The sequence below is a fragment of the Gemmata sp. SH-PL17 genome (assembly GCF_001610855.1).
Taxonomy (GTDB): Bacteria; Planctomycetota; Planctomycetia; order Gemmatales; family Gemmataceae; genus Gemmata; species Gemmata massiliana.
In genome coordinates this window covers 57672-173014 of sequence record NZ_CP011271.1, presented here as the reverse complement: position 1 = coordinate 173014, position 115343 = coordinate 57672, and the positions used below count along the sequence as shown (strand labels likewise).

90 protein-coding genes, 2 tRNA genes, 1 other RNA gene and 4 pseudogenes (1 of these 97 only partly in view) are annotated in these 115343 nt (G+C 63.7%); 52 read left to right on the top strand and 45 right to left on the bottom strand.

Translation table 11 applies throughout. From position 1 onward, the window contains the following. Nucleotides 1-83 precede the first annotated feature (83 nt). Nucleotides 84-440 (bottom strand): hypothetical protein, encoded by a 357-nt coding sequence (locus VT84_RS00710; protein WP_082838133.1) that lies wholly within the window; start codon nt 438-440, stop codon nt 84-86. A 220-nt stretch (nt 441-660) separates the two neighbouring features. Between VT84_RS00710 and VT84_RS00705 the strand changes: the two genes are divergently transcribed. Beyond that, nucleotides 661-1188 carry a type 1 glutamine amidotransferase domain-containing protein gene (locus tag VT84_RS00705; protein WP_082838132.1) on the top strand — a complete coding sequence of 176 codons (528 nt, stop codon included), beginning with the start codon at nt 661-663 and terminating at the stop codon, nt 1186-1188. Nucleotides 1189-1279: 91 nt separating this feature from the next. On the opposite strand, the gene VT84_RS00700 is transcribed toward VT84_RS00705, so the two are convergent. Together VT84_RS00700 and rnpB are read right to left on the bottom strand one after the other, a co-directional pair. Beyond that, nucleotides 1280-1579: an ATP-dependent Clp protease adaptor ClpS gene (locus tag VT84_RS00700; RefSeq protein ID WP_052549116.1), complete on the bottom strand. Its 300-nt coding sequence runs from the start codon at nt 1577-1579 to the stop codon at nt 1280-1282. 208 nt (nt 1580-1787) lie between these two features. Next, an RNA gene (gene rnpB / locus VT84_RS00695) (RNase P RNA component class A) lies at nt 1788-2418 on the bottom strand. Nucleotides 2419-2739: 321 nt separating this feature from the next. On the opposite strand from rnpB, the gene gnd reads away from it, so the two are divergent. The 3 genes from gnd (at nt 2740) to VT84_RS00680 (ending at nt 5350) form a co-directional block, all read left to right on the top strand. After that, nucleotides 2740-4212 carry a decarboxylating NADP(+)-dependent phosphogluconate dehydrogenase gene (gene gnd / locus VT84_RS00690; RefSeq protein WP_082838131.1) on the top strand — a complete coding sequence of 491 codons (1473 nt, stop codon included), beginning with the start codon at nt 2740-2742 and terminating at the stop codon, nt 4210-4212. A gap of 3 nt (nt 4213-4215) precedes the next feature. Next, nucleotides 4216-4851, top strand: a complete 636-nt coding sequence (locus VT84_RS00685) for a DUF7002 family protein (RefSeq protein ID WP_052549120.1) — start codon at nt 4216-4218, stop codon at nt 4849-4851. A 142-nt stretch (nt 4852-4993) separates the two neighbouring features. Then, nucleotides 4994-5350, top strand: coding sequence for a YidH family protein (locus VT84_RS00680; RefSeq protein WP_052549123.1), 357 nt, complete (start codon nt 4994-4996; stop codon nt 5348-5350). A 33-nt stretch (nt 5351-5383) separates the two neighbouring features. Here VT84_RS00680 and VT84_RS00675 read toward each other — a convergent pair whose 3' ends face one another. Then, nucleotides 5384-6031, bottom strand: coding sequence for an OmpH family outer membrane protein (locus VT84_RS00675; RefSeq protein WP_082838130.1), 648 nt, complete (start codon nt 6029-6031; stop codon nt 5384-5386). 204 nt (nt 6032-6235) lie between these two features. On the opposite strand from VT84_RS00675, the gene VT84_RS00670 reads away from it, so the two are divergent. Together VT84_RS00670 and VT84_RS00665 are read left to right on the top strand one after the other, a co-directional pair. After that, complete coding sequence (locus VT84_RS00670; protein WP_052549130.1) at nt 6236-6793, top strand: hypothetical protein; 558 nt, start codon at nt 6236-6238, stop codon at nt 6791-6793. Nucleotides 6794-6895: 102 nt separating this feature from the next. Further along, a tRNA-Ala gene (locus VT84_RS00665) sits at nt 6896-6968 on the top strand. 318 nt (nt 6969-7286) lie between these two features. Here the strand turns inward: VT84_RS00665 and VT84_RS42070 are convergent. The 4 genes and pseudogenes from VT84_RS42070 to VT84_RS37890 all read right to left on the bottom strand — a co-directional run. After that, nucleotides 7287-7691 carry a transposase gene (locus VT84_RS42070; RefSeq protein ID WP_239465630.1) on the bottom strand — a complete coding sequence of 135 codons (405 nt, stop codon included), beginning with the start codon at nt 7689-7691 and terminating at the stop codon, nt 7287-7289. A gap of 52 nt (nt 7692-7743) precedes the next feature. Further along, nucleotides 7744-8082, bottom strand: a pseudogene (locus VT84_RS42065) (transposase); the annotation flags it as partial. An 89-nt stretch (nt 8083-8171) separates the two neighbouring features. Continuing rightward, a complete protein-coding gene (locus VT84_RS00655; protein ID WP_082838128.1) occupies nt 8172-9509 on the bottom strand; it encodes a transposase in 1338 nt (445 codons plus the stop codon). A gap of 367 nt (nt 9510-9876) precedes the next feature. Beyond that, nucleotides 9877-10131, bottom strand: a pseudogene (locus tag VT84_RS37890) (ISNCY family transposase); the annotation flags it as partial. A gap of 74 nt (nt 10132-10205) precedes the next feature. Between VT84_RS37890 and VT84_RS00650 the strand changes: the two are divergent. From VT84_RS00650 to VT84_RS00590, 13 genes are all read left to right on the top strand, one after another. After that, nucleotides 10206-10607, top strand: a complete 402-nt coding sequence (locus VT84_RS00650; protein ID WP_082838127.1) for a transposase — start codon at nt 10206-10208, stop codon at nt 10605-10607. Between the two features lie 17 nt (nt 10608-10624). Beyond that, nucleotides 10625-11020, top strand: a complete 396-nt coding sequence (locus tag VT84_RS00645; RefSeq protein WP_082838126.1) for a hypothetical protein — start codon at nt 10625-10627, stop codon at nt 11018-11020. A 255-nt stretch (nt 11021-11275) separates the two neighbouring features. Further along, a complete protein-coding gene (locus VT84_RS42060) occupies nt 11276-11539 on the top strand; it encodes a hypothetical protein (protein ID WP_082838125.1) in 264 nt (87 codons plus the stop codon). 509 nt (nt 11540-12048) lie between these two features. Next, nucleotides 12049-13203 (top strand): hypothetical protein, encoded by a 1155-nt coding sequence (locus tag VT84_RS00635; protein ID WP_052549138.1) that lies wholly within the window; start codon nt 12049-12051, stop codon nt 13201-13203. Then, complete coding sequence (locus tag VT84_RS00630) at nt 13200-15008, top strand: MutS-related protein (RefSeq protein ID WP_052549140.1); 1809 nt, start codon at nt 13200-13202, stop codon at nt 15006-15008. The genes VT84_RS00635 and VT84_RS00630 overlap by 4 nt, the downstream gene beginning before the upstream one ends. A 215-nt stretch (nt 15009-15223) precedes the next feature. Next, the gene (locus VT84_RS00625; RefSeq protein WP_052549141.1) at nt 15224-15994 is read left to right on the top strand and encodes a MerR family transcriptional regulator; all 771 of its coding nucleotides are present in this window, start codon (nt 15224-15226) and stop codon (nt 15992-15994) included. A 94-nt stretch (nt 15995-16088) separates the two neighbouring features. Continuing rightward, nucleotides 16089-16880: an SDR family NAD(P)-dependent oxidoreductase gene (locus VT84_RS00620; RefSeq protein ID WP_082838124.1), complete on the top strand. Its 792-nt coding sequence runs from the start codon at nt 16089-16091 to the stop codon at nt 16878-16880. Between the two features lie 62 nt (nt 16881-16942). Further along, complete coding sequence (locus VT84_RS00615; protein WP_082838123.1) at nt 16943-17644, top strand: hypothetical protein; 702 nt, start codon at nt 16943-16945, stop codon at nt 17642-17644. Between the two features lie 53 nt (nt 17645-17697). Next, nucleotides 17698-18237: an alpha-ketoglutarate-dependent dioxygenase AlkB gene (locus VT84_RS00610; protein ID WP_052551693.1), complete on the top strand. Its 540-nt coding sequence runs from the start codon at nt 17698-17700 to the stop codon at nt 18235-18237. 57 nt (nt 18238-18294) lie between these two features. Then, nucleotides 18295-18495, top strand: coding sequence for a hypothetical protein (locus VT84_RS00605; RefSeq protein WP_082838122.1), 201 nt, complete (start codon nt 18295-18297; stop codon nt 18493-18495). Next, nucleotides 18488-18886 carry a hypothetical protein gene (locus tag VT84_RS00600; protein ID WP_082838121.1) on the top strand — a complete coding sequence of 133 codons (399 nt, stop codon included), beginning with the start codon at nt 18488-18490 and terminating at the stop codon, nt 18884-18886. Before VT84_RS00605 ends, VT84_RS00600 begins: the two co-directional genes overlap by 8 nt. 127 nt (nt 18887-19013) lie before the next feature. Further along, the gene (locus tag VT84_RS00595) at nt 19014-19727 is read left to right on the top strand and encodes a biotin/lipoate A/B protein ligase family protein (protein WP_082838120.1); all 714 of its coding nucleotides are present in this window, start codon (nt 19014-19016) and stop codon (nt 19725-19727) included. A 192-nt stretch (nt 19728-19919) separates the two neighbouring features. Next, a complete protein-coding gene (locus VT84_RS00590; protein WP_204249699.1) occupies nt 19920-21350 on the top strand; it encodes a cytochrome B6 in 1431 nt (476 codons plus the stop codon). 111 nt (nt 21351-21461) lie between these two features. Here the strand turns inward: VT84_RS00590 and VT84_RS00585 are convergent, their stop codons facing one another. Then, nucleotides 21462-23192, bottom strand: coding sequence for a flotillin family protein (locus tag VT84_RS00585; protein WP_082838119.1), 1731 nt, complete (start codon nt 23190-23192; stop codon nt 21462-21464). A gap of 25 nt (nt 23193-23217) precedes the next feature. After that, nucleotides 23218-23769, bottom strand: coding sequence for a hypothetical protein (locus VT84_RS00580; RefSeq protein ID WP_082838118.1), 552 nt, complete (start codon nt 23767-23769; stop codon nt 23218-23220). Between the two features lie 232 nt (nt 23770-24001). Here VT84_RS00580 and VT84_RS00575 point away from each other — a divergent pair, with 232 nt between their 5' ends. The 5 genes from VT84_RS00575 (at nt 24002) to VT84_RS00555 (ending at nt 31193) form a co-directional block, all read left to right on the top strand. Next, complete coding sequence (locus VT84_RS00575; protein ID WP_082838117.1) at nt 24002-26245, top strand: S9 family peptidase; 2244 nt, start codon at nt 24002-24004, stop codon at nt 26243-26245. Then, nucleotides 26242-26976: a hypothetical protein gene (locus tag VT84_RS39885; protein ID WP_204249849.1), complete on the top strand. Its 735-nt coding sequence runs from the start codon at nt 26242-26244 to the stop codon at nt 26974-26976. Before VT84_RS00575 ends, VT84_RS39885 begins: the two co-directional genes overlap by 4 nt. Nucleotides 26977-27006: 30 nt before the next feature. Beyond that, entirely contained in the window at nt 27007-27609 is a 603-nt protein-coding gene (locus VT84_RS00565) for a Uma2 family endonuclease (RefSeq protein ID WP_052549161.1), read from the top strand. Between the two features lie 94 nt (nt 27610-27703). Further along, nucleotides 27704-27790, top strand: a tRNA-Ser gene (locus tag VT84_RS00560). A gap of 481 nt (nt 27791-28271) precedes the next feature. Beyond that, on the top strand, nt 28272-31193 hold the full coding sequence (locus VT84_RS00555; protein WP_052549162.1) for a hypothetical protein: 2922 nt from the start codon (nt 28272-28274) through the stop codon (nt 31191-31193). Nucleotides 31194-31232: 39 nt separating this feature from the next. Here the strand turns inward: VT84_RS00555 and VT84_RS00550 are convergent, their stop codons facing one another. Beyond that, a complete protein-coding gene (locus VT84_RS00550) occupies nt 31233-32888 on the bottom strand; it encodes an ATP-binding protein (protein ID WP_052549165.1) in 1656 nt (551 codons plus the stop codon). A 53-nt stretch (nt 32889-32941) separates the two neighbouring features. Continuing rightward, a complete protein-coding gene (gene mutM, locus VT84_RS00545; protein ID WP_082838116.1) occupies nt 32942-33826 on the bottom strand; it encodes a bifunctional DNA-formamidopyrimidine glycosylase/DNA-(apurinic or apyrimidinic site) lyase in 885 nt (294 codons plus the stop codon). A gap of 144 nt (nt 33827-33970) precedes the next feature. On the opposite strand from mutM, the gene trpB reads away from it, so the two are divergent. The 4 genes from trpB (at nt 33971) to VT84_RS00525 (ending at nt 38582) form a co-directional block, all read left to right on the top strand. Continuing rightward, nucleotides 33971-35182, top strand: coding sequence for a tryptophan synthase subunit beta (trpB, locus tag VT84_RS00540; protein ID WP_052549167.1), 1212 nt, complete (start codon nt 33971-33973; stop codon nt 35180-35182). 115 nt (nt 35183-35297) lie between these two features. Then, nucleotides 35298-37157 (top strand): hypothetical protein, encoded by a 1860-nt coding sequence (locus VT84_RS00535; RefSeq protein ID WP_082838115.1) that lies wholly within the window; start codon nt 35298-35300, stop codon nt 37155-37157. 63 nt (nt 37158-37220) lie between these two features. Further along, entirely contained in the window at nt 37221-38114 is an 894-nt protein-coding gene (locus tag VT84_RS00530) for a carbon-nitrogen hydrolase family protein (protein ID WP_162271544.1), read from the top strand. Between the two features lie 18 nt (nt 38115-38132). Continuing rightward, nucleotides 38133-38582 (top strand): DMT family transporter, encoded by a 450-nt coding sequence (locus VT84_RS00525; protein WP_052549172.1) that lies wholly within the window; start codon nt 38133-38135, stop codon nt 38580-38582. An 11-nt stretch (nt 38583-38593) separates the two neighbouring features. On the opposite strand, the gene VT84_RS00520 is transcribed toward VT84_RS00525, so the two are convergent. The 13 genes and pseudogenes from VT84_RS00520 to VT84_RS00460 form a co-directional block, all read right to left on the bottom strand. Continuing rightward, nucleotides 38594-39622, bottom strand: coding sequence for a zinc-binding alcohol dehydrogenase family protein (locus VT84_RS00520; protein ID WP_052549173.1), 1029 nt, complete (start codon nt 39620-39622; stop codon nt 38594-38596). Between the two features lie 141 nt (nt 39623-39763). Next, nucleotides 39764-40585, bottom strand: a complete 822-nt coding sequence (gene pstB, locus VT84_RS00515; RefSeq protein WP_052549175.1) for a phosphate ABC transporter ATP-binding protein PstB — start codon at nt 40583-40585, stop codon at nt 39764-39766. Between the two features lie 177 nt (nt 40586-40762). Beyond that, nucleotides 40763-41074 (bottom strand): hypothetical protein, encoded by a 312-nt coding sequence (locus VT84_RS00510; RefSeq protein WP_052549176.1) that lies wholly within the window; start codon nt 41072-41074, stop codon nt 40763-40765. Between the two features lie 233 nt (nt 41075-41307). Then, nucleotides 41308-42509 (bottom strand): annotated as a pseudogene (locus tag VT84_RS00505) (DUF1501 domain-containing protein). Nucleotides 42510-42684: 175 nt separating this feature from the next. Next, nucleotides 42685-43230: a hypothetical protein gene (locus VT84_RS00500; protein ID WP_052549179.1), complete on the bottom strand. Its 546-nt coding sequence runs from the start codon at nt 43228-43230 to the stop codon at nt 42685-42687. A gap of 112 nt (nt 43231-43342) precedes the next feature. Next, the gene (locus VT84_RS00495; RefSeq protein WP_082838113.1) at nt 43343-45643 is read right to left on the bottom strand and encodes a PSD1 and planctomycete cytochrome C domain-containing protein; all 2301 of its coding nucleotides are present in this window, start codon (nt 45641-45643) and stop codon (nt 43343-43345) included. A gap of 154 nt (nt 45644-45797) precedes the next feature. After that, nucleotides 45798-46649 (bottom strand): sugar phosphate isomerase/epimerase family protein, encoded by an 852-nt coding sequence (locus tag VT84_RS00490; RefSeq protein ID WP_239465629.1) that lies wholly within the window; start codon nt 46647-46649, stop codon nt 45798-45800. A gap of 56 nt (nt 46650-46705) precedes the next feature. After that, a complete protein-coding gene (locus tag VT84_RS00485; RefSeq protein WP_052549185.1) occupies nt 46706-46936 on the bottom strand; it encodes a NifU family protein in 231 nt (76 codons plus the stop codon). Continuing rightward, nucleotides 46933-47883: a bifunctional riboflavin kinase/FAD synthetase gene (locus VT84_RS00480; protein ID WP_082838111.1), complete on the bottom strand. Its 951-nt coding sequence runs from the start codon at nt 47881-47883 to the stop codon at nt 46933-46935. The genes VT84_RS00485 and VT84_RS00480 overlap by 4 nt, the downstream gene beginning before the upstream one ends. 137 nt (nt 47884-48020) lie before the next feature. After that, nucleotides 48021-49004, bottom strand: a complete 984-nt coding sequence (locus VT84_RS00475) for a hypothetical protein (RefSeq protein WP_239465628.1) — start codon at nt 49002-49004, stop codon at nt 48021-48023. Nucleotides 49005-49364: 360 nt separating this feature from the next. After that, nucleotides 49365-50198, bottom strand: a complete 834-nt coding sequence (locus VT84_RS00470; protein WP_204249698.1) for an ROK family protein — start codon at nt 50196-50198, stop codon at nt 49365-49367. A 7-nt stretch (nt 50199-50205) separates the two neighbouring features. Continuing rightward, entirely contained in the window at nt 50206-51945 is a 1740-nt protein-coding gene (locus tag VT84_RS00465) for an HAD-IIB family hydrolase (protein WP_052549191.1), read from the bottom strand. A gap of 58 nt (nt 51946-52003) precedes the next feature. After that, nucleotides 52004-52918, bottom strand: coding sequence for an alpha/beta hydrolase (locus VT84_RS00460; protein WP_082838110.1), 915 nt, complete (start codon nt 52916-52918; stop codon nt 52004-52006). Nucleotides 52919-53063: 145 nt separating this feature from the next. On the opposite strand from VT84_RS00460, the gene VT84_RS00455 reads away from it, so the two are divergent. From VT84_RS00455 to VT84_RS00445, 3 genes are all read left to right on the top strand, one after another. After that, complete coding sequence (locus VT84_RS00455) at nt 53064-56045, top strand: DUF1549 and DUF1553 domain-containing protein (protein ID WP_082838109.1); 2982 nt, start codon at nt 53064-53066, stop codon at nt 56043-56045. Nucleotides 56046-56111: 66 nt separating this feature from the next. Continuing rightward, nucleotides 56112-57224, top strand: coding sequence for a family 16 glycoside hydrolase (locus VT84_RS00450; RefSeq protein WP_052549197.1), 1113 nt, complete (start codon nt 56112-56114; stop codon nt 57222-57224). Further along, the gene (locus VT84_RS00445; protein ID WP_052549200.1) at nt 57224-58636 is read left to right on the top strand and encodes a DUF1501 domain-containing protein; all 1413 of its coding nucleotides are present in this window, start codon (nt 57224-57226) and stop codon (nt 58634-58636) included. Before VT84_RS00450 ends, VT84_RS00445 begins: the two co-directional genes overlap by 1 nt. Nucleotides 58637-58718: 82 nt before the next feature. Here VT84_RS00445 and VT84_RS00440 read toward each other — a convergent pair whose 3' ends face one another. Beyond that, nucleotides 58719-59501 (bottom strand): RNA ligase family protein, encoded by a 783-nt coding sequence (locus VT84_RS00440; protein ID WP_052549202.1) that lies wholly within the window; start codon nt 59499-59501, stop codon nt 58719-58721. Nucleotides 59502-59703: 202 nt separating this feature from the next. Between VT84_RS00440 and VT84_RS00435 the strand changes: the two genes are divergently transcribed. Next, nucleotides 59704-60168, top strand: coding sequence for a VOC family protein (locus tag VT84_RS00435; RefSeq protein WP_082838108.1), 465 nt, complete (start codon nt 59704-59706; stop codon nt 60166-60168). Between the two features lie 291 nt (nt 60169-60459). Here the strand turns inward: VT84_RS00435 and VT84_RS00425 are convergent, their stop codons facing one another. Together VT84_RS00425 and VT84_RS00420 are read right to left on the bottom strand one after the other, a co-directional pair. Continuing rightward, nucleotides 60460-61617, bottom strand: a complete 1158-nt coding sequence (locus VT84_RS00425) for a calcium-binding protein (RefSeq protein ID WP_052549206.1) — start codon at nt 61615-61617, stop codon at nt 60460-60462. 420 nt (nt 61618-62037) lie between these two features. Further along, the gene (locus VT84_RS00420; protein ID WP_052549208.1) at nt 62038-63486 is read right to left on the bottom strand and encodes a DNA ligase; all 1449 of its coding nucleotides are present in this window, start codon (nt 63484-63486) and stop codon (nt 62038-62040) included. Between the two features lie 231 nt (nt 63487-63717). Between VT84_RS00420 and VT84_RS42055 the strand changes: the two are divergent. The 5 genes and pseudogenes from VT84_RS42055 to VT84_RS00395 all read left to right on the top strand — a co-directional run bounded on the left by VT84_RS42055 (nt 63718) and on the right by VT84_RS00395 (nt 68416). Continuing rightward, nucleotides 63718-64475 (top strand): annotated as a pseudogene (locus tag VT84_RS42055) (glucose 1-dehydrogenase). Nucleotides 64476-64517: 42 nt separating this feature from the next. Continuing rightward, nucleotides 64518-65096, top strand: a complete 579-nt coding sequence (locus VT84_RS00410) for a flavodoxin family protein (protein ID WP_082838106.1) — start codon at nt 64518-64520, stop codon at nt 65094-65096. A gap of 27 nt (nt 65097-65123) precedes the next feature. Further along, on the top strand, nt 65124-66140 hold the full coding sequence (locus tag VT84_RS00405; RefSeq protein ID WP_082838105.1) for an NAD(P)-dependent alcohol dehydrogenase: 1017 nt from the start codon (nt 65124-65126) through the stop codon (nt 66138-66140). Nucleotides 66141-66296: 156 nt separating this feature from the next. Continuing rightward, nucleotides 66297-66941 carry an NAD(P)H-dependent oxidoreductase gene (locus VT84_RS00400; protein WP_082838104.1) on the top strand — a complete coding sequence of 215 codons (645 nt, stop codon included), beginning with the start codon at nt 66297-66299 and terminating at the stop codon, nt 66939-66941. A gap of 71 nt (nt 66942-67012) precedes the next feature. Then, nucleotides 67013-68416, top strand: coding sequence for a PQQ-binding-like beta-propeller repeat protein (locus tag VT84_RS00395; protein ID WP_082838103.1), 1404 nt, complete (start codon nt 67013-67015; stop codon nt 68414-68416). Between the two features lie 69 nt (nt 68417-68485). Here VT84_RS00395 and queC read toward each other — a convergent pair whose 3' ends face one another. Continuing rightward, nucleotides 68486-69166 (bottom strand): 7-cyano-7-deazaguanine synthase QueC, encoded by a 681-nt coding sequence (gene queC / locus VT84_RS00390; RefSeq protein ID WP_082838102.1) that lies wholly within the window; start codon nt 69164-69166, stop codon nt 68486-68488. Nucleotides 69167-69282: 116 nt separating this feature from the next. Here queC and queF point away from each other — a divergent pair, with 116 nt between their 5' ends. Further along, nucleotides 69283-69654, top strand: coding sequence for a preQ(1) synthase (gene queF, locus VT84_RS00385; RefSeq protein WP_157470314.1), 372 nt, complete (start codon nt 69283-69285; stop codon nt 69652-69654). Nucleotides 69655-69733: 79 nt separating this feature from the next. Here the strand turns inward: queF and VT84_RS37880 are convergent, their stop codons facing one another. Then, a complete protein-coding gene (locus VT84_RS37880) occupies nt 69734-69886 on the bottom strand; it encodes a phospholipid-binding protein (protein WP_157469033.1) in 153 nt (50 codons plus the stop codon). Between the two features lie 665 nt (nt 69887-70551). Between VT84_RS37880 and VT84_RS00380 the strand changes: the two genes are divergently transcribed. From VT84_RS00380 to VT84_RS00370, 3 genes are read left to right on the top strand one after another with little or no spacing between them, the layout of a single operon-like run. Continuing rightward, nucleotides 70552-71652, top strand: a complete 1101-nt coding sequence (locus VT84_RS00380; protein ID WP_082838101.1) for a tetratricopeptide repeat protein — start codon at nt 70552-70554, stop codon at nt 71650-71652. After that, nucleotides 71649-72263, top strand: coding sequence for a macro domain-containing protein (locus VT84_RS00375; RefSeq protein ID WP_082838100.1), 615 nt, complete (start codon nt 71649-71651; stop codon nt 72261-72263). The genes VT84_RS00380 and VT84_RS00375 overlap by 4 nt, the downstream gene beginning before the upstream one ends. Nucleotides 72264-72305: 42 nt before the next feature. Continuing rightward, nucleotides 72306-72974 carry a DNA-3-methyladenine glycosylase family protein gene (locus tag VT84_RS00370; RefSeq protein WP_082838099.1) on the top strand — a complete coding sequence of 223 codons (669 nt, stop codon included), beginning with the start codon at nt 72306-72308 and terminating at the stop codon, nt 72972-72974. A 130-nt stretch (nt 72975-73104) separates the two neighbouring features. Here the strand turns inward: VT84_RS00370 and VT84_RS00365 are convergent, their stop codons facing one another. Next, on the bottom strand, nt 73105-73404 hold the full coding sequence (locus tag VT84_RS00365; RefSeq protein ID WP_052549228.1) for a hypothetical protein: 300 nt from the start codon (nt 73402-73404) through the stop codon (nt 73105-73107). 454 nt (nt 73405-73858) lie between these two features. On the opposite strand from VT84_RS00365, the gene VT84_RS00360 reads away from it, so the two are divergent. From VT84_RS00360 to VT84_RS00340, 5 genes are all read left to right on the top strand, one after another. Next, on the top strand, nt 73859-74233 hold the full coding sequence (locus VT84_RS00360; RefSeq protein ID WP_082838098.1) for a hypothetical protein: 375 nt from the start codon (nt 73859-73861) through the stop codon (nt 74231-74233). A gap of 45 nt (nt 74234-74278) precedes the next feature. After that, a complete protein-coding gene (locus tag VT84_RS00355) occupies nt 74279-75493 on the top strand; it encodes a cofactor-independent phosphoglycerate mutase (RefSeq protein WP_082838097.1) in 1215 nt (404 codons plus the stop codon). 81 nt (nt 75494-75574) lie between these two features. Next, nucleotides 75575-76450 carry an MBL fold metallo-hydrolase gene (locus tag VT84_RS00350; protein ID WP_082838096.1) on the top strand — a complete coding sequence of 292 codons (876 nt, stop codon included), beginning with the start codon at nt 75575-75577 and terminating at the stop codon, nt 76448-76450. 561 nt (nt 76451-77011) lie between these two features. Beyond that, complete coding sequence (locus tag VT84_RS00345; protein WP_052549238.1) at nt 77012-77368, top strand: PadR family transcriptional regulator; 357 nt, start codon at nt 77012-77014, stop codon at nt 77366-77368. Further along, entirely contained in the window at nt 77365-78372 is a 1008-nt protein-coding gene (locus VT84_RS00340) for a hypothetical protein (protein ID WP_082838095.1), read from the top strand. Before VT84_RS00345 ends, VT84_RS00340 begins: the two co-directional genes overlap by 4 nt. A gap of 33 nt (nt 78373-78405) precedes the next feature. On the opposite strand, the gene VT84_RS00335 is transcribed toward VT84_RS00340, so the two are convergent. The 6 genes from VT84_RS00335 to VT84_RS00310 form a co-directional block, all read right to left on the bottom strand. Next, the gene (locus tag VT84_RS00335) at nt 78406-80079 is read right to left on the bottom strand and encodes a sigma-70 family RNA polymerase sigma factor (protein WP_162271543.1); all 1674 of its coding nucleotides are present in this window, start codon (nt 80077-80079) and stop codon (nt 78406-78408) included. Between the two features lie 69 nt (nt 80080-80148). After that, complete coding sequence (locus tag VT84_RS00330; RefSeq protein WP_082838093.1) at nt 80149-81006, bottom strand: DUF1559 domain-containing protein; 858 nt, start codon at nt 81004-81006, stop codon at nt 80149-80151. Between the two features lie 27 nt (nt 81007-81033). Next, nucleotides 81034-82221, bottom strand: coding sequence for a Gfo/Idh/MocA family protein (locus VT84_RS00325; protein WP_204249695.1), 1188 nt, complete (start codon nt 82219-82221; stop codon nt 81034-81036). A gap of 358 nt (nt 82222-82579) precedes the next feature. Continuing rightward, nucleotides 82580-83344 (bottom strand): Uma2 family endonuclease, encoded by a 765-nt coding sequence (locus VT84_RS00320; protein ID WP_082838092.1) that lies wholly within the window; start codon nt 83342-83344, stop codon nt 82580-82582. Between the two features lie 69 nt (nt 83345-83413). Next, complete coding sequence (locus VT84_RS00315) at nt 83414-84634, bottom strand: CaiB/BaiF CoA transferase family protein (protein ID WP_052549252.1); 1221 nt, start codon at nt 84632-84634, stop codon at nt 83414-83416. Nucleotides 84635-84678: 44 nt separating this feature from the next. After that, a complete protein-coding gene (locus tag VT84_RS00310) occupies nt 84679-85944 on the bottom strand; it encodes a hypothetical protein (protein WP_052549254.1) in 1266 nt (421 codons plus the stop codon). Between the two features lie 394 nt (nt 85945-86338). Between VT84_RS00310 and VT84_RS37875 the strand changes: the two genes are divergently transcribed. After that, the gene (locus tag VT84_RS37875) at nt 86339-88000 is read left to right on the top strand and encodes a transporter (protein WP_157469030.1); all 1662 of its coding nucleotides are present in this window, start codon (nt 86339-86341) and stop codon (nt 87998-88000) included. 106 nt (nt 88001-88106) lie between these two features. Here VT84_RS37875 and VT84_RS00300 read toward each other — a convergent pair whose 3' ends face one another. Further along, nucleotides 88107-93164 (bottom strand): DUF4394 domain-containing protein, encoded by a 5058-nt coding sequence (locus VT84_RS00300; RefSeq protein ID WP_162271542.1) that lies wholly within the window; start codon nt 93162-93164, stop codon nt 88107-88109. Nucleotides 93165-93983: 819 nt separating this feature from the next. On the opposite strand from VT84_RS00300, the gene VT84_RS00295 reads away from it, so the two are divergent. The 3 genes from VT84_RS00295 to VT84_RS00280 all read left to right on the top strand — a co-directional run bounded on the left by VT84_RS00295 (nt 93984) and on the right by VT84_RS00280 (nt 96584). After that, complete coding sequence (locus VT84_RS00295; protein ID WP_204249694.1) at nt 93984-94805, top strand: transposase; 822 nt, start codon at nt 93984-93986, stop codon at nt 94803-94805. A 51-nt stretch (nt 94806-94856) separates the two neighbouring features. Further along, complete coding sequence (locus VT84_RS00285) at nt 94857-95702, top strand: transposase family protein (protein WP_239465626.1); 846 nt, start codon at nt 94857-94859, stop codon at nt 95700-95702. A 111-nt stretch (nt 95703-95813) separates the two neighbouring features. Then, complete coding sequence (locus VT84_RS00280) at nt 95814-96584, top strand: hypothetical protein (protein WP_082838089.1); 771 nt, start codon at nt 95814-95816, stop codon at nt 96582-96584. Nucleotides 96585-96653: 69 nt separating this feature from the next. Here VT84_RS00280 and VT84_RS00275 read toward each other — a convergent pair whose 3' ends face one another. The 6 genes from VT84_RS00275 to VT84_RS00250 form a co-directional block, all read right to left on the bottom strand. Continuing rightward, nucleotides 96654-100652: a hypothetical protein gene (locus tag VT84_RS00275; protein WP_082838088.1), complete on the bottom strand. Its 3999-nt coding sequence runs from the start codon at nt 100650-100652 to the stop codon at nt 96654-96656. A gap of 11 nt (nt 100653-100663) precedes the next feature. Beyond that, nucleotides 100664-102067, bottom strand: a complete 1404-nt coding sequence (locus VT84_RS00270) for a hypothetical protein (protein WP_157469027.1) — start codon at nt 102065-102067, stop codon at nt 100664-100666. 14 nt (nt 102068-102081) lie between these two features. After that, entirely contained in the window at nt 102082-102675 is a 594-nt protein-coding gene (locus VT84_RS00265; protein ID WP_082838086.1) for a hypothetical protein, read from the bottom strand. A gap of 45 nt (nt 102676-102720) precedes the next feature. Then, nucleotides 102721-105339, bottom strand: coding sequence for a LamG domain-containing protein (locus VT84_RS00260; RefSeq protein WP_082838085.1), 2619 nt, complete (start codon nt 105337-105339; stop codon nt 102721-102723). Nucleotides 105340-105421: 82 nt separating this feature from the next. Continuing rightward, the gene (locus VT84_RS00255; protein WP_157469024.1) at nt 105422-108763 is read right to left on the bottom strand and encodes a hypothetical protein; all 3342 of its coding nucleotides are present in this window, start codon (nt 108761-108763) and stop codon (nt 105422-105424) included. A 324-nt stretch (nt 108764-109087) separates the two neighbouring features. Beyond that, nucleotides 109088-110101, bottom strand: a complete 1014-nt coding sequence (locus tag VT84_RS00250; RefSeq protein ID WP_082838083.1) for an NAD-dependent epimerase/dehydratase family protein — start codon at nt 110099-110101, stop codon at nt 109088-109090. 167 nt (nt 110102-110268) lie between these two features. Between VT84_RS00250 and VT84_RS00245 the strand changes: the two genes are divergently transcribed. Continuing rightward, entirely contained in the window at nt 110269-111579 is a 1311-nt protein-coding gene (locus tag VT84_RS00245) for a DUF3299 domain-containing protein (protein ID WP_082838082.1), read from the top strand. Between the two features lie 377 nt (nt 111580-111956). Here the strand turns inward: VT84_RS00245 and rimO are convergent, their stop codons facing one another. Continuing rightward, nucleotides 111957-113366: a 30S ribosomal protein S12 methylthiotransferase RimO gene (rimO, locus tag VT84_RS00240; RefSeq protein WP_082838081.1), complete on the bottom strand. Its 1410-nt coding sequence runs from the start codon at nt 113364-113366 to the stop codon at nt 111957-111959. A 657-nt stretch (nt 113367-114023) separates the two neighbouring features. Between rimO and VT84_RS00235 the strand changes: the two genes are divergently transcribed. Beyond that, nucleotides 114024-115343, top strand: the beginning of a protein-coding gene (locus VT84_RS00235) for a beta strand repeat-containing protein (RefSeq protein WP_082838080.1). It continues 3726 nt past the right edge of the window; the window shows 1320 of its 5046 coding nt (coding positions 1-1320); it begins with the start codon at nt 114024-114026; the stop codon falls past the right edge of the window.

Here is a 115343-nt window from a genome sequence, read left to right as displayed (position 1 = left end):
ACGCTGGTGGGAACAAAAGGGTTCCCGGAAAACGAAAACGGCCCGCGCCGGAGCGCGGGCCGTTTTCGTTTCTGCCGAGAGCATTAGCGCCGGTTAACCGGTTGCATGATCGGCATGACTGGGGTGTTGTAGCTCTGATACTTCGTCGACTGGTACGTGTTCGGCGACGGCAGCGAACTCGGCCCGGCCTGGAACTTTGGCTCGGTCTTTTTGACGCTGAAGATGTTGTTCAGCGTCTTGATCCAGCCGTTGTTGTCCAGGGAGCTTGCGGTCGACTGGCCGACCAGGTTGATCGTGCCCGCGGCGAGGTTCGCCGCAGTTTTGCTCGGTTGGACCACGAGTTTCTTCGTGTCAACCGGGCGGAACTCGATGTCCCCGGCGGTCGCGGGGGCGCCCATTACGAGCGCCGCCGTTACCAAGCCGCAAATAACCCATTTCATCGCGAGTCCCCCATTTCGCGCGGCAGTCGGCTCCCCCGCCGCTGGTTCCCCAAGTGACCGACGGAGGCATAACGTCGGCTCTCGTGCTGTCAACGGAATTCCGCCCCGGCGCAAGTGTTTTCCTGGTTCGCGCTCGGTGGGTCAGTCGATCTTTCGCGAACGCGGAGTGCGAACTAAGATTCAGGAACCACCCCGCTTACCCAACTCACAAGCCCGAACCATGAAAACGCTCATTCTGGTGGCCGACGGTTTTGAAGACCTGACCCTGTTTCTGCCGTGGTACCGGCTCCGCGAGGCCGGGGTGGACGTGCGGCTCGCGTGCCCGCTGATGCACGCGATCACCGGGGCACACGGCTACGCGGTGGAACCGGACTTCGCGATCCACGAAGTGAACCCAGCCGAGTACGATCTGCTGCTCATCCCCCACGGCTCGGCCGTCGAGCGGTTGCGGCAGCGCGAAGAGGCCGTGGACGTAACCCGCACGTTCATCGAGGACGGTAAGCTGGTGGCCGCGATCGGTCACGGCGCGCAACTACTCATTAGCGCCGGCACCCTCGACGGTCGCCGCGTGACGTGCTCGCCCGGCATTCGCGACGATGTGCGTGCCGCGGGGGCGCTCTACCGCGACGAGGCTGTTGTGACCGACGGGAACTTGCTCACGTGCCGCGGTGCGGACGACTTGCCCGCGTTCGCGCAAGTGATGATGAAACTGCTCGCTGCTCCGCAACGGATCAAGGTCGAAGGGTGAGAGCAGCCCAAGGCGCCCAAAAGTGAAACAAGAGCCGGGACCGACAGTGAGTGAGGTCAGTTCCGGCTCTCTGCGTTCTGTGTGGGAACTTCTAGGCCGGTTCGATACTCGTCGGGAGCCCGCGTGCTGCGAACTGCTCGACGAACAGTTCCGCGCGCTCCAAGTGTGTGACGAGTACCAGGGAGCGCCCGCGGTGGTGCGCTTCCCACATCCGGTATTCGGCCTCGGCCGAACCGAACCGCGTAATGTCCATCACGGCGCGCGTGACGAACATCAGATCTTTACTAGCGGTTCGGTGCAGGACAACTTTGAACCGGCGGGGTGGCAAATAGCCGCCGAGAGCGAAAAAGCTCAGGCGGTCGTTCCGCCGGGATGGGGGGCGGATGGACATGGCGGCCTCGTGTTGCACCGGCTGGCCTTGCGGCACCGGGCGACGCGGCCTGGGGGAAGAGGCACCCAGGCAGCCTGTGGTCCCGAACTACCTCCACCGTACCGCGCCGGTCCCGTCGGGGTCAAATCGGGAAGGGGGTTGATGTGAAGGTGGAGAGAAACTACGGGGCGAACGTACCGATTATTCCTTCTGAGTAATCCCGGACGGGTCTGTCGGCCGGCCTGTAAGCCGGGTTTTGTCCCCGCCCTTTCGGACGGTGACGGTCATTTATCTAGCCCCGTCGTTGCCGACGGGATCGAGCGGTCTACCCGGGGATCGTAACGGGTCGGGCCGACCCTGTCCCCTGCTTGACCTTGCTTCCGGTGGGGTTTGCCGAGCCGACGAGTCACCTCGCCGCTGGTGCGCTCTTACATTAAGGGCTCGCGCCCCGCACCTTTTCACCCTTACCGGCGAGTGAAGGAAAAGGAAAAAGGGGAAAGGTAAAAGGAAAAAGGGGAAAGGCAAAATGACCGACACAGTTCGCGCTCATTTTGTTTTTCCTTTTCTCTTTTTCCTTTCTCCTTTTATCTTTCCCCTTTTCCCGCACTCGCCGGCGGTACACTTTCTGTTGCACTTTCCCGCCCGTTGGCGGCGCGAGCCGGGAAGCTCGCGTCCGTTACCGGGGGTGGACGTTATCCACCACCGCGCCCTATGAAGCCCGGACTTTCCTCCCGAACAAGATCCCGAGGTTGGGATTCGGCCCGAAGACACCACACGCGGAATCTACCCCGAGTGCCTGCGTTCCGACGAACCGAGTCCCGACCCCGGAACCTTGTCCCGGCGACCGTCCGGCCGACCGACAGACCCAATTGCATCGTAGCTCGCGGCGGCCCAGAAAAGAAGGGGCGCGGAGTGTCCGGTATTGGGGATCATTGTTCTGGCACTCGCCCAATTCTCATGATACCTTCGCCATTCTCGCACCCCTAACACGAAACGGGATCTCGTTCCGGGCCGTTGATCCGTACCGGAACCGCGCGGACTCCATAGATCAAAGCGAGAGTCAACAGCGACCGGCCGTTCGGCCCAATAACACGGGCCCCGGTCCCAACGCGGCGCCGCACCGCGAATTCGTACAATGTCCGCTCCCGTAACCACTTAATCACCACGCAAAGGGCACCACAATGGCCGCACCGACCGCCGACATCGGACTCGTTGGACTCGCCGTGATGGGCGAAAACCTCGTCCTCAACATGGAGTCGCGCGGGTACACCGTTGCGGTGTACAACCGCAGCACCGACAAGGTGGAGAAGTTCGTCAACGGGCGCGGGAAGGGCAAGAAGTTCGTCGGGGCCATGTCGCCCCAGGAGTTCGTCGCCAGCATCAAGCGCCCGCGCAAGGTGGTGATGCTCGTGAAGGCCGGGAAAGCCGTGGACGACACGATCGCGACGATCGCCCCGTTCCTCGAGGCCGGCGACATCCTCATCGACGGCGGGAACACGCACTTCCCGGACACCACCCGGCGCGCGAAGGAACTCGAGCCGAAGGGCATCCTCTACGTCGGCTCCGGTGTCAGCGGGGGCGAAGAAGGGGCACTGAAGGGGCCGAGCATCATGCCGGGCGGCAACGCCGCCGCGTGGCCCGAGATCAAGCCGATCTTCCAGGCCATCGCCGCGAAGGTGAAGGACGCGAACGGGGCCGAGGCGCCGTGCTGCGACTGGGTCGGGCCGGAAGGGGCCGGGCACTTCGTGAAGATGGTCCACAACGGCATCGAGTACGGCGACATGCAGCTCATCTGCGAGTCGTACAACCTGCTCAAGGACATGTGCGGGCTGGCCCCGGCCGAGCTGAGTGGCGTGTTCGGCAAGTGGAACAAGGGCGTGCTCGACAGCTACCTCATCGAGATCACGAGCGAGATCCTCGCGTACACCGACCCGGAAACGAAGAAGCCGCTGGTCGACTTCATCCTGGACACGGCCGGGCAGAAGGGCACCGGCAAGTGGACCATCGACGCGGCCACCGATAACGGCGTGGCCCTCACGCTGATCGCGGAGGCCGTGTTCAGCCGGTGCATCTCGGCGCAGAAGGACGAGCGCGTGGCCGCGAGCAAGGTGCTGGCCGGTCCGGAAGTGCAAAAGGTGAGCGACCGCAACCAGTTCGTCGCGGACGTGGAGATGGCGCTGTACGCCTCGAAGATCGTGAGCTACGCCCAGGGGTACGCGCTGATGGCGGCCCAGGCGAAGGCGAACGGGTGGGAGCTGAACAACGGGGGCATCGCCCTCATGTGGCGCGGGGGCTGCATCATCCGCAGCGCGTTCCTCGGGAAGATCAAGGAGGCGTTCGACAAGAACCCGAAGCTCGTGAACCTGCTCGTGGACCCGTTCTTCGCGGGCGAACTGGGCAAGGCCCAGAGCGGTTGGCGGCGCGTGGTCGGCGCGGCCGCGGCGAGCGGCATCCCGGTGCCGGCGATCTCCAGCGCGCTGGCGTACTACGACGGGTACCGCACCGCCCGGCTCCCGGCCAACCTGCTCCAGGCCCAACGCGACTACTTCGGCGCGCACACCTACGAGCGGCTCGACAAGCCCCGCGGCCAGTTCTTCCACACCAACTGGACCGGGCGCGGCGGCGACACCGCTAGCACCACCTACAACGTGTGACCGATGCCGTTCACCCTGGCGCGGTTCGCCGCCCTGCGGCCCGCGCTGTTCCACATCACCCGCCCGGCGAACCTGGAGTCGATCCGGGCGCGCCGGCGGTTGATCTGTGCCGCGGAGCTGTTCACCGAAGCGGGTGAGCCGCACCGGGTTCGTGAGCCACGCGGCGCGAGCGCCGTTCCAATCCGAATCGCGGACCGCACGGTTCTCGTGAACGACCAGCGCCCGCTCCGCGCGGAGTGGATCGACTTTGAAGACGGCTGGGATCTCCCGCGATTGGTGGCGCATCTCAACAGCCGGGTGTTCTTCTGGCCCGGCGCGGAACACGGCCCCAACAAGTACGGTCAGAACCACACCGCCTCTTACGAGCGGCACGGGGCCGTTATTCTTCGTGTGAACACGCAGCAGCTACTCGCCGCGAATCCGGGTGCGGAGCCGGAGTTCTGTCGGTACAACTCGGGTGCACCCAGCCCGCGCCGGCGCCCGAACCCGCGCGGCCCGCACACGTTCCTATCCACCAGCGCGTTCGATCTGCCCGTGTCGCGTGTCGCAGAAGTGACGTTCCCGGGTCACGTCGCCCTGCCAGACGACACACTGGTCCGCATCGGCGGCAATTCGCGCTGGGCGCCACTATTCGGGTGACCTCCGCAGTGCCCGTGACGTGGCTAATGCGACCTCACATGTGGCTTCCTCCGACTTTGCTTCCGGCTCCGATCGGAAATGAGCCGCGTGGCATCACACGTGCTCACATGCGATTCGGCCGCACCACAAGGGAACTCACGAAATGTCGGACAACGACCCGCGCGTGTTCTTTGCAGCCGAACGGACGCTACTGGCGTGGGTGCGGACCGCGTTGGGGCTGATCGGATTGGGATTCGTGGTGGCGCGGTTCGGGCTGTTCGTGAAACTGATCCGGCCGGAGGTGCACCACCCGACCCACGGATGGTCGGCGGTTGTTGGTGTGGTTCTGGCCGCGTTAGGTGGAGGAATCACCGCGGCCGCGTCGTGGCAGCACCGACGCTTTTGCCGCACACTCGCTGCAAACGAACTTCCTCCGCGGTACCGCACGGATCTGGCACTTTGGCTCGGTTTCGCCGTGGCGCTCGCGGGGGCGGCACTGGCCGTGGTGCTCGCAGAATGAAGCCGATCGCAACAAACTCCGAACGCCGGTCCGTTACTCGACGTTGCCGACGCCGAACTTTTCGTTGAGGCGCCGAAGGATCTCGTCGGAGTAATCGACCGACGAATCGAGGTAGAACGGTTGCAGCGCGGGCGGCTTGAGCCGCAATTCTTTGATGAGCGGGTTGTTCATTTCTTCCCGCGTGACCGCGTCGGGGTAGGCGTGTACCGCGACGAGTCCGTTTTCGTGCGCCACGTCCGTAACGACCGCGCGCAATTCGTCGTGTAGCTCCGTGCAAATCGTGGCAGTTCGTGCCGCCAAATTCTTGTTGATCTCGCGCTCCGTGTCCTCGATCTGCCGGGAGAGGTCCAGCGCTTTCTGGGCGAGTTGTTGCTTCTCGGCGGCGTCCTTCGATTTCTGGATGTCGTTCCGAAACTGTAGGTGCGCGGACCGCATCTCGTTCAGTTCTTCGGACAGCTTCGCGCGCTGCCTGTTGAGCTGTTCGGCGCGGATCTGTGCCTTCTTGTACTCGCGCAGCACCTTGGCAATGTTGAAGTAACCGTTCTTCTGGCCGATCACGACAATGGACATCGTGTGTTCGGGCTTCGCGCTCGTTGGCCCGGTGGGAACGGTGGCACCCGTTACGAACGCGGCGCCCGCGACGACCGTCGCACACCCGGCCAATACGCTCCAGCGCACCATACAGCCCCTCCGTGAATCGGCACGCTCCCGGGGGAGGGAGGGTAATCGCGCCCGCACGATCGTGACAAGGCCAAGTGCGAATTAATCCAATTAATTAGAGATTGATATTCAATAATTGGGAATTCAAATCCGCGCGCCAGGCTCATCCTTTTGCCGCGCTGCCGCGTCGTTATTGAAGACGCTTCTCCCAATCGAGGTAGTCTTATGCGTGCGGCACTCGCTCTGGCGGCCCTTCTTTCGGGAAGCACGGTCGCGGCCGACGGGGACCGGCAGTTGAAGGTCCATACACAGCGCGGGCTCCCGCCGATCGAAACGGTGACCGTTTACCAAACAAAGGGCACGAAGCGCGAGCGGGTCGCCGAGTCAGCGAAGTTCGATACCGCGCTCACGTTACCGAGCGACGGCCCATTTGAGGTGTGGGTGAAGCCGAAGAACGGAATCGCGGTGAAGGCACTCGACAAACTCGCTGTGAAATCCGGGCAAACGCACGACCTGAAACTCGGGGATGTGCTCGGCACGGTCGAGGTGTTCGGGGACAACTTCCCGCGTGCCGACAAGGTCGTGTTGACCGATCCACGCGATCCAGGACCGGGTGAAAAGGGGCACATGGCTCTGCAAGTCGCGACCGACTACCGCGTGGACATGTGCGTGCCGCCGGGCACCTACGCGGTGTGGGTAATGCCCGCCAACGGCGCCAAACCGCAACGGGTGGAAGACAACGTGCGTGTGCAGGCCGGGCGCAGCACCTGCGTCGGTGGCTGAGTGTGCGAAACTCCCCCTTGCCGCCCCGCGTTCGCGCTTTAATATGTGTAGGTCTGGCGCGAACCGCAAATGAACTCGTGGTGTCGCTTAAACAGAAGATTCGGGGCGATAGCTCAGCTGGTAGAGCGCTTCGTTCGCAACGAAGAGGTCGGGAGTTCGACTCTCCTTCGCTCCACTCCGTGAACCTCAGTGACACCAGATGTCACTGAGGTTTTTTCGTTGACATTTCCAGTGTTTTCGCACAGTTCCCGTTCCTCGTTCAAACGTGCCGTCATTCTGCCCATAGTGTCAGGGAACGCCAGAACTTGCCCCTCCAGGCCACTGGTTTCTGCACTTTCGTGGGCACTTTCCGAAGCCAGCTTTTCGGGTCGAACGCCCGCGATTTCCGTTTGTTCGACTGGTTTCGCTCCACTCGCAGCGAATTTCGGCAACCGTTCGAGAGCTTGTCGCACCTCTAATAACTTCGGGCCCGTGTAAGAGTGCGTTTTGAAACCTACCGTTTCGGGTGAAGGTGTCGGAGCATGCGGTGGGTCATGGCGGCTTGGATCATGGCCTCGCTGGTTTCGGTGTGGTACTCGTAATCGACCACGAGGCGCCGGTATCGCACGAACCAGGCGAACGTGCGTTCCACCACCCAGCGCCGCGTGTGGACCTTGAAACCGTCTTTCGCGTTGGCCGTGATGGTCACCTTCCACCGACACGTCTTGTGGACGAACTCCTGGAACCGCTTGGAGAACCCGCTGTCGGCGATCACCTCACGCACCCGCGGGAGCAGGCGCCGGACCGCCCCGAGCAGCCCGCACCCGCCGTCCCGGTCCTGCACGTCGGCGGTCACCACCGACAGGGCCCAGACCAATCCGAGCGAATCGACCCCGATGAACCGCTTGCGCCCGTTCACCTTTTTTCCCCCCGTCGTACCCCTTGGGGCCGCCGCGGTGGGTGATCTTGACGGTCTGGCTATCGACCCGCAGGGTTCCCGGGGTCGGCGGGGCGCCGGCCCCGATCCGCACGTCCTCGCGAAGCGTGGCGTGAACCCGGTCCCAAACTCCGGCCAGGCGCCAGTCCCGGAACAGGCCGTAGACCGTTTGCCAAGCCGGGAAGTCGTGGGGCAACATGCGCCACGCGCCCCCGGCCCGCAGGTGATAGAAGATCGCGTTGACCACCTCCCGCCGATCCACGACGACCGGATGGCCACCCTTGGGGGTACCGGATTTGGACCGCGGCAGCAGTGGGTCCAGGCGGTCCCATTGCTCGTCGGTCAGGTCGGTCGGGTACGGGTTCCTACTCATGGCCGCCATGAGTAACCGGCACCACATTCCAAATCCAGACCAGTTTCAAAACACACTCTAAGCTCGACTGGTGCCGATTCTGAGTGCGCTCAAGCGGCCGGGGCGAGCGCCGTGAGTAGCAATTCCCGCACGCGGTCGGGGAGTTTATTGAGAGTGGTGCCGTCTCCGGCCTGTGGCAAAAGGGCCTGGTCCCAAAGCCACCGGCGCACGGCGGCGAGCGCGTCCGAGAACGTGGTGACGGTTTTGCCCGGCCATTCCACGCTCCCGGTTCGTTTCGCCTCGGGCCGTGCGTGGAACAGGATCGCTGTCACGGTGTACAACCCGAACAGGCACGGGGCCGCACGCACAACCGTCTTCTCGCGCCACCCGCGGGTCGTCTCCAGGCCCAATTCCGCGCGCCTCTCCTGGAACGTGGTCTCGATGTTCCAGCGACCGCAGTAGTGACCGATCGCGGCCGCCGGCCCCAGGTCCAGGTCGGTGGTGAAGAAGTACTCGTCCCGGTGCGTGCCGGTGGTGTCCCGCACGAACACCCCGCGCACCGGCACCAGCCCGCGACCGGCCTTGTACCAGTGACCGGTGCCGCCGAGGGCTTGGACCGTCCGCGTCCCGCCCCCGTACCACCCGACCTCCAGCCGGGTGAGGGTCGTGGCTGCAGCGACCGCTTGGCGCGGCTTGGGGCACCGGTCGCCCTTGACTCGGGGCCGTCCCTTGCCGGTGTACGGCGAGGGCGGGTCGAACAGGTTCGCGTCCGGGTGTAGCTTGCTGACCAACGTGAGTCGGCCCCGGTGCCGATGACAGAACCGGGCCACGTCGTGGGTTCCGTACCCCGAATCCCCGGCGAACACGAAGGTCCGGTCCGGGAACCGGATCAGCAGGAGCCGCAACAGGCTGCACATGATTCGGGCCGGGGTACGGTGCGGTCGGTTCCGCTTCCGGTCGTCATCCGCGGACCGGTACAGGTCGATGAGTACCGGTAGGGCCCACGGGCGGGTGGCGAACGGGAATTTCACCAGCACGGCCAGCACCACCCACTTGTGCCCGTACCGGAACGCGGTGTACGAGTGGGTCGAGCGCACCGGGTCCCGGTGCCGGGCCTTGCCGTACACGTGCGCCCCCTTGTGCCCGTCAACCGTGTCGTCCCCGACCAACCGCACCGGACCGTCCGGAACGATGTGATCCAGCACGAACCGCATCAACGCGCACCCGAGCGCGAGCCCGGACCAGGGCGCGCGGGAGAGCACCCGGCGGTAGTCGGTGGGGTGCCCCGGGGCCAGGTGCCGGAGCGTGCGGAGCAGGTTCGCCACGGTGCGCCGACCGGTGCTCACAAGCGCACCGACCAACAGAACCGAGAACCGCTGGTACGTGGGGCTCGTGAAGTGCAGCGCGAGCACCTGCACCAGCGCGTGCGCCTCGGGTGGTAGAATCATGGCGGCCGTCCGTGGGCGAGGGCCACGGGAGCTTCAGCAACCCCATGATACCTCACCACGGACGGCCCTCAGAATCGGCACCAGTCGAGCTCAGTATCTTCAAACCCTTTGGCCGATACACTACGACCGAGTCGCGCCATCGAAAATTGCGCTACAACCCTATTTATGAAGGCACTCTTTGTTCGTGAGTTGACAGAAGCCGAGCGCGGAGCGCTCCGCGTGAGCTCCGCAGCCGGCCGGTCCGGACCCTTCGGCGCGCCCAAATCCTCCTGGCCAGCGCCGAACACCAAACCCGGTCCCGGATTGCGGGTCGGGTGCGCGTCGCAAACGGTCCGTAACGCGATCCACGCCTTCGAGAACGAGGGCACCGGTCGCAGAGCTTCAGGCCGCGCGTCACCAAAGGGGCGCCGTCCGTCAGCGCGCTCCGCACGGCCGAGCAGTACCCCGCGATCACTTCGGCTTGGGCATCCCTGCGCGCCTCGACCGACCTCTCGATGGCGCGCACGCCCCGCACCTTCTTCTTGAGTTCCTTCTTGGCGTGCCGATCGGCCTCGTAAATGGGTCGAGCGGCCTCGCGCAGGAAGTGGAACGGACACAACTGGTGCGGCACGTCCGGGAGCGCGGCCTTAGGACTACCGGACAAAACTACGAAGTCGCCTATCCTGATCGGCACCCATTCTGCTCAGGATTCGGTCCATGCAACTGAAGGATCTGGCCCGCGAACTACCGGAAGGCATCTGGGCGGTCTTTGAGCCGGTCCTGCCGACCAAGGTTTGGTCCGGCAACGGTCGCCCGCCGTGCGGCAATCGGGAATGCCTTCACGCGCTGTTGTACGTCCTGGCCTCGGGCATTAGTTGGGAGTTGCTCCCGTGGTGCTTCCCGTCGTACAAGACGGTCCAACGCCGACTCAAGGACTGGCTCCGCGAGGATGCGTTTCTTCGGGCGTGGCAACAACTGGCCGAGCGGTACCAGCGGTTGCACGGGATCAACTGGGACCAGATCCTCCTCGACGGGTCCAAGAAGCCGTCGGAAAAGGGGGCGAAGCTTCGGGGCCGAGTCCGGTTGATCGCGGCAAGTCGGGCACGGCGATCCACATAGCGAGCGACGCGCGAGCCATGCCCCTGGCGGTCGTAGTCACCAAAGCCGGGGCCAACGACGGCTGCCAGACCCACAAGGTGCTGGCGGCCCTGGTCGTTCGTGCGCCGGCCCCGGAGGTGCCGACCGACACGACCGACGAGCGGGGCCGACCAACCGCCCGAGCGGACGGTGCATACGGGAACGAACCGTCGCGGGGCCGAGCCGGTTCCCAGGGGTTCCGGTTGTACGCTCCCGGCCGTGGTCAGAAGCGCCCCGGAGTCGGCAAGGTGCGCAACGCCGTCGAGCGGTGTCACAACTTCTTCGCCCAGTTCGGCCGGGTCCGCAGGCGGCGCGACCGCAACGCGCGCAACTACCTCGGCTGGTGCCAGATGGCGGCTTGCGTGATCCTCTTACGATCGGGTTTTGTCCGGTAGTCCTTAACCGCCTTGCGGATCGAGTGCTGTCCGTCGGACACGACACCGGGCCATTCGTCTTCACCTGCTCCAACAGCGCCGCCAAATCTTGGTTGCGGGCCGACAGCAGACTCTTCGCCAGGAGGATCTCGCCACTGAGCACGTCGCGCAGAACCCACAACACCTCGTGACCCACATCAGGTTGGAGCCCGTCGATCGCTAGGACCACGCCCGTGCTGCCGAAGAACCGCGTGGAGCCGGTCGTCATCGACCCGCGTGACGGCGAGCAACTCGTCGTACCGGTCGAGCAAGTTGGTAACCGTGCGCTCGGCCAGTGTCACGCCGAGTTGCGTGCGGTGGGCGTGGATCTCGGGAACGGACCGATGCTCGGTGTACCGCAACCGGCCGACGCGCGAGGACGCCGAGGGCGAACTCGTGGTGCGGGAGCGCCAGTCGCCCCTCGGCCTCGGGTCGGAACAGGTCGCACGGGCGGTGCCGGCATCGGGAGCTGCGAAGCGTGTACCGGTTGACGGCGGTTAGCGACGTGAGCGTACGGAAGTTGGAGTAATCAGAGTACAACCGATTCCCGCACGCCGGGCAGGTCACCGAAACCGGTACCCGTGTGACCTCAGCAGTCGAGTGCGACGAGCCACAAGCAACCCTCCTGGGGTCGGAACATTATCCCACCACGGCTCGTGTGGCACCAGTCAGGCTTGCCGGCCTAGTTTTTTGGGTGTAGGACCGCATTTGCAGAGCGTCGGAGAGCGGCACGAGATGTTTGGCACAACTCGTGACTGAGCTAATGATCCGATCACGAGTTCGCGGCATCTGTCAGCGCGTTGCTGCAACAATTCCCAGAATCGCTACTCACACCAGCATCGAAAACCCACTTGGAAACTCACCGTGCGTCTTCGCCCGCGCGCAAACCCGGTACTACACCCGTTTTTTTGTCGCCGCGCTTTACGAACGTAACGGTTCCACACTTCATAGCCCGAGCGCGGTATCATCGGTTGCGAAACAATTCGGTTCACGTTTCGCGAGGTGATACCATGCTCACGCGCGTCGTTCCCACGGCCGTTCTGGTCGCGGTTGTCGGGTGGACCACGTCGAGCGCGCAACCGCCGGTTCCTGGAAGCCAGCCCTCCAAGGAAAGCAAACCGGACGGGGGAAGGGCCAACGGACCGGCCGCGAAAATCGAATCCAAGAACGATCTCGTGCTGTTCGAGATCCGCATGGTGGACGACACGGTGATGAATGTGTCGCTGATGGAACCGGCGCTGGCAATCGCCACGAAATACGGCAAATTAATGGTTCCGGTGGCCGAGGTCCGGCGCCTGGAGTTCGGGTTCCGTTACCCGGACGGAATGGAAGCGAAGATCGACAAGGCAGTCGCCGATCTCGCCGCACCCGAGTTTCGCACGCGCGAGGACGCGGAACAAACACTTGCCAACATCGGCCAATTCGCGGTTCCCGCACTGCGCCGCGCGTCCAAAAGTGAGGACGCGGAAATGAACCGGCGCTCAAAGGCGGTTCTCAAGCTCCTGGAAAGCAAGCTCGCACCCGACCAACTGGAACTGCGCGACCACGACTCGATCGAAACGGCCGAATTCACCACCAAGGGCCGGATGGACCTCAGCGCGCTAAAGGTGCGCACCAAGTATTTCGGCGACGCGACCGTGAGGCTCTCGGACATCCGCACGTTCCGGTCGGTCGGGTCCGCGCCGGCCTCGGAATTCGCGCTGGACGCGGCCAAGTACGCGAAAATGAATCAGGCCGACTGGCTGGAAACGGCCATCGAAGTCAGTGCCGGGCAGCAACTGGAAGTGACCGCGACGGGCAAGATTGACCAGTGGCCGCAGGGACCGGGGCAGTACATGTCCGAGCCGGGCGGACTACCCGGTCACGCCGGTGGGGGAGTGGTGGTGGGTGGGATGCCGCGAATCGGTGTCCGGGTCAGGTGGTTGGGCGCATCGGCGCGAACGGAACCCCGTTCGTCATCGGCGCGTCGTATAAGGGGAAGATCACCGAGAACGGAAAACTCTACATGCGGATTTCCCCCAGCCCGTGGAACTGCGACTCGACCGGGGCGTACAAAATCAGCGCCAACGTCACGACCCCGTGACCGCACCGGAGTTCGGTTCATAAACTTGACCTTCGACGGGGGCCGCGCGCGGCCCCCGCGTTCGTTCCTACCTCTTCAATGAGTGACGTTCCACTGTCACAGTCTTCACCCGCCGCCGTTTACACCGACCGATTGGCCGCGCGCCGGGCGATTGTGGCCACCCTCACCGCGCGCCTCGACACGCTCAGCTACGCGCGCCTCGGAGCGTTTCTTGTGGCGCTCGTTGTCGCGGGACTGGCATTCGGCGCGGGGCTCTTTTCCCCGTGGTTTACGCTGCTCCCGGCGCTCGTGTTCGTGTATTTCGTCGCGACGTTCGAGGCGACGCGCCGGCGCCGAACGTGGGCCGATCGCGCGGCGCGGTTCTACACGGGCGGCCTCGACCGGCTCGCGGGCAAACCGAGCGGAGTGGGGCAAGGCGAACGCTTCGCGAACGACGCGCACCCCTACGCCGCGGACCTCGACCTCTTCGGGGCGGGATCGGTGTTCGAGCGCGTGACCGCGTGCCGCACGCGGGCCGGTGAAGATACACTGGCCGCGTGGTTACTCGCGCCGGCCGCGCCCGCGGAAGTAAAAGCGCGCCAGGAAGCCGTCGCCGATCTGACCCCGCGCCTCGATTTGCGAGAAGCGCTCGCGGTGGCCGGGGCCGAGGCTCCCGCCGCCGATTACCACGCGCTCGCGGATTGGGGAACGGGCCAGATCGAGTCCCCACCACCGTGGAAGTGGTGGACGGTCGAACTCCTCGGCTGGGCGAACGTGCTCGCGTGGGCCGGGTGGTTCTTCGTCGGCACGTCCGCCTTGCCGGTGCTCGTGTTCGGGCTACCGTCGCTCGTACTGGCGCTCCCACTCGTGTCGTGGGCACGCGGGGTACTCGCGCCGCTCGATCGGGCGACCGAGAATCTGTCGCTGTTTGAGGCCGCCCTCGGTCGACTGGAACGCGAAGCATTCAACGCGCCGCGGCTCAAAGAGCTCCAAAGCGCGATGCGGGCGGGCGGGCACTTACCGTCCGAGCAGATTCACCAACTCCGGGTGCTCCTCGACGGCTATAACGCCCGGCGCAATGCGTTCTTTATTCCGATTGCGGTGCTCCGCGTGTGGAACGTGCGGTTCGCGTTCAAGCTCGAAGCATGGCGCGCACGTTCCGGTCCGGCAATCGCGCAGTGGTTGCGCGCGGTCGGCGAAGCGGAAGCGCTCTCATCGCTCGCGGGCTACGCTTACGAGAACCCCACAGCCATTTACCCAACGGTGGAAGCCGGCCCGGTGCAACTCACGGCAACCGGAGTGGGGCACCCGCTCATTCCCGCCGAGAAGTGCATCCGGAATGACGTCACACTCGGCGGCGAATCCGGCCCGCGCGTGCTGATCGTGAGCGGGTCGAATATGTCGGGTAAGAGCACGATGTTACGCGCGGTCGGCGTGAACGCGGTGCTAGCCCTCGCGGGCGGAGTGGTGCGCGCGACCAGCTTCGCGCTCACGCCGCTCGCTCTCGGGGCGACGATGCGAGTACAGGACTCGCTCCAGGAGGGTAAGTCGCGCTTCTTCGCGGAAGTCACGAAGGTCCGGCTCTTGCTCGACATCGCGACCCGCGAGGGCGGACTTCCGCTCTTGTTCCTGCTCGACGAACTGTTCGCGGGCACCAACTCGGCCGACCGCGTCGCTGGCGCAGAGGGTGTAACGCGCGCGCTTCTGACTGCCGGTGCGATCGGCTTCGTGACGACGCACGACCTGAGCCTGACCGCGGTGACCGACACGATCCCCGGGGCCGTGAACGTTCACTTCTCCGACGGCTTCGGGGGCGGCGAGTTGCAGTTCGACTACACGATGCGCCCGGGCGTCGTGCCGCACGGCAACGGTCTCGCACTCATGCGGGCCGTCGGGTTGACGGTTTAGGCGCACAGCCGATGTGGAGTGCTATTGGCGAACGGCCGGCGCGAGCTGGCTGGTAAAAACGCGCCGTCTATTCACGCAATTCCACTCCCCAACTCGCGCCAATCGTTTACTCAACTCGCCGATTGCTCACTTCGATTTATCTCGTTTTTCCTCCTTGAACCTCACGTAACGTCAGGATGTACCATGCCCGCGTCGGGTGACTTGGGGAGGTTGTCATGCCGGAACAGCGGTGGAAGGTCGGCGAACTGGCCGCACGCACGGGGCTGACGGTGCGCGCACTTCACCATTACGACGCCATCGGGCTGCTGTGCCCGTCGGACCGGAGCGGGTCGGCGCACGGTTCCGGGCACCGGCGGTACACCGCCGCGGACGTGACCAAGTTGCACCAGATCATGTGTTTGAAGCAGCTTGGGTTCAGCCTGGAGCAGATCAAAGAGTACATGACGCGGGCCGACTACGACCCGCGCGAAGTGGTCCGGCTCCACCTAGCAAAAGTGCGCGAGCAAGCCGCGGAACTGGCTCAACTGGGCGACCGGCTCGAAGGGCTCTCTCAGACACTCGACGCGGCGGGCGCCGTATCCGCCGAGACGTTTCTCCAAACGATCGAGGTGATGACAATGATCGAAAAGTATTACACTCCGGAGCAACTGAAGCAGATCGAGGACCGGCGCAATGCCGGCGGACCCGAGATGGAAGAGGCCATCCAAAAGGGGCCGCAAATGTGGGCGGATCTGTTCGCGGATGTGCAAGCCGCGATGGACGCGGGCATCGATCCGGCTGATCCGAAGGCGCGGGCACTCGCGGAGCGGTGGCTCGCACTGGTAATGGGGTTTACCGGCGGCGATCCGGGCATTTTCAATTCTCTGAAGAAGATGTACGAAAACGAGGACAACGTGCGTGGCATGGATGTCAAGGCGATGCGCCCGCTGAACGAGTACCTCGAAAAAGCACGAACTGCTGCCGGGATCAAGCACCCGGGGCAATAGCAAAAGTGAGTGCCCGGTGGTCGGCTCGTCGGGTATCACAGTGGGTGAGAGTCGTGCCGCTTTTACTCACTACCCGTCGAGACGAGGATTCGCCGTGAACTTGGGCCTGAAGGACAGCGCCGTTGTTGTGGTCGGTGGAGCGCGCGGGTTGGGGCGCGCGATCGCGTCCACGTTTGCTGAAGAAGGTTGTCGCATCGGAATCTGGGACGTGTCCCCGGACGCACAAACGGCCGGTGCCGAACTCGGCGGCACGGGTTGGCAAGTCGATGTCACCGACGATTCGGCCGTTCGCGCCGCGACCACCGAAACGTGGACGAAGTTCGGCGCGGTGGATCACGTCGTGTTCGCGGTGGGGATCGGTTCCGGCAAGTTCGGGTTCCCGTTCTGGGAAATCGACCCCGGAGTTTGGGCGCGCGTGCTTCAGGTTAATCTCATCGGCGCCGCGATCGTGGCACACAACTTCGCCCCGCGCCTTGCAGAACGCAAGAAGGGAACGATGCTGTTTCTCTCGTCAGTGGCGGGACAGATCGGTTCACAGACGGACCCGCCGTACAGTGCGTCCAAGGCCGGGCTCATCAACTTTTCTCAGTGCGCGGCCAAGGATCTCGCGCCGTTCGGTGTGCGCGTGAACTGCTTGTGCCCGGGGATGATTAAGACCCCACTCAATCGTTCGGTGTGGCAATCGTGGGCGGACCGCCAACCGCCGGAGGCGCGCACGGACTACGAAACCTGGACCGCGGACAAGATCGCGAAAATCGTTCCGCTGAACCGGTGGCAGACACCGGAAGACATCGCAGCGATGGCGGTGTTCCTCGCTAGCGACCGCGCCGCGAACGTCACCGGCCAGACGGTCAACGTGGACGGCGGATACGTCATGCACTGGTGATTCCGCCCGCAGCCCGTTCGCTGTATGCTGTCTTTACGATCCCACCTTACGATGCCACACCCATGAAGCACCTCTTTGTTCCCGCCGTCGCGGTTCTGTTACTCGCCGCACCCGGCGCCCGCGCGTTCGAGCCGAGCGAAAACTACAAGAAGCGCGAGATTCAGGGGTTCACCGTGCTCGTACACCCCGAAGTAGAGAAGCACGCGGACGAGGTGAAAGTCGCGTTCGAGGAACTGGACAGCCAGCTCAAGACATTGAGCGCGGTCGTGCCGGAAAAACCGCTCGTGGCACTCAAGAAAGTCAAGTTCTGGGTGGAGTGGCAAACGAAGAAGAACGGAGCTGCGGAGTTCCACGTCTCGAAGGGCTGGCTCAAGGACAACGGCTACAACCCGGAGAAAGCCGGCGGCGTGGAGATCAACAACCTCAAGAACTTCGTCGATTGGTCGCGCCGGGCACAGCCGTGGATGGTGCTTCACGAACTGGCCCATGCGTACCACTTCCTCACGCTCGGCGACGCTTACGAGCCACTCGAATCCGCGTACAAGCAGGCCATCGAACGGAAACTCTACGAGAGTGTCGAGTACGTCGGGGGCGGTAAGAAAAAGGCTTACGCGACCACCAACCGGGCGGAATACTTCGCCGAGCTGAGTGAAGCGTACTTCGGCAAGAACGACTTCGCCCCGTACACGCGAAGCGAACTGGAGAAGCACGATCCCGTCGGCTTCGAGCTGATGCAGAAGGCGTGGGGCACACCGACGAAGTGAACTCGGTTCCCGCGTGCGGTGTCTCAGTCGACAATCGCACGCGGAGTTCACCGATGACGTCCAGTTTACTTGAGCGCGGCTCCATTCGGCTCGTGACCGATTTTCTGCCCGGTAGCCATGCTCTCTACGAACACCTCGCGACGTCGATTGTGTGGGACACGCGCATTCGTGCCCGGAAGTCAGCCAGTTTCGGCGTGCCATACAATTACTCGGGTATCGAGTGGCCTCACGCCCCAATCCTTCATGCAATCCAATCGTTACTCGCCCGCGTTGCAGAAGAAATCAGGTTCGAGCCGAACAATTGCCTCGTGAACTATTATCCCGACGGCAAATCCTCGATGGGCTTTCATTCCGATTCGACCGAGGCCCTCGAACCGGGAACCGGCATCGCGGTCGTCTCGCTCGGCGCCGAACGCACCATCACGTTTCACCGCATCAGTGACAAGACAGTAACCGAGAGCTACCGCCTGTCTTCCGGTTCGCTGCTATGGATGTGCCCCGAAATGCAGGCCGAATGGCGGCACGCGGTTCTCGCGGACCGGGACGTCAGTGGTGGTCGAATCAGCCTCACATTTCGTCGCGTAAAAGCGTGAACCTCGGCTGCTGCTCCGGTGTCCGAGGGACAGGCCCACTCCCCAATCGAGCCAAACATGGCGCGCGATCAAAAGCCCCAAAAGGCCAACAAAAAAAAGTACGCGGACCCGAAAACCGGCGAGTTCCGGCACGCGGACGGCGACCGCAGACACCGGCACGGGGCCAGCGCGAAGCAAGCGATCAAAAATAAAAAGATCATTCGCGAGTTCGACGGCGGCGCACCGGTCGATGAACCGCCGGGTGACGCGAATGAGTGAACTGTCGGTTCCTATTCGTCAGCGCGGTGCGGTCGTGAAGATCGTGGTCCGTATTGCCGGCGCGCCCAACGAATTCGGCCCGTTCCCGGCGTACCTCGATACGGGCGCGAGCGTCACTGTTCTTGATCCCGGGGTGATTCACGCGCTCGGTGCCGAACCGATAGCTGAAGCCGGGCTACACGTACTCGGGCGCGACACAGTTAGCCACCACGGTGTGTTCGCGGTGGAAGTCGCTCTCGCGGATGCCGGTGAAAAGCGGTGGTTCGCTCTGGAAGCGCTCGATGGACCGATCAACCCCAAGGGCACGGCGGGTGCCTTGGGGCGCGACTTCCTCGAACACTTCGTCTTCACCTACGACGGCCCCGGTAACCGCGTTCGCCTGCGTTGGTGAAGGCATCCCACGCGATTCGCCCACACCATTTCGTGGACCCGAGGACGTGTTACTGTGCCACTGCTGCTCACTTGATACAGCAAGTGGTACGACGTTCGCCTTCGCCCCACTTGCTTCCACAGCTCTCATGCAGTTACTTGATCTCACGTTGCCCGATCCGGAAATGAACCTCGCGCTCGATGAAGCGCTACTCGTGGCCGCGGAAGAAGGAGCGGGTGGGGAGGTGCTACGGCTCTGGGAGCAGCCGACTTATGCGGTCGTGGTCGGTTCCGGTGGATCGGTCGTGATCGACGTGAATCTGTCTGCGTGCGCGGCAGCCGGGGTGCCGGTACTCCGGCGCGCGAGCGGCGGCGGAACGGTCCTGCTCGGTCCCGGGTGCCTGTGTTTCAGCCTCGTGCTGAGTTACGACCGCGCACCCGGGTTGAACGAAATCCCAGCCAGCAATCGGTACATTCTCGCGCGTGTCATCAACGCACTGAAGCCCGTGGCCGCCGCGTCGGTGGAGGGCACGAGTGACCTGGCAGTGAATGGCGTGAAATTTTCGGGAAACGCCCAGCAGCGCAAGCGCAAATACTTTCTCCACCACGGCACTCTTCTCTGCGGGTTCGACCTCGCTCTTGTCTCGCAGTATCTGAACCCGCCGGAGCGCCAGCCCAAATACCGTCGGGACAGACCTCACGGGGATTTCATCACGAATTTGCCCGTTCGCCCGGAGGAAGTAAAGCAGTTACTCGTCAACGAGTGGTGCCCGGAGGGTGACTACGCCCCGGTGCCGCTCATCCGGGCGCACGCACTGGTCGCCGAAAAGTATTCCCGGGCCGAGTGGAACCGGCGCCGCTAGCTATCAGATTTGCGGCATACGAATTGCTCACCGAATTCACTTCTTGTGGGTCGTGAACCATAGAGCGAACCTATTGATTCTGTTGGTTCGTCATCATTCACCCCTCTTCCGATCTGTGGTACAACTCGCACCAGGCGTGCGCCCGCACCGGCGCGGTGCCGGTCAGCGCGCGCCCCTTCGAGGTAACTCCCCATGAGTCGCGTTCGTAATTCGGGCTGGACTCTGCCGGCGATCGCCGCCGGGAGTCTCATCGCGCTCGCGGCGTGGCAGCTCGTGCCCGCCAACCAGCCGCCCGCCACGAAGCCGGATCAACCACTGGGCGCGGAACCGGCCGCCCAACCGCCGGCCAACGATCTCGCCGCGGTGATGGCGAAAATGAAGGCCGCGAAAGCTGACATCGCGAAGAAGCACAACGACATGCTGGCCGCGCGGTACGACCTCGCGGAGCGCGCCGCGGCGGACGGGAAGATGACACGCGGTAAGGCCGTGCAACAAGGCCCGCGCGCGAAACTGGCCGCCGGGACCACGTGGGCCGCGCTCGCGGACATGAAGCCGGAAGAGATCCGCGAGAAGGGGCTCTTCCCCGCCGGGTACCTTCCGCTGCCGCACCCGAACCACCCCGAAGGCGGGATGCTGTTCCCGAAGTTCCACATCGACGAAATCAAGAAACAAGAGGCGCGCGACCTGACGCGATTCGACCTCGATTTCGACCTGCCGGATCACTTCCTCCCCGAGTTCCCGCCGCCGATCTTCCTGACCACCCGACTGGACCTCGGCGACGTGTCGAAGGGGAAACTCGTCACTATCGACAACTTCGAGGAACTGTTCAAAGACGCGCTGAACCCGAAACAACTGGAAGGGTTGCGATTGCTCGTCACGCCGTTCCCGCAACAACAATTCAACATGACCGCGGACCGGCGGAGCGAGAAGGCGCACCGCGGCGTCACCTGCTTCGACTGTCACGTGAACGGCCACACGAACGCGGCCACGCACCTCGTCGGCGATATTCGGCCGCAAGAGTTCCGGCACCGCATCGATGTGCCCTCGCTGCGTGGCGTAAACGTGCAGAGGCTGTTCGGTTCGCAGCGCGCTCTCAAGAGCATCGAGGACTTCACCGAGTTCGAGCAACGGGCCGCGTACTTCGACGGCGATCACACGCAGGCCGCGCGGAAGGGTGTCAACCCGCTGGATCGCGGCAGCCAGGTCCACTTCATGGCGGAGTTCCAGGACTTGCTCGACTTCCCGCCCGCACCGAAATTAGATTTGTTCGGGAAACTCGATCAGTCGAAGGCGACCGACAGCGAGAAGCGGGGAGAAGCCCTCTTCAACGGGAAGGCGAAGTGCGCAACGTGCCACCCCGGGCCGTACTACACCGATAACACGCTGCACAATTTGCAGACCGAACGGTTCTTTAAGCCGGTGACGGTGCTCGGGCGGACGGCGAGCGTGGACGGCCCAATTAAGACGTTCCCGCTTCGCGGTATCAAGGACAGCCCGCCGTACCTGCACGACGGCCGGTTGCTCACGCTGGAAGATACGGTCGAGTTCTTCAACTTGATCCTCGAAACGAAACTCACCGAGGACGAGAAGAAGGATTTGGTCGCGTTTATGAAGTGCCTGTAGTTACTGAGAAGAGGAGATCAGAGATCAGAGGACAGAGGTCAGAAGACACAGATCCAAACCAGTGCCTTCTGGTTTCTGTCCTCTGATCTCTGACTTCTGGCCACTGTTCGCTCACCCGATTTTCGCGTGCGTGCCGTTCGTGCTCGGCGGCTTGCTCTCTGTGAGTGAATCGCTGGTGAGCTTCGCGAGGTACTCGGGCACTTCCACGCCGCCGATGTCCTTCATCACTTGCATCATCGGCGGCATCATTCGGGCCATGTTCTGAAGGAACGAAGCCGTGCTCGACGCACCGGCGGCTCCGTTCCCTCCCCCACCACCTTCCCACACCACCACTTTGTCGAACTTGATGTTCGAGATGGCCTTCGCGGAGGCGTCCGCGAGCGCGTCCATGTGTTCGAGCATGAGCAACTGGAACGCGGCCTGTGGACTACCGCACGCCTCAATGATCTTCTTCAACCCCTCACCCTTCTTCGCCAGAATCTCGAATTGCCCGCGCGCCTCGGCTTCGAGTTTGGCGTAGATGGTCGCGGCGGCAGCTTGTGCTTCGAGCTTCACGCGCTCCGCAGCGGCCTCGGCGTCCACGATTATTTTTGCCTTCTGTGCCTTCGCAGGGGCTTCGAGGGCCGCACGCTGTTCGGCTTCGATCTTCTCGGCCTGGGCGAGCGCGGCTTTCGCCATCGCCTTATTCTGTGCTTCCAGAACTGCGGCCTCGGCTTCGCGCTTCTTCGTTTCGGAGACCTGGTACGCTTCGGCGTTCTTCACCGCGAGCGTGGCCTGCGCCCCCGCGATGCTGGCTTGCGCGGTGGCCTCACCACCGATCGCCGTGGCGTTGGCTTCGGCCAGGCGCACGCGCTTGTCGCGTTCGGCCTCGGCGATGCGTGATTCCCGCTCGAACGCCGCTTGTTGCTCGCCGACCTTCTGGTCGCGGTCGAGTTCGGCGATGCGGATCGCTTGCTGGCGCTGCGATTCCTTGATGAGCGTTTCCTGTTCGAGCAGCGCGGTCTGCTCGCCGACCTCCCGGTCTTTGTCGAGCTGGGCGACCTTGATGGCCTGCTCGCGGGTCGCTTCGCGGGTACCGATCTCGCGCACCTTCGTCGCGTTCGCGACCGAGATGGCTCGCTCGCGCTCGGCCTCGGCGACACCGATCTGCCCGCGCTTCTCCTGTTCCGCCACGTCGACCTTCGCCTGCTGGATCGCGATCGCGGCGGCCTTCCGACCGATGGCCTCGATGTACCCGCTCTCGTCCGTGATATCGGTGATGTTCACGTTGATGAGCACGAGCCCGATCTTCTTCAGCTCCGGTTCGAGCGACTTTTGCACGCTCTCCAGGAACTGGTCGCGGTTACGGTTGATGTCTTCGATCCGCATCGACGCGATCACCTGTCGCAGTTGGCCGAAGATGATGTCCCGGGCCTGTTCCTTGACCTCCTGGGTACCCAACCCAAGGAGCCGGATCGCGGCGTTTTGCATCGTTTCGGGGTCGGTGCCGATGGCGACCGTGAACACGCTCGGCACGTTCACGCGGATGTTCTCGATCGAGAGAGCGCCCTTGAGCGGCACCTCGATCTGGATCGGGTCGAGGTTGAGGTAATCGTAGTCCTGGACGAGTGGCAGGACGAACGCCGCACCGCCGTGGACGCACTTGGCCGCGTTCCCGCCGCCGGTCTTACCGTAGATCACGAGAATGCGGTTCGAGGGGCAGCGTTTGTAGCGCCTCACGAGCAGCATGAGGAGACTGAAGAGAACCAATCCGGCAGCCAGCGCAGTGACCACGGGCCACGGGACTTCGGCGAGGTTTGGGTTCCCGGTTTTCGATTGCGCGAGAAGAGCAACGGACAACATGGTGTGACTCCGGTCGTGTGATGTATCAAGCCGCTTCGACTTCGACGGTGTCCGAACTGATGACGGCGACGACTTTGATCGGCTTGCCGGTCGCAAGTTCGTTGCCCGCGGTCAGCGCCTGACACTCAACGGTGCGGTTTTGCAACATCAGATGTACCTTCCCCGAGCCCTCTTTCGCAGCGGGCACGCGCAGGTACACGGTACCGGTACAACCGACCGCGCGCTCGACCCGAACGGTCCCGTCGGCTTTGAGTTGCTTCAGCGCGTTCATTGCGGTCGCGACGAAGTAGAGTGCGGCCGCACCCGACGCCAGGGCCGCACTAAAAGCAGCAAGGTCGTCCGCACCGTAGTAACGCGCCGTCAATCCGCCGAGACCGAAGAACAGCAGCGCGGATGTGAGCGTCCGAACGGACAACATTCCGAAGAACCAGTTCCCGACACCTTTCTCGTGCGGCCCGTCGTGGGTGGTGTCGTGGCCCGTGTCGTGATCGCCGCCGAACCCGATCATCCCCGCGACGAGGAGGCAAACAACGAGTGTGCCGCCCGTAATTGCACAAACCAGGAAAACGGTTTCCATAACGGCCTCCGACGGAGATTTCCGCTCGCATCCGGACGAAAGTGATGCGCTTCTACCGGAGCATTCGTTGGAACACCTTGATGATTTGAGAAGTTCGGGAGGGAGTCAACGAAAACCCGCAATTCGCCCGACTGGGCGCGGTATTGCGACCGAACAAGGGAACCGCACCGCGGGCAATTACCTCCGGATCGGCGCGTTGGTTCGGGTGGCGCACCGTGATATCCTGTCTGCCATGAAAACCACCCTCGCGCTCACCTTAACCCTGTCCTGCGCCGCACTCGCGCACGCGGCCGAACCTACACCCAATAAAGCTGTGGATACGTCGTTCCTGAAGAAATTCGCAGAAACGCGGCGGTTCATGCTGGGCCGCCCTCAAAATCCCAAAATCGCGCCCGACGGCAAGACGGTACTGTTCCTCCGCGCCGAGGCCGATAAGCCCACACTCAAGCTCTTCGAGTTCGATGTGGCGACCGCACAGGCGAAGGAACTTCTTTCGCCGGAATCGTTGCTTCGGGGCGGAACGGAAAACCTCACGCCTGAAGAAAAGGCCCGGCGCGAGCGGATGCGGTTGTCCGCCGGCGGGTTCGCCGACTTCCACTTCGATAAGGACGGCAAGAACGTCCTCCTGCCGCTCTCGGGCAAGTTGTTCGTGTACGAGCGCGCGACCGGCAAAACGACACAACTGAAAACCGGTGAGGGTGGGTCGATCGTCGACCCGAAGTGGTCCCCGGACGGGAAGAAGGTCGCGTATGTTCGCGGGTTCGACGTGTTCGTGTGCGACCTCGCCACCAACACCGAAACCGCGGTCACGAAGGGCGGCACCGCGATCAAAACGCACGGCCTCGCAGAGTTCGTGGCGCAAGAGGAAATGGGCCGGTTCACCGGGTACTGGTGGGCGCCCGACGGCAAGCACATCGCCTACGAAGAAGCCGATCACACCGGCGTCGAGACGTGGTTCGTCGCGGACCCGTTCAAACCGGACACGAAACCGGCCGAGCAGTTCTACCCGCGCCCGGGCAAGAAGAATGTGAGCGCGCGGTTGGGCGTGGTCTCGGTTGATGGGGGCGAAACGGTGTGGCTCGACTGGGATCACAAAACCTACGAGTACCTCACGGCCGTCCGGTGGGACGAGTTCGTCCCGCTCACGCTCCAAGTGCAGAGCCGCAAGCAACAGAAGTTACTCTTGCTCGCGGCCGATACCAAGACGGGCAAAACGAAAAAGCTGTTCGAAGAGAAGGACGCGGCGTGGATCAACCTCACACCCGAGACGCCGAAGTTTAACAGCGCGCTAGGTGGGTTCGTGTGGCTCGGAGCGGACGCGGACGGCGAATCCGAGATCCAACACCGCAACGCGGACGGCGTTCTGAACAACGTGCTTGTTCCCGCGAAGCGCCGACCCGAAGCGGTCGTGAGCGTGTATTCATCGCGTGCCGATACGTTCGTGATCTACGCGGGGAGCACGGACCCGACCCAGCGGCACATCTATCGGCACAAAACACCGAGCCTTCTCGTAAACCCAGAGTCGGACAAAGACACCGCGCTTACCACGGAACCGGGAACGCACACGGCGGTGTTCGGTAAATCCGGCGGACCGTATGTGATTACGTCCACAACTACGAGCGCGATGCCAAAGAGCTTCGTGTTCGGCCGCGACAGTGCGAAACTCGGCGAGTTGCCGTCCGTGGCGTCCGAGCCAGAAATCAAACCGGACGTAACAGTGCTCCGCATTGGTGAGGAACCGGGTTATTACGCAGCGATCGTGCGCCCCCGCAACTTCGACCCGAAGAAGAAGTACCCGGTGATTGTGGACGTGTACGGCGGGCCGAAGCACCTGCACGTCGTCCAGGCGATGCGGAACTGGCTCGTCCCGCAATGGCTCGCGGATCAGGGATTCATTGTGGTCGCAGTCGACAATCGCGGTACGCCCGGCCGGGGCCGCGAGTGGGAGCGAAGCATCTATCAGAAGTTCGGCACGGTGCCGCTGGAAGATCAGGTGAAGGGGCTGAACCTCCTATGCGCCAAGTTCCCGGAACTGGACAAGGACCGCGTGGGGATCGTGGGGTGGTCGTTCGGCGGGTATATGGCCGCGAACGGCGTGCTCCGCGCGCCGGAAGTGTTCAAGGCGGCTGTTGCGGGTGCCCCGGTCACTGATTGGGAGGACTACGACACGCACTACACCGAGCGCTACATGGGGTTGCTCCCGGAATCCAGAAAGCAGTACGACGACGCGAGCCTGCTCCCGCTCGCGAAAGACCTGAAGCGCCCGCTGTTGCTGGTCCACGGCACCGCGGACGACAACGTGTACTACCGCCACACGCTGAAGCTCTCGAACGCACTGTTCCGCGCCGGCCGCGACTTTGAATCACTGCCGTTGCCGGGCGTCACGCACATGTACACGTCCGACCCGGTGGTGATGGAGCGCCTGTGGGCGAAGACCGCCACGTTCTTCAAATCGCACTTGGGCGAACCGAAGTGAGTGACGAAACAAAAGGTGGTGTTCCCCCGCCGCGATACCGCGACGGCGAGGGGCACCACCGCCTCATTATGGATGAGCAAGAGTGGCTCGCGCGCCCCGCGATGTGGGGTGTCAAAGAACTGCCCGAAGAGATTCGCGACTATAAGTATAACCTTTTTGGCTACTACCACTGCACGAGGCTGGTTCAGTTCGTTCCCTGCGAAGTGTGTCGGCGCGCTTTCACAGCAGTGATTTCCGAAGAGCGCGCCGTCTTCGGGGGTAACGAAGCAGAACTTCAGCAGCGCTACACGGACAGTCACCCGGCTGGCGATCCACGCTGTGCTGGGTGGGTTCTGTGGGCCATCAGTATCAACTACGCCCGCGGGTATATCCACTTTAGAGAGGCACGCGATAAGACTTGGGACGTCCTTTGTGACATAGTCGATATCATGGCCCCTTCTGTGCGATGGACTTCAAACTGGAAAAGCTGGGAACGGGCGCTCGCTCTTGAACTGATCGGGCCGAACCCGTTCCGCCCCATTTCCTTCTCCCCGGAATGGCGGACCGACACCACCACGTCGCTGGCGGCGCAGATGTTCGAGTCGCGCGATTTCTCTGCGATGCCGATCCTGGCGGATGCACTTCAGGACACGGGATGTGACAACACCGACATTCTTTCGCACTGCCGCGACACGTCCCTTACGCACGGCCGCGGGTGCTGGGTTGTTGACCTCGTGCTCGGCAAACAGTGACGCTAAACTTCATGAAACGGAGGTTGCTTCATGGCGACAACGCTTCTCCCCTCACCACAAGCGTACCCGCGCCCACTGTCGCACCGGTGGACCGTGACCGAGTTCAACCGAATGGGCGACATGGGTTGGTTCGAGGGCAAGCGGGCGTTTCTGCTCGATGGCGTCATCATGGAGCAAGGACCGATGGACCCGCCCCACGCTAACGCACTCGGCTTGGCTCAGTTCGCGCTGCAAACGGCGTTCGGCTCCGGCTGGTGGGTGCGCGGGCAATCTCCTTTACACGTAGACGAACACAACGATCCGTTCCCCGACCTCGCCGTGGTACCGGGTGGACCGCGCGACTACATCAGCAGACACCCGACGACCGCAGCCCTTGTGGTCGAGGTGTCCGACACGACCTTGCGTTCGGACCTCACCGAAAAAGCCGAGCGCTACGCCACTGCGAACGTTCCCGAATACTGGGTGCTAGACGTGACGAACCGGCGGCTCCACGTTTTTCGGAACCCGGCGGCACTCGCTCCTGGATTGGACGCCACGGCTTACACCTCGCACGCGACGCTGGTACCCACAGACACCGTTTCGCCGCTCGCGACCCCGGGTGCTCCGATCCTGGTTGGTGATCTTCTGCCGTGAACACAAACCACCGCGTTGTCGCGAGCCGCCGCGTCTACTATGCTTAAATCGAGCGAACTCAGCGACGCTTTCGAGTGTTGAATGAGTGCGCCACGGAGAGGTGGCAGAGTGGTCGATTGTGCAGCACTGGAAATGCTGTGTACGGGAAACCGTACCGAGGGTTCGAATCCCTCCCTCTCCGCTGAATAGTTCACACATGCAATTCGTTAGTCACCCGGCAAATCCCTTTGGCCGGGTTCGTGATTCTGTTTCGCACAATCGCAACACATCTGTGACGTGTTCAACACAGAACACCATCTCCAAGCACGAAATCTCTTGCGGTCGCCAAAGCGGGACTTTACGTTTAATTTTGCCCTGTTGATTTTGTCGATTGAATCGTTGCATTCGGTTCGCCTCCGAACGACGCGGTCACCTGTTCAACTTCGACGCGACGCTCATTGCGATCGCGTTTAGGATTACGGGCTAAACGAGAAGTCTCGGGGAGCCGTAACTCGTTTTTAAACTGTTGGTTACGAGGATCAATGCGGGAACGCATTGGTGTAACTTGGCACTGCCTGAATGAGCGACATTTGGTACCTCCGGGCCTGGAGTGAACTCACTCAACTGACCTGAGCCGTTTCAGTCGTGCCTGGTAGGGACCGAAGAGGAAGTCACGAAATACGATGCCATCCTGGCCCACTCAATCCGATTACAAGGACGCCCTCCAAAACCCGGACACCGCGTTCCGCGATCCGGACCTGCGTCAGAGCCGGGCGGAGCGCAGCCCGATGGGGGTTCCGCGCGCGCGGTCGGGTGCGTTTGCCAGTGTGTACAAGATGACCGGGCCGAAGGGCGTCGTGGCACTCAAACTGTTCAATTTCCCCAACGAGGACCGCGCGCGGCGCTACCAAGCTGTTTCTGACTACCTCGAACTGACGCTCGGTCCCCGGAAACCGTCGTGTGTGGTCAAGTTCCGGTACCACACGAACGGAATACGAGTCGGAAAACTCTGGTACCCCACTCTCACCATGAGCTGGGTGCGGGGCGTATCGCTCGGTGAGTGGGTGCGACAAGCGGTCGAGCGCAAAGCGGCCGGGATTGCCGACATACGCAAGATGGCCGATAGTTGGGTCGCTCTGACAGAACAGCTCCAGACCGCGAAAATCGCACACGGTGACCTCCAGCACGACAACATCATGGTGGTGGGCGACGCACCGGTGCTGGTCGATTACGACGGCATGTGCGTACCCGCACTCGATCCACTCGATCCGGCGAAAAAGCTCGAACAGCTCGAATTTGGTAAGCCCGCGTACCAGCACCCGGGTCGGGCCGTTGAGCGGCTCAACGGGAATCTCGATCAATTCTCGGCCTGGGTCATTTTCATTGCCCTCCGCGCGATCGCGGCGGACCCGCTGTTGTACGCGAAGTACGTCCTAAAAACTGATAACGAGAACCTGCTATTCACTCCGGCGGACATGCAAAACCCGGCCGCGTCCGAACTATGGCCGAGCCTGATCGCGTGCAAAGACCCGGAAATAAGCGGGTGGGCGCGGGTACTGCGCGAAGCGCTCGACAAGCCGTTCAGTAAGATCCCGCCGTTCGTGCTCGATCCATTCGACCGGTTGCGGAAACTCGCCGGTGCGAGCGCGCGCGATTGGGGTCAGATTGAGGCCGAAACGGAGCGACTCAAGAAAAACGGCAAGGACGTGCCCGCAGAACTGTGGGACCGCGTGAACCCGGTTGGCTCGTTGAGAGAACTGTGCGCCGCGCGAACCAAGGATTGGGCGAAGATCGCGGTCGAGGGCGAACGGCTACTCGCGACTGGGCGATTGCTGCCGTCCGACGTGAAGCCGATTTACGAGGAGGCCCGTAAGCGCGTCGCGGTGCGCAACACGGTAAAGAAGGCGCTCGACGAGCGCAACCCACGCGCTGTAGTGACGACGTACCAACCCGCCCTGATCGATGACTGGGCCGACCCGAAGCTCATTGCGGGCGCTCGGTCCGCAACTGAACAGGTCGCTTTGCTCAACGAACTGAAAGCCGTGGTCGCCGCGCCGGGAGACGGTCGGGCGCTTGTGAAACTCTGGGACGGCCACGCCCCGAAACTGACGGCGGTTCCGGAAGCGCGTCTCTACGAGACGGCCGCGACCGGTTGGCGCGTGCGAATCACAGCGGCCGACAATTTCCTCCGCGTGCTCGCCAAATCTCCGCAAACCGAGCGCGAGGTTGCTGAAGCGTGGCAGGCGGTTCTCGCGGCCGGACCGCTGCATCCTGTTTTGACCGAAATGCACCGCCAGCGTGGAATCGACGCGGCTCGCTGGGCACCGATTCTGGAGCGACTAAGGCGCGTCTCGAATGTTGCGTCTCACGAGAGCGATACCCAGTTGCTCGCCGCTTGGGGGAACGGGGCTGCGCTCGCCGGCTGCGCGGAAGCGCACCCATTCGCTCACCGGGTAACCGAAGCGCGAGAGCGAGTGGCGCTTGTGGAGGCACTCGCTCTCGCGATCAAACGGACTGAACAAGGTGGACCCGAGGACGCCGTTGTCGCAGCGGCGAAAAAATTGCCCACTGGCTACTCGCACCCATACGTGCACCGCGCCGGGGAGCAAGCCGAAGGGCTGTGGCTCGCCACCGAGTTCCAGCGCGCGGTCGAGCACCCGCGCCCGTCAGACCGAGCGATCGCGGCCGCGTATGAGAAACTCAAGGAGAAGAACCCGAAGGCCGCGGAGCGCCTCAACCGCGCGAATCCGGCGCTATTTGCCGAGGGTGAGCGCGCTATTGAACGGCGCCAGTTGCTCGACCGGTTCGCACGAATCGCAGTGGACGAGCCCCGTGCAGACAAACAGGACCAAAAGTGGCTCGCGCTGTGGGCCGAGAGCGGTAAGACCCTGAGCGACCGGGCCGACCGTGAGGAACTGCGCGCTCGACTCACGCTGGCACGCGACCGACTCGAAAAGTGGAGCAAGATTGCTGAGGCACTCACCGCGCGAGACGCGGTCGCGCTTCGTAAACAGTTCACGGCCCACGGAGCGGCACTCGCCGAGTACCCGCCTCTCATGGACCGTATGAATGAGATTCGAGGGCAACTGACGCGAGCCGAGCGGATTGCTAGCATCCGGCAAAAAATCGACACGACAGCGGCGCTCGCGCCCGAGGACTTGGCATTTCTGCGAGACAACCACAGCGAATTCGATCCCGACACCAAATCAGCCATCGAGACGCAGGTGCGCACGCGATTGGCCGGCGAAGCCCGGCTCGTGCCGGCGTTCCCGGCGTACTCAAGCTCCGGTAAGCGTGGTCTTGTGAAGGCGTGTTGGTCTTGGGGCGGGCAGGGGCTGATTTCGCACTGCATCGTCGCGGTGGACGGGCGCCGGTTCCTCGCGGACCCGTCCGAAGCGGACCCATACTCGCGCATCAATTGCTTGCCCGAGAATCACCAGCGCGAGGGCGGGGGGATCACCCTGGTACCACCCAACGGCGCGCCCCAAGCGTATGTGACGATCTGGCCGGTCGTGGAGTTGGGGTGGAAGACGATCTACGGGGTACCGCTGACAATCGGTCCCGTGCCCGTGGGTAACGTCAGCCCGAGCCCGAGCCGCTGGTAGCAACCAACGGACGCGGACTCGCTCATAAGGCCGCACATTTCACCCCGCGACCGTTTCCGGGCGCGGAGCAGCAACGGGCGGTTCTTCGGTTAACTCGAAGCCCAGGAGCGGTTCGTCCGTGAGGCGCGCTGCGATGCGCACCGTGAACGTGCTGCCGCGGCCGAGTTCGCTGTGAACGGTGACGTCGCCGCCGAGCAGCTTGGCTAGTTCTCGCACGATCGAAAGTCCCAACCCGGTACCGCCCTGTTCGCGCGTCATCGGGTTCGCGGCCTGTCGAAACTTCTCGAAGATTAAATCCTGTTCTTCCGGTGCGATCCCGACCCCGGTGTCCGATACGGTGAACACGAGGTCGGTCCCGTCGGTCGCGGCTTTGAGCGTGACGCGCCCGCCTTCCGGCGTAAACTTGACCGCGTTCGAGAGCAGGTTCGTGACGATCTGATGCACCTTGCCCGCGTCCTGGCGCGTGGCCGGGGCGTTCGGGTCCGCGACCACCTTCACATCGATGTTCTTCTTCTCGGCCTGCGGGCGGATGAGAGACGCCGCGTGTTCGCACGCTTGGGCCGCGTTGAAGGGTTCGGGGTGGAGTCGCATCTTGCCGGCTTCGAGTTTCGCGAGTTCCAGGATGTCGTTGATGAGGGCCATAAGGCGCTGGCCGCTCGTCATGATGTTCCCGGCGTAGCGGTGCTGTTTCTCGGTCAGGTTCTCGGCCGCCAGAAGCACTTCGCTGAACCCGATGATGCTGGTGAGCGGGTCGCGCAGCTCGTGGCTCATGGTGGACAGGAACTCGCTCTTGAGCCGGTTCCCCTCGAACAGAGCCATGTTCACGCGCGCGAGTTCGTCTACCTTCCGGTCGAGGTCCGCAATCAGCTTCCTGTTCCGCTCCTGGATGTTCGTGAGATTGCGGAGCATGCGGTTGAAGGCGTGCGACAGATCCTCGAACTCATCACCCGTTTGGATCTCGCTGCGGATGTTCAGTTCGCCAGACGCGATCGCTTCGGACACTTCTTTCAGGTGCTTCACCGGTTTCACGATGACGTACCGGATGATGAGGTAGCACCCCGCGATGATGAGCAGTGATGCGCCAATGGCGAACGAGAAGAGCACCGCGCGGTTGGTGTGGAACCCTTCCTCAATGGACTGTGTGGAGAGCCGAATGCGAACCACCGCCATTACTTCGCCCTGCTGTAAGTCGGGGCGCGCGAGCCGCTCGCCGACTTTCGCGGAGTCTTTATGGCAGTTCACGCACGTGCTCCCGGCCCGAATCGCTCCGTAGTAGTAGAACGCATTTTCTTTCGGAGCTAAGCGCGTTTCTTCGTTCCGGGTGGGGTCGTTTTGGATGCGGTGAACGGCGGTGAGGTCGTCGCTGATGGATTTGTTGTCGTCATCTTTTGCGTCGGGTTTGATGAGCTTGTAGTTGTAGCCCCTGAGTGTGTCCGGCCAATTCTTCTCGGCCAGTTTCTGGAACTCGTCCACGGCCTCGAACTGCTCACCCTTCACGTGCAACCGGGCGACGGTCGGCGACAGCAGTGCCCGGCCGGTCGTTTCGAGCTGCTCGAAAGCGAGACCTTCCGTTTGCTTCGCGTACACGAGGAAGCTGCCGGTCATCAGGATGAGTACGCCGGCTCCGAGCAGCCAGCGGCATTTCCGCTCCAGGCTGGTTTCGCCGATCAGCCGCTTGAACGCCTTATATGACATGGCAGAAAATCGGGTTCAGGATTCGAGATTCGGGAACACAGTTCAGAATCGGCTCAGGACCGGGAAGTTGGCGCACGCGGAGCCTTTTTGCTTTTCGCCTTCTTCCCACTTCCTTGGCTTTGGCACTGCGGACAGTAATGCGACGCGCGTCCGGCGAAGCGGGCGCACACGATCGCGGTTTCGCACGTCGAGCATTGTTCGTCCGTGCGACCGTACACCGCGAACTCGTTCTGAAACCCGCCGCGTAGACCGGACCCACCCACGTAGTCACGAATGGTCGAGCCGCGCGATTCGATGGCCCGCAGAAGAACCGCTTCGATGGCTTCGCGGAGGTGGTCGCATTCCGCGTTGGTCACACTCTTACCCGTTCGCCCCGGGTGCAGTTTCGCACGGAACAGAGCCTCGTCCGCGTAGATGTTTCCCACGCCAGCGACGATTTTCTGATCGAGCAGAATGGCCTTTAGATTGCGGGCGGTTCCGCGAACGGCGCTACGAAAGTAATCCGCGTCCAGTCTAAACGGTTCGGGACCGAGGTCCGCGTTCATCTCGGCTTCGAGTGCCGCACGATCGGGAAAATACTCCGCGGCCCCGAACCGACGTGGGTCACGGAGCCGGAGTTCGTTCCCGCCGTCGAGTGCGAACACGACGTGTACGTGATCCGGTTCCGCTAGTGCCGCGGGCACGACCGTAAATTGTCCCGACATTCCGAGGTGAACTCGGAGTAGTGGGGAAGACGGTTGGGAGGCCAGATCTATTAGAATCCATTTCCCGCGGCGCCGAACACTTTCGACACCCGAGTCGATGGCGTTCGCGTTCCACGCAGGTTTCCACGGGCGCCGGAGTTTGTGCCGACTTTGCCGGACATCAGTGATCGTGCGCCCGACGAGTAACGGGCGCAGATCTCGAACAACCGTTTCCACTTCCGGCAATTCGGGCATTGGGAGCAATCGACCACGGGGTGCGGGGGCGGACACCGAGATTATGACGCATTCGCCCCGCGGCGCGAACCCCGTTCGGGCTGCTACAATCAATCTCGTCGTAATCTCTCCGTGCCCTCCAGCGTTCTCTGCGGTGAACTCTTCATGCCGACTGCAACAGCTCCTGCAATATCTGCCGTTCCCGACGCGCGCGGGCGGTTCGGTCCCTACGGGGGCCGGTTCGTGCCCGAAACACTCATGTTCGCGCTCGAACAACTCGACGCGGCGTACCGCGATGCGAAAAACGATCCGGCGTTCGACGCCGAGTTCCACCGTTTGCTGAACGACTACGTCGGGCGCCCGAGCCGACTGTACTTCGCCGAGCGCCTCACGAAAGAGGCCGGCGGCGCGCGCATCTACCTCAAGCGCGAGGACTTAAACCACACCGGCGCCCACAAGATCAACAACGCGCTCGGTCAGGCGCTCATCACGAAGCGCATGGGCAAGACCCGCGTGATCGCGGAGACGGGCGCCGGGATGCACGGGGTCGCCACCGCGACCGCTGCAGCACTCTTCGGCATGACGTGCCGTGTGTACATGGGATCGGAAGACATTCGGCGGCAGGAATTGAACGTGTTCCGGATGCGCGCGATGGGCGCGGAAGTGTTCCCCGTCGAGAGCGGCAGCAAGACGCTGAAGGACGCGACGAACGAAGCGATGCGCGAGTGGATGAGCAGCGTGGAACGCACGCACTACATCATCGGGAGCGTGGTCGGCCCGCACCCGTTCCCGCGCATGGTGCGCGACTTCCAGTCGGCGATCGGTATTGAAACGAAGTCGCAGTGCCTCACGCAGGTGGGCAAGCTGCCGGATGTCGTCGTTGCGTGCGTGGGCGGTGGGTCGAACGCGGCCGGGATGTTCTACCCGTTCGTGGACGATACGATCGTGGAACTGGTGGGTGTCGAAGCCGGTGGGCGAAGCACCAAGGCGGGCGACCACGCGGCCACGCTGAGTAACGGCAAACCGGGTGTGTTGCACGGGAGCTTCAGCTACGTGCTTCAGGACGACGACGGCCAGACCGCGGACGTTCACAGTGTGAGTGCGGGGCTCGACTACCCCGGCGTCGGGCCGGAACACAGCTACTGGCACGACGCGCACCGCGTGCGATACTGTAGTGTCACCGACAAAGAAGCTCTCGATGCTTTCCACCTGTGCGGGCGGTCGGAAGGTATCCTCCCAGCGCTGGAAACATCGCACGCGGTGGTGGAAGCAATGAAGATCGCCGCGAAACGGTCGAAGGACGATGTCGTGGTGGTGTGCTTCTCCGGTCGCGGCGACAAAGACTGCGCGGAAGTGGCTCGGTTGACCGCACGTTGAGGTGAATCCCGACCGCAGGTGCCAGTTCGTTGTTCTTACGATTGGTACCTGCGGAATTGTTGGTGTGTCATGTCTGAAGTGACAATGCTTCCAGCGCGAGGCGCTGAGGGCTTCCATGATCCCCAAACTCATTCAGCGGCGAGGCGCGCAGCACCTCGCGGAAGAAGAGGCCGCGCAAACGCTATCCGCAGGCGATGTACCCGCGTTGAACCCGCCGCGTGCGGTGGTAGAGCTGATCCCCGAATCGGTGGCCCGCGAGAATTTCGTCTTCCCGGTTGCTCTCGACGGGCGCACGTTACACGTCGCCACCACCGACCCGTCCGACATTCTGTTACGCGACAAGCTTTCGTTCATCTTCAACAAAGACATCAGATTCATCGAGTACCCGCACGAAGATATCCTCCGCGCCATCAACGAGCACTACGGCCAGTCAGAAACTCAGTCCGTTGATTCGATGCTCGTCGAATTCACCGATACGGCGATCGATTTCACGCGAACAGAAGACAGAAGCTCCGGCGCCGCGCCGCACACCAGCGCGCCAACGCCGCGCGATTGGCGCGCCGTGCGCTTACCTCATTCCGCCTCCGCTTCCGTGGGGAAGCCGCGGAAACCAACACAGATTATCAGTGCGCACAAGCTCGAAGGTGTTGTGAACGACGACATTGAACTAGATGAGATGTCAGAGGGGCTGGGCGAATACGGTTTGAACAATTCCGGCGAAGAACGTTCCCCCAATTTCGGGAGAAACGGCGTGTGGTACTACACGGTCGAAGAGGGGCAGCGCGCCTTGATGATCCGCAAGGACGGTCGCATGGAGGTGATTGTCGGTCCGTGGCGCGTGTGGATCGGCTCCAACCGTTTCGAGCGGATGCGGCACTTCGTCGCGCATCCCGGCGACTTCCTCATCGTCCGGTTCCGCGACGGTCGCCAGGAGCACATTGCAGGGCCTGCGGACGTGTGGTTCGACCCACGCATTCACGAACAGATTACCAAGCAAGAAGCCCTACAACTCGCGGCGAAAGAAGCGGTTGTCGTGTACTCGAGGGCCGCGGAGAACCAGCCGATTACCCGGCGCCTCGTCTACGGCCCTACGCTCTTCGTTCCCGCGCCGGGCGAGTGGCTGCACACGTTCTCTTGGCACGGCTCCGACGGCGGTTCACAGGGCGTTCGGAAGGTCGCGAAAGGGCTCGTGTTCCAGAAGCTCTGGCTGATGCCGGATCAGATGTATCACGACGTGACCGACGTCCGCACAGCCGACGACGCGGTGCTCACCATCAAGCGGATGATGTTTTTCGAGCTACTCGACATCGACCGGATGCTGGACGCAACGCATGATCCGATCGGCGATTTCGTGAACGCGGCCACGTCGGACGTGGTGGACTTCCTCGGTCACCGCACGTTCGAGGGGTTCAAGAAGGAAACTGGCCTGCTCAACGAACTGGAAACGTACCGGCAGCTCACCGCCCGGGCGACACAGAACGGGTACCGCATCAACAAAGTGGTCTACCGCGGTTACGGTGCGCCGGACCGATTGCAAGCAATGCACGATCAAGCGATCGAAGCCCGTACCAAGCTCCAACTCGAACGCGCGACCGAGGAGCAAGCGCAAACACTGGAAGACTTCAAACTGACTGCTCAAATGAACCGCGCGGCCCGTCGGCGCACCGAACAAGCGATCGAAGTGGACACCGAAATCGACCTGACTCGCAAACGCCAGGAAGCGGAACGGCAACAGAAGGAAGCCGAACGTTCCGCGACCCGCGAACAGCGCCGGCGCGACGCCGAAACCGAGCAGGAGATCCGGCGCCAGGGCGACGAGCGCCAGCGCGCGCACCTCGCCGCGCTCCGGGAAATGGGCGTCGATCTCACTGCGCTACTGACGCAGGGACGCGCGGACCGTGTGATCGAACTTCGCGGCGGCAAGGGTGTGAGTCCGCACCTGCACCTCGATAACTCCGACAGCGAATCTTCGTGACAGCGGCGTTACGTGCGAGATGCGATGCTGAACTTCTGCCCGTGGCCCGCTGGAGGCTCCGCCATGCGTTTCGCGTTTGCGCTTTTTCCGTTCCTCGCGGCCCTCACCGTACCAACCGCCGACCCAGTGGTGGTACCACCTGTGCCGAAGACCGTGAAGGTTGCGGCGGTGCAATGCTCGTCAGACATCGGTGACGTGGCGGGCAACACCAAGAAACTCACCGCGCTCACCAAAGAAGCCGCGAATGCCGGCGCGAAGTTCGTTGTGCTGCCCGAAACCTCGATCACCGGTTATCTGTCGCAAGACCTCAAAACGAACTGGCATGTGAAGGGAATGCCCATCGAGAAACAGTTTGAAGGGAAAGACCCCAAAGACTTCGCTGAAGAAGTGCCGGGAACATCTACGAAACACTTCTGTGCACTCGCAAAGGAACTGAACATCTACCTGACGATTCCGCTACTCGAAGTGGACTTCAAGAACGGTAAGAACGATCCGCGGTACTTTAACACGGTGGGCCTCGCCAACCCGAAGGGCGGGTTGGTTGCGCACTACCGCAAATTGACACCGTGGCCGTACCCGGAGAAATCCTGGGCCACGAGCGGTGACCGGGGCGTGCAGACTTACGACACCGAGTACGGCCGCGTGGGGCTGGGCATCTGCTTCGACATTCACACCATTCTGGAGAAGTACGAGCCGCACAAAATCTGGTGCCTCTTGTACCCGATCGCGTGGGTGGACACGGAGCACCCGGCCGAGTGGATGTGGACGAAACTGCCCGAGCGCGTGAAGCCGTTCAAGCACCACCTCGTCGGCGCGAACTGGAGTGTCGATCAGAAGCAGGAATGGCGCGGGTACGGGTTCAGCGTCGTTATCTCGAACGAAGGGAAGGTTATCGCGAGCGCGAAGAGCTTGTACGGGAGCGAGATCGTCTACGCGGACCTGCCCACTGCGAAGTGACGCCCTACAACGCTCTCCATGCACACCACGATCTTCGCGCTGCTGGCAATGGGTGCCGGCGCGTGCATTGCGCTACAAGCCTCGGCCAACGGTAAGTTCCGGCAGAACATCGGCGACAACCCGGTGTTCGCGGCGTTCCTCTCCATTTGCGGGACCATCATCACCGCGACCCTTGCGATGTTGATACTCCGGCCACCGGTGCCCAGTATGGCCGCGTTGCGTGAAACGCCGTGGTGGAACTGGATCGGCGGGCCGCTCGGCGCTCTCATCGTGTTCGCTGGGGCCGCGCTCACGTCGCGGTTAGGGGCCGCGCTCTTCATCGCGTTGGTGGTCGGCGGGCAATTGCTGTGTTCGTTAGTGCTCGATCACTTCGCGCTCATGGGGCTCAAAGAACAACCGGTCACCGCGGGCCGCGTCCTCGGGGCGCTGCTCGTGGTGGCCGGTGTGCTGTGTATCAAGCACCTGTGACCGACCGCGGTTCAATTTACCTCGACCATTGCCTTGACGACGCCCGCTTCCGGTTTCAGCCACGTTGGGAAGACGCCGATCAGGTCGCTCATCGGGGCGCGGTGCGTGATCCACGGGTTCGTGTTCAGCATCCCGCCCTCAATGAGGCGGATGATTCGAGTGAACTCGTGGCTCAGGGCGTTGCGGCTCGCCATGAACGTCATCTCGCGCCGGTGCATCAGCGGCTGCGTGAGCGTCAGCGGGTCTTGGGTGATGCCCACCCACACGAGCCGGCCGGTGAAGCCGACGAAGTTGTACGCGCTCACCATGCTCCGCGCGCTGCCCGTTGCGTCCACCACCACGTTGCCGAGCTTCCCGTTGGTCAGGTCGGTGAACGTCTTCACGTCGTCTTCGAGAACGCCCTTTGACAAGATTGTTTCGGTCACGCCCATCTTCTCGCGCACGAACGCGAGCCGCTGTTCGTTCAGGTCCATCACGATGATGCGCGCGCCGGCCAGTTTCGCGAACTCGATCACCGAGAGGCCGATCGGACCGGCCCCGATCACGAACACGGTTTCGTCCGCACGCGGGTTTGCGCGGTTGATCGCGTGTAGCCCGATCCCGAGCGTTTCCACCAGCGCGAGTTGCTCGAACGAGAGCTTCGTGGAGACGTGTAGCTTCCGGGCTGGCACCGTGAACAACGGGCGCAACCCACCATCCACGTGGACGCCGAGTGTCTGGTGGTTCTCACAGCAGTTGGTGTGGCCGCGCGCGCACGAGTAGCACCGTTGGCAGTTGATGTACGGTTCGACCGCGGCCTTATCACCCGGTTTCACGTTAGCCACACCATCGCCCACCGCGACCACTTCGACGCCGAGTTCGTGCCCGGGGATGCGCGGGTAGCTGAAGAACGGCATCTTGCCGAGGTAGCCACTGTAATCGGTGCCACACACGCCCACGCGGAACACGCGCACAACCGCGTCCCCCGGCCCCGGCTGCGCCGGCTCGGGCAGGTCGATCTCGCGAAAGGCTTTGGGCTGTTCGAGCTGAATGGCTTTCATGTTGGCGGGTCGCTGGGAGGGGTGAATGGGCCGCACGGTGCGTGCAGAACAAATGGTCCGAACCATAGAGATGATAAGAAAAAAGACCGGCCCAAAATCGGGTCGGCCTTCGTTCGCACGCGATTCTCGGTCCCGGCACGATCAGCCGAACCGCCCGGTGATGTAGTCCTCGGTCTGTTTCTCGCGCGGCTTGCGGAACATTTGCTCCGTCGGGCCGCTCTCGACTAGTTTCCCCTCGAAGAAGAACGCGGTCTGGTCCGAAACACGGGCCGCCTGCTGCATGTTGTGAGTCACGATGAGGATCGTATACTCGCGCTTCAGCTCGGCGATCAGATCTTCGATGGCTTGGGTGCTCTTGGGGTCCAGTGCGCTGGCCGGTTCGTCCATGAGCAGCACTTCGGGATCGGTCGCCAGTGCCCGGGCGATGCACAGGCGCTGCTGCTGCCCGCCAGACAATTCGAGGGCGCTCGATCCCAAGCGGTCCTTCACTTCGTTCCACAGCGCCGCGCGCTTGAGGCACCGGGCCACGATCTCGTCCAGACGCGCCCGGTTGCGATCACCTGATACGCGCGGACCGTAAGCCACGTTCTCGTAGATCGATTTCGGGAACGGGTTCGACTTCTGAAACACCATCCCCACTCGCCGGCGGAGCGCTGACACGTCGTGCCCGGAGGCGTTAATGTCTTCGCCGTCGAGCAGAATGTTGCCGGTGCGCCGGGTTCCTTCGATCAGGTCGTTCATCCGGTTCACGAGGCGGAGCAGCGTACTCTTGCCGCACCCGCTCGGACCGATGAGTGCCGTAACAGATCGTTCCGGGACGCTCAGGTTGATATCGAAGAGCGCCTGCTTCGCGCCGTACCAGAAATTCACCCCACGGACTGCGAGCTTCTCCGACAAGGAGTCGGTGGACGGGGAATCGGATGTGCTTGAGGTGCGCGGGAGAGCCAAACCGGAAAGTGCCATATTCACGCTCGGCCCTCGTTCGGCAATGGCAGTCGTCATTCCGGAGTTGTACCGAATGATTGTGAAGAAAAAGAGTAGATGAAGTGAAGACCTGGAATGAGGAGAGCCATTTTCCTGTGTGAGCAGAACGCCCCCCGCGCATCCTGATGCGGCGCCTGATGATCGGCGCCCGGTACGTTACCGCAAGTCCGCGCCTAATATCCGCTCGATGTGTGATTTTAGAGCAGCGACCAGCACCCGGGGTTCCTGATCGCGGTATCGTAGTGCAAACACCGCGAGCTTAATGGTGTCCCTCGCTTTCAATTCACCCGCGACGTCCGCGGTGTCGTAGGACGTACCGCAGTGAACGAGCCAGTGCTGTCGGAACCGCTGCAAGAGCGTGATGTGCTTCTCCTGTAGGTCCGACACGGCGATCTCAAAATACGGCGTGCCCCCGGAGAACGCGGTGATGTCGCGATCGGGGTAACCGACGGTAGTGAGATAACCCACGTGCGTGCCACGATCATGAACAGCGGTGCGCACGCGAACCGGATCGCCCCAAGCCATGTGCGGGACCGAAGAATAAAGCGCCGCGGATAAACGCAGATAACACGGATCAAGACAGTAGATGATAAGAGAAGGAGGTCGCACCCGAAATAGGGTAAGCGTTCCTTACTTCACTCGATCTTGTCTTGATCCGTGTTATCTGCGTTTATCCGCGGCGCTTTCTCGATCCTTTTCGCTTACTTCAGGATGTCTTTCACCACGGTGCCCGCGACGTCCGTGAGGCGGAAATCGCGCCCGCTGTAGCGATACGTCAGCTTTTCGTGGTCGATACCCATCAGGTGCAGGATGGTCGCGTGCAGGTCGTGAATGTGGACTTTCTTGTCCACCGCGGCGAACCCGAACTCGTCGGTCGCGCCGTAGGTCATCCCGCCCTTCACGCCGCCGCCGGCCATCCACACGCTGAACCCGTGGTTGTTGTGGTCGCGCCCGCTCGCCCCTCGCTCGTCGGGGTGCGCCCGAACTCGCCGCCCCACAGCACGAGAGTTTCGTCGAGCAGCCCGGTTTGCTTCAGGTCGCGCAACAACGCGGCCACGGCCTTGTCGCTGTCCTTCGCCTTCGCACGGTGGCCCTTCTCGATTTCGCCGTGGTCGTCCCACGGTTGCCCGCTGCCGTAGAAGACCTGCACCATCCGGACGCCGCGCTCGACCAGGCGCCGGGCCGTGAGGCAGGCGTCCGCGAAGTAGCCTTTACCGTAAGCGTCGCGGATTTTCACCGGTTCGCGGTTCACGTCGAACGCTTCCTGCGCCTCGGTTTGCATGCGGTACGCGATTTCGAGCGACTGGATGCGCGCGTCGAGCTGGTCGTCGCTACCGCGCTTGTCCTTGTGCAGCCCGTTGAGCTGGTTGAGCAGGTCGAGCTGTTCGCGCTGCGTGCTCGCGGAGACGCTCGTGTTGCGGATGTGCTCGATGACCTTCTTGGGATCGAGGCTCTGAATGTGGCACCCCTGGAACACGCCCGGCAGGAAGCTGTTGTTCCACAGTGCGGGGCCGACGACGGGTTTCCCGGGGCACAGCACCACGAACCCGGGCAGGTTCTGGTTTTCGGTGCCGAGACCGTAGGTGAGCCAGCTCCCCATGCTCGGGCGGATGGGCTGCGTGTTCCCGCACGTCATGAGCAGGAGGCCCGGCTCGTGGTTCGGGATGTTCGTGTGCATCGACCGGACGACACAGATGTCGTCGATACACGCACCGATCTCCGGGAAGATCTCGCTCACCTCGATTCCGGACTGGCCGTACTTCTTGAAGCTGAACGGCGATTTGTACAGCGCGCCGGTTTTGCGCTCGGTCTTCAACCCCGCCGAACCCGCCTGTTTGCCGTGCTGCTTGGTGAGTTCGGGCTTGGGGTCGAACGTGTCCACCTGCGACGGACCGCCGTTCATGAACAGGTGGATGACGTGCTTGGCCTTCGCCGGGAAGTGCGCGACCTTCGGGGCGAGCGGGTTCGCGCTCGCGACGGGCGCGGACCGGGCCTCGTTCGCGAGGATTCCCGCGAGGCCGAGTACCCCGAGTCCGGTGCCGCTGCTTTTAAGCATGTCGCGGCGCGAAATCCCGAAATCACGCATCGTCAGAACCCTCGGTTTCGCCTTCTTCTTCGATCTCGTAGAGGAACACTTCGGACTCAACGAGCGCCTTCTCGAAATATTGCAGGTACTCGCTATCCGCGAAGTCGGTCCGCGTTACGCCTTGGTGTTCGAGAACTTCCGTGATGTACCACCCGTGCTCGGCAACGTTGCCGGCGGCGATATGCATCGCGTTCCCCTGGGTTTGGTCCTTGATCCAACAGTGAACTTCCGCAGCGCTCCCGTCGGGTTCGTCGCTGTTCGGGGCCGGAACCTTGTTCTCGTCGCCGTCCGGGGCGAAATCGAGGCGCTCGGCCGAGAGTCGGAGGTACTGCATCGGCAGCCGCACCCAGTCGTTTTCGACCGGGTCATCACCCGAGGCCCGTGCCGCGGCCTCGAAAATGCGGCTCGCAAGTTCCTGCGCTTCGTCGGAGGTCAGGCTGGTCCCGCCGGTGGGCGCCTTCAGCGTCACCTTGGCGCCGTCTTGCGAAACTTCTACGTCGGCCCGGTGGTGAGGAGAGGTTTCCGGTTGGCTGCTCATTCGACACCCGCTAGTTGAGTTTGTCCCGCCTCCTACGGACGGTCCACCTCAGTTTACGCACACCAGCGGGAGTGTCCGCACTCATCAATACCCGGGAGCGGCACGGGGTGCGTCAATCCACGTACAATAGTTCATTGCTAGCAAGGAGTACCTGGGCGTATTGCTGCCAGCGTGTAAGTTTGTCGTCAGTTTTCGGCGGAAGTTTCAGGAACCGGAGCGCCAAATCCAGCTCGGCTTTTTCCGGGGTGCGGCCGAAGGCGATGCGATACGCACCCGTTACCCGCTCTTCGTCCGTGGTGCCGAGCTTCTCGACCCGCTTCGCGAACGCCTCTGCCTGTGAAACCATGAACGAACTGTTCAGCGCGAACAACTGTTGCTGCGGGACCGTGGTGACGGTGCGCTTGTCCGCGGTCACGTTCGCGTCGGGGAAGTCGAAGAGCCGGAGCAGTCCGTCGAGTTCGTGGCGACTGATCTTCGCGTAGAGCGTCCGGCGCTTCGCGTTCGCGTCGCGCAGGTCGAACGTCGGCCCACCGAACTTCGGATCGAGTGTGCCGCTGACCGCGAGCAGCGAGTCGCGCCAGTCCTCGATTTCCAGTCGCTTGCGCGTTCCGCGCCACAAATACACGTTCGCGGCGTCTTCTGCACGCGGATCACGAGTTGCGGACCCGGTTGTACCCTCCACACTCGACGAGAGCTGGTACGCCGACGCAGTCATGATTTGCTTGTGTAACCACTTCATCGACCAGCCGTTCTTGACGAAGTTCACCGCGAGCCAGTCGAGCAGTTCGGGGTGGCTAGGCTTGTCGCCGAGGCTCCCGAAGTTGGAGGGCGTGTTCACCAGCCCGCGCCCGAAGTGCCACGCCCAGACGCGGTTTACGATCACGCGCGCCGTCAGCGGGTTATCCTTCGACCCGATCGCGTTCGCGAGGTCGAGGCGGGTGTAGCCGTTCCCAGAAGGGGAGGGCGACGGCAGCACTTGCAGGAAGCCCTTGGGCGCGTTTTCGCCCGGGGTCGCGGGGTTCCCGCGAATGTACACCTTCATGCCGTTGCCGTTACCGCTGATAACGTGCGCGACCGGCGGGGTGGGGGGCATGTTCTTTTTGATTTTCGCGAGTTCTTCGGTTGTTGCTTTCAGTGTGAGCAGTTTCGCGATCAGCGTCGGCCAGGAGTCTTTCTTCGCTTTGATTTCAGCTTGAGTCTTCCTGAACTTCTCGTTGGCTTTTTTGAGATCGGTTTGTGCCGTTGTGAACGCCTTGACTTCGTCCGGCGGACCGAGTGGGGCGTCGCTCATGGTCGTGCCCATGTAGATGCCCGCGATGGAGTAGTAGTCCTTCGTCGGGATGGGATCGAACTTGTGATCGTGGCACCGCGCGCACGCGACGGTCAGCCCGAGGAACCCGCGAGTGAGCGTGTCCACGCGGTCGTCGAGTTCCTCCGCAATGGCTTGCGCCGCGGCGGTGTTCTTGTAGTATTCGGCCCCCAGCCCGAGGAACCCGAGGCCCGCGAACTTGATGAACGGGTCGCTCGGCGCGTCGGGTAGTGCGTCCCCGGCGATCTGGAGTTTTACGAACTGGTCGTAAGGCATATCGGCGTTGAACGCGGCGACCACCCAGTCGCGATAGCGCCACGCTTGCGCTTTGGGCTTCACCTCGAAGGTGTGAGCTTGGTCTTCTGCGAAGCGGGCGACATCGAGCCAGTGCCGCGCCCACTTCTCGCCGTACTGCGGCGACGCGAGCAGCGAATCGATTAGCTTCTCGAAGGCGTTCGGCGAATTATCCGCAAGGAAGGCGTCCACGGCTTCCGACGTTGGGGGGAGACCGGTGAGGTCGTAGTACGCGCGGCGAATCAACGTGCGCTTGTCGGCCGGCGCAACCGGCGTCAGCCCTTTTTCAGCCCATTTCGCCTGAATGAAGCCGTCGATCGCGTGCTTGGCGTTCCCCGGAACGGGTACTTCTTTCGGTGGCTGGAATGACCAGAACTGCTTGCCCTTCTCGATGTCGACCCCGGTCGCTTTTGCTGCTCCGCCCTCACGCGGGTCAACGGCACCGTCGGCGATCCACTTCTCGAAGTCCTTGATGACCGCGTCCGGCAACTTGCCCTTCGGCGGCATCTTCAGTTCGTCGGTGTACTTCATCGACTGAAGGAGCGTGCCCTTATCGACTTTGCCCGGCACCAGCGCGGCCCCAGTTTCTCCGCCAGCGAGCAAGCCAGCTTTCGTGTCGAGCTTCAAGCCGCCCTTGAGTTTCTTGTCCTTTACGGCTTCTTCGGAGTGACACTTGTAGCACTGCTCGATCAATACCGGCCGGATCTTCGTCTCGAAGAATTCGACCTTCTTCGCATCGAGCGGCGCCGGGTCCGCGGCCAATGCGACCGACGGCGCAACGAGCACGGCAACGAGTGCGATTCGCAGCATGAGTGAGCTCAAGACGAAGTCCGAACGCGGGTTCGGGATGGTAGGCAGGATTCAACGAGCGCGGGCGGGAGAGTGTGTTCAACTCGAAGTTATATTACCAGAGCCGGACGACCGGAGCTAGCAGGAAATTCGGCCCGCTGATTGAGCCACGCATTCACCGGAGAGATTCGCCGAAGTGTTGATCCAGGAAGGATTTTGCTGTGCGTGCAGTGTTCACGGCGTCGAAACTGTGGCGGCTCAACTCTACGAACACGCCGCCCGTGTAGTTCGCGGCGCGTAATCCCGCGAACACGTCAGCGAAATCGACTTCGCCCTCACCGAACATCAGGTGGTCGTGAACCCCGTGGCGCATGTCCTCGATGTGGATGTTCCAGAGAACGTGCTTCCAATCCGTGAGGAACTTGCTGACGGGCAGTTCGCTGTTGTGGACGAGGTGCCCGATATCAATCGTGAGCCCGAACGCGGGATGGTTGACGCTCGCGTGCAGGTCCGCGAACTTGTCCATCGTATCGATGAACATCCCGGGTTCCGGCTCGAACGCGAGCCGGACATCCTTCTCCGCGGCAACGTCCGCGAGGCGCTTGCACTCTTCAACGAGCCGGTCCATCAGCACAGGGGGGGGGGCGCCGTCGGTCGCGGTACCGGACCAGTAACTCACGCACTCGGCGCGCAGTTCGTGCGCGAGTTGCACGCACTCGCAGAGGAAATCGAACCGCGTCCCGCGCTCGTCAGGGGTGGGGCTGATGAGCGTGGGCTGGTGCTTCTGGCGCGAATCGAGGAGGAACCGTGCGCCGGTTTCGATCACGGGCTGCAACTTGTACCGAAGCAGATCCCCGCGGAGGAGCGCCAACCGGCCCGCGTAGTTCACCTGTTCGGGGTCGAGGTGGTTCACATCGGGTGTAAGGGCCACCCCGCCGTAACCCAGCTCCGCCAAAATCGCAATCGCATCGTCGAGCCGGTGGTGAGCGAAACCGTTTGTGTTGTAGCCGAGGAACATGGACCGCATCCTCCAGCCCCTAACAAAACCACCGCGCCACAGTCGTTACGAGCGAAACTGCTCTGCTACGGGACTGCTTCCAGAATTTCGACCTCGGGTACCTTTTTGCGCAGCTCGTCTTCGAGTGAGGTGAGCACCGTCATGATGGTGGCCGGGCACCCGGCACACACGCCGGACAGCCGCACCGACGCGATGCCGCCCTCCACCTCCAGCACTTCGATACCGGCGCCGTCAAGCAGGAGCGCCGGGGCGATTTCGACTTTCAGTGCGTGTTCGACGCGCTCTTTCAGGCTCATGACTCGGCCCTCACCTTCTCCGCGCTCAATACGTCTTGAGCGCGCGTGATATCTCGCTTCAACTGCTCGGTCAGTTCACCCACGCTCTTAAATGGTTTCGTCTCGCGGAGGCGCGAGACGAACTCGACGCTCATCTCTCGGCCGTACAGATCGCCGGTGAAGCCGATGAGGTGAACCTCGATCTTGCGTGCGTCTTCGCCGAATGTCGGGTTGGGACCGATGTTTGCGGCGGCCGGGTGGGTGACACCGTCCACGGTCGCGCGAACAGCGAACACACCATTCCCCGGCAGAACCGTGCGCACGTTATCGAGGTTCGCGGTCGGAAACCCAATGGTACGCCCGCGTTGCGCGCCGGTTACGACCGTCCCCACAATACGGTAAGGACGGTTCAGCAGTTCCACCGCACGCGACACGTCTCCGCTCACGAGTGCGGCACGAACGCGGCTGCTGGAAACCGGCTCCCCTCCGATCGAATACTGCGGGATCGCGGTGAATTCCAGCCCCGCGTCGGCACACATCGTTCGGAGCGTCTCGTTTGTGCCTGCGCGCCCGCGTCCGAAGCGGAAGTCGTACCCCTCAACGAGCGCCTTCGCACCGAGTTGCCGAACGATAACGTCCTCAAAGAAGGCTTCGGGACTCAGTGCGAGGAGCGCGGGGCTGGTGCGCAATACGACGACGTGATCGGCCCCGATCGCGTGCAGAAGGTCCGCGCGCTGGAGGATGGTTGTGAGTGGCGGGCGTTCCGATCCGGGGTGCAGAACCTGGTGCGGTGGTGGATCGAACGTGACGACGACCACCGGTCCTCGAACACTCTCCGCGTGCTGCCGGGCCTCAGCAACGAGAGCCTGATGCCCACGGTGGACGCCGTCGAAGTTGCCAACGGTAACGGCTCCACCCGTAAATTCCCGCGGCGCGTAGTCAGACCAGTCGAAGTAAACCGTCGCCATACTTGCATTTTAGTCCGGCGCCGGCCGAACGGTGCGAGAACCTCACCCCAGAACTCTAAATTGGCAAGAAAGCCCGTTCGCCGCAAACAGAAGCGGGTGAACGGGCTTGGTACCACCAGACACTGACCGCGATCATCTCAGTCGGAGATGTTGGCGAGGAAATCATCGTACTTCTTGCGGGCGCCGAACTCGTCGGCCATAAGCCCCTTCTGCTTGGCCGTGAGTGCGTCGATCTCCTTTTCCTGGTCCGAGAGTTTCTTCAGATAGGTCGCGTACACTTCAGACTCTTTCGGCGTCTCGCGCAGGTTCTTGCGAATCCGGTCCTGGTCCACCGTGAACCGCTGCAAGTCGCCGTTCACATGGTTCAGCTCGCGCGCGGTATTGTCCCAGGCGCCCTTGAGTTTGAGCGCCTCGTTGAGCTTGTTCTTGAGACCCGCGCTGATCTCGTTGAGCGACACGAAGTATCGGATCTGGTCCTCGGCCCCGTTGGTCAGTGCGATCGTGCTCACACCGTCCCGCTCTTCCTTGACCGTGAACGATTTTGTGTCCCCAGCCTTGATCGAGAGTTGAAACCGGAACACTTCGGGCGTGTCCTCGGCCGGTTTGTCCGTGTCCACCAGTTTGAACTGCTGGTTCGTCCGGTTCGAGTGCTCGATGAGCAATGTGCGGTCTGTCTGGGAGCGGTTCACCGCCTTGTACGTTGTCTCCTCGGTCACCTTCGTCGTGGTTGTCACGATACCCTTCACGGCCTTGATGCTGGTGATCTTCTGCTGGCCCGCGCCAGCCTTGGGGTCGACCTCGGTGCCCAGATCAATCGCGTAGGAGAGCAGGCGCTCTTCGTTGGGCTGGACGTCCAGAACGCGCGTGTCCCCGGCGTAGGTACTGCCCTCGAAAACGGTGATCGGCCCTTGATTCAGGTGCGCCCCACTGGTGTTCTTGAGGCGCAAGCCCAGCAGCGGGTGTTTGGCCTGGACGGATGCGTTGTAGATCGAGACGCGCGTCCCCTCGATGTTCTTCCCGACAATGGGGAGCAGGGCCGATTTCTGGCGCGGGAGCGTGACCGGGTGGTCGATCGTGTACTGGAAGAAATCGCCCAGCGCGCCCGCGGTCGCCGCGTTCATAACCGTGCTTGCGTCGATACGGTCGACGTACCCGTGTGTCCGGTCCAGCGCCGCAAAATAGTTGTTGACCATTGGGCGATATTGATCGGGCAAGGTGCGATTGAAGTCGCGAACAATCGCGGCCCGCTGCCCGGCGTTCAATTCTCCCCATTGACCGGCAAATCGTCGGAGTGATTCATCGACCACCTTACCTGAGCCACTTGCTCGCCATGTTCTGCCCCCATTTGAGTGCCCCCGACGGAGCAAGAAAGAACGAAACGCTCACGACACGCGGCGATCATACTCGACGCGCGTGCCGGGGAAACAGACTGATGTGGAGACATGTGACAAAGCGGCCGATCGACGTGGCTGCCCGGCACTTCAGATCAGACGCCACTCGGCGGTTTTAGGGGATTCGGGTGGTTGCTCGTCGCCGTCGCGAAGTGTGTGAACGTCGTCCAGGTGCCACAACCGAAAACCGCCCCGAAACGCAGTCAGGTTGTTGCTCAAACGCGACCCCGGTGGCTGAACTTTGATTTGTTTCGCGTTCCCACCGCCGATCACCACGTAATCCGCGAGCATTGCCGCCATGAGTGCGGGTACTGCCCACGCCACAGCTCTACGCCAGCGTTTCTTACCGAGCTGCTTCATTCCGCGGCGCCCGAGTACGTCGCCGAGCGTGCGCCCGCCCGGTTCCGGGATGTTGCCCAATTCCAACGGTACGATCACGTTCCCAGCGATTAGTGTCGAGCCGAGTCCCGTACCCAGGCCCAAGAACAGCATCCGGCCGCCGTCGTAGCTGCCGAGTGCCTGCATCGCGGCATCATTGATGATTCGCACCGGGCGCTCGAACGCGGCCGCATAGTTGAACCCGACCCAACCGGGACCGAGGTTGCCCGGTTCCTGACGCGGGCCATGTTCCCCCACTTGGCCGGGGTACCCGATCGATACCGCGTCGAACTTCCAGTCGTGCGCGAGTTCGCGAACGATCTCGACCATCTGTTGTGGGGTGAAACCGGGGCCGGACGGGTGCCGGCGCGGTTCCGTTTGCCCTGATACAAGCACCTTCAGGTTCGTGCCGCCAATGTCCACCACGAGAATGGATCGTGGCTTCGGCGGCTCGGATTCCGCAGGAGCCGACTTGGGAGGAGTGCCGCTTTTTCGCGCCTTCGTTGCTTTGGAGGTGCTCTTTGCGGGTCGCTTGGGCGTGGCCATTAGATCCTCAATCGATCTTGCCGGTCGGGGCATCGCTCGGCAGCGTGTAACGCGCTTCGATCGCGGCACGAACCGCGGCGCGAGTGTCTTTCGGAGCGGCCGCAGAGTCTGCTTCGATCTCGGCCAACTCGTCGGCGAGCTGATTGTCCTTGATCTGGTCGCGAATCCACTTCGAGTAGTCGCCGCTCTTGCGGTGGAAGTCCCAGGTTTCGTCGTCCACCCCGTCGGCCAGTTGCACGAACAAGAACAGGTTCGACGCCTTCAGGTTCAGCTTCCCTTCCGACCCACGGAAGTAGAAGCTCCGTTCCGGGCCAACATTCCCCTCGGCGTACTTGCGCGAGTGCCGCTTGCGCTCGGTGCGCGGTGGCTTCGTGTGGACGATGACCGCGTTCTTTTCCCCGCGGCGCCACACCATCGCGTCACCAGTCGGCAACTTGTCCCCCTCAACCGCGGGGCATTTGGGTTTGTTTTCGCTAGTCGCTTTGCAGAACGTTTCGATTGTTTTCTCTGGGTGCCCGCCGATCACGAGCAGCGTACCAACGTACTGGAGCGCGGCCGGTTCCATCGCGCTCGCGTGAACGGTGATGTACAGCGTTCCGCGGTCTGGTAACTGTGCTGCGAGGTTTTCTGCATTTGGCCCCGTGGGGAGCATGTGGTGCGCTTCGTCCACAACGAGCCAGTGCGGGCGCCCGGTGCGGGCCTTCTCTTCAAGTACACGCGGCAAGAGTTGTGCGAAGAACGCGGGCCGGTCCGCGAGCGGGACGCCGAGTAGGTTCACCACGATCGACCGCTTCGTGTCTTTTAGAGCATCACCCACGTCTTCGGGTCGCGGGGCGTGCTGGTGGCTCCCGAGAACGGTGGCGAATTCAAGGTTGGTGTAGTCCCCCTCTGGGTCCACCACGAGAATCTGGTAACCCGCGTCAGCGATATGCTCCATGAGCGCGGTCGTGAGGGTCGATTTCCCGCTCCCCGAGGTACCGCACACCAGTAGGCCGGCGCCGGCCGGGTCGACCGTTTCTTCCTGCTTGTCTTCGGTTTCACCCACAGGAACACGGTGTCGGGCGAGCGTTTTCAGATCGGAAAGGTCGTCTGCAATCATCCTGTCGATGAGTTGCGTTACCCCCGCGCCGCGTTTCCCCGGCATCACGATGTCGGCCGTGTCTTTCACCGCGGGGAGCGCGTTCGCGACCGCGGCGGAACACTCGCACACTTTGAGGAATGCGTGGTCGTTTTCGGCATCTCCGACGCCGACTGCGTTGTGCGGCGACAATCCCAGGTCCGTGAGTGCCGCGGCGAGACCCGTGGCCTTGTTCACGCCCGACGGCAGCACCATCACGGCGCCCTTGTTGAAGATCACCTGTAACTCAAGGCCCATGTCGCGAATAGTGTCGAGCACAGTATTTTCGTGCGGCTCGAACGTGGCGACGATGACATGCCCGGTAGAAACCGGCGTAACCCCGCGCGTGCGGAGGGTTTCCGCGAACGCGGGCGGCGGGGGCTCGACGAGGACGCGGACCTCTTTGGTAGCCGGGATATAAACGACTGCGCCGTTCTCGACGACGGCGCTATCGAACAGATCGAGGCGCGGGAAGATCGCGAGCAGATCGGGTAACTCGCGGCCGGTCACCATCACGAGTTTGCGCCCAGACTTCTTCAGGCGCTCAAGGGCCGCGAGCGTATCGTCGTCCACGACACCGTCGTGGGCAATGGTGCCGTCGTAATCGGTAGCGAGGGCGTGGAACCGCATGAAGCACTCCGCGAGAAGTGGGCGTGGAAATTCTACGCCCCCACCCCCGAAGGTCGCGTTACTTCTTGTTGCCGGTTTCCGTTGGCGGCTTCGGTTGGTCGAGTAATCCGCGTGCTTTCAGCCAGTCGCCGGCCCGATCGGGCCAGGTCGAGCATGGGTGCGAAGTTTTCTTCATGCCGTATCCGTGCCCGCCGCTCGCGTAGAGGTGCAATTCCGAGGGCACCTTGTTTTTCGTCAGTGCCGTGTAAAGTGCGACACTGCCCTCGCTTGTGACCGGGTCATCGGACGAGTGCGCGAAGAACATCGGCGGCGAGTCCGGCTTCACCTCGTATTCCGGCTTCAGTTTGCCCTGTTTATCGGTGAGGTACGCTGGATAGACGAGGATCGCGAAGTTCGGTTCGTGACTGAAGACCTCGTCCGCCTTGTCGACCGCGTCGTACATTCGCTTCTTTGTGAGTGCGGTGCAAGCTGTCAGGTGCCCACCCGCAGAGAACCCGAGCATCCCGACGCGCGTGGGGTCGATGCCGAGTTCTTTTTGCCGGCTGCGAACCAAGCTGATTGCCCGTTGCGCGTCCTGCACCATCGCGAGGTTTTCGGGCGTTTGCGCGTCGCGCTTCGGCACGCGGTACTTCAACAACACAGCGGTGACGCCGAGCTTGTTCAACCACGCGCAGACGTCCGAGCCCTCGTGCTCGATCGCCAGAATGCTGTAGCCCCCGCCGGGCGCAACAACGACCACAGTGCCGGTGTTTTTGTCTTTGGGAGGGGAGTAAATGGTGATGGTCGGCTCGCTCACATTGCCGAGCCGCTTCACATCGTTCGGTCCCTTTTGCTCCAGAAACTTCTCCGCGCCGATGTCTTTGGTTTCTCCTGGCGCTTTTCCGGGCCAGAGCTTCACCACGGCTGGTTCCTCTCCGCGCGCGGGGAGCGCGAGGGCAAGTGCGAATACGAGTGCGAACCAAACACGCGACATATGGCTGCCTCCTTTGGTGAATCTGTAACGCAGTAATTTCCGAGGTGAATCGGAGCGCGGGTGTGCGGTACAATTTGCCTCGTAGCGCCCCGGGCGCTGCGCCGCCATTGTGCTCTCCCGCGCTCGCCACGACAATGAGCATTCCATGCCACGAATCGCGATTTCGGTTTTACTCGCGCTGTTCGCCAGTTTGATCGCCGCACCCTCCCGCGGGATCGATACGCCTGCGGCGAAGACGCACTGGGCGTTTCAGCCACCCGTGCGCCCGCTCGTACCCGAAACGCAACACCCACGCTCCGCGATTCGCAACGACATCGATCGCTTCATTCTGTCGCGGCTCGACAAAGAGAAGTTGAAGCCGTCGCCGGAAGCGGACCGCGTTACGCTCTGTCGCCGTCTGTACCTCGATCTCGTCGGACTGCCTCCCACGCCGAAGGAAGTCGACGAGTTCGTTGCGGATAAACGAGCGGATGCTTACGAGCGCCTTGTCGAGAAGTTACTCGCGTCGCCGCACTACGGTGAGCGCTGGGCGCGGTGGTGGCTCGATGCGGCCCGCTTTGCTGACAGCGACGGTTACGAAAAAGACATGTCGCGCCAGGTCTGGGCGTACCGCGATTACGTCATCAGCGCATTCAATCGTGATCTGCCGTTCGACCAATTCGCGATTGAGCAAATCGCGGGTGATCTGCTCCCGAACCCGACTCAGGATCAGATCGTCGCGACCGGTTTCCTCCGGATGTCGATGCTGAACGAGGAGGGTGGAGTCGATCCCGAACAGTTCCGGATGGACGCGATGTTCGACCGTATGGACGCGGTCGGCAAGGCGTTCCTCGGGCTGAGCGTCGCGTGCGCGCAGTGCCACGACCACAAATTCGACCCGATCTCGCAGGAAGAGTATTACCGGCTGTTCGCGTACCTCAACAACGACCACGAGGCGCAACGAGTCGTCTACACCGTGCCCGAACGCATGACGATCAACCGTATCCGGACGCAGATTACGGAGATCGAGACGAAGCTCAAGGAAGTGAACGCGGGCTGGGAGAAACAGCTCGCGAAGTGGGAGGAGAGTGTCAAAAAGGAACCGTCGTGGAAGACCGTCGCCGTTGAGAACGCCGGGGATAATTCGCAGCGGTACATCCCGCAGAAGGACGGCTCGATACTCGCGCAGGGGTACGCACCCACGAAGTTCAGCACGCTGATGCGCGGAGCCAGCCCCACAAAGAAGATCACCGCGTTCCGGATCGAGCAACTCAACGACCCGAATCTGCCGTGCGGCGGCCCCGGGCGGTCGTTTATGGGCACGAGTGCGCTCAGTGAGTTCATCGTGGAAGTGGAGTCCGCGAAGGAGCCGGGCAAGCGAACGAAGGTGAAATTCGTGAAGGCCGTCGCGGACTACGCGAACCCCGAACGTTCTCTGGAGCCGAACTTCGACGATAAGGTCGATCGGCGCCGCGTAACTGGCCCAGTGGAGTTCGCCATTGATGGCAAGGACGACACCGCGTGGGGCATCGACGCCGGCCCCGGTCGACGGAATGTTCCGCGTGTCGCGGTGTTCGTGCCCGAGAAGCCGATCGAGTTGCCGGACGGGGGAACGCTGCATTTTAGCTTGAAGCAGATGCACGGCGGCTGGAACAGCGACGACCACATGAACAACAACCTCGGTCGCTTCCGACTGAGCGTGACCGACGATGTGAAGCCGGACGATCAACCGCTCCCTCTGCTGGTTCGCAAGGCACTTGCGGTCCCAACCGCCAAGCGTAACCCGGGCCAGGCGCAAACCGTATTCTCGCACTGGCGCACGACGGCGGAAGGCTTCAAAGACACGAACGAGAAAATCGAAGCACTCTGGAAAGAGTGGCCGGAAGGTTCCACGAGCTTGGTCGCGGAGCGGCGCGCCGACCCGCGTGCGACGAGCATTCTGAAGCGCGGCGATTTCCTCCGCCCCGGTGCGAAGGTGAATGCGGGCGTCCCCGCGTTCATGCACGCTCTTCCCAAAGACGCCGAGGCGAGCCGGCTCACACTCGCGAAGTGGCTCGTGGACAAGAAGTCACCGACCACAGCCCGCGCGATCGTGAACCGCGTGTGGCAGGTGTACTTTGGCGCGGGTCTGATGACTTCGCCCGAAGAGTTTGGCCTCCAGGGGAACAAACCCACGCACCCGGAACTGCTGGACTGGCTGGCCAGTGAATTCATGAACCCCGCCCCCCTCCCACAACCGGCGCACGAAAAGGCAAAGGAGGTTGGGGGATTAGGTTATGGAAGCAACCCCTCCCCAACCCCTCCCCCAAGGGGAGAGGGGCTTAATACCGCCTCTGGTATTGCTCCCCCTTCCTTCTTAGGGAAGGGGGTTGGGGGGTTAGGTTCTGCTCCCTGGTCCCTCAAGCATCTCCACCGCCTCATCGTGACCAGTGCGACGTACCGGCAGTCGTCGCGTGTCACACCGGAATTGCTTGCCAAAGACCCGGAAAATAAGCTCCTCGCGCGAGGGGCACGGTTCCGGACTGAAGGCGAGATCGTGCGCGATATTGCGCTTGCCGCAAGCGGGTTACTGAACTCGAAAATCGGCGGGCCGAGTGTATTCACGCCCGCTCCCGATTTCCTCTTCAAGCCGCCCGCGAGTTACGGGCCGTTCGAGTGGGTGGAGGCACGCGGCGAAGATCGTTACCGGCGCGCGCTGTACACGTTCCGCCGGCGCTCGACACCTTACCCCGCGCTGACGGTCTTCGATGTGCCCGTCGGGGAGGCTTCGTGCGTCAAACGCACGCGCACGAACACGCCGCTTCAGGCACTCACCGGGCTGAACGAAACGATCTTCGTCGAATCGGCCCGCGCGCTCGGCAAACGGGCCGTTCTCGAAGGGGGTAAGACGGATACCGAGCGCCTCACGTTCGCGTTCCGCTTGTGCGTCTCGCGCAAGCCCACCGCGGACGAACTCGCGATCCTCTCGACCGTGCTGGAGAACACCCGCAAACGGTTCGAGGAGGGTGAAGCGAACGCGGCCGAGGTAGCTACCGGCACTCGGGACCACGACGCCAAACCGGAGGGCCTTACCTTCGCGGATTGGGGCGCGTTCACGATGGTCGCGCGCGTGCTTCTCAACCTGGACGAAACCGTTACGAAAGAATGACTTCCTCGGAGAAGCGCGGACGCGGAATTCGGAACTGAGAACGAAACACCAAGGCTAAGGGACGATATGACCTCTCTCCACAGAACACTCACGATCGCTGCTCTCGCTGCGTGCGTGTCACTGCTACCCGCCGAAGATAAGCCGAAGCCGGCCGCTGTTGTGCCTAACGAGGGCGAGGTGAAGGGGCTGTTCAACGGCAAGAATCTCGACGGTTGGGTGAACGTGAATTGTCACCCCGACACGTTCTTCGTGAAGGGCGACGAGATCATCACGACGGGAACACCAACCGGTTTCCTCCGAACCGAGAAGCAGTACGAAAATTTCGAGCTGGACTTCGACTGGATGCACGTCGAGAAGGAGAAAATGGCGAACAGCGGGCTGTTCGTGTGGGGCGATCCGCTCCCGGCCGTGGGCACGCAGTACACACGCGGGATCGAAGTGCAGGTGCTCATCAACTACGCCCCGAAGGACGGTTGGGCGACGAGCCACGGTGACATCTTCAGCATCCACGGTGCGCGCTGCACGCCGGACCGTCCGCACCCGACCCGCAAGGGCATGGAGCGCTGCCTGCCGAGCGAGAACCGCGTGAAGGGCGGAGGCGAATGGAACCACTACAAGGTCATCGCCAACGACGGCGCCATCAAACTGCATGTGAACGGCAAGGAGGTTTCGGGCGTGAGCAAGAGCAATCCGCGTAAGGGCTACCTTGCACTGGAGAGCGAAGGCGCGGAGTGCCACTTCAAGAACATCAAGATTAAGGAACTTCCGAGTACCAATCCGAAGCCCGAAGAGTGTGCGAAGGTCGCGGAGGGACACGTCTCGTTGTTCAACGGCACCGATCTGAAAGGGTGGACGACGAAGGAGGGCGAGTGGAAGGTCGCTGGGGCCGTGCTGAAGTGTACCGGTACGGCCGACATCGTGACCGAGAAGCGGTACGGTGCGGCGGAACTGATTTTCGATTGGAAGGTTCCGCAGAATACCGAAAAATCCCAGTGTGTCGTATCGGTTGGCGGAGCGCCTCTTATTATCACGCTCCCGAACGGGGTGAAACCAGGATCGTGGCAGCGCCAGACGTTCCGAGTCGAAAAGGCCCGGGGAGTTGCTCCCATCGCGTTCAAGGCAACCGAGGGTCTTGAACTCATGAACGTGTTTGTCCACGAACTGAAGGGGAACAAGTAATGTCCGCTTTCCCTTCGCACGTGAACGCGCTCGCTGCCCGGCAGCAGTTACTCAACCGCCGGTGGTTCCTCCGAGATTGTGGCGTCGGCCTCGGCACGATCGCACTGGCGGATATGGCCCGCGCGACCGACGCGCCCAAACCGCGGACGCACCACGAACCGAAGGCCAAGCGCGTCATTTACCTGTTCATGGGCGGCGCGCCAAGTCACCTGGAACTGTTCGACAACAAGCCGCAACTCGCGAAGTTCGACGGTACACTCCCGCCGCCGGACCTGCTCCGGAACTACCGGGCCGCGTTCATCAACCCGAACTCGAAGCTGCTCGGGCCAAAGTTCAAGTTCAAGAAATTCGGTAAGAACGGCACCGAACTCGGTGAATTGCTCCCGCACCTCGGCGAAGTGGTCGACGACATTGCCATCGTGAAATCGATGAACACGGATGCGTTCAATCACGCGCCGGCGCAAATCATGGCCCTCACCGGGCACCAACAGTTCGGGCGCCCGAGTGCGGGTGCGTGGGTCACTTATGGCTTGGGCAGCGAATCAAAAGACCTGCCCGGGTTCGTGGTGTTCAGCAGCGGGAGCAAGGGGCCGAGCGGCGGAAACTCGTGTTGGGGAAGTGGCTTTTTGCCGTCGAGTCACGCCGGTACGCTGTTCCGCTCTGCGGGCGACCCGGTGCTGTTCCTGGGCAACCCCATCGGTGTCGATTCCGCAATGCAAAAAGAATCGCTCGACGCGATCAACGCGCTGAACAAGAAGCGCCTTGATGTGGTCGGCGACCCGGAAATTGCCGCCCGTATCTCGGCTTACGAGATGGCTGGTCGGATGCAGAGCAGCGCGCCGGAACTCATGGACCTGAGCAAGGAGACGAAGGAGACGCTCGCGATGTACGGCGCGGAGCCGGGGAAACCGAGCTTCGCGAACAACTGTCTGCTCGCCCGGCGCCTGATTGAGCGCGGCGTGCGGTTCGTGCAACTGTTCCACGAAGCCTGGGACCACCACGGCGGGCTGACGAACGGGCTGAAGTCCGAGTGCGGCAAGACGGACAAGGCGAGCGCGGCACTCGTGAAGGATCTGAAGCAGCGCGGGCTGTTGAAGGACACGCTCGTGGTTTGGGGCGGCGAGTTCGGGCGCACGCCGATGGTTCAGGGCGGTAACGACGGGCGCGACCACCACCCGAATTGTTACTCCGTGTGGATGGCGGGCGGCGGAGTGAAACCGGGTCTGGTATTGGGCAAATCCGACGACCTTGGATTCAACGTGGTAGAGGACCACGTTCACGTTCACGACCTGAACGCGACCATCCTCCACTTACTCGGACTGAACCACGAGAAATTGACCTACCGGCTCCAGGGCCGCGACTTCCGACTCACCGACGTCCACGGCGAAGTAGTGGAGAAATTGATTGCTTGATACGTGGAATTGCTGATTGTCGATTTGAGATCGCGGATTGAAAACTGGCACAGCGTGGTCGTTTTCAATCCGCAATCTCGAATCACTCGAACAACTCCGCTCCCTCTGCGAGTCGATTGGGGACGAGCGGGCGGTCCTGCCAGTGACCGTCCGCGGTAACAGTTTGTAAGAATTCGGCGCGCACGAATTTGTATCGTTCGGTGACGGCGCCATCTTCTTCCACCTTGACGTACAGCCCCTCCATCACGCCCGAGAGATCGGTCTGGCGCACGGCTCGCTCCACGTCCCAGCCCAGGCGCGCGACGCCCTCACGCATCTGTGTCGGGGCGTTCGGGGTAACGAAGTGCGATGGCCCGACGAGCGTCTGCAAGTACTCTTCACCCGGGAATTCTCCCGCGAACAGCACCTTGACCGGCTTCACGGGCAAATCGGCCAGCAGTCCCGCGCGGCGCGGGGTGTCGAGGAACACGCCCGCTTCGGTGTCCAAGATGTCGAACTCCATGAAGAAGTGCGGAAGCGCGTCGTAGTAAACCGTGTGCTTCGCGTACATCCACTCGCCGTACATCACGAAGCGGTCCGTCAACCGGTCGAGGAGCCGGTCTGATATCGCCCCGGCCCACTGCTTCAGGAGATCGAACTGGCGCTCGCGCGGCCCGCCGATCAGGTAGTGCCCGCGGCTCTGCAAGCGAAGCGCGTAGTCCGGGCCGAAGCTGATCCCGCAATTGGCGCCGTCCATCTTTTCTTCGATGACGACGTGCTTGCCCCTCAACTCGGACACGGGCACCGCGTCGAGGTCTTCGTCGCCCGGTTGCAAGCGCGAACCGATCAGGTGGCGCGTGCGGGGATATTTGCGGATCGCGTTCATGAGTAAAGAACCTGCCCGGTCCCCTCTAATCTCCAGGGAATAGGCTTCTTGACACCGATTATGCAAGAAAGGTTCATTTCCGGCGGGCCGGTGCCCGATTGTTTACGTGAACGCGCGATCAAAAATCACACGCAACTGACATTGCGCCGCCAACGTGTGAGCGGCAAGATTCTCGCAGTTCCTTTCCTCAAGGGGGTTCACGATGTCCGAAAAGAATGGCCTGATTCCGCACTTGGTGGTGAAGAACGGTGCGAAGGCGATCGAGTTCTACGTGGCTGCTTTGGGCGCCGTTGAACTGGCCCGTATGCCCACCGAGGACGGGCGCCTGATGCACGCGGCGCTCAAGATCGGCGACGCGACACTGTTCTTGTGCGACGATTTCCCCGAATACTGCGGGGGCGTGTCGCGTGCGCCGGCCGGCCCGTCGCCGGTCACGTTGCACTGGTGCGTGCCGAACTGCGACGCGGCCATCGCGAAGGCGCAACAGGCCGGCGCCACGGTCACGATGCCGGCCGCGGACATGTTCTGGGGCGACCGGTACGGCCAAATCGTGGACCCGTTCGGGCACGCATGGTCGTTCAGTCACCCCCTCACGGCCGAACAGAAAGAGGCCGCCGAAAAAGCGTGGGCCGAGCAGAACCAGTTTGGCAAAAAAGCCGTCGCCTAAGTGAGCAGAGCAAAGCAGCGATCAGATCTTCATGTGTTTGGTTTGAAGCTCCGGTAGGAGCGTCAGAGTGTAGCCAGGGGTGAAGCGCGAGCGCAACCCCTGGCGAACTTCCACGAACCCAACGCACTCCCAACGCGCCTGCCGCAAACACATGCGGTCTTTTTGTCGCGATGCGGCCTCGCCAGGGGTGAAGCGCGAGCGCAACCCCTGGCGAGGCCGCATCGCGACCCATTCGGGGCTTAAAACCAATACGTTGGGTTTCTGTCCCTGATCCCAGTTTTGCCCCGATCGTTACACGAACATGATCTTCGTCACGTCACCGTCCGTGGCGCTGAAATCGAGCAACACGTCATCGAATTGCGGGGACGGCGAGGTGGACTTGTTTACCTGTCGGCGAATGAACGTGTCGGCCCCGCTCCCGCCGATGAGCACGTCCTGCTTGCAGTCCTTTGTGCCCACATCAAGGGTGTCATTCCCGGCGCCGCCGTCGAGCACGTCCGTGCCCTTCCCACCAACCAGCGAATCGTTCCCGTCACCGCCTACCAGGATGTCGTCCTTCTGACCGCCGATCAGCTTGTCGTCCCCGGCGCCACCGATGATTTGAAGTTTCACGTCCGCGGCCGAGCCGTCGAGCACGTCGTTCCCGTCGCCGCCGTCCATCGTCACGGTCTTCACGCCGGTGCCGGCTAGCGCGGTCACGGTAATCGTGTCGTCACCACTTTGCGTTTGCATCACCACGTTCTCTGTGGTCGTGATGCCGATCTTGAACGGCACGAGGTTGGTGCGCTGGAACAGCGCGCCGCCCGTGGTCGGGTCCGCGTCGAGCCGGAACGCATCACCCTGGTTATTGCCGTTACCGACGATGACCGCAGTGTCGTTCCCGGTCCCGCCGTCGAAGGTATCGACGAGCGTGCCGGGCAGCCAGCGGAGCGTGTCGTTCCCGCTCCCGCCGAGCATCACGTCGTTGCCGAACCCGCTATCGAGGAAATCGTCGCCGGCCCCGCCGTCCATCACGAGGTTGCCGACGATCGCGTTGCCGACGACCCCGCCCACGAAGCCGCCAATCCCGGAACTGATACGGTCGTTTCCGTTACCACCTGAAAGAGTGCCGTTGGGGGCCGCGGCGAGTTTGCCGTTCGCGTCGAGAACGTTCAGCGAGCGGTCCAGGTTGATCGTGTCGTCGCCGCCCTTCGCGTCGACGTTGACCGTTTGCAGGTTGGCCTTGTTCGCGGTTCCGAAGGTGGTGTTGATGGTAACGGCCGCGCCGTTGTTGGTCACCTGGAGGTTGCCGGTGGCGTCGGCGGAGACAACGAGGTTGTTTGCGTTTCCGTCTCCAATGACAGTGAGCGTTGAGGTGTTGAAAATAGCGAGTACAGCAGGGACTTCGCGCTGTTCGAGGGTGCTGAGCTTCGGCAGGAACTGGGAGAGAGTACGAGCGGTCGCGGACATTCAGTGCGTTCCTTTCGGGGCGCGCGGGTGCCGTGGCGCGTTGGAGCACCCGGTGCGCGTAGGGAGGCGGTCGCGGTGCGAGACCGGGAGCGCCGGACAAAGAAAATAAGGCAACACGGCCGGAATCAGCCGGCCAACCGAGGGGGCGAGTGCGAACTAACGGCGCGGGATGGGGACCGCGCGGGGGACGGCGAACAACGATCGCGAGTAACGAACGGTGACGGGACGAGACTATTCTTAGTGCCAGCGCGCACGGTTGGTCAACGCGCCGGATTTCTTTTGCGCGTCTTCGTGCCGGTACTTCCGACAGTCATGAAAACACAGAATTCCCAAATTTTGAATCGCGCCGAATTGTGCCACGAAAGGAACCGGCCACCGACTCGTGAGCCGGTGGCCGTGGAAGCGTGAGCGCATTTTTTGTTACGCCGGGCGCGGCTTCTCCGAGTAACCCTTGCCGGTCTTCTCGGCGACGAGTTTGTCGTACTCCTTCTGCGTCTTCGCGGCGTCCGTGAACTCCTTGCGCGTCTCGCGGCCGGGGGTGCCGATCTTGCCCCACTGCGTGACGATGTCGGTGCCCTCGGTCCAAACTTCCCAGAACTTGTTGGACGAACCGTCCACGAACTCGAAATACCGTTTGGTCGTCGTATCCATCGTCGATCCTCCAGTTGGAGTTGGGAGAGAGGCGGGAACGGGTTTGGGTTCGGACTTGGGTTTCGGGACTTCCGCCGGTTTCTGCGGCGTTACGGCGGCGACCACGGGCACGGGAGGCACCACTGCGACGGTGGCCTTCTCGATTTTCACCGGCTCCGGAACGGGAGCGAACGTTTCTTTTTTCCGCGTGGGCGGTGCCGCGTTCGGGTAACCGTCGGGGCGCGGGCCAACGTACACGGGGAACCGCAACGCGCCGTCGTCGGTCAACTCCTGATACTTCACGGTGATGATGCTTCCCTTCGCCGGCGGATTGTCGCGGTCCTTGTCTTTCAGGCCCGTACCGACTTTGCATTTAACGCCGGTGCTCAAGCGCACCCACAGTGCTCCCACGCGCCCGGCGTGCCGCCCCTCGCCCGGTTCGTAGTCCGTTACGACCACTTCCATGTCGAGGAACTTTTTGACCTTCAGGATCGTTGAAGAACGCACGCGCTCGTAAAGAGAACCGGGTTTCCGGAGCATCAGCCCCTCACCACCAAGGCCGGTAACGCGATCGAGTTCGGCCCGAACGTGGTCGTTCCCGGTGCAAGCGATGTGTTCAACCAGGGATGTGAACTGGTTCTTCCAGACGGGAGCGGCGGTGCTCAGGAACTTCACTCGGTCCTCGAACGGGCCGGATGCGTCGGGCGCGTCGAAAACGAGATACCGGAGGTCTTTCCAGCGGTCCGGTGTTCCCTGGCTTTTCGCGATATCCGTGGCGGGCTGGAACTTCTTGCGCGCGATCCACAGTTCGCCGTCGAGTGGGTGACTGGGCAACCCCGCAGTAAACCAGTCCGGGGCGTAGTAAATGTTGTACCCACGCGAGAGGAACTGTTTGCCGTCCCAGTAGGCCCGCACGCCGTCGAGTTTTTCGCTCATCCACCAGCCGGTGAGGTCTTGTTTCTCGTCCCAGGGCTCTCCTTGGAGCAACGGCAGTTCCTTCTTGTCTTCCGCGCCTTTGGGTTTGGGGGGTAGCAGCTCCCCCGCGCTCGCGAGGCGCTGTTCTTCGACCGCGTCGCCGCGGAGTTTGCGGATGTGTTTGCACGTGCGCGCGTTGCTCGGCGCGTTTTGATTGAGCCACGCGGGACAGGAACAGGAATACACGCCGCCAACGTTCTTGATCTTGTACGGGTTTTTACCGGAACCCTGCATTTCGTAGATTTGGCCGTCATTGAGGTCCATAAAACACCCGCGTTGGTTTGGTGTGGTGGAAGAGAAACTAACGCCGGAAGCGGGCCGTTGCAATCGTCGTAGTCGCGTGCCCCGGATAAGTTTTCCGTCGCTGTAAGCTCGGTGTTAACTTCTGGTAGTTCTCCGCATCAAGATTCGCAGAGATCGGTTTCACATCACCTTCACGTGCCGCGGCGTCCGAGGCGTTGAATACACGTTCGCGGCGGAATTCGGGAGCACGTCATGGCACGGTTCAGCGGTAAGGTCGCACTCGTGACCGGTGGGACGAGCGGGATCGGTCGGGCGACTGCTGTTGCGTTCGCCAAAGAAGGCGCGCAGGTTGTGGTCTCGGGGCGGCGCGAAAAAGAGGGTTTGGCGGTTATCGAGGAGATCAAAGCGACCGGGGGAACGGCAATTTTTGTTCAAGCCGATGTCGCGAAAGAAGCGGACGTGAAGCGACTGGTCGAAGAAACGGCCGCGAAGTTCGGCCGGCTCGATGTCGCGTTCAATAACGCCGGGGTCGAATCCGTGGGGCCGGTTACGGAAGTCACGGAAGCCGAATACCGGCGCGTGTTTGACATCAACGTGTGGGGCGTCCTCGCCAGTATGAAGTATGAAATTCCAGTGATGTTAAAGACCGGCGGCGGGGCGATCATCAACACATCGAGCGTCGGGGGCACATCGGCATGAGCGGCGTGTCCGTGTACATCGCGACCAAGCACGCGGTCGAAGGGATCACGAAGTCGACGGCGCTGGAGTACGCGAAACAGGGCATCCGCGCGAGCGCTGTGGCCCCGGCCGCGATCGTGACGGAGATGATCGATCGGTTCGTCGGCGGCGAGCACAGCGAACAGGGGAAGGCGCTCGCCTCGATGCACCCGGTCGGGCGAATGGGGCGCGGGGAAGAAGTGGCCGCGGCCGTGCTCTACCTCGCGAGCGACGAAGCGAAGTTCACCACCGGCATCTCGCTCCCGGTGGACGGCGGGTTCCTGGCTCAGTAACCCAATCGCACCTCTCCCCTCACGTCATTCAGGAGCGCTGTCATGGCAACGGTCGCGATCGTTTACTTCTCCGCTCAGGGACACACGCACCAGCTCGCCGAGGCCGTCGCCGAAGGCGCGCATGGGGTGAGTGGCACGACCGTTGAATTGGTCCGGCTCGTCGGCGCGGATATCGTCGAGGGTCGGTGGAAGAATCCCTCCGTGCTGGCGAAACTGGCCGCGGTCGACGCGATCGTGTTCGGTACCCCGACCTATATGGGCGGGTACGCGGCACAGTTCAAGGCGTTCATCGACACTTGTAGCGAAGTGTGGATGGCCCAGGGGTGGAAGGACAAGCTCGCGGCCGGGTTCACGCACTCGCAGAATTTGAGCGGGGACAAGCAGAGTACGCTCATCGGGCTGTGGGTGAACGCAATGCAGCACAGCATGGTTTGGGTCAGCCCCGGTATCAAGGTCGAGGGGTTCGATGCGGACAAGTTGAACCGACTGGCCGGGTACGGGGGCGTGATGGCGCAAACGGCGTGGGGGCAGGAGAAAGTGAACGAGGGCGACCGCAAAACGGCCGTGGTCTTGGGCCAGCGCGTCGCCGAAACCGCTGTTCGTTGGGTGAAGGGCAAGTAACCACAACCACTTTCACGGAGCGAGCCAATGTCGATTCGCGCGTTCGCGGCACAACAGCCCAAAGGTGAGTTGAAGGCGTTCGAGTACGATCCCGGAGCGCTCGGCGACGAGCAGGTGGAGATCGCCGTTTCGCACTGCGGGATCTGCCACTCGGACCTGTCGATGCTCGACAACGATTGGGGCATGAGCGCGTACCCGCTGGTCGCGGGGCACGAGGTGGTCGGCACCGTGACCGCGGTCGGTTCGCACGTCGCGACTGTGAAACCGGGCGCGCGAGTTGGCCTGGGCTGGTACTCGCAGAGCTGTATGCGCTGCCGACAGTGCATGAGCGGCGATCACAATCTTTGCCCGACCGCGGAGCAAACGATCGTCGGGCGCCACGGTGGGTTCGCGAACAAGGTCCGCGCGCACTGGGCCTGGGCGACTCCTCTGCCCGAGGGGATCGACCCGGTGAAGGCCGGTCCGCTATTTTGCGGCGGGCTGACGGTGTTCAACCCGCTCGTGCAGTTCGACGTGCGCCCCACGCACCGCGTCGGGATCGTCGGGATCGGCGGACTGGGGCACATGGCGGTACAGTTCGCGAACAAGTGGGGCTGTGAGGTGGTCGCGTTCTCGTCTTCGGCGGGGAAGACCGACGAGGCGAAGCGGCTCGGCGCGCACCACGTCGTCAACTCCAAAGACGATGCGGCCATGCAGAAGATCGCGGGGACGCTCGACCTGATCCTCGTGACCGTGAACGTGCCGCTGAACTGGCAGGCGTACATTACGGCACTCGCGCCGAAAGGCCGGCTGCACTTCGTGGGTGCCGTGCTCGAACCGATCGCGGTTCCGGCGATGGCGATGATTATGCCGCAGAAGTCGCTCTCCGGGTCGCCACTCGGAAGCCCGGTCACAACGGCAGACATGCTCGCGTTCTGCGCCCGGCACAAGATCGAGCCGGTCACGGAAACGTTCCCGCTCACGAAGGTGAACGATGCGCTTGCTCACGTGCGCGCCGGCAAAGCGCGATACCGCGTCGTGCTGGAAAACGATCTGAAGATTTAGTGACTGAAGACCCTTCGTACTCTTCCCCGAAGACCGGGCGTCGCCGTGAAAGAAGTCACCACGACGCCTGTTGTACTTTGTGCTGCTCCCTTCTCTGTTTAACGAGAGGGCCGGGCCGAACCTCGGCCCCGGTTGCTCACTTTATCTGGAGGTTTCATGCCCGTTCCGCCCGAAACCGTCTTGACGCAACTCGGCTGGCGCTACGCTACCAAGAAGTTCGACCCCACGAAGAAGATCGCCCCCGAGTTGTGGGCGCAGCTCGAACAGGCGCCTGTGCTGGCACCGTCGTCCTACGGGCTACAACCGTGGAAGTTCGTTGTGGTTACGGAGCCGGGCGTGCGGGCGCAACTGCACGCGGTGTCGTACAACCAGGCGCAAATCCTGGACGCCTCGCACCTCGTGGTGTTCGCCGCGAAGAACCCGCCCACCGCGGCCGACATTGACGCTTACGTCGCCCGAACTGCGCACGTGCGCGGAGTCACGGTCGAGAGCCTCGATGCGTTCAAGCAGATGATGCTCGGCTCGCTCTCGCGGATGGACGCGGGGCAAGCGCACCGCTGGGCCGCGCGCCAGGCGTATATCGCGCTGGGCGTATTCATCGCCGCGGCCGCGCTGGTTGGCGTGGATGCGTGTCCGATGGAGGGGTTCCAAACCGACAAGTACGACGAGATTCTCGGGCTGAAGGAGAAGGGACTGGCGTCGGTGGTGATCGCGACCGCGGGCTACCGGTCACCGGAAGACAAGCACGCGAGCAACGCCAAGGTGCGGTTTTCGGTAGACGACGCGACCATTCGCATCTGACCTGGGCTTCCGCTGAAGCTGTAAGTACGCTCCTTGATTCGCCTCTGCCAGTTCGTTACTCGGAGTCAGGAATGACCAAGTTGATTGCGACTTGTGTGCTGACACTTACCCTCGCCCCCGCGCTCACTGCTGCCGACTGGACGCAGTTCCGCGGACCAGCGGGAACGGGTGTGGCTGACGACCAAAAGCCGCCGGTGAAGTTCGGATTGAAAGAAAATCTCGCATGGAAGGTCGCGGTTCCGCCGGGCGCTTCGTCGCCGATCGTGGTCGGCGACAAGATCGTGCTGACCGCGTTCGAGGGCAACAAACTCTTCACCATCTGCTACTCCTGCGCGGATGGTAAGGAACTGTGGCGCAAGGAATCGAAAGCCAAGAAAATCGAATCGTTCCACCCGACCGAAGGCAGCCCGGCCGCGTCCACTCCCGTGAGCGACGGGAAAACGGTCGTGAGCTACTTCGGTTCCTGCGGTTTGGTGTGCTACGACCTCGACGGGAACGAGCAGTGGAAGTTCGAGTTGCCGACGGCGGTGACGAACAACGAGTTCGGGACCGGGACGTCCCCGGTCGTCGTGGACGGCGCCGTGGTGCTCGCGCGCGATCTGTCGAAGGACTCGGCCGTGTACGCAATCGACCTCGCGACCGGTTCACAGAAGTGGAAGGCCGAACGCAAGCAAAAGACCGCGTACAGCTCGCCGGTCGTGTGGGACGACGGTGGCACGAAGGTGCTGATCGTTCCCGGTATGGCGTCTCTCACCGGGTACGACCTGCAATCGGGTAAGGAGCTGTGGGTCGTCAACAAGATGTCGTCGGTCGCGTGTACCACGCCGGTGGTGTTCAAGGACACGCTGGTGTACTCGGGGTGGGCGCCCGGGGGCTCGGACTTCAAACTTCCCACGTTCGACGAGATCTTGAAGCAAGCCGGAGACGACAAGCTCGGCTACCTCACGAAAGACGGGGCCGCAAAAACGCCGTTCGGAAACTTCTTCGATAACAACGATCCGAACAAAGACGGCAAAATCACTCGTGAGGAGTGGGCCGAGAACATGAAAGTGCTCGAAGGCGGTGAGAACCGAGCCGTCGCATTAAAGCGAGGTGGGAAGGGTGAGATTGCGTGGTCATACACCAAGAACCTGCCCTACGTTCCCAGCCCCGTCGTGTACCGCGATCGGATGTACCTGCTTAAGGACGGCCCGCTGATGACGTGCCTCGATGCGAAGACCGGTAAGCCCGTGTACGAGGCCGAGCGCGTGAAGGCGGGTGCCCGATACTACGCCTCACCGGTCGCGGCGAACGGGCACATCTACATCGCGTCCTTGGAGGGTACGGTAGCCGTGATCGTTGCGGGCGAGGACGCCCCAGACGTCGTGTACTCGGTGAAGTTACCAGAGCCGGTGCGCGCGACGCCGGCCATCGCCCACAACACGCTCTACGTGCGCAGTGATAAGTTCCTCTATGCTTTCACCGAGAAAAAATAGATCGTAAGTTCGGTGAAACGCGAGCGGCCCGCGGAGATTGATGTCTCCGCGGGCCGCTCGCGTTTGAGGTCACTGGTATGGCGTCGGGTCTGGTACGCCGGCCTCGGCGAAGCCCTTCTTTCGCAACGAGCACGAGTCACACCGGCCACACGCCTTACCGGTCGCATCAGGATCGTAGCAACTCAGAGTTTGCGAGTAGTCCACACCAAGTTTCACCCCCTCGCGAATGATCTCCGCCTTCGTCATCTTGAGGAGCGGCGAGTGAACGCGGAACTTACCCGCGCCTTCCGTACCGGCTTTCGTCGCGAGGTTCGCGAGGCTCTCGAACGCGCTCAGGAACTCGGGGCGGCAGTCGGGGTAGCCACTGTAATCCAGAACGTTGGCGCCAATGAAGATGTCGAACGCACCCACCACTTCGGCCAAGCCGAGCGCGACCCCAAGTAGGATCGTGTTGCGAGCGGGGACGTAAGTTATTGGGACGCCGTGGGTCATGTCATCCGTGGAGCGGTCCTTCGGTACTGCGATGTCCGCCGTGAGTGCCGAGCCGCCGATTTGTCGCAGATCGAGTTTTACCACGCGGTGATCGACCACACCGAGTGCCTTCGCCACAGTCGCGGCCCGGTCGAGTTCGACGCGGTGGCGCTGGCCATAATCAACCGCCAGTGTGTGACACTCGAACCCCTGGCTCCGCACGACCGCGAGCGCCGTAGTGCTATCCAGCCCGCCGCTGAGAAGAACGACCGCTTTCATTTACACTCCAATCGAGCTAGTTACTCGCCTCACCGCTGTTGCGGCGAAACGAGGTGGAACCGCCCGCGCGCTTCATCTATCAAGATAGGTACCCTACGAGATGCACCACAATGGAACTGACTGAAACCCCGTCCGTTGAGCAGTTGGAAACGTTCCCGAACCCGCGCCCGGGGCGGGAGTTTTCGATCGAGATCGTGTGCCCGGAGTTCACGAGCGTGTGCCCGAAGACCGGCCAGCCGGATTTCGGCACGATCACGTTCACATACACGCCGGGCGATACGTGCGTCGAACTGAAGTCGCTGAAGCTGTATCTCCAGCGGTTCCGCAACCAGGGGATCTTCTACGAACAGGTGACGAACCGCTTGCTCGACGATTTCGTGGCCGCGTGCAAGCCGGTGCGGTGCAAGGTGGTGTCAGTGTGGACGCCGCGCGGCGGGATCACCACGACCGTGACCTGCGTGCATGAAGCGAACGAACGACCGGCGTAAATCGGCTGGTGAGCACACAGCAGAACGCTGCACACGTTCACCAGCCGGCTCGCGCCGGTCGTTCATAGAGCCGTCTGAGTTACTCGACGACGATCGCGTTTTCGAGGCGTGCGTGCGGGAGGGCTTCGCGTGCCCCCTGTTGAGCGAGCTGTTTCACGTGGTACGAACTGGCCCGGCCACGAAGCACCACGCGGTCGCCGCCCGTGGCGATTTCGACTTCGAGATTTTGCACCCGGCGGCTCGTCCGATCGGCCACTCGCTGTGTAACAAGCTCAGGTAATGACATAAGGTTTGTGCTCATCTGCCCGGTGTGCCTTCTCGCGTTGCCTAAAGGTCAAGCAATAATGCTTGATTACTATTCTTAACAGGCCCCGCCAGAGGCATTTTCCCCAGGTTATGGAATTTAGATGCAAACCGCAGTCCAGAAATCTGTTTCCGATTCGCAATATGTTGCCGATTCGCAACTTCTGAACTTGCGCGGTTTTCGCCCTCTTTTTGCTGACGAATTACGCACACAGGTGGCCAACGGTGCCCGGTGCGTGCGATTCGAGTACTGTTTCTCGTTCCTGTTTGTGACCATCCGCCGTCAGTCCGAAGTCTTCCTCACAAAATCCTGGCAACAACGGTACTTATGGGGCCTCTGGTACAGCGTTCTGGCTCTTTTACTCGGGCCGTGGGGCGTCCCGTGGGGTCTATTTTGGACCCTTTGGGCCGTTTGGGTGAACACGACCGGCGGCGCAGAATGTACGGCGAGCGTCCTGACTGCGCTAGAAACGTCTAGTACAGAATCGACGGATGCGCAAATCAATTCTCGCACTAAAGAAGTTCCCCCATCACCACCGGCTTACAATTAGCTCCGGTCACCGTTCCGCACTGCGCCGACGAGGAGGGACGCTTGTGGTTCGTCACGGTACGTTCGCTCTCATCGCCCTCGTCGTGGGCTTACTCATTTTGTCCGAAGGGCGAGCGTCGCTGCACCACCCGGAAGACCCGATGGCGGTTCCGGTGAGCGAAAAGGGTGTACCCGAAGCTCTTCCTTTTGAGGAATTCGGGCGCCGGCGCTTGGTGCTACTGAACGCGGGCAATCCGAAGTGGCTGCTCGAAAACACGAACCCCCGAGATCCCACGAAGAAGATCCGGACGGACCGCGGGACAGTCAAGGACCGCATTGATAAACGGTTGGCGCTCCGCAATCGGTCGGAGCTGGACAGTGTGGCTCTTGCGGTGGATTGGCTCCGGTACGGGCAACTGGCCGAGGCCACGAGCGCGTTGCGGGACCAGCGCCGCGGATTTTTGCCGAACATTACGCACGCACACATTGAGGCCACGCAGGGGAATTGGGATCGTGCGTTTCAGTTCCTCGATATCGCGAACGAGGAGCGCCCACCGAAGGAAATCCCCGGGCTCAAGCCACAAGAACTCGCGTGGCAACTCAAACTGAATACTGGCCCGCTCCTGAAACTCGTGCGGCTCCGGATGAGCGAAGCGCGAGGTGATAAGCCCGCGCCAGAAAACGAGTTGCCGGATGCGATTTTCCCCGTGAATTTCGCGAACACGGTCGATGGCGCGCTGGCGCCAGCAGAGCGCGAGAAGTTACCGCCCGATGCGCTCGCGACCGTGCAACAACTCGTGTTGTGGTTCCCACACGACCCGCGCCTCTACTGGCTACTTGGCGAGCTTTATGCGGCAAAAGGGGATTTCATTGCGGCGCGGAAGATCATGGACGAGTGCGTCGGGACGTTCACGTACAGCAATCGCAAGGTGCTGATGCAGCACCGCGAGGCCGTCACGAAGGTCGCGGACACAAAAGGACCGGCGTCCGATGATCCGCTGTTCGTGCAATCGGATGACACCCCCGTGCCGGCACCGCCGCTCTCACTGGGGACGGTGTGGATCTACTTCGGTGTGGTCGGAGTTGTCGCCCTGTTCGCGGCCGTTCGCGCGCTGTTGAGGCTCAGGAAGGCCAATGACACCCCGGGAGTACGCCCGTCACGATGATCGAGAACGTGTGGCTTGTTCACCCCGATGAGGCCATGTGCGCGGCGTTCCAGCGCCGGTTCACAGGGCTGCGCGGTGTTCGTGTCGTTCGAGGGCGATTTGAAGACCTGGAGCCGCACGACTGTTTCGTGACCGCCGGGAACGCTTTCGGGATCATGACCGCGGGCATCGACGCGGCCGTGGTCGGGTTTTTCGGCGAGGAACTCATGACGCGCGTGCAGCACCGCATCATGAACGACTACTTCGGTGAGCAACCGATCGGTACCGCGTTCGTGCTGGGTACGGGAAGTCCCAAGATCCCGTTTTTGGTTCACGCGCCGACGATGCGGGTGCCCGGGAACATTGACGGAACGGACAAAGTGTACTGCGCGACGTGGGCCGCGCTGCTCGCGGTTCAGGCTCACAACGCGACGAACGGCCACCCGATCGAAACGGTCGCGTTCCCCGCAATGGGGACCGGGTTCGGTGGGGTGCCGTTCGATGAGGCCGCGCGCCAAATGGCGGTCGCGTGGCGCAACTACCTCGACCCGCCGCACCGCCTCGACTGGGATTTCGTAGTCGAGCGCCACCGCGCGATTTGCTTCGACGGATCGCGTCAGGTCGTCCGCTGAATCGCTCTCGCTTCCGGAGCGCGGGGCGGGTAATCTATCCGCATGTCCACATCATTCTACAAGAAGGCGCGGAAGCACCTCTCGGGCAATTGCCCGGTCATGAAGCAAATCATTGACCGTGTCGGGCCGTGTACGCTCACCCCCAACGGGGACGACCCGTTCACGCTGCTCGTGCGGTGCATCATCTCGCAACAGATCTCGACCAAAGCCGCCCGGTCGATCTACGAACGACTCGCCGCCGCACTCAACGGTCCTCCGCCCACTAGCGGGACCGATCAGGAGAAGAGTGCGGCACTGACGATTCCGCTGGCGAAATTGGCGGAGTTCACCGAGGCGAAGTACAAGGAGTGCGGTATCTCCGGGCCGAAGCAGCGGACCATGCGCGCGGTCATCGATCACGTGAACGCCAACCCCGAACTGCTGCCGAGCATCCCCGATCTTGGTGACGATGCCATTCGCGAGCAACTGACGATTATCAAGGGTGTCGGTCCGTGGACCGTCGACATGTACTTGCTCTTCGGCTTGGGGCGCCCGGACGTGTTGGCGGTCGGTGACTATGGAATCAAGGTCGCGGTGAAAAACCAGTTCAACCTCCGCAAATTGCCCGACGCGGCAAAGATGACCAAGCTCGCGAAGCCGTGGGAGCCGTACCGCAGCGTCGCGTCGTGGTACCTCTGGCGGAGCCTGGAATTGAAAGCGGATGTTGAATGAAGGTGGTTGTAGTGGCTTCGGGCGAACGGCCGGTGTGAGCCGGCCGATGGTTGCACTCGTCGTTACCGGCCGGCTCACACCGGCCGTTCGCCTGCTCCCAACCTTCTGTCCGTTCGCCTGGAATCGCGTTTCAATCGCCGCCGCCATATTCCGGTTCGGGGAAGTCGGATTCGAGTTCGTCGACCCGCGCGCGAGTCGGCCAGGGGATCGAGCGCGGTGTGGGGGCCGTGACCGATACCGGTTCCGGGATGTCCGCCAGGGCCGCAATCCCGACGATCTCGGCGCGAGCACGCGCCGGGATCAGGCGCAAGCGCACCGAGAGCGACTCCGTGCCGGGGCGATCCACCGAAACGGTCACCTCCTGCGGCTCCGCCAACAGGAACCCGACCGGGACAACGACTTGCAATTCACCGCGTTCCAAAACGGCCATCACTCGTCCCCCAGAAAAGGGTGATAGGAAAGGGGCGCCGGGTGCGCCGGCGCGGGCGTAGCCGACACCGCAGTAAGGTGTGGCGCACAGTGAGGGGCTGGGAGAGGTTCCCGCCGCGAGTGCCGATTGGCGGGTTATCTGCTGAGGATAACGCTCACCGGTCGGATTTCAAAGGATCGTTTGGTGATTCCGTGAGCGAAATTTCGCGGCGTGCTGCCGACTTGAGGAAATCCGACAGCGCCACCTTAACGCGGGGTGGCGGGTGTGTCGAATGTATCAGCGGGAAATGTTGTGCGTTCGCGCGATTTCGAGTCGGGTCGAACTGTGTGGGGAACATGGAGAAAACGCGGGCAATTTCCGGTGCGGTGGTGAGGCCGCTCCGGGCACGTGAGCAGAAGCGGCACGCATCGATGCGTGAGGTAGATCGTAAAATGCAGGTACTCCGGAGGTGCGAATGATTCCCACTGCCCGTTTGCGCGTGTGCCTGGTGTTCGCGTGCGCCGTTGTGCTTTGTCTGGCGGGTGGCGGCACTGCTTCGGCTGGTGCGGCGCAGGACGCCGAGGAGCGTCGGGAAGAAGAACTGGCGCGCAAGGCGGAGGAGCACCGCGCGAACGGCCGGCTCGCGGCTCGTGCGTTCTCCGTCGCGATCGGTGCGGTGATCGTGTGGGTCGCCGTTGGCATCGCGCGGAACGGTTTGGGGATCGGCTCCGGGTTGCGGCGCGCGACCGGTCCGGTGGCGTGGGCGGCCGCTATCGTTGTGGCCGCGGTCGGTTTGGTTGTCGCCATCGGCGGACAAATGTACGCGCCCGATCTGCTCGTTCGGCCGTGATTCTGGCCGCTCGACGCGCCTCTTCATTCGGGTACAATCACCAGCATGAAATACGTCATCGTCATTCCCGACGGCTGCGCGGACGAACCGGTTGCGGAACTCGGCAACCTCACTCCCCTCCAGGCGGCGAAGCTACCGAACATGGACCGCGTCGCCAAGAGTGGCGTCGTGGGGCTGTCGAACAATGTGCCGCCGTCGCTCACGCCCGCGTCGGACGTGGCCACGCTGTCGCTGTTCGGTTACGACCCGCTGCGGTTCTACACCGGGCGCGCGCCGCTCGAAACCGCCGCGATGGGCATCCACCTCGGTCCCAACGATTGGGCCATTCGCTGCAACCTCGTGTACGTGCCCGACGGCCACATGCGGGACTTCACCGCGGGCCACATTTCGAGCGAGGACGGCGCGCCGCTCATCAAGGCGCTCCAGCACGAACTCGGCGGGATGGAGATCGGCGGCGGGACACTCGAATTCCACCCCGGCGTGCAGTACCGCAACATCCTTGTTTGGCGCTCCAATTCGGATGCGTCCCCGCTGAACGGCACGAAAGCGCAAGCCCCACACGACATCCCCGATAAGCCGGTCGCGGACTACCTCCCGCAAGGGCCGGGGGCCGAAATGCTCGTCTCGCTCATGGAAGCGAGCAAGCCGATTCTGGCCGCGCACCCGGTAAACGCGAAACGCATCGCAGAAGGAAAGAAGCCGGCCACGCAAGTGTGGCTCTGGGGCCACGGCAAGGCGCCGCGCATGGAGCCGTTCGAGCAACTGTACGGCAGGCGCGGGGCGATCATTTCTGCGGTGGACCTCGTCCGCGGGGTCGGGGTGCTCGTCGGCTGGCACCGCATCGACGTGCCCGGCGCGACCGGGTACCTCGACACGAACTACGCGAACAAGGGCAAGTACGCGATCGAAGCGCTCGGCGCGTTCGACCTCGTGTGCGTTCACGTCGAGGCGCCGGACGAGGCTTCGCACGAGGGCAAGGCCGGTGAGAAGGTGAAGGCGCTGGAGCGCATCGACGAACACATCGTCGGCCCGCTGCTCGACGCCCTCCCGCAATACGGCGAGTACCGCATTCTGGTGGAACCGGACCACCGCACCACGCTCGCGACTCGGGCACACGCGCACGGTGCGGTCGCGTTCGCCGCGTGCGGGACCGGCATCACTCCGAACGCCGCGGACCGGTACGACGAGCCGACGGCGGCGCAAACCGGGCTGAGCTTCGACCCGGGCTGGCACCTGATGAAGTGGTGGTTGGGTCGATAGGCCCGATGAATTAAGATGAGCAAGGGTTAGGAATTCCGAGCGCGGGTCGTCCACTGAGAATCCTAAAACGCGGAGACGCACATGAGCCGGCTGTTCGTCGCGATCGGTTGTTTCGCCCTCTTGTTCTCCTCGCTCGTGGTCGTGCCCGCTCCGGTCGCCGTGGGGCAAGAGCCGAAAGAACAGGCGATCAAGATCCGGTGGTTCGGGCAGTCGTTCTTCCAGATCGAATCGGCCGAGGGGCGGAAGATCGCGATCGATCCGCACGCGATCCCGGCGTTCGGGCGCCAGTCGACCACCGCCGAGTTCATCCTCATTAGCCACTCGCACGACGACCACGCGCTCATCGACATGGTCGAAAAGGAAAAGAAAGAGGACCAGTTCAAGGAGGGGGACATCCTCCGCGGGGTGGTCGAACCGAAGCCGGGCAAGCAAGAGTGGAAGACGATCGACGAGAAGCGCGGGAGCATCCGCGTGCGCACCGTCGCGACCTACCACGACACCATGAACGGGATGCAGCGCGGCAAGAACAGCATCTGGGTCATCGAGATGAACGGCCTCGTGATCTGCCACCTCGGGGACTTGGGACACGAACTCTCGCCCGAACAGGTGAAGGCGGTCGGTAAGGTCGATGTGCTGATGGTCCCCGTGGGCGGCATCTACACGATCAACGGCGAACAGGCGCAGAATGTGATGAAGCAACTCAAGCCGCGCCTGTACACGCTCCCGATGCACTACGGCATCGTGGGCTACGACGAACTCGCCGGCCCCGAAGAGTTCCTCGACGGGATCAAGAAGGAAGACATCAAGAAGTTCCCCGAGACGAACGAAATCGTCATCCCCGTGAACCTGAAACTGGACGCTCCCCAAATCGCGATCCTCAACTGGCGAAAGGAAGAGCCGAAAAAAGAGGAACCGAAGAAGCCAGATCCGAAGAAACCGGACCCGAAGAAGAAGTAACGCATCCCACTTACACCCCTGCGAGCACGTAATCGGCCGCGGGGGTGCTGATACACCAAGTCACAAACACCTCAACTCACACAACCAACCGATCATTCGGGACGAGCCGCGACCGCGAGGGAGCGGAGGCGCTCACGATTTCAGTGCTCGTACCCAACACACAGGGAATCTCTACCTCCGCTCCCTTGCGGTCGCGGCTCGTTAGACCCGAATCGCGGCTAACATTTGCTAACATTTCCGGCCTCGCTCGATGCTGGCCAATCGACGCAAGATTAATGGCGATTATTAGTTGCATTCTGTTATCTTGTGTCATCGTGTTAGCATTCGGTCAGTTTGGGAAGCACGTCCTACCACTCACGCACCCTCCACGCTTCTCCCAGATTATACACGCCACAGTGTACAAAAGTAAATTATTTACTGGATTTGTGTCCACATTTCGGTCCGGTGGTCTGATGGGGAGATCGCCAAAATTTTCCGCGCCGCGATTATTTCCCAAATAATCTCCCAGTCGCAGCGAAGTGTCCATTGACAGCTACCTTGCATGACAGTGTAGTGCCATACATGAGTGCTGAATTCCTTGCGAACTGGACCACGCAAATGCGGAAGGGGCTGCTGGAACTGTGCGTTCTGGCCTCCCTGAAGGGCAAAGACCGGCGAATGTACGGCTACGACATCGTGAAACGGCTCTCGGCGATTGACGGGCTGGTGATGGGCGAAGGCACCATCTACCCGATCCTGAGCCGGTTCAAGAAGGAGGGGCTCGTGGAGACGACGCTGGCCGAGTCGCCCGAGGGACCGGCGCGAAAGTATTACCAACTCACGGACCGCGGTCAGCACCTTCTGGGGCAAATGCTGACCGCGTGGGCAGAAGTTCGAGACGGCATCGAGGCAGTTACTGTCGCGGAGTCACTTTCATGACGTTCACACCCGCTGATCTGGACCTGTCACCGGAAGCCGCGGCCCGGTTCGACAGTTACTTGAGTCAAGTGCGCGCGGCACTGGCCGGCACGGGCGACGTGAACCCGGGCGAGATCGAGGCGGACATCCGCGAGCACGTCGAGAACGAGCTGCACGCGGCCCCGCGCCCGGTCCCGCTCGCGGCGCTGGACGCGGTGCTCACGAAGCTCGGCCCGCCGTCGCAGTGGGGCACGACGAACGACCCGACGCTACTGCACCGCGCCCGGCACCTGTTCCGCGAGCGCCTGCTCGCGGCCCGGGCCGGAACGGTGGAGCGCGCAAAACGGGTCCGGTTCACCCTTTGGAACGGCCCAGAAGACTGGCGCCTGGCATACCTGGCGTTCGGGGTGTTCGCGCTCGGCGCCCTCACGATGATCGTGTTCCCGATCGCGCTCGTGGTGAGTTACATCCTGGCTCGCGCGGGTCTGGCGGTTGCCGCAGAGAAGGGTATCGCGCTGGGCGCTGGGCGTAAGTGGTTACTCTACCCGCCGGTGGTGCTCGTGAACCTCGTGCTCCTGATCGCGCTCGTTGTATGGCCCGTTGCTGCGGCCGGGATTACGGGGCGCGAGGTCGCTGCAAGTGCTCATCGTATCGAGAACTTCGACCGGCCGGACCCGGTTCCGCGCAACGCACGCGAGATGCGGGACGCTCAATCGCGCCAAGAATGGAAGGACCGAGTTGCGTCGCAGGTGGAGGAGGACCGGAAACTGCTCGCGATGATTCCCGCTAATCCGCGTTGGGCACCACTCGTGGCCGCGTTGTTCGTCGGGTTTGGCGCGTTTGCTCTGTGGTGGGCGGTTCTTGGATCTGTGACCGCGACGTTCCCGCTCAGCACCCGCGCCGTGTTTCACCCGCTGTGTAACAGCTTCGAGCCCCGACACGGGAGGTGGGTCGCGGTTGCGTGCGTGGTGCTACTAATTCCGTGGGGCGCGGCGGTTTACGATATCATCGCCGCGCTGGTGTGATCGTTACGAGGTGAGCCACGGTCGGTGCGTGGCTTACTTTTGGGCCGCACGCTCGAAGACGACGAGTATCACCCCATCGCCCGGTTTCAGTTCGGTCGGGCGAACGGCGTCCTTCTTCTTCGGGTCGGCGAAGCAGATCGTGAGCTTGTCGCCCTGTCGGAAATAGATGCCTTTGAGTACGTTCCCTTTCTCGGGGGCCGGCCCTTCGGTAATCGTGAGATCGATCGTTGGCGGAGTCGCGTTGGGGTCGAGTTTGATCTCCATTTTCCCCTTGGAGTCGCCCTCGGCGGTAATCGTGATCTCTGAGCCTTTGATGGTCCACTTACCGGCCTCGGCTTCGGCTTTTGGCAGTTCCTTTCCCGAAGCGTTGATGCTCACACCCTTCCACTCGCCGGCGAGCGCTTTCAGTTCTTCCTTCTCATCCTTGACCCGTTCGAGCACGAAAAGTAGCGAGCCTTGTTCCGGCTTAAATTCAGTCGGCCGGGTTTGATCCTCGCTCGCGAAGTGGCGAATACAGATCGTGAGGGCGTCGCCTTTTAGTTCGTAGATGCCGTGTATGACCTTACCGGCGCTGCGCTCGTCGTTCTTGAGCGTCAAATCGATGCCCCGCGGGGACTCGGTCGGCACCAGTGCCACCTTGAAGTGTTCGTTTTCGTTCGTCGAGCGAACCGTGAGGTTGCTTCCGACAAAGATGAATCGTGCTGAGGCCAACTCAGTTTCTGTGAGTTCCTTCTCAGTGTTCAATTTCACAGCCCGCCATTGACCTTCGAGTGCCTTGAGGTCTTTGGCCTCCAGTTCCTTCGCGGTCGGCGGTGCTTTCGGGACGGGCGCCGGGCGCGAGGCCGAACGCGGGGACGCATCGGTGGCTGGTTCACCCGAATGCCGAGGGACCGCAGCGAGCGCGGTCGTCAGTCCGATGGCGACCGTAACGAGAGCGGCGATAGTTTTGAGCTTCGTGAATCGCATGGCGGAAAGCACTCCGTGTGTGAGGGAAAGAACGGTCGGTGAAACGTGATTCACCGGGCCGGTGGCAATCGCGAGTGCAGACCGAACGAGCGGGGCGGCCGGTGCCGTCGTGGAAGCGAAGACTGTGGCCAGTCCCGCGGCGGGAAGCGCGACCCCGCGGCGCGTGAGCCGGTCGCGGAGCACATCCTTCGCGCGAGCGAGCCGGCTCGCGACCGTGCCGATCGGCCACCCGAGTCGGTTCGCGGCCTCCGCGTGCGTGTGCCCCTCGAAGAAGCACAGCACGACCGGTTCACGAAGCGCCGATCCAAGCCGGTTCACTTCTTCCGCGACGACCGGCGCGACCTCCTGCCGCCCCGCTTCCTCCTCAACCGGTGCGGCCGTACACGCGAGCGCATCGGGGAGCATTTCGCCCGTGCGCCGGGCCGCCCGCGTGCGGGCGCGAACGGCCGCGTTTCGGGCGACGCGGAACAGCCACCCGGCGGCCGAACCGTCACGGATCGACGCGGCTTTTCGCGCGAGAACGAGGAACGTCGCCTGGAACGCATCTTCCGCGGTGTGCGTGTCGCCGGGCAGCACGGCCCGGCACACGCCCCACACCAACTCGGCGTGCCGACGAACGACCAACTCAAAGGCCGTCTGGTCGCCGACCTCCGCGAAACGCTGGAGTAACTCCGCATCCGGGGCGGTATCGGCTAACCCGAGGGTGGCGGAGAGCGCGTGAAGGAGCGGTTTTTGCGACATTAGAGACCCCGCGATTGCCATAACCGCAGATAAAGAGGCGCGGGGCCGCGGTTCACATCTGAGAAATGATTACCAATTTGCGGGCAGCTCTTCTTTTCCGGCGACCGTGGCGAGTGCTTCCAGTACCTCGGGTGCGGTCGCGTTGGTGAGCGAGCGCACCGATCCGTCCGCAAGTGCGACGGTACACGTATGAGTGCGCGAGCCGACCAATACCGGTCCACCGTTATGGAATCCGCCGAACTGCTGACCCGGTCCGATGTACGGCGCCGTGCTGGGTTCCAATCCGCGGACGGTCGCGGGACCGCCGAATGCCCAGTGCCCGGGATCTCGCGCGGTTTCGATGAGCAGTAGAGCGTTCGACAAACCGTCGAGAAAATCGTCCGAAATTCCGGTTCGACGGTCGTAGCCGAACACACCCGCTTTCGGGTGACCGGGCGGCAGAATAGCTGCGTCGGCGCCGACGCCCGCTACACCGACGTAATGTGTCAGGGGTGTCGGCGACTTCCAATGTTCGCTGTTGCCGCGCGTGTACTCACCGGACGTGGGGCACACGAGGTGTCGAAAGCGGCGGCTCACAGGCATCTCGTTTTTCGGATCTCCCGGCCCGCGCGAGAGGTCGAACTGTTTGAAAACATCGTCATGTTCAAGGTACGGGAGGACAACTACCCACCAACTCAGCCGTTGTTCCGGTGGGAGCGCCGGGTTTGGAATCGTTCCGGCGGGGAAGGCGTTGCACATGGGCTTCCCCTCGCGAATTCGCGGGGGAGCACCATCCGCGTAGTTATGCAGTGCGAGCGCCCACCCTTTGAAGTGACTGTGACAATTCATCCGTGCAGCAGCTTCGCGCACCTTCTGCACGAACGGAAAGAAGAGGCCCGCGCCGAGTAGCACGAGAGCCACGATCACGACAACGTACCGGCGCGGCATGTCGCGGCTCCTCGTTCGCGGAACGGGTTACTTGCGGCTCTTGGGGTGGCGGAACGGAATCCACCCGCCGTTCGCCTTGCTGCTCTCGACGCACTTCGTGATGAACAGCATACCCTCGACGCCGTCATAAATGTTCGGGTAGACCGTGTTCGTGGTCTCGAACTTTTCGCCGTTGGCGCGCTTCACCATCGCGTCGTAGGCGGTGTTGTAAACGTTGGCGAACGCCTCGAAGAACGCTTCCGGGTGGCCGCTCGGCAGCCGGACGCTGGCGCCGTGCGCCGCACCCAGGTACGGCCCGCCGTTGCGCGTGTAGAGTTTGTGCGGCTCGCCGTTCTTCCGCACGAGGAGCTTGTTCGGCTCCTCCTGGTGCCACTCGATCGCGCCCTTCGTGCCGTCCACTTCGATGAACAGATCGTTCTCGCGCCCGTGCGAGATCTGCGACGCGGTCACGGTCGCGAGCGCGCCGTTCTCGAACCGCACCAGCGCCACGCCGTAATCGTCGAGCGCCCGGCCCTCTTCAAACACCTTGAGGCTGCACGAGATCTCACTTGGCAGCAGCCCGGTGATGAAGCGGCCCAAGTTGTAGGCGTGCGTGCCGATGTCGCCGAAGCACCCGGCGATGCCGCTCTGCTTCGGGTCGGTGCGCCACTTGGCCTGCTTCTGGTCGCTCGATTCGAGCCGCGTGCGGAGCCAGCCCTGGATGTAGTTGGAGCGGACCGCGTTGATCTCGCCGAGGTCGCCGTTGAGGACCATCTCGCGCGCCTGGCGCACGAGCGGGTAGCCGGTGTAGTTGTGCGTGACCGCGAACACCACGCCCGACTTTTCGACCACCTTCAGCAGTTCCTCGGCCTGCTCCAGGTCGAACGTGAGCGGCTTGTCGCAGATCACGTTGTACCCGGCCTCGACGAACGTCTTCGCGATCTCGTAGTGCGTGTGGTTGGGCGTCGCGACGCTGACGAAGTCCACCTTATCGGCGCGCTTGGCCTCGACCTCGGCCATTTCCTTGTAGGAGCCGTAGGCGCGCTCGGTCGGGATGTCGTAGTCGGCCGCGGACGCTTTCGAGCGCGCCGGATCGCTGGACAGTGCCCCGGCGACGAGCGCGGCGCGATTATCGAGCACTGCGGCAGTAGCGTGGACGCGGCCGATGAAGGCGCCTTGTCCGCCCCCAATGAGACCCATGCGAAGTTTGCGGTTCAGTGGCGCGTTGGTCGGCACGAAGAACTCCCGGAAGAGGTTCGAGAACGGGAAACGTGCCGAAGATTGTAAGGACGGCGCGCGGGGTGTCAGCCCCCAGATTCGATTGCCTTCGGTGCGGATGCCGCCCACACCTCCGAACCGATCGGTACATCGATTGCTTTCCGATCAGTCAGAACGAGAAATGGATTAATACCCGGCTTAGGTCCGTGGACCCAATCGCACGTGTAGACCGGGCGTTCGAGTCGAGAGCCATCTGGTCGAGAGATCACGATGGGCGCGCCGATCTGGAAACGATCGCCCAGGGTTCCCAACCCCGGCGTGAGTAGGAGCCCGTGAGGAATCTCGAACCGATCTGAAACTACGAACAGCGGCTCGTTCACGCTGCTCCATCCCCCTTCACCTTGGCCAACTCCGCGCGGAGTTTCGCAATTTCGGCTTCCGCAGCCTGCCGTGCTTGTCGCTCCGTTTCTGCCTGTTTCTCGGCGGCAAGTCGCGCCTTGCGCTCGGCGTCGCGCTCTTTCAGCAGATCGCCCGGTAGTGGGAGCAGTTCACCGCGGAACCAGTACCGCACCCAGTCGCCTAGTAGGGCGACCTCGACTTCGAGTTCAGGAATTGGGTAGCGGCCGTTCGCGTTGGGTCGCGTGGTGACGTAACCCTCTTCGCCGAGGCGGAACAGCGTGAGTTCGTCCGCGTCCGAGTAAAAGAGCAGATAGTACGGAACCTTCAGCTCCCTCTCGTACTTCTCGTAGCTCACTTCCGCGTCCTTTCGGACGCTCGCTTTCGAGACGTACTCGATGACGAGGAACGGCCCCACCGGTTGCAGCGGGGTCATGTAGCTGCCGTCGGCGACGATGGGCCGCGGGTGGATGACGACCATGTTGTCGGGCACCACCTGCCCGGGCTTGTCGAGGTCGCCGCCCGGGGGTGGGTATTGCACGAGGAGTTCGTTGAAGCACTGGACGTCGGGCCGGCTCACGTGGATCAGGTCGAAGCTCTCGACGGTGATCTTGCGCTGCGTGGCCTGCGTCGTGGATTCCATGAAGTGCTCCAGCGGCAAGGCCCGGAGGTACCGCTGCTCCGCGCGCTCGTACAGCACCTTGATTCGGCCCAGATCGAGGTTGGGCGGACCGGCCGGCGTCATGCGAAACCCTCCTACATCGGACGCGATCGGAGTTTATCTTCGGGGGCACGAAAGCGGAAGGTCGAACACTCACACCACTCCTTTTTCCTTCAGTGCCTTCACCTCTTCCGCGTCCAGGCCCAATAGTTCCCCCAATACCTTTTCCGTTTGCTCGCCGAGGCGCGGGGGCATGGTGGGGGGCGCGTTTGGCGCGCCGTGGAGTTGCACGGGCGAGCCGATCAGGTCGACCGGGTTACCGGCCGGGTCGCGGACCGTGAGCTTCATTCCGCGAGCGAGTGTCTGTTCGTCGGCGAACACGTCCGCGTAGGTGCGCACGACCGCGTGCGGCACATTTGCTTCGCTCAGGCGCGTCTCCCATTCGCTCGTGGGGAACCGCTTCATGATCGCTTCGACCTTCGGCACCACTTCCGCGCGAAGCTCGACGCGCTGCCGGTTGGTCGCGAACCGCGGGTCCGCACCGAGTTCGGCTTCCCCCGCTGCGGCGCAGAACGCTCTCCACTGGCCGTCGTTGCCGACGTTGAGAACGAGCCAGCCGTCGGCAGTGGCGAAAAGTTGGTACGGCACGATTTGCAGGTGCGCGTTCCCCTGTCGTTGCGGGAGTTTGCCGCTCGTGAGGAACGCTTGCGCGACGTTCACTTGGGCCGCGAGCGCACAATCCGCGAGTGCGATGTCGATCGCGTAGCCGTGACCGGTTCGGGCGCGAGCGTGGAGCGCGGCGAGGATCGCGTTCGAGGCGTAGAGGCCGGTGAGAATGTCCGCGAGTGCGACGCCGACCTTGTAGGGCGGCCCTTCGGCCGGCCCGGTGATGTTCATCAGCCCGCTCAGTGCTTGAATGGCGAAATCGTAGCCGGGCGCGTCCTTCATGGGGCCGGTGCGACCGAATCCGGAGATCGAGCACGCGATCAACTTGGGGTGACGCGCGAGGAGGGCATCGGGCGTGAGTCCGAGTTTCTCCGCGCTGTCGGTGCGGAAGTTCTCGATCAACACGTCGCACTTCGCGAGCAATCGGTGGAAGATGTCGCTTCCCGCGGGATCGCTGATGTCGAGCGTCAGCGATCGTTTCCCGCGATTGCACGAGAGGAAGTACGCCGAGAGGTCATTGAATCCCGGTACGTAGGGCGGTCCCCATCCGCGGGTGTCGTCGCCCGCGCCGGGGCGTTCGAGCTTAATGACGTCCGCGCCGAGGTCCGCGAGCAACTGACCGCAGAACGGCCCGGCAAGTACGCGGGCCGCATCGAGTACACGAATGCCGTGGAGCGGCGGGACCGTATCGGGTGCGAAGGGCAGCATGGCGAACCTCCTTGCCGAATTGTACGGCGGGTTCGCCGGGGCCGTTACCGCTTCCACGCATCCTGGAAGATGGAGGAGAGGTTCCCGCGCCCGCTCCGCACGGGAGTAGTGGGTGCGGGCGGCATCGTGACAGGGGCCGCGAACGTGTCCTGTCGCGTCGGGATCACGGGCGGTTCCGACGGAGCCGCCGGCATCGGGGCGAATAGCGGCGGTTCGGCCGGCACTTCACGCGGCGCCGACGCGGATCTACGAATCGACGCGAACGACGGCATTGATGGCCACGCGAGCGAGCTAATCGACGCCACTGACGTCGGGGTGCGCTGCGTATCGGGCGGGAACACGCCGTCGCGCAAGTTCTTCGGCCCAGAGAGGCGCGACATCGTTTGCGGCGACAGTTTCAGCCCGCGCCCGAGGGCCTGTCGCGCATCTGCGTACACCTGAGCGGCGGTTTCGCGCGACTCCATCGGGTAATACGCCGCGAGCAGAATGTGGGCGGAGTAATCGACGGTCGCGCCCATCGGCGTGAGCAATTCGTACATCGCCTTTTTCGCGGCGGGCGGCGGTTCGGGCGGAGCCTCCGGCTCCTCTTCCACGCACTTCCGCAAACAGCGCTCCAATGCAACAAAGGCGTAAGTTCGGACCAGTTCGGACGCTTCTGCCGGGAACCCGTCCTTGTTCGAGCAGTTCACGCTGATGAGCAGCGCCTTCACGATCTTCGGCGAGCAGCAACACCCGCTCGCGAGCGCTTTCGCCGCCGCAATGCGCACGCACTCGTTCTTCTCCGCACGCAACCCGGTAATCAGCCCCGCTTCGGCCTCGGGGTAGTAGCGGCAATCAACGGTCCCCAGGTACTCCAGCGCCGCGACCTTTGCCTTCGCTTGAGCTTCTTCCTGCTTGATCTTGGCCGCAGCCCCTTCCGGGCTGGTGGGTGATTTCTTCAGGTCGTCGGGGTTCGGCGCTCCACTACCTGGCCCCCCAATACCCGGTGGCGGACAGATCGGGCCGAGCAGCCCTCCCGTCGCCACGCCCGCGGGGACGAGCAGGTTGTTAATGAACGAGCCGATCCGCGAGTTGCAGAAGTGCGCCTTACACTGTGCCTTTTGCTCCGGAGTCTTCATGAAGAAGCTCCAGATGTTCTTGGGCGCGGCCGGTGCTGCCGCGGCTGGAGCGGCGGTTGTCGCAGCGGCTCCGGTCACGGCCGGAACCGGGCCACCGGGAAGCGCCGGCGCCCCCGGGATCGTCGGCTGCTGCGCGCGACCCATCGCAACGAACACCAGCACCGCGAACGCCCCACCGAATCGCGTTCTCATGCTCGGTTCCCTCGCTAGTCCCGTTTCAGTTTCCTTGTAGCGAGCCGCGACCGCAAGGGAGCGGGAGGCATCCCGTTATCGTCACGGTTCCACACACAGGTAGCCCCGCTCCCTTACGGTCGCGGCTCGTTTGGTCGCTACGTGGATCTCGAAACGAGACTAATAACCCGCGTCCGTCATCGACTGCGAAGAGATTGCGGCTTGAGCCTCATTTGCCGTTTCTTGCAATTAGCCCGAGTTGGGCGAAATGGAGAATCACGCAACATAGCGAAAATGGGCAATCACATCAGAGCGCAAAGCGAGTGCGAAGCCGCTACAACCGTTAAACTCCGCGCCGGCGCGTGCCGACAAAGGAAGAACGCCATTCAAGGCGCTCGGTCGTGTGACCGGGTGAATGGTCGGTCTTGAGGTCGAGGGAGCGATGGGCCGGCGCCCGATACTCTATTGCTCCCGTCTCATGCTGCTGTTCGTGGTCGGCTGCCAGTCGTCCAACGCAACAGAACCAGAGCCGGCACCCGAGGTGAGCCAGCCACCCGGTCCGCGTGTGGTTGCTCGTGGGTCCGCGCTCACTGTGCCATCCGAACGAGTTGCGCCCGCAATTCTTCCTCCACCCCCGCGAACCGAAGTCGTCGACGCGCTTCTTGAGGCCGCGCTTGATGGGACATCGGGCGCGAGTGCGCCGGCGCCCGTCGAAAAGTTCGCGCCGCCGGGACCGGTGCGAACGAGTGAGGAACCGCCACTCGCCCAGCGCATTGAATTGCCGCCAGTAACCGATTCTCCAAGCCCGCTACCCAAGCCCGAACCTGCGCCGGTGGTCCCGGCCGCTGCGCCAACGACGGTACCACCGAGCGAGTTTCTGCCGCCGATTCCCACGTTGCCGGACGTGCCCATTCCGGCGCGGGCCGCACCCAGTATTCCACCCGCTCCGCTTCCGCCGCTTAAGGCTACCCCGCCAAGCGGTTCAGTAGGAGTAGTTGCAGGGCCGATTGAGCTGAACGGTCAGCCGCTCGCGTTCGACGCGCTGTCGAAAATGGTGGACGGGAACGCTTGCTCGTCTTGCGGTGGGGGCGGAGCTGTTGGTGGGTGTTCGACGTGCGGCGCGTGTGGTGATGTGCCCTGTCGCTCCGGAGGGAAGCGGTGCGAACCGTTCCCCGCGCACACGGCGGTGGGTCGCGCGCTCGGGCTGATTTATTCGAGCGTGTGCTGCCCCGACCCGTGTTACCAACCGAAATGGGAGCCGCTCGCCGACGCCGCGTTCTTCACCGACGCGGTGCGCCCGAAGACCAGCACGCGATTCCGCTGGGACTACGGCAGCCACTTCGCGTACCCGGACCGCGGCGAGTATTTCTTCGCACGTGCGGACGGGAACGGACGGGGACCGAAGGCGAACTCGCTCGTGAAAGCGATTCCCTACGTCGATTACCACGAACTGAACCTGATTACCGAAGTCGCGATGGGCAACGCGGGCGTGCAGATCGCGGTGCCGTACCGTTCGGTAAACAGCTCGCCGTTCGGTCCGGACGGGGCCGGGTTCGCGGACATGAGCATCACCGCGAAGACGCTGCTACTCGACAGCGAACTCGCGCTGTTCGGCTTCCAGATGCGGACGTACATCCCGATCGGGCAGACCGGGAAGGGATTGGGAACGGGGCACGTGTCACTGGAACCGGGGCTGAACTTCGGGCTCCGACTGGCCCCAGAAACCTACTTGCAAGCGCAAGTGGTCGAGTGGATTCCGATCGGCGGCAACACGGACTATCAGGGCGCGCACTTGCGCTGGGCGACGAGCTTGAACCACGTGCTCTGGCGCCCGATCCGCGACGTGCAGTTGGTGGGCACGCTGGAATCGACCGGGATCTCGTTCCAGGACGGGTTGTTCACCGATCCCGTACTCGGCCCCCAGCGACTCGCGAAACGCACCTCGGCCGCGATCGGGCCGGGGCTGCGGTTGTTCTTCTGCGACACGTTCGACTTCGGCGTGGGCTGGCAGCACGGAATTACAGGAAAGTATCTCGTCCGCGACGAACTGCGGTTCGAGGCGCGCTACCGGTACTGAGTGCTGAGGCACGCCGAACGATTAAGAATGAAATGCGTGTAAATATGGGCGATCACCCGGGGCGACCGATACCCGAGAGTATCGGTCGCCCCGGGTGATCCGGACATTAACCAACGAAGATCCCGAGGTTCTGCGGGTCACTCATCGCGACTTCGGACAGCAACTGGAGCGTCACGCCGTCGAAGGTGCGGACCGTGGCCGGGCGCCCCGGGCCGCTGCCCACGATGATGTCGGCGAACCCGTCACGGTTCGTGTCCCGGGCCGCGACCCGCGCCGAACCACTGAACCCGGGGTACGCGAAGAACGAGCGGATCTCCGCCCCCGTCGACCCACTAAACACCTTCACGTGACCGGACGCATCGGCCCCGGTCACGATGTCGACCCGACCGTCCCCGTCGACGTCCCCGGCCCCGACGTTCACGCCACCGGTGAACCCGGGGTACGCGAAGAACGAACGGATCTCCGCCCCCGTTGCCCCGCTGAACACCTTCACGTGACCGTTGATCCCGGCACCGGCGATGATGTCGTCGAACCCGTCGCCGTTGATGTCGCCGCCGGCCACGCGCACCTCGCCCGGGAAGCCCGGGAAAGCGAAGAACGAGTAAAGCTCCGCGCCGGTGGCCCCGCTGAACACTTTCACGTGCCCGTTGACGGTCGCCCCGACGATGACGTCATCGAACCCGTCGTTGTTCACGTCCCCGACCCCGACGTACACCCCGCCGGGGAAATTAGTGAACGCGAGGAACGAGCGGATCTCCGCTCCCGTCGTGCCGTCGAACACCTTCACGTGCCCGTTGATCCCGGCACCGGTGACCGCGTCCGCCACGCCGTCACCGTTCACGTCGCCGGAGGCCGTGGTCACTCTCCCGTTGAACCCGGCGAAGGGCACAACGGTCGTGGTGGTCCCGTCGGGACGGGTGATGACCACGTTCGGCCCGGACGCGACCGGTCCCGGGGCGGCCACGTCGTTATCGGTGATCGTCAGCGTCGCGCTCGTGAGAGCCCCGAGCACCGCCCCGTCGGTCGGGGCCGATAGTGCCAGCGACAGGAACTCGTCCGACTCGGGGGCCGCGTCGTCGACGATCGGAATGGTCACGGTGACGGCCGTCACGCCGTCCCCGAACGTGATCGTCTCCGTGGACACCGTCACGCCTTCAATGTCACCGGTGGCGCCCACCGTGCCACCGTTCCGGGCGAGGGTGACGGTCACCGTACCGCTGGACCCGCCGGTGCGGACCAGCGTAATTACCGCCGCAGATCCGCCCTCGGTCGCGGTGTAAGTCGTGCTACTGAACGAGATGGTGCCGGCCGGCGCGCTCGCGAGCGCGAGGCCGGCTAGCGAGGTCGCGCCCGTGCCGAAGTCGCTCACCTTCGTGGCCGCACCGGTGGTCAGGTTGATGGCGTAAATGCTCGTCGTGCCGCCGACGGTCAGCGCGGCGTACCCGAACCCCGCGGCGGCCGCGTTGGAGGTCGTCACGCGGACGCCACCGGGAATATCGAACCCGTTGGCGTCGGTGAAATCCAACGCGCTACCGTTCAGTGTAACGGGGACGAGCGCCGTTTGGGTGCCACTGTTAGCCGGGCTTTGGATGGCCAGCGAGTTACTCGTCGCGTCCAGCGTGTAGAGCGTGGTGGCGCCGACGGAGAGGGGCTGTCCGAACGAGTTCGTGTACGCGGCGGCGCTGACGCCGGTGACGCCCGAACCGTTGATGGCCCCGTCGGGGTTGGTACCCGTAGTTGTGGTGGTACCGTTGTCGCCGTCGACGGGCGCCCCGGTGTTCGGGTTCACACGGAAGTTGAGCCCCGTGGAGGTCGTCACGCGGATGCGGTCCAAGGTCGGGTTGAAGGCGAACCCGTAGCCCGCGGTGGCCGGATCGGGCAGGTCGACCGGTGTGGTACCATCGGTCGTGAACGCGATCTGGGCCGGGGTACCCACGGCGGTCAGCGCGCCGCTCTGCGGGTCGATCAGGTACAGCGTCGCGGTGTTCGCGGTGGCGTTCACGCCCAGTCCGTACAGTTGGCCCGTTTGTGGGCGGAAATCGATCCCCACCAGTGTCTCGCCCGCGTTGACCCCGGTCACCGGAACGACGAACACCGCGGAGGGGGTGGTGGCCCGCAACAGTTGCGTCCCGTCGGCGCTGAGACCGATGACCGGAACGGTACCCAGGTCGCTCTGAAGCGCCAGGCTCCGCACCGCGGGCGCGGCCGTACCGACGGTGCCCACGAGTGTCGCCGCACCGGTCGTCAAATCAATCCGATACAAGGCGTCGGCCCCGCCCACGGTCAGGATCGCGAACCCGGTGCCGGCGGTCGGGGCCGCGTTCGATGTCGCCGCGTTCACCCCGGCCAGGATGTCGAACCCCTTCACCGCTGTGAAGTCGAGTGCCGAGCCGCCCAGGGTAATCGTTAGTGCCGCCGTCTGGGTACCGGCGTTGGGTGCGTTCTGGATGTACAGCGCGTTGGTACCCGGGTCGAGCGTGTACTGCGTCGTGACGCCGCCGTTGTTCGTGTAATTGTTGGTGTAGGCGGTGCCGTTAACGTTCGCGGTGGCACCGTTGATCACCCCGTCCGGGTTGGTGCCGGTGACCGAACTCAACCCGTTGTTCCCGTCGACGGGCGCGCCGGTGTTCGGGTTGACGCGGAAGTTGAGCGCCCCGGCGACCACACGGAGCCGGTCCGCGGCCGGGTTGAAGTCGATGTCGTAGCCCACGGTGGCCGGATCGGGCAGGTCGACGGGGGTTGTGCCGTCGGTCGTGAACGCGAACGTGCCGGTTCCGACTGCGGTCGCGACGCCGGTTTGCGGCGCGATCAGGTACAGGGTGGCCGTGTTCGCGGTGGCGTTCACGCCCAATCCGTAGAGGAGGCCGTTCTGCGGGCGGAAATCGATCCCAACCAGTGTCTCGCCGGACGTGATCCCGGTGAGTGCGATCGAAGTTACGGCCGCCCCGGGGTTGGTGGTACTGAACGGGATCAGGGCGGTACCGTCGCCGGTCAGCGCGTACCCGCTGGCATCGGTCACGTTGTACGTCGGTTGCGCGTCGTCTTCGGTAATCGTCACCGTGGCCGCGTTGACCGAGCCGATCGCGCCCGCGTTGCTGACGCTGGCGATGGTCAGAATGATCGTCTCGCTGCCCTCGAAAATGACGTCGTTGGTAATCGGGATGTTGAACGACGCGGTCGTCGCGCCGTCCGCGAACGTGGCCGTGTACGGTCCGGCGGTGAAATCGAGGCCCGCGGTGGCGGTTCCGCCGGTGACGTTGACCGTCACGGTCAACGGACCGTTATTCGTGCCTACGGACCGGGTGAGATTAACGGTCAAGGTTCCGCCGCTCTCCCCAATGGAAGGCGTCGCAGAGGCAAATGCGACCGTGCCCGCTGGGGCATCGGCCAGGGTGAAGCCGGCGAGCACCGTCGAACCGGTGCCGACGGTGCCCAGGGCAGTAGCGGCTCCCGTGGTCAGGTCGATACGGTACACCGTGGTGACGCCGCTCACCGTCAGCACCGCGTACCCGAAGCCCGAAGTAACGGCCGTGTTGGACGTGGCCGCACTGACGCCCGCCGGGATGTCGAAACCGTTAACGTCTGTGAAGTCGAGCGTTGAGCCGCCCAGGGTCACAGTCAGCCCCAACGTCTGGGTACCACTGTTGGGCGCGTCCTGGATGTACAACGTGTCGGTGGAGGCGTCGAGCGTGTACTGCGTCGTGGCGGTGCTGCCCGCGGAGCTGTTCGTGTACGCGGTCGCACTGACACCGGTGACGCCCGCCCCGTTGATCGCCCCGTCGATATTAACCCCGGGCCACGTGCCCGGGGCGGCCCCGAGGTCGCCGTCGACGGGCGCCCCGGTGTTCGGGTTCACGCGGAAATTGAGCCCGGTACCGGTGGTCACGCGGAGCCGGTCCGCGGTCGGGTTGAAGTCGATTCCGTAGCCCACGGTCGTCGGGTCGGGGAGGTCGACGGTACTCAGCGTGCCGTCGACGAACGTGATCTGGCTAGGGGTGCCCACCACGCTCAGCGCCCCCGTCTGTGGGTCGACCAGGTACAGGGTGGCGGTATTCGCGGTGGCGTCCACACCCAGACCGTAGAGTTGCCCGGTAGCGGGCCGGAAATCGATGCCGACCAGCGTCTCACCGGCGACCAGTGAACCGGTGGCGACGGCCTGAGAAGTGACAGTACCGGGCGTCGCGGTGTTGAACCGCAGCAGCGTGTCGCCGGCCGCGTTCAGCGCGACCGCCGGGAACCCACTCAGGTCACTCTGTACGGCGAAGCCCTGCACCGCGGTGGCGCCGTTGGCCACATTACCGACGAACGCGGCCTGTCCGTTGACGAGGTTAATGCTGTACAAGCCCGTCGTGCCGCCGACGTTCAGCACCGCGAACGCCGAACCCGTGGTGACGGCCGCGTTCGACGACGGGGCGTCCACACCCGCGACAATGTCGAACCCGTTGACGGCGGTGAAATCGAGCGTCGAGCCGCCGAGCGTGATCGTCTGACCGTTCGTCTGGGTGCCGGCATTGGGCGGGTTCTGGATGAACAGGCTGTCGGTACTGGCGTCGAGCGTGTAGAGCGTGGTGATGCCACCGTTGTTGGGTTGGTTGTTCGTGTACCCGGCCGCGTCCACCGTGACCGTGCCACCGTTAATCGGCCCGTCCGGGTTGGTGCCGGTGACGCCGCCACTAGTCGAGCCGGTGTTGTCACCGTCAACGCCGGCGCCGGTGTTGGGATTAATCCGGAACGTGAGTGAACCCACAACCACCCGGACCCGATCGGCGGCCGGGTTAAAATCGAACCCGTAGCCGATCGTGGCCGGGTCGGGCAGATCGACCGGTGTGGTGCCGTCGGTTGTAAATGAAACGCTACCGGAAGCACCGACGGCGGTCGCCACCCCGGTCCGGGTGGAAACGGTGTACAGTGTAGCCGTATCCGCAGCACTGTTCACACCGAGTGCATAAAGCAACCCGTTTTGCGGGCGGAAATCGATTCCCACCAGCGTCTCGCTTCCATTAACGCCGGTAATTGCCGTTGTCTGTGTGATCGCCGGGGACGCCGTGTCAAAGGAGAGCAGGTTGCTCCCGCTCAGGGCAAACGCGGTGGCGGGCGTGGCCCGATCTTCGAGGGTCTCGCAGTTCAAACGAACGACGGACTGCGCGCGGGAAGGGTAACGCATGGCGGCTCTTGGGGATAAATCAAGTGGTTGTTGGGCCGAGCCGAACACGGCATGGCCCATGCGTTGGGCAGTGTTGGTATAACTCTTAGCGCGCGCGCGAAAAATGGGGAATATGTGAGACTAGCGAAAATAGAGAAGGTGCGAGGCATACTAATTGAACCTTTACTTATGCCTGCAAAATAATTTTTCGCTCCCGAAACACAATTCCGAGTCAAGGCTGGTGATTTTCGACTTATAAGGGAGCACGTTTTAGACGGAGGAACGGCCCCAAGGAACAAAAGCCCTCAAAGGATCACGCGCGGTTCGCAAGTGTTCCGATTTCAACACAACATCTCACTCCATCACCGCGAGAGTAAAGTTAGACCCGCCAGCGCCCGATCGGGATCGAGGACCAAGCACCGTTCGTATACCTTTCGCGCTCGTTCTGTCCAAGCAGGCGGTCCGGTTCACCCAAGTAGAACCACGCCGGCGCGAGGGCCGGGTCGACCACCAACAGGGTGTTTGAGGTACCGTCGGTGATTCCGATTGGTAACCGGCATCGCGAAAAGGGCTCTCCCGGAATGCCATTCAGTTAAGGTGTAAGGCGTAAGGTAGCCTAATCTTCCGACTCGAACCGGAGTCCAGGATGGTACCTTCACTCGCTACCGCCTTACGGCAGATCCGCGCCGACCTAGCTACCGCCCTCACGCCCGCAACGATCCGCCAGGCCCTCGGATGCGGATTCCCGGTTGCTCGTGTCCTCGCTCTGTTCCACGCCGGCACGGGTCTGCGCCTGAAGCTCCTGACCGCGCCTTTGCGCTCGCACGGAGTGGCCCAGGGGTGGTGGCGCCCACGTGCGCGCTCCAACCGGGCGATGTGCTCGTCGGGGATCGCGCGTTCGGTACCTTCGCACATCTGGCCGTTCTGACTCAGCGCGGCCTGCATGGTGTATTTCGCAACCGTCAGAACCGGATCGTCGATTTCGGCCCGAGGCGCCCACACGCCGTGCCCGGTTCACACCTGGGCCACGCGGGCCGGTCCCGCTCGCGTTGGGTCCGAACGCTGGGCACGTCGGACCAACCGGTCGATTGGTGCCGACCGCACGGGCTGACAACCGAACAATACGGCGCGTTGCCCCGGTTGCTGCGGATCCGGGAACTCGCGTACCGTGTGAATCGCCCGGGGTTCCGGGTCCGATCGGTGCCCCTGGTTACCACGTTGCTCGATCCGGTCACGTATCCGGCGGACGCACTGGCCGAGTTGTACCGCGCGCGGTGGGGCGTCGAAACCGATCTGGGGCACCTGAAGACGACACTCGGAATGGACGTACTGAAGTGCGCGACGGAAGCGGGTGTGTTGAAGGAGCTGATGGTGTTCGCCACCGTGTACAACTTGGTCCGCGTGGTAATGTGCGAGGCCGGGCACCGTCAGGGCGTGAGCCCGGAGCGGATCAACTTCGTGGACGCGCTGCGGTGGCTCACGTCCGCGCCCCGGGCACCCCGTTGCCCCGGTTGGTCATCAACCCGGTGCGACCCGATCGAATCGAGCCACGGTGTCAGAAGCGTCGAGCCAAGGAGTATCCCTACACGATCCGCCCCAGAGCTGAACTCCGCAGACGCATACGAGACCAACAACTTACACACTAGAGTCGCTGCACAATAGGGGCGGGGCGCATAGGTTTGGTGTATGAGCCACACGAGCCGCTTGAGGCGGATGCCGGACACGTTCCGGCAACTGACCGGGATCACGCCCGAGGCGTTCGACCAACTGTTGGCCGAACTCGAACCTCGCTACCCGCAGGCCGATACGAAGCGCAAGACCCGGCGGCCACGCCAACGGAAGCCGGGTGCGGGGCGTCAGTTCGCGCTCCCGCTGACCGACCGGTTGCTGATGCTGTTGGTGTACTACCGGACGTACACCACCCACGCGTTCCTCGGGTTCCTCTTCGGCATCGACCAGAGTTCCGTGTGCCGCAACATCAACCCGCTCCAACCGCTCCTCGCGGGCATCTTTCGCATCCCCGAGCGCCGGGTGGAGTTGGAACCCGACGAGATCCGCGAGCTTTTCTTCGACGCCACCGAGCGGGCCATTCCCCGGCCCTCCCGGGGGCAGAAGCGGTTCGACTCGGGGAAGAAGAAGCGCCACACCCTCAAGCACCAGGTGGTCGTCGTGCGGAAGCGAAAAGAGCCCGGCCGCGCCGGTCAAAAGCGCCGGGTGCGGATCGCCGCCGTGTCGAAGGCGTTCCCGGGCAAGACGCATGACAAGAAGATCCACGACCGCACTGGGGTGGTGTGCCCGGCCGGGGTGCGTCGGACCGGGGACACGGCGTACCTGGGGACCGGGCTGTGTACCCCACGACGGCGACCCCCGAAGGGTCAGTTGACGGCCCGCCAGAAGGCGGGGAACCGGCGCGTGTCGCGGCGCCGGATCGCGGTCGAGCACGGGATCGGGAAGATGAAGGTGTGGCGCATCGCGGCCGAGCGCTATCGGAACCCGCGCCGCCGGCACACCCTCATCATCAAGAACGTTGCCGGACTCCACAATCTCATGTACGCGTGAGGTCGAACACCCAGGGCGGCGCATCGGCTTCAACCGATCAACCGCTATTGTGCAGCGGCTCTACTAACTGAATGGCATTCCGGGAGAACCCTTTTCAATGCCGAACACCAGTTGCTCGGCGAACCGGAGGAAGCCGTCGCCCGGAGCCGGGACGCGGTCCAACTGGCGCGCGACGGGTCACAGCCGAGCACCCTTGTACTGGCCCTCCATTTCGCCGCCGTTCTGCACCAGTTCCGCGGCGACCCGGACACCGTGCGTGAGTACGCTTCGGCTAACCTGGCGGTAGCGATCGAACACCGGTTCGCGTTCTGGCAGGCCGGGGTAACGGTCCTGCTCGGCTGGGCGGGAGCCGCTACCGGGGCGGAAGGAACGGTGCTACTCGAACAGGGGATCGAGGCGTGGCGCGCGACGGGGAGCCGGACGTATCCGGCGTATTTCTTCGTTTTGCTCGCTGATGCCCGCTCAAGGGGCGGCGACACCGACGGAGCGCTGGCGGCACTGGACGAGGCCGACCGGGTGGGGGCCGTGACTCGCGAGCGCCTGTGTGAGTCAGAAGTCCACCGACTGCGGGGCGAGTTACTCGCCGGGCGAAGCACGGGGCGCGCGGAAGCTTCGCTGCGCACGGCCGTGACGACCGCGTGCGCGCAACAAGCCCGGGCGCTCGAACTCCGAGCGGCACTGAGCCTGGCGCGCTTCTTACGTGACCGGGCACCGAACGAGGCGCGTGCGGTGTTAGTCACAGCCACCACTCCTACCGGGGGGCTCCGCAACACCCCAGAGATGGCCGAAGCGCTGGCTCTTCTTCGGAGTTGCGCGCTCGTGCTGAACGATCTCGCGCCCGACGTTCCCGAACAACCGGGATCCAGACCGGGCACCCATTAGTTCCTGCTACAATTTGTCAATATTTAAATTATTAAATAATATTACAATTGATTTAATCCAGACACCAGCTTACCGACCGGGACCGGACGCCAGGACGCGAAAAGCGTGCGGGAGCGAGAAACCGGACGCATCGGTGACCGTCAGTTTCACTTCGGCCTCTTCCGCGCCCGCGGGCGCGTCCCAAATCACGGTACCCTTTTCGACCCGCATCCCGGTCGGCCCGGCGTCGAGGCGCACCTGGTGCTCGCCCCGACTCGACAGCACCGTCGGGGTGTACGTGAAGCGCTTCCCGGCGACGGCGGCCGGGGGCACGGACGTCACCACGAGGTGGTCCCGGCCCGCGTTCTTCAGTTCCGTCGCGAGATCGATCTTCCGGAGCACGACGGTCCGGTTGTCCCCCGCGACCGTACACAGGGCGCCCGCGCGGGGGTGATACAGGAAGCGGTTCACCGCGAGGTGACTCGGGACGCGGTCGTCCATCACGGTGCCCCCGCTCGTCGGTACCGTGTACGTGTTCTCGAACTCCTTGAAGTCCGACAGGGTGAACAGCTTGTGGTGCCCGGCGGAGTACAGCGTCAGTTCCGCGGCGGCGAGCGGCCCGTTCGGTCCCTTCGGCTCGGCCCCGCCCTTCGGAGCGATGCGGAGGTAGAACCCCGCGTCCGCTGTCGGAACCACGTACCCGGGAACAGCGCCCCCGACCTTACTCGTGAGGCCCGGGTCGATGACCCCGCCCGCGCTGAGCAGCAGGCGCCCGTCCGCGGTCGGGAGCGGGGTTCCGAGCGCGGTAACCGCCCAGAAGTCGTGATTCGCGTCCTCCTTCGTTTTGAGCGCGCGGCCGTCGCGAATTTGGCTCACGAGGATCCCGGCCCACCCGCCGCCCGCCGCGACCAGGAGCGACCCGTCGGCGGACACCTCCAGCGTGGTCGGTCCCCAGCCGAACATCCGGACGGGTACGTCCCGGATCTTGAGCGACTCCAGATCGATGTACGCGGTCCGCTTCGGGGTGCGCTGGTGGAAGAAGACCGGGCCGTCGGCCCCCGAACCCATCACGAACGAGGTGAGCGGGAACTTCGTCAGGTCCGCGGGCGCGTCCTCGCGCTTCAGGAGCTCGAGCTTCTCCAGGCCCCACACTTCAATTTTCTTGTCAGCCGGCGAGTAGATCACGACGACCCGCGCGCCGGCCGTAACGTGTGCCCCGACCGGCAGCGGGATCGTTTTGACCACTTTCGCGGTGTTCAGATCGACGACGGCCAGTCCCCTCCCGCCCTCCAACGTGACGAGCAGGAACCGGCCGCCGCCGCCGTAGACCATGTCGGTCGCGGCCACGGGCAGGCTAATCTCGGCGGTGTCCTTCACCCAGGCGGGGCGGAACCCGGCCGGGCGCGGCACCACGATCGGGGCCGGCTCCGCGGGTTCGCCCGCGACCGGCCCTGCCGGCGCCGGTGGCAACGGGCGCGGCACGTCCGCGGCGGCAACCACTTTCAGTTCAAACGTCTGAAACACGGTCTTCTGCGCGTCGTCGGTGACGCTCAGTGCGACGGTCACAGAAGGTTCGGCAAAGTCCTTCGGCACCGCCCAGGACACGACCCCGTTGGCGACCGTCATCCCGTCCGGCCCGATGTCCACTTTCAGCTTGGTCCCGGCCCTCTTCGAGCGGACCGCGGGCGCGTACTCGAACACCGTCCCGCGCACGGCGAGTGCCGGCGGGGGCGAGGTCACGAGCAGGTAGTCGCGGCCGCTCTTGACCAGCGGCGCCCACGGGTCGAGCTTGTACACCTCGACCTCTCGCTCGCCGTGCGGGAGCACCAGCACCACGCGCGCGGACTCGATGAACAGAACCCGCTCGTCGGGCGTGATCGCCTGCCGGTCCCACACGTTCACCCCGCGCGGGAGGTCCACCCGGTCCAGGTCCGCAAGGGGCTTCTCGTCGCCGACGAGGTGGAGCTTCAACTTGCTCGGCACCGTGTCGCTCCCGTGCGGGGCGTCGGCGACCTCGACGCTCAGGTAGAAGCCGTTCCCCTCGGCGGCCGGGATCGTGTAGGCGCTCCCGGTCAACTTCCCTCCAACCGCGACCCCGGCAGACGTGTAGAGCGTGTTCCCGTCCGGCGACGGGCAGACGTGCCCGTACACGTTGCCCCACCAGATCGGGACGCCCGTAAACTTCTTGCCGTCGAACGAAAAGGCCTGCGATCCCGCGTTGGTGTCCTTGCGGAACGCCGCGACCGATGTACCGCTGGCCGACACCCGAATACCGGCCGGCTGATTGAACCGCGCCGGCTCCACGCCCTTGAGCGGCAGCAGTTTCACCGGGTCCAACGGGGTCAACTTGTTGCCGAAGGCCCCGTCGGGTTTGGTGAGCACGAACACCGGCCCGTCGGCCGCGCTCGGCGCCAGCAAGCGGGCCACCGTCCCGGTCACCGGGTTGGCGAGCGTCGCTTCCTTCTCGAACGTGGCCAGGTCCCACCGCTGGATGACGTTCGCGGTCGGGTTCAGGACGAACACGTGGCGCGCGGTCCCCGCGATGAGCGCGTCGGCCTCTGCCAGCGGCAGGTACTTCACGACGCGCGCCGCGGACACGTCGAAGACCGCCACCTGTTTGGCCGCCGGCAACGCGAACACGACGAACCGCCCGCCCCCGGCCAAGCAGTACGCGCCGAACCGCTCCGGCAGTTTGACCGTCTTCAGGTTCGCTTCAAATTGTGGCGCAGTGATCGGGAACGCCGTCGGGCCGGCCGCGGTCCCCGGGGGGCGCGGGCCGGGCGCGGGCGCGACGGCCGGCTCCTTCGGGCCGGGCGCGGCCGGCGGCGGCTTCGGCGGGTCGGGAACGACGGCCGCCCCCGCGGGTTTCGCCACGACCGACACCCGGAACGTGTGGAACAGTTCCTGCCCGCTCGCGTCCGACACCGTCAAGATGACCGAGACCTCCTGTTTCACCATCGCGGCCGGTACGTCCCAGACCAGTTTCCCGTCGACCAGTTTCGCGCCCTCGGGTCCGGCGTCCAGTTTGAACTTCACCCCGCCCTTCTTCGACTTCACCACCGGCGCGTACTCGAACTTCGTCCCGGCGGCGGCCTCGCCCGGCGGCTCGGACGTCACGAGGAGGTAGTTCGCGCCCGACTTCGCGAGCAGCGCGTCGAAATCGAACGGGTGGACGATCAGCTCGTCGCGCCCCTTGCTGGGCACCACGACCGCGCGCTCGCGCGGGACGAGGTACACGTCCCGGTTGCTCGCGACGGGAACCTCGATTTGAGTGGTCGCGACCGGGGTGAACTGCCCCTCGACATAGATTTTGAGGGCGCCCGACCCGCTGCCGTCGAACCGCGGGCCGAACGGCGCTTCGACCTCGAAGAACAGGTTGCCGTGAACGGCCGGGAAGAACTCGCGCAACGAGGTGGGGGGCGCGGCCGGCGCCTCGCTCGGGTACACCCGGCGCATCTGGGCGTCGAGCACGCTGGTCCCGGTGTAGAAGTACCGGCCGCCCGGACCGGGGCGCGCGGTGTGTCCGTGGAATTCGTGCGTTTTCGCCTCCGCCTTCCCCTCGGAGACGGTGACAACGACGGACCCGCCGTGCGCGCCCCGCAGCCAGGCGAACGTCTGCCCGTCGGCCGACGCGCCCATCGTCTCCGGCGCGCCGGCCGGCAGCGCCGCGTTGTCCTTGACCGGCACCGGGCGGAGGGTGATCGGGTTGATGAGGAGGGCCTTTGCCCCGCCGAACCGGTCCGCCTTCGAGAACAGCAGCAGCGGCCCGGCGGCCCCGGCCCCCGTACACGCCGCGCTGAACGGGCCGTCGTCCGGGAGCTTGACCGTCGCCTCCTTCTCGAACGTCGCGAAGCTCCACCGCTGGAGCACCGCCGTGCCCGGATCGATCACGAACAGGTGGTCCCGCCCGGCCGCGAGGAGCAGCCCCTGGTCCGACGCGGGCAGGTATTTGACGACCTTCGCCTCCTTCACGTCGAACACGGCGATCTGCTTCAGCTTCGGCAGGTGCAGCGCGACGAACCGCCCACCGGCGCCGGCGGCCGTGGTCGTGAAGGGGGCCGGCAGTTTCACGACTTTTCCGTCGGTCACCGGCGCCGACTTTACGGGCTCGCTCTCGGGCGGACGGGCCGGAGGGGAGCGGTCCCGGGCGGCCGGACCGGAGGGGGGAACTCGATTTTCGGTGGATCGATCTTCGGCCCAAACGGGTTGGAATCGGGCGGGTCTTTCACGGGGGGATTGACCCGCGACGGCCCCTTCCGCGGCGGCCGGACCGCGACCGCGTCCTTCTTCGGAAAGACGAGTCGAAAGGCCTGCGTGTCCCGGCGCCCGGTCGGGTCGGAAGCGGCGAGTTTCACGTCGCAGAACGGCGGCGGGTCGAGCGGCGGCGTCCAATTGACGGCGCCGTTGGGGGCCAGTGCCATTGTCGACGGGTGGTCTTCGAGGCGGAACGTGACCGGCCCGTTCCGGGAGACCGCGGTGGGCTGGTACGCGAACGGGCGCCCGGTCCGCGGGAACGCGGGCGGGACCGAAGTGAACAAAACGTCGCGGTTCGCGCGGGCGAGCATCGCCGGCAGGTCGACGGGGAAGACGCGCGCGCGGGCCTCGCCCGGTGGGGCGAACACGAGCGCTCCCGGCGCCGGGGCGAACACCACGCGCCGCGCGACCTTGGCCACCCAGTCGGGGTCGGTCGCCGCCCACGCCGCGATCGCGTCGCCGCCGGGCAATTCGCCGAACGGTTGCGGGTCCGGTCCGAGGTGCAGGAAGAGCTTCACGGTCGTCGGCCGCGCCTGCGTGTACTCCACGGAGAGGACGAACGGGCCGCCGGGCGCGGGGAAGTAGTGGCGCTGCGTCCCGGGCGGTAGTGGCGCCGGGGGCAGTTTCTGCCCGTCGGGGCCGAGCAGGTCCGCGCCCAAGAACGAGCGCCCGTCCGGGGCCGGCACGTGCGCACCGGCGGTCCCGAGCGCGCCGGCCTTGTACTTGTGGTCGCTGTAAGTGAACCACCGGCTCCCCAGGGTCACCGACCGGCCGTCGGCGCTGACCCCGGCCGACAACAGGGGCGCGGCCGTGGCGAACGGGAAGGCGCGATCGGGTAACAGGTCCTGGCCGTCGATCGGCGCCTTCAACTCCTCGAACGTGTCGGTATCGGCCAGGCGCACCCACACCCGCCCGTCGGCCCCGCGCGAAACGTGCAAAAGTGGGCCGTCGGACGCCGACCCGACCGCCAAGTGGAGTAGCTCGAACGCGGTCGGCGCGAGCGTCGTGGTCGCAGCGCCCGCACCGGTCCGCAGGTCGTACCGCGTGACCTGGCCGTTATTTTTCCGGGCAACGAACAACTTGTCGCGGCTCGCGGTCACGAGCGCGTCGGGTGTGTCCCACGGGAGCGCCCCCGTCACGCGCCCCAGCACGGCGTCGTACAAGACGATGTCGCCGGAGGTCGCGAGCTGGAAGACCAGGTGCCGCCCGCCCCCGCCGGCGGTCACGGAGGCGACCGGCGTGGCGAACATCAGCCCGTCCTTCGTCACCGTGGGCTGGCCGCGCTTGGGCGGTTTCGGCTCGGCCTTGCGCTCGGGTTCGGGCTTCCGGTCCGGCCGGGTTGCGGTTTGACCTCGGGTTTCGGTTTGGTCTCGGGTTGCGGCTTGGTTTCGGGCTTCGGTTCGGGCGGCGGGGCCGGGGTTTCGGCCGCCGTTTGCAATTCGGGTTGCGGCTCGGCCGGCGCGGTCAAGGCGCGCACGGTGAGGGCGCCGCCGACGGCCCCACCGACGAGCCCGAGCGCGGCGATGGCAACGAGTGCCGCCCGTGCGCGACCCGCGCGAGGTGCCCCCACTCGGGGCGCAGCGCGTTCACCCGCGCGCGGCTTCCGGCGCGGGCGTTCGGCAGCGGGCTCCGCGCGCGGCTCGTCCGCGTCCGGTGGGGGAACGGGTAGGGCAACGGGTCGATCCACCGCCCCGCGCGCCGGCGCCGGTGCGGGCACGGGCGGGTCCGCGAACGCGGCCACCGGCGCGACCATCCGGATGCGCGCGCCGCACTTGGTACACTGACCAGTGCGCCCGAGCGCCTCCGGCGGAACGAGGCCCACCGTCCGACACGACGGACACGCTACGCTCACGGGCATCGGGGCACCTGCCGTTCGAGAAAAATCGGGGGCGCGGCCGGTGAATCACTTGGCCCGGCCCGACAGTTTCTTGATCTCGTCGTCGGTCAAAACACGGTCGAACAAACAGAACTCGTCGAAGTCCGCCGTAAACGCCGTCCCTTGTTGGCACCCCAGGGCGAGTTCCGTGAACCGGAACTCACCGGAGTACGTGCCGCCCGTGGTGACCGCCCGGGGCTCGCCGTTCACGGCCCAGCGCACGGTCCCCTTGTCGTCACGGGTCAGCACCAGGTGGACCCACTCTTTCGTCGCCGGGAACTCGATGATACCGGAGGCCTGCGGTGCCCGGCCGGTCCCGGGCACCCCTTCGCAGATCAGCATCTCGATACCCGTTTTGGTGCGGTCGAACCCGAAGAGCCGGAACTTCTGGCTGTCGCTAAGTTTCCCGTGGACCAGCTTAGACAAGCGCCCCCAGTCGTCGGTACGGACCCACACGGCCCAGGTGAACGGTTTCCCCGCACCGACCGCCAGCGCGTCCGCACTGGTACCCAGGTCCAGCCCCTCGCGCGGGTCGTTGATCTGCCCCTTCGTGGCCACCCGGATCCCCTTCCCCCGTACACCGGGCACCAGCTCCAGCCCTTGCCCCTTGCCGACCAGCTTCCCGCTCACGGACTCTCGCACCGCGGTGCCCTCGATCGCGTCGCACGGCAGGTGGAACCGCAGCCCCGGGAAGTCGCTCGCGGCGGGCACCGCGCCCGCGGGCCGGACCGGGTCCGCGGGCGCGGCCGGTCCCGGCTTCTGCCCGGCGAGCTGCGCGAGTTCGTCCGCGGTCAGCGCGCGGTTGAACAAGCAGACCTCGTCGACGTCACAGATCGAGACCCCCGCCAGGCTCCGCACGAAACCGATTCGGTCGTAGCGCAGTTCGATCCGCCCGCTTTGCGGGTTCGGCGCCGGAACCCCGTTCACCACGAGCCGCATTTCGTTCTTGGGGTTGCGCACGAGCGCGACGTGGGTCCAGCGCCCGGGTTCCGGCAGAGGGGCCATGACCCGCTGCGATACGCCCGCCTGGGTGGGACCGTTCGGGTGATCCTCGTAGAGGGCGTCGGCGAGCCGCTGGAGCGGGTTCAGTGCGAGGTGCAGCCCCCGGTGCTCCTTCGGTCCCGGGACCGTGTGCCCGTCGAACGCCAGGACGAAGTTCGGCGCGCGCGGTCCGTCGGCCACTGGACGCGCCCAGAACGCGAGGGTGAACGGCCGGTCCACCGCGACGACGAACTTGTCGTTCTGGTCGGACAGGTCCAGGGCGTAAAGGACCGGGCTGAGCGCCTCGTGGGTCAGTCGGAGCGCCTTACCGCGGGCGCCGTCGGTCAGTTGCAGCCCGGCCCCCTTGCCCACCTGTTTGCCCGATACGCTCTCCGTAACCGTACCGTCGGACGCGGCGTCACAGTCCAGGTAAAACTGCAACCCCTCGAACGCGGTCGCCGGCGGGACCGGGTGCGGGGTGGCGATCGGTGCCGCCGTACCCGGCTGGGGCGCGGTGCCCACCGGCGGCGGCGGGGAGGGCCAACGGGGAGGGTCGTCCGGGGGCGGAGACTCTCCGACCGGGCGCCCGCCGAGTCGCGCGAGTTCGTCGGGCGCCAGTGCCCGGTCGAACAGACACAACTCGTCCACCTCCACCGTCATCGCGCCGCTCGCCCAAAACATCCCCAGCGTCTCGAACTCGATCGGGAACGGGTACTTGAGGACGAAGGCCTGCTGCCGCCCGTTGACGAGCGCCTGCACCTGGTTCTTCTGGGACCGGATCAGGACCAGGTGGAGCCACTCGCCCTGGGGCGGTGTTTTGAACAACGGGTTCGCGGCGTTTTGCCTCTGCCCGGTCGAGCGGCCGGTCACGGAGTGCGACGCGAGGATCCGCCCGAAGTCCCGCTCCAGACCGATCCGCAGTTGGAGGTGGTCGTTCGTTCCCGGTACGGGCTTACTTTCCCCGACGAACACGTTCAGCGACGGGGTGAAGGTGCTCGCGGAGGGTTCCACCCGCACCCACAGGGAGAACGTGAAGGGGTGCTCCGCCGGGACGCGGAACGCGCCCGCCTGATCGCCCAGCGCGAGCGCGGGCGCCGACCAGGAACCGGGAACGCTCACGCGGAGGGCCTTCCCGCGCTGCCCGTTCGTCAGTGTGCCACCGGTGAGCGTGCCGACCGCCTTCCCGGACACGACTTCCGGCACCGCGGTACCGCTAATCGAGTCGAACGGCAGGTAGAACTTCAGTCCCGGGAACGCGGTGGCCGCGGGGACCGGTCCGTCGTTCACCGACGGGTCGCGATCGGACGCTTCCTGTGTCCCCTCGGGTGCCGGCTTCTCCGCGCCCGGGCGCGGGTCGCGCCCGACGAGCAGAAACCCGCCCGCCCCCGCCGCCGCGCCCACGGCGCCCGATCCCAACAGCACCCACAGCCACAGCAGAGATCCGCGGCGCGCCGGGACCGGGCGCCGCTCAGCGCGCGCCGGGGACCGATCGGCCGGTTCGTCTTCGTTTTCGGGAATCTCGAGGACGGGCGCGGGCGAGGGCCGCTGCGCGCCGGGCACCCGTAGCTTGCGCCCGCACCCCGGGCACGGGACGACCCGACCGATCTCGTGCGCACCCGGCACCAGCACGGCGCGGCACGCCGGGCACGCCAAACGAACTGACATACGCACTCCGGGGGCCGGGAACGCACCAAAGAAAAGCGGTCCGGGGCAACCGAGTGGGCGCCCGGGACCGGCACGCGGGTACTTACGGACGGGACCGGACCGGCAGCGCGAACGTGTGAAACGTCTCCTGACCGGACGCATCCGATACCGTCAGGATGACGGGCGCGGACCCGTCGGCGAAGTTGGCCGGCACGTTCCAGGTGACGGTCCCGTCGGCGGACACCTTCATGCCCTCGGGCCCGGCGTCCAGCTTGATCTTCACCCCGCCCTTCTTCGATTTCACCTCGGGCTTGTAGCTGAACGCCGCGCCGGTCACCGCGGCCGGGGGCCGGCTGACCACGAACAGGTAATCGATCCCGGCCTTCTCCAAGAGCGCCTCGACCTCGATCTTGTGGACGATCACCTTGTCCCCCGCGCCGTTGAGGAGCACCAGCGCGTGCGCGTCCGGAACGAGGAACGCGCGGTCGCTCACCGGCAGCGTGGCGCGCCCCCCGGGGGCCATAGCCCCCCACGGGTCCAGTGGCAGGTCCAACCCGGCGAGGGCGCCGAGTTCGACCAGCGGGCGGGCCTCGCCGAGCATCCGCAGCGTGACCTTGGTGTCGGTCTTGTTGTTGAACCGGTCCGGCCCGGACACGGTCAGAAACAGCCGGCCGTGGGCGGGGGGAATCGGTTGCCCGCTCAGCCCCTTCGCGTCGCCGAGCGCCTTGAGTTCCGGGGTGTACAGCGCCCCGGCGGTGAACAGCGTTCCGTCCGGGCCGGGCAGGATCGCGCCGACCGAGGTGTGTTCGTAGTACGACTTGGCGCCCTCGTCCCCGACCACCATGCTGGACAGACCCGACGGGCTGAGCCCCATCGTCCACCACGCGAACACGCGCCCGTCGGCCGAAACGCGCGCCGACGGCGGGTACTGCGGGTGGCCGGCCATGCCGCCCATTCCGCCGCCGCCGTTGGCCCCGGCGCCGAGTTCGATCTCCTTGAACGTTTTGCCGTCGAGTGCGCGGTTCGGCCCGACGACGAACACCGGCCCGTCGGTCGCGTGCCCGACGAGCAACTGCCGGGGCGTGCCCTTGAGCGGGTTGGCGACCGTCAGCTCCTTCTCGAACGTCTTCAGGTTCCACCGCTGGACGACGTTGGCGGTCGGGTTGAGGACGAACAGGTGCTCGTTGCCGGCGGCGATGAGCGCGCCCTCTTCGCCCAGCGGCAGGTACTTCACCACCTTCCCCTCGCACACGTCCAGCACCGCGACCTGCTTCACCTTGGGAACGCGGAACAGGACGTAGCGCCCGTTCCCGCCCATACAGGTCATGTCCGCGCTCCCAGGGAGCTTGATCTCCGACTTGTCGGCCGCTTTCGTCGGGGTGATCTTCGCGGGGGCCGCCGCCGGGCGCACGAACCCCGGCTTCGGGTCGCGCGCCGGGGCCGCCGGGCGCTTGGGCTCCGGGACCGCACCCGGGGCCGCCGGGCGCTTGGGCTCCGGGCGCTTGGGCTCCGGATCGGGTTCCTTGACCGCGACCGCGTGCGGCGCGACCGCGCGGGTCAGCGCGAAGGTGTGGAACACCTCCTGACCGGACTTGTCGGACACGGTGAGGATGACCGTGTCGCTCCCGGCCCAGTCCTTCGGTACGGCCCACGTCACCGTGTCGTCGGCCGCGACCTTCAGCCCTTCGGGGCCGGCGTCCACCTTGACCGTCACGCCGCCCTGTTTGGACTTCACCCCGACCTTGTACGTGTACGGCTTGCCCGGCTCGGCCGCGGGCGGGCGGCTGGACACGAACAGGTAATCCACGCCCGACTTGTCCAGTTCGGACTGCAGATCGAACTTGCGCAGGTGCAGCGCGTCGTTCGTCGGAGCGATCCAGGCGATCAGCCCCCCCGCCGGGGTGAACAGGAACCGCTTGTCCCGGGTGAAATCGGTCGCGGCCCAGGCGTCCGAACCGAGCGCGACGCCGATGTCACCGAGGGACACGATGGGGCGGTCGTCCGTGGTGCGGAAGACGCTCGCCTTCGTCGCGCGGGGCTGGTTCGGATCGGGGAACCCGAAGTCGTCGCTCTTCGCCGGCGCGAACGACAGGTACCAGTCGCCCTGTTGGGCGGGAATCCGGGTGCCGGCGCCCCACTCCTTCTTGCCGATGGCCTTCAGTTCCGGGGTGTAGACCCCCGTGTCGGTGAGCAAGTGGCCGTCGGCCGCGGGCACCACGTTCCCGGCCGACGTGTGCTCGTTGTAAGCCTTCACACCGGTTTCCGAGACGACCAGCCCGTTCAACCCGGTCGGGGTGTGGCTCGTGGCCCACGCCCCGTACACGCGCCCGTCCGGGCTGGCCCGGTAGTGCATCGCGTCGCGGAACGAGGCCGTCAGCGCGCGCCCGCCCGCGTTGTTGCCGGCGTCGAGTTCCTTCAGCGTGGTGATGTCGAGGAACGTCACCGGGGCCTGGGCCAGCGCGTCGGTCCCCTTCCCGTAGAAGACGAGCATCGGGCCGGCACTGGCCGCGCCCAGGCACGTCTGTTTGACGGTACCGCGGAACGGGAGCTTGGCCGTCACCTCCTTCTCGAAGGTGCCCAGGTCGTAGCGCACGATCACTTCGGTGTCGGGGTACACGACCAGCAATTTGTTCATGCCCGCCGCGAGGCACGCGCTGCCCCCGGCCAGCGGAATGTACTTGGTCACCTTCGCCTGGTTCACGTCGAAGACCGCGACCTGTTTCTGATCCGAAAGGAGCAAGCACCAGTACCGCCCGCCGCCGCCGACGACGGCGTCCGACACCTTGCCCGGGAGCTTGAGTTCGACCGCGTCCTTGTCGAGCGGCGCCGGTTTCAGTTCGACCGCGACCGGAACCGGGAACGTGAGCTTGCCCGTGGGCGCGGCCGGCTCCGGGGCGCCCGGAGCCGGGAACCCGGGCGGATTGAACGGCTGCCCCAAGGGGGGAACCATCTGACCGAACGGCGGGCGCCCGAAGGGGGGAACCATTGGCTGATTGAGCGGCGGGCGCCCGGGGGGTACGATCGGCGGCTCGGGCGGGAACACCGGAACACCGGCGTTGGGTTCTCGGTCGACCGGCGGCGGTTCGGTGACCGGGTCCGGCGCGCTCACCTTGGGTGGTTGGGGATTGTTCGGGGTGCTCGGGGCACTCGGGGGCACCGACGGGACCGGTTTGGGAGTGACTTCCGGCTTCGGCGCGGGTTCCGGTTTCGGCTCCGGGGCCCGTTCCGCGGGCGGATCGGCCTGCGCCGTCTCGTCGGGCTTGGGTTTGTCAAACGCCCCCGTGATGACCAGCACGCAGCAGGTCACAACCACGGTCGCACCGAGCGCGAGCGCGCCGAACACGAGCCCCAGTATCAGAACGACCCGGCGCGTGGCCCCGTCGTCGTCGGGGATGGGCTCCAGTTCCTTCTCCGGCACGGGAGCGGACCGGACCCGGCTCGGCACGGTAAACGTGCCGTCACAGGCGGCACACTGCGCGCGCTTACCCACTTGGGCAGGTGTAACGGTGACAGGCTCTTCACAATACGGGCAATTGTGGAGGTATCGCACCTTCGGCCCTACAGCATGGAGGACGTTTAAAGAGAGGTATGAGAAAAATCACTGTACCGATCACAGACAAATCCCGCAACGGAATTGCGCCTCGCGCTACGCCCGACCTTCACATTCATTTCCGCTCTGAAAATCGTTCCCGAATGAAACACCGCGCGCGGTTGCCGAGGCCTCGCGAGGGCAGCACCTCGCGCTCGCGCCCTTTCCCGTGCTCCTGCTTCAGTTGGCCGACACGTGCCCCTTGTACCAGTCGAGCGCCTGCTTCATCCCCTCATCGAACAGCACGCGCGGGGTGTACCCGAGTTTGGTCCGCGCCTTCGCGATGGAGAAGTCGAGGTTCAGTCCGGCGAACTTCAGTTGCGCCTGGGTGATGCGCGGCGGGTGCGGCTTGTTTTTCCGCCGGAACACGCCCTCGCGCCAGTTCGCCCCCATGCGCGCGAGCCACACCGGAACCGGCGGGAACCCGCGCGGGCGCTTCAGCCCCAGCCCGTCCGCCACCGTCTCGAAGAACCGGCGCTTGCTCACGAACTCGCCGTCGGTGATGTTGAACACTTCGCCCACTGTGCCTTCCGCCGGCGCGTCGATGGCGAGCAGCACCGCGTCCGCGATGTTGCCCACGAACGTCGTGTTCAGCGCGAAGCGCCCGCGCGCGATGTACATGACGCTCCGCTCTTTCAACCGGTCCGCGAGGCGCGGGAGCACCGTGCGGTCGCGCGGGCCGTACACGAACCCCGGACGCAGGATCACGACCGGCACCTTTTGCTTGCGGTGGTACTGGAGCGCGAGGCGCTCGGCCTCGACCTTCGATTGCGTGTAGCCGTCGATGTGGTCGCTCGGCAGCGGCTCGGTTTCGTCCGTGCCGTAATGGTGCCGGGCCGCGTACACCCCCAGCGAACTGACGTGAACGACCCGGTGGAGCGACCGACCCAGGGTCGCGTCGAGCAAGTGACGCAGCCCCTCCACGTTCACCGCGCGGTACCCGTCCACGTGCCCCCAGTCTCCGACCTTCGCGGCGCAGTTCACGACGACGTCGCAGCCCTCGACCGCGCGCGTAAGCGCTTCCGAATCCGTAAGATCCCCGCGAATCACGGTAGCCCCGAGCGATTCGAGGAACGCGGTATCGCTCCCCGCGCGGGCGAGCGTGCGAACCGCGTCCCCGCGGCGAACGAGCGCGTCGGCGACGTGCGAACCGACGAACCCGGTCGCACCGGTGAGTAGAATCGTGTGAGGCATCGCGTGTCCCGAGTTCCGCGGTCCGGGGTCCGTGCGGGAACCCGGAGCTTTGCTGATTGCGAAGCAGCGGATGTTCTGGGAAACGGTGCGAGAACGGCAAGGTTCGGAGGAACCGAACCGGGTATAGTGAAATCACCTGAGAAACGGCACCGCGGGGACCGGGCGCGATGAACGCATTCTGTGGACGGGCAGTCGTGTGCGCTCTCGTGGCGCTGGTGGTGCCGGTGGGGGCGCGGGCCGGATTGCACTATTCCGGTGAGCAATTCGCGGAGTTGCCGAGCCGCCCGTCGGGGTTCCTGACCGATCACCGTGCTCTGAGGGCCGCCGGGCGTGAGCGCCCCGATGGGTTGCCGTCCCCCCTCCGTGACGACTACCTCGCGGCTGCCACGCGACTGGAGAAGCTCGCGAAAACACGGGCGCTGACGGCCGATGAGGTCGCGGACCTCGGTGCGGTTTACGTGCGGCTCGGTAAAGCGGAGAGCGCACTCAATGCACTCGTTCCCGCTGCCCGCAAGTTCCCTGAACACTTCCGAATCGCGGCGAATCTTGGCACCGCGTTCCAACTGACGGGCGATCTCGAACGCGCGGGCGTGCAGCTCGAAGAAGCCGTTCGACTCGCCCCCGCGAAACTCAAACCGTTCGAGCAGGCGCACCTCAAACTCGTGCGCCTGCGACTCAAGGAAGGTAAGGCCGCGAACCAGCCGACGACGATCGATGACCTGTTCGGAATGAAGTTTGTCGGCGCGTCCGGTTCACCCGAAGCGGGCGCGCTCGTAGACGCAGAGTGGAAGAAGCTCCCCGCTGACGCACTCACTACCGTCGAACAACTCGCGCTCTGGCTGCCCGCGGATGCGCGTCTCCTGTGGCAGTTCGGCGAAGTGTGTAACGCTCTCGGTGACGTGCGCGCCGCCGCCGCCGCTCTCGACGGCTGCGTCACCGAGTTCGCGCTCGGGTCGCCTGACCTTCGCAAGCGCCGGCTCGTGTACCGCGCCGCGGCCGACGAACTCGCGAAGAAACCGGGCCACGAACAGCACCGCGGGACGCTGAAAACCAAGTCGTCGCGCCCACTGATTAAGGCGTTCGACGAGGCACTCCTGCCCACGATCGAGAACGACAAGACCAACGTCCTACCCTGGCCGGTTCTCGCCGCGACAAGCATCAATGCCAAAGGGCAACCGGCGTTCGCGAAATACCTGGAGCAACTCGACGGCAAGACGGTCGCGCTCACCGGGTTCATGCAACCGGTGAAGGACGAACTCGCGGCGCGGGAGTTTCTGCTACTCGAATATCCGGTGGGGTGCTGGTTCTGCGAAGTGCCCGATCCGACCGGCCTACTAAACGTGGAACTGAAAGCGGGCAAAACGGCCGAGTTCCGCAAGGGGCTCATCAAAGTAACCGGTACCCTCGTGCTCAATCGCTCGGACCCCGAGGGGTATCTCTTCTCGCTAAAAGACGCCCGAATCGGTGAGGCTGATTAAGGTAGGAGTGAAGGCGCCACGGATAAACACAGAGAACACGGATTAAGCAGAACAGAGATCCGCGGATCGGAACCGAATGTTTTTTGCCTGATCCGTGTTCTCTGTGTTTATCCGCGGCTCTTCCTTACCCGCCAGAAAACGAAAACAGCCGGGAATCTCCCGGCTGCTCGCTGCGACACTGTCGTGGTGTTTTAGCGCACGCCACCCTTGTACTTCTTCGTGCTGCGGAGTTTGTGCTTGCGGGCCTTGCGGCGCTTCTTGGAGGCGTTCCGCTGGCTCTTCGGTGCGTGTTGAATACCCATTGTCGGTTCTCCGGTATGTGTGTGCGAAGACCGGCATTCTAGCGGGGCCGGTAGCCTTTGCCCACGCCACTCACCTCACCACGGTTTGCCCAGTGCCTTTGCGGTAAGATCGTAACCGTCGGCGGCGGTGATTTTCGCCCGCACGAAGTCGCCGGGCTTGAGGTTTTTGCCCTTCACTCGTACTTCGCAATCGATTTCCGGCGCGTCCGCGTAGGTGCGCCCGCGGAAGTGGTTCGCGAACTCCGGGTCCGGGCCGTCGATAATGACCGGGTGCTCTTTATCGACCTGGGCCTCCGCCCACCCGAACGCGACCCGCTGTTGCACTTCCATGATCGCGGCCACGCGCGCCTGCTTTACATCTTCCGGAATGTGGCCGTCGAGCTTTTCTGCCGGCGTGCCCGGTTCGAGTGAGTAGGGGAACACGCCGACGCGCTCGAATTTGAAGTCCGCAACGAATTGCTTGAGTTCCTCGTATTCCGCATCAGTTTCGCCGGGGAATCCCGTGATGAACGTGGTGCGGATCGCGAGGTCCGGCCACTTCTCGCGCAACCGCAGGAGCAGTTTTTCGGTCGCGGCGCGGTCCACACGGCGGATCATGCGTTTCAGCACGCGGTCGTTGATGTGCTGGAGCGGCATGTCCAGGTACGGAATGATCTTTTTGGCGCCGGCGAACGTTTCGATCAGCTCGTCCGAAATGTGTTCGGGGTAGGCGTAGAGCGTGCGAACCCACTCGATGCCGTCTACCTTGTCCAACTCGCGCAGCAATTCCGCGAGCCGCGTGCGGCCGTACAGGTCCATTCCGTAGTACGTGGTGTCTTGGGCCACGATAATGAGTTCGCGCACGCCGTCGGCGACGAGTTCGTGTGCCTCGCGGATGATTTCCTCGATCGGCTTCGTCACGTGCTTCCCGCGCATTTTCGGGATCGCACAGTACGTGCAGAGCCGGTCGCACCCCTCGCTGATCTTGAGGTACGCGAAGTGACGCGGGGTGATGCGGAGGCGGGCAGTATCCTCAAGAGCACGGACCGGGGCCGGGCGGAACAGAGACTTCTGCTCGTCGCGCTGGGAGACGGCGCGGTCCACGACGTCCGCGATCTCTTCGCGCCCGAACACGCCGACGATTTGATCGACCTCGGGCACCTGTTCGAGGAGCACGTCGCGCTGGCGCTCGGCCATGCACCCGGCCACGACCACCGCGCCGACCTTGCCGGCCCTCTTGAGATCGAGCATCTCGCGGATGACCGCGAGCGACTCCTGGCGGGCCGGCTCGATGAACCCGCACGTGTTCACGATGACCACGTCCGCGCCGTCGGCCCCGGGCTGGAGGGCGTAACCGTCTTGCGCGAGTTTGCCGAGCATGCGCTCGCTGTCCACGGTGTTCTTCGGGCAGCCCAAACTAATGAATGCGTAGTTGCCCTTGGATTCGGGGGCGCCAGGCGCGCCGGTTCCGGGAGTTGAGGTCAGCGGGAGACTCTTCACGGACATTCGGTGGTGGTCCGGCGTGGTGTTCGGCAAAGATCGAACTGTTTTTATAGAGGCTCAGAACGGAACGTGTCAAGCGGTATGGTCCCACCATTTAGGGAGGCCGTTACAAACATTATTCTCACGTGTTCGATTGTGAAGCACTCCACCCGCGGGTCGTGGAAGTATCGATTAGGTTGTTACAAACATTAATTCCCAAGTGTCCGGTTGTCGGGCGCCGGGGCCAATCAACTATCACAATTGATGACAGATTAGGTTCAGATCGTTGATAAGTACCGTCGCCGGTAGGCTCGGGAACCCGTTCTTTGGTCGATGTTTAGCAATTGTCGCATTTTCATGTGACATACACGACGCTTGGCTCCTGCATCCACGAAATCCAAGGTTTCGCGCCTCGACAGCACAATTCCGAGATTTGTGCGCCGTAAACGAAACGGCCGCACTTTCCCGTGCGAAGACACATCCGGCTCATAGCCTTCTCATAGACTGCGGGCATACTGGAAGTGCATCTGTATCCGACCACCCTGGCCCGATTGACACACGGACACGTTCACTAGCGCGAAACTTAACGCAGCGCAACGTGTTCCTCTGTTGTGTCACTTTCTGATTTGATTGGTTTTTGACACGGAACGTGTAGTCCATAAACACCACGCGGGTACCATCATGGCGCCGTCTTGGCTTCGGCAATTGTTCAAAAAGCGATTCGTGGGTCAAGGCAAGTGCGCTCCGATCCAGCCCGCCCTTACGGTCGAGGCACTGGAAGACCGGGCGCTGATGGCCGTGGCGATATGGACCGGGGCCGCGATCCCCGCGCCAACGACGGGGAACAATTCCGCTCTGTGGAGCGACCCCATGAACTGGCAAAACTTTTACCGCCCCCAAACTGGGGACGATGTCATTTTCCCGGCCGTGTCTGGTGCTAACAAGCCCCCGGCAGCAATCGTCAACAATGTGTTCGTTTTCCCGAACGGCACGCACGTTCCGGGGGGAACGCTCGCGAACTCCATTATCGATGGGAACTACACCATCGGCGACTTGCAGATCAACGACGATAACTACCACATCGACGCCCTATCCGCAAATACCACGCTGAGAATCAACGGGCGCATTATCTCCAACATTCCGCAGGCCCTCGGGTCACTTACTGGGCTCTCGCTGATCGGGCCGACGTTCGCTACGGGTGGGGTATCAAACCTGCGGATCCAATTGAACGGACTCAACCAGGAGATTCGAAGCGATAACGTAGGCGTGCTGTACATCACAGCAGACATCGTCAACCCGACTAGTGGGGCGGGCGGGTTGCTGAAGCGAGGCACCGGTACAATCGGGTTATCGGGGAACAACACGTTCACCGGCGCGGTGCGCGTCAACGAGGGGATTCTCGCCGTCGCGAGTGATAACGCGCTCGGGAGCACGATCCTCGGGGCCGCCGTGGACGCCGGCGCGACGATGGCCCTTACAAACGGGGCAACGATCTCCGATTCGCTCGATCTCGTTGGGGACGGGGTGGGTGGACTGGGGGCGCTCCGTGGGATCATCGATCCGTACCTGACATTCCAAGCGCCCAGCGTCAACCCGTTCGGGGGCGGAACGTGGTCCGGAGGCATCGCTCTTATCGGTAACGTGACGATCGGCACCGACAGTGGGGCCACGGTTGATGTCGATACGACCGGGATCAGCGGGAGCGGGAATCTGACAAAGGTTGGGTTCGACACGCTGAGGTTGTTTACCGGGAACACATACGGGGGCAACACCCTGATCAGGCAGGGGGCCATCACAATCTTCGACAGCAACGCCCTCTCGCCCAACCCCCTCTTCTCGACCACGGTATTCGATGGTGCGACCCTGCGCGTCGGCAACGGGCTCACGGTCGGCGAGACACTCTTCCTGAACGGTGCCGGCTTCTTCTTCGACGCCGCGGGCCGGCCCCGCGGGGCGCTCAGCCTGTTCCAGAACGGGGCGGCGTCCGAGTGGACCGGCACG

Excerpts from the sequence above, each read along its gene's own strand:
- VT84_RS00335 (WP_162271543.1), bottom strand. The coding sequence starts at position 80,079 with ATGTCGCAAAAACCGCTCCTTCACGCGCTCTCCGCCACCCTCGGGTTA.
- VT84_RS00300 (WP_162271542.1), bottom strand. The coding sequence starts at position 93,164 with ATGCGTTACCCTTCCCGCGCGCAGTCCGTCGTTCGTTTGAACTGCGAG.
- VT84_RS37875 (WP_157469030.1), top strand. The coding sequence starts at position 86,339 with ATGGTCGGTCTTGAGGTCGAGGGAGCGATGGGCCGGCGCCCGATACTC.
- VT84_RS00375 (WP_082838100.1), top strand. The coding sequence starts at position 71,649 with ATGATCGAGAACGTGTGGCTTGTTCACCCCGATGAGGCCATGTGCGCG.
- VT84_RS00355 (WP_082838097.1), top strand. The coding sequence starts at position 74,279 with ATGAAATACGTCATCGTCATTCCCGACGGCTGCGCGGACGAACCGGTT.
- VT84_RS00270 (WP_157469027.1), bottom strand. The coding sequence starts at position 102,067 with ATGTTCGCCACGCCGGTCGCCTCCGTGACCGCCGGCGGGGGCGGGCGG.
- VT84_RS00600 (WP_082838121.1), top strand. The coding sequence starts at position 18,488 with ATGAGTGAACTGTCGGTTCCTATTCGTCAGCGCGGTGCGGTCGTGAAG.
- VT84_RS00435 (WP_082838108.1), top strand. The coding sequence starts at position 59,704 with ATGTCCGAAAAGAATGGCCTGATTCCGCACTTGGTGGTGAAGAACGGT.
- VT84_RS00450 (WP_052549197.1), top strand. The coding sequence starts at position 56,112 with ATGACCTCTCTCCACAGAACACTCACGATCGCTGCTCTCGCTGCGTGC.
- VT84_RS00625 (WP_052549141.1), top strand. The coding sequence starts at position 15,224 with ATGCCGGAACAGCGGTGGAAGGTCGGCGAACTGGCCGCACGCACGGGG.
- VT84_RS00710 (WP_082838133.1), bottom strand. The coding sequence starts at position 440 with ATGAAATGGGTTATTTGCGGCTTGGTAACGGCGGCGCTCGTAATGGGC.
- VT84_RS00645 (WP_082838126.1), top strand. The coding sequence starts at position 10,625 with ATGCCCCTGGCGGTCGTAGTCACCAAAGCCGGGGCCAACGACGGCTGC.
- VT84_RS00525 (WP_052549172.1), top strand. The coding sequence starts at position 38,133 with ATGCACACCACGATCTTCGCGCTGCTGGCAATGGGTGCCGGCGCGTGC.
- VT84_RS00445 (WP_052549200.1), top strand. The coding sequence starts at position 57,224 with ATGTCCGCTTTCCCTTCGCACGTGAACGCGCTCGCTGCCCGGCAGCAG.
- VT84_RS00350 (WP_082838096.1), top strand. The coding sequence starts at position 75,575 with ATGAGCCGGCTGTTCGTCGCGATCGGTTGTTTCGCCCTCTTGTTCTCC.
- VT84_RS00265 (WP_082838086.1), bottom strand. The coding sequence starts at position 102,675 with ATGCCCGTGAGCGTAGCGTGTCCGTCGTGTCGGACGGTGGGCCTCGTT.
- VT84_RS00530 (WP_162271544.1), top strand. The coding sequence starts at position 37,221 with ATGCGTTTCGCGTTTGCGCTTTTTCCGTTCCTCGCGGCCCTCACCGTA.
- VT84_RS00480 (WP_082838111.1), bottom strand. The coding sequence starts at position 47,883 with ATGGCGACGGTTTACTTCGACTGGTCTGACTACGCGCCGCGGGAATTT.
- VT84_RS00365 (WP_052549228.1), bottom strand. The coding sequence starts at position 73,404 with ATGGCCGTTTTGGAACGCGGTGAATTGCAAGTCGTTGTCCCGGTCGGG.
- VT84_RS00585 (WP_082838119.1), bottom strand. The coding sequence starts at position 23,192 with ATGTTGTCCGTTGCTCTTCTCGCGCAATCGAAAACCGGGAACCCAAAC.
- VT84_RS00410 (WP_082838106.1), top strand. The coding sequence starts at position 64,518 with ATGGCAACGGTCGCGATCGTTTACTTCTCCGCTCAGGGACACACGCAC.
- VT84_RS00440 (WP_052549202.1), bottom strand. The coding sequence starts at position 59,501 with ATGAACGCGATCCGCAAATATCCCCGCACGCGCCACCTGATCGGTTCG.
- VT84_RS00500 (WP_052549179.1), bottom strand. The coding sequence starts at position 43,230 with ATGAGCAGCCAACCGGAAACCTCTCCTCACCACCGGGCCGACGTAGAA.
- VT84_RS00680 (WP_052549123.1), top strand. The coding sequence starts at position 4,994 with ATGTCGGACAACGACCCGCGCGTGTTCTTTGCAGCCGAACGGACGCTA.
- queC (WP_082838102.1), bottom strand. The coding sequence starts at position 69,166 with ATGAAAGCGGTCGTTCTTCTCAGCGGCGGGCTGGATAGCACTACGGCG.
- VT84_RS00550 (WP_052549165.1), bottom strand. The coding sequence starts at position 32,888 with ATGTCATATAAGGCGTTCAAGCGGCTGATCGGCGAAACCAGCCTGGAG.
- VT84_RS00705 (WP_082838132.1), top strand. The coding sequence starts at position 661 with ATGAAAACGCTCATTCTGGTGGCCGACGGTTTTGAAGACCTGACCCTG.
- VT84_RS00655 (WP_082838128.1), bottom strand. The coding sequence starts at position 9,509 with ATGATTCTACCACCCGAGGCGCACGCGCTGGTGCAGGTGCTCGCGCTG.
- VT84_RS00495 (WP_082838113.1), bottom strand. The coding sequence starts at position 45,643 with ATGCTGCGAATCGCACTCGTTGCCGTGCTCGTTGCGCCGTCGGTCGCA.
- VT84_RS00575 (WP_082838117.1), top strand. The coding sequence starts at position 24,002 with ATGAAAACCACCCTCGCGCTCACCTTAACCCTGTCCTGCGCCGCACTC.
- trpB (WP_052549167.1), top strand. The coding sequence starts at position 33,971 with ATGCCGACTGCAACAGCTCCTGCAATATCTGCCGTTCCCGACGCGCGC.
- VT84_RS00395 (WP_082838103.1), top strand. The coding sequence starts at position 67,013 with ATGACCAAGTTGATTGCGACTTGTGTGCTGACACTTACCCTCGCCCCC.
- VT84_RS00320 (WP_082838092.1), bottom strand. The coding sequence starts at position 83,344 with ATGACGCCGGCCGGTCCGCCCAACCTCGATCTGGGCCGAATCAAGGTG.
- VT84_RS00260 (WP_082838085.1), bottom strand. The coding sequence starts at position 105,339 with ATGTCAGTTCGTTTGGCGTGCCCGGCGTGCCGCGCCGTGCTGGTGCCG.
- VT84_RS00565 (WP_052549161.1), top strand. The coding sequence starts at position 27,007 with ATGGCGACAACGCTTCTCCCCTCACCACAAGCGTACCCGCGCCCACTG.
- mutM (WP_082838116.1), bottom strand. The coding sequence starts at position 33,826 with ATGCCCGAATTGCCGGAAGTGGAAACGGTTGTTCGAGATCTGCGCCCG.
- VT84_RS00345 (WP_052549238.1), top strand. The coding sequence starts at position 77,012 with ATGAGTGCTGAATTCCTTGCGAACTGGACCACGCAAATGCGGAAGGGG.
- VT84_RS00675 (WP_082838130.1), bottom strand. The coding sequence starts at position 6,031 with ATGGTGCGCTGGAGCGTATTGGCCGGGTGTGCGACGGTCGTCGCGGGC.
- VT84_RS00420 (WP_052549208.1), bottom strand. The coding sequence starts at position 63,486 with ATGGACCTCAATGACGGCCAAATCTACGAAATGCAGGGTTCCGGTAAA.
- VT84_RS00470 (WP_204249698.1), bottom strand. The coding sequence starts at position 50,198 with ATGGCCACGCCCAAGCGACCCGCAAAGAGCACCTCCAAAGCAACGAAG.
- VT84_RS00405 (WP_082838105.1), top strand. The coding sequence starts at position 65,124 with ATGTCGATTCGCGCGTTCGCGGCACAACAGCCCAAAGGTGAGTTGAAG.
- VT84_RS00455 (WP_082838109.1), top strand. The coding sequence starts at position 53,064 with ATGCCACGAATCGCGATTTCGGTTTTACTCGCGCTGTTCGCCAGTTTG.
- VT84_RS00520 (WP_052549173.1), bottom strand. The coding sequence starts at position 39,622 with ATGAAAGCCATTCAGCTCGAACAGCCCAAAGCCTTTCGCGAGATCGAC.
- VT84_RS00490 (WP_239465629.1), bottom strand. The coding sequence starts at position 46,649 with ATGCGGTCCATGTTCCTCGGCTACAACACAAACGGTTTCGCTCACCAC.
- gnd (WP_082838131.1), top strand. The coding sequence starts at position 2,740 with ATGGCCGCACCGACCGCCGACATCGGACTCGTTGGACTCGCCGTGATG.
- VT84_RS00285 (WP_239465626.1), top strand. The coding sequence starts at position 94,857 with ATGCCGGACACGTTCCGGCAACTGACCGGGATCACGCCCGAGGCGTTC.
- VT84_RS00650 (WP_082838127.1), top strand. The coding sequence starts at position 10,206 with ATGCAACTGAAGGATCTGGCCCGCGAACTACCGGAAGGCATCTGGGCG.
- VT84_RS00485 (WP_052549185.1), bottom strand. The coding sequence starts at position 46,936 with ATGAGCCTGAAAGAGCGCGTCGAACACGCACTGAAAGTCGAAATCGCC.
- rimO (WP_082838081.1), bottom strand. The coding sequence starts at position 113,366 with ATGTCCGTGAAGAGTCTCCCGCTGACCTCAACTCCCGGAACCGGCGCG.
- VT84_RS00595 (WP_082838120.1), top strand. The coding sequence starts at position 19,014 with ATGCAGTTACTTGATCTCACGTTGCCCGATCCGGAAATGAACCTCGCG.
- VT84_RS00310 (WP_052549254.1), bottom strand. The coding sequence starts at position 85,944 with ATGAGAACGCGATTCGGTGGGGCGTTCGCGGTGCTGGTGTTCGTTGCG.
- VT84_RS00555 (WP_052549162.1), top strand. The coding sequence starts at position 28,272 with ATGCCATCCTGGCCCACTCAATCCGATTACAAGGACGCCCTCCAAAAC.
- VT84_RS00475 (WP_239465628.1), bottom strand. The coding sequence starts at position 49,004 with ATGAACGCGGCGACCGCGGGCGCGCTGGGCGATTTCTTCCAGTACACG.
- VT84_RS00245 (WP_082838082.1), top strand. The coding sequence starts at position 110,269 with ATGAACGCATTCTGTGGACGGGCAGTCGTGTGCGCTCTCGTGGCGCTG.
- VT84_RS00610 (WP_052551693.1), top strand. The coding sequence starts at position 17,698 with ATGACGTCCAGTTTACTTGAGCGCGGCTCCATTCGGCTCGTGACCGAT.
- VT84_RS00340 (WP_082838095.1), top strand. The coding sequence starts at position 77,365 with ATGACGTTCACACCCGCTGATCTGGACCTGTCACCGGAAGCCGCGGCC.
- VT84_RS00360 (WP_082838098.1), top strand. The coding sequence starts at position 73,859 with ATGATTCCCACTGCCCGTTTGCGCGTGTGCCTGGTGTTCGCGTGCGCC.
- VT84_RS00635 (WP_052549138.1), top strand. The coding sequence starts at position 12,049 with ATGCTCACGCGCGTCGTTCCCACGGCCGTTCTGGTCGCGGTTGTCGGG.
- VT84_RS00685 (WP_052549120.1), top strand. The coding sequence starts at position 4,216 with ATGCCGTTCACCCTGGCGCGGTTCGCCGCCCTGCGGCCCGCGCTGTTC.
- VT84_RS00370 (WP_082838099.1), top strand. The coding sequence starts at position 72,306 with ATGTCCACATCATTCTACAAGAAGGCGCGGAAGCACCTCTCGGGCAAT.
- VT84_RS00605 (WP_082838122.1), top strand. The coding sequence starts at position 18,295 with ATGGCGCGCGATCAAAAGCCCCAAAAGGCCAACAAAAAAAAGTACGCG.
- VT84_RS00580 (WP_082838118.1), bottom strand. The coding sequence starts at position 23,769 with ATGGAAACCGTTTTCCTGGTTTGTGCAATTACGGGCGGCACACTCGTT.
- VT84_RS00460 (WP_082838110.1), bottom strand. The coding sequence starts at position 52,918 with ATGTCGCGTGTTTGGTTCGCACTCGTATTCGCACTTGCCCTCGCGCTC.
- VT84_RS00330 (WP_082838093.1), bottom strand. The coding sequence starts at position 81,006 with ATGCCGCGCCGGTACGTTGTCGTGATCGTGGCTCTCGTGCTACTCGGC.
- VT84_RS00535 (WP_082838115.1), top strand. The coding sequence starts at position 35,298 with ATGATCCCCAAACTCATTCAGCGGCGAGGCGCGCAGCACCTCGCGGAA.
- VT84_RS00315 (WP_052549252.1), bottom strand. The coding sequence starts at position 84,634 with ATGCTGCCCTTCGCACCCGATACGGTCCCGCCGCTCCACGGCATTCGT.
- VT84_RS00250 (WP_082838083.1), bottom strand. The coding sequence starts at position 110,101 with ATGCCTCACACGATTCTACTCACCGGTGCGACCGGGTTCGTCGGTTCG.
- VT84_RS00425 (WP_052549206.1), bottom strand. The coding sequence starts at position 61,617 with ATGTCCGCGACCGCTCGTACTCTCTCCCAGTTCCTGCCGAAGCTCAGC.
- VT84_RS00400 (WP_082838104.1), top strand. The coding sequence starts at position 66,297 with ATGCCCGTTCCGCCCGAAACCGTCTTGACGCAACTCGGCTGGCGCTAC.
- VT84_RS00615 (WP_082838123.1), top strand. The coding sequence starts at position 16,943 with ATGAAGCACCTCTTTGTTCCCGCCGTCGCGGTTCTGTTACTCGCCGCA.
- VT84_RS00670 (WP_052549130.1), top strand. The coding sequence starts at position 6,236 with ATGCGTGCGGCACTCGCTCTGGCGGCCCTTCTTTCGGGAAGCACGGTC.
- VT84_RS00700 (WP_052549116.1), bottom strand. The coding sequence starts at position 1,579 with ATGTCCATCCGCCCCCCATCCCGGCGGAACGACCGCCTGAGCTTTTTC.
- VT84_RS00465 (WP_052549191.1), bottom strand. The coding sequence starts at position 51,945 with ATGCGGTTCCACGCCCTCGCTACCGATTACGACGGCACCATTGCCCAC.
- pstB (WP_052549175.1), bottom strand. The coding sequence starts at position 40,585 with ATGGCACTTTCCGGTTTGGCTCTCCCGCGCACCTCAAGCACATCCGAT.
- VT84_RS00590 (WP_204249699.1), top strand. The coding sequence starts at position 19,920 with ATGAGTCGCGTTCGTAATTCGGGCTGGACTCTGCCGGCGATCGCCGCC.
- VT84_RS00630 (WP_052549140.1), top strand. The coding sequence starts at position 13,200 with ATGAGTGACGTTCCACTGTCACAGTCTTCACCCGCCGCCGTTTACACC.